At 71.5% G+C, this 115,343-nt stretch carries 82 protein-coding genes and 1 pseudogene (1 of these 83 running past the window's edge); 41 read left to right on the top strand and 42 right to left on the bottom strand.

Annotation, left to right across the window (positions count from 1 at the left end):
- From BMY74_RS41260 to BMY74_RS41185, 17 genes are all read right to left on the bottom strand, one after another.
- A protein-coding gene (locus tag BMY74_RS41260) for an extracellular solute-binding protein (protein ID WP_089927035.1) crosses the window boundary here: on the bottom strand, positions 1-767 show its 5' portion. It extends 499 nt beyond the left edge of the window; the window shows 767 of its 1,266 coding nt (coding positions 1-767); the start codon lies at positions 765-767; the stop codon falls past the left edge of the window.
- 654 nt (positions 768-1,421) lie between these two features.
- Entirely contained in the window at positions 1,422-1,565 is a 144-nt protein-coding gene (locus BMY74_RS45545) for a hypothetical protein (RefSeq protein ID WP_177230193.1), read from the bottom strand.
- Positions 1,566-1,690: 125 nt separating this feature from the next.
- Entirely contained in the window at positions 1,691-2,107 is a 417-nt protein-coding gene (locus BMY74_RS41255; RefSeq protein WP_089927032.1) for a VOC family protein, read from the bottom strand.
- Entirely contained in the window at positions 2,104-2,349 is a 246-nt protein-coding gene (locus BMY74_RS41250) for an acyl carrier protein (protein ID WP_089927029.1), read from the bottom strand. Before BMY74_RS41250 ends, BMY74_RS41255 begins: the two co-directional genes overlap by 4 nt.
- Positions 2,342-4,195: an HAD-IIIC family phosphatase gene (locus BMY74_RS41245; protein WP_089927026.1), complete on the bottom strand. Its 1,854-nt coding sequence runs from the start codon at positions 4,193-4,195 to the stop codon at positions 2,342-2,344. Before BMY74_RS41245 ends, BMY74_RS41250 begins: the two co-directional genes overlap by 8 nt.
- 11 nt (positions 4,196-4,206) lie before the next feature.
- Complete coding sequence (locus tag BMY74_RS41240) at positions 4,207-5,223, bottom strand: 3-oxoacyl-ACP synthase III family protein (RefSeq protein WP_089927023.1); 1,017 nt, start codon at positions 5,221-5,223, stop codon at positions 4,207-4,209.
- The gene (locus BMY74_RS41235) at positions 5,220-6,515 is read right to left on the bottom strand and encodes a hypothetical protein (protein ID WP_089927019.1); all 1,296 of its coding nucleotides are present in this window, start codon (positions 6,513-6,515) and stop codon (positions 5,220-5,222) included. The genes BMY74_RS41240 and BMY74_RS41235 overlap by 4 nt, the downstream gene beginning before the upstream one ends.
- The gene (locus BMY74_RS41230) at positions 6,515-6,742 is read right to left on the bottom strand and encodes an acyl carrier protein (RefSeq protein ID WP_089927016.1); all 228 of its coding nucleotides are present in this window, start codon (positions 6,740-6,742) and stop codon (positions 6,515-6,517) included. Before BMY74_RS41230 ends, BMY74_RS41235 begins: the two co-directional genes overlap by 1 nt.
- A complete protein-coding gene (locus tag BMY74_RS41225) occupies positions 6,739-6,915 on the bottom strand; it encodes an MbtH family protein (RefSeq protein WP_245786681.1) in 177 nt (58 codons plus the stop codon). The genes BMY74_RS41230 and BMY74_RS41225 overlap by 4 nt, the downstream gene beginning before the upstream one ends.
- 10 nt (positions 6,916-6,925) lie before the next feature.
- Positions 6,926-8,272, bottom strand: a complete 1,347-nt coding sequence (locus BMY74_RS41220) for an MFS transporter (protein ID WP_089927012.1) — start codon at positions 8,270-8,272, stop codon at positions 6,926-6,928.
- Positions 8,272-13,974 carry a condensation domain-containing protein gene (locus tag BMY74_RS41215; protein ID WP_089927009.1) on the bottom strand — a complete coding sequence of 1,901 codons (5,703 nt, stop codon included), beginning with the start codon at positions 13,972-13,974 and terminating at the stop codon, positions 8,272-8,274. Before BMY74_RS41215 ends, BMY74_RS41220 begins: the two co-directional genes overlap by 1 nt.
- The gene (locus BMY74_RS41210; RefSeq protein WP_245786680.1) at positions 13,971-16,922 is read right to left on the bottom strand and encodes a type I polyketide synthase; all 2,952 of its coding nucleotides are present in this window, start codon (positions 16,920-16,922) and stop codon (positions 13,971-13,973) included. Before BMY74_RS41210 ends, BMY74_RS41215 begins: the two co-directional genes overlap by 4 nt.
- Complete coding sequence (locus BMY74_RS41205; protein ID WP_177230192.1) at positions 16,919-20,128, bottom strand: non-ribosomal peptide synthetase; 3,210 nt, start codon at positions 20,126-20,128, stop codon at positions 16,919-16,921. Before BMY74_RS41205 ends, BMY74_RS41210 begins: the two co-directional genes overlap by 4 nt.
- Positions 20,129-20,142: 14 nt before the next feature.
- Positions 20,143-23,301 carry a non-ribosomal peptide synthetase gene (locus BMY74_RS41200; protein ID WP_177230191.1) on the bottom strand — a complete coding sequence of 1,053 codons (3,159 nt, stop codon included), beginning with the start codon at positions 23,299-23,301 and terminating at the stop codon, positions 20,143-20,145.
- Positions 23,298-24,041, bottom strand: coding sequence for a thioesterase II family protein (locus BMY74_RS41195; RefSeq protein ID WP_177230190.1), 744 nt, complete (start codon positions 24,039-24,041; stop codon positions 23,298-23,300). The genes BMY74_RS41200 and BMY74_RS41195 overlap by 4 nt, the downstream gene beginning before the upstream one ends.
- Positions 24,042-24,188: 147 nt before the next feature.
- Positions 24,189-27,176, bottom strand: a complete 2,988-nt coding sequence (locus BMY74_RS41190; protein WP_177230189.1) for an AAA family ATPase — start codon at positions 27,174-27,176, stop codon at positions 24,189-24,191.
- Between the two features lie 101 nt (positions 27,177-27,277).
- Positions 27,278-30,313: an AfsR/SARP family transcriptional regulator gene (locus BMY74_RS41185; protein ID WP_089926996.1), complete on the bottom strand. Its 3,036-nt coding sequence runs from the start codon at positions 30,311-30,313 to the stop codon at positions 27,278-27,280.
- Between the two features lie 279 nt (positions 30,314-30,592).
- Between BMY74_RS41185 and BMY74_RS45540 the strand changes: the two genes are divergently transcribed.
- The 4 genes from BMY74_RS45540 to BMY74_RS41170 all read left to right on the top strand — a co-directional run bounded on the left by BMY74_RS45540 (position 30,593) and on the right by BMY74_RS41170 (position 35,088).
- Entirely contained in the window at positions 30,593-30,742 is a 150-nt protein-coding gene (locus BMY74_RS45540; protein ID WP_177230188.1) for a hypothetical protein, read from the top strand.
- Positions 30,743-30,764: 22 nt separating this feature from the next.
- On the top strand, positions 30,765-31,325 hold the full coding sequence (locus BMY74_RS45535; RefSeq protein ID WP_177230187.1) for a hypothetical protein: 561 nt from the start codon (positions 30,765-30,767) through the stop codon (positions 31,323-31,325).
- A complete protein-coding gene (locus tag BMY74_RS41175; RefSeq protein WP_089926989.1) occupies positions 31,310-32,173 on the top strand; it encodes a sporulation-delaying protein SdpB family protein in 864 nt (287 codons plus the stop codon). Before BMY74_RS45535 ends, BMY74_RS41175 begins: the two co-directional genes overlap by 16 nt.
- A gap of 404 nt (positions 32,174-32,577) precedes the next feature.
- The gene (locus BMY74_RS41170; protein WP_089926986.1) at positions 32,578-35,088 is read left to right on the top strand and encodes a tetratricopeptide repeat protein; all 2,511 of its coding nucleotides are present in this window, start codon (positions 32,578-32,580) and stop codon (positions 35,086-35,088) included.
- Positions 35,089-35,150: 62 nt separating this feature from the next.
- On the opposite strand, the gene BMY74_RS41165 is transcribed toward BMY74_RS41170, so the two are convergent.
- Positions 35,151-36,494 carry a tachylectin-related carbohydrate-binding protein gene (locus tag BMY74_RS41165; RefSeq protein WP_177230186.1) on the bottom strand — a complete coding sequence of 448 codons (1,344 nt, stop codon included), beginning with the start codon at positions 36,492-36,494 and terminating at the stop codon, positions 35,151-35,153.
- 249 nt (positions 36,495-36,743) lie between these two features.
- Between BMY74_RS41165 and BMY74_RS45530 the strand changes: the two genes are divergently transcribed.
- From BMY74_RS45530 to BMY74_RS41140, 6 genes are all read left to right on the top strand, one after another.
- Positions 36,744-36,887: a hypothetical protein gene (locus BMY74_RS45530; protein WP_177230185.1), complete on the top strand. Its 144-nt coding sequence runs from the start codon at positions 36,744-36,746 to the stop codon at positions 36,885-36,887.
- Positions 36,888-37,424: 537 nt separating this feature from the next.
- A complete protein-coding gene (locus BMY74_RS41160) occupies positions 37,425-40,178 on the top strand; it encodes an AAA family ATPase (RefSeq protein ID WP_342718440.1) in 2,754 nt (917 codons plus the stop codon).
- A gap of 33 nt (positions 40,179-40,211) precedes the next feature.
- Positions 40,212-41,438: a class I SAM-dependent methyltransferase gene (locus tag BMY74_RS41155; RefSeq protein ID WP_089926978.1), complete on the top strand. Its 1,227-nt coding sequence runs from the start codon at positions 40,212-40,214 to the stop codon at positions 41,436-41,438.
- Between the two features lie 2 nt (positions 41,439-41,440).
- Positions 41,441-42,388: an NAD-dependent epimerase/dehydratase family protein gene (locus tag BMY74_RS41150; RefSeq protein WP_245786679.1), complete on the top strand. Its 948-nt coding sequence runs from the start codon at positions 41,441-41,443 to the stop codon at positions 42,386-42,388.
- 98 nt (positions 42,389-42,486) lie between these two features.
- Positions 42,487-43,053, top strand: a complete 567-nt coding sequence (locus BMY74_RS41145; protein ID WP_089926973.1) for a dTDP-4-dehydrorhamnose 3,5-epimerase family protein — start codon at positions 42,487-42,489, stop codon at positions 43,051-43,053.
- 19 nt (positions 43,054-43,072) lie between these two features.
- Positions 43,073-44,467, top strand: a complete 1,395-nt coding sequence (locus BMY74_RS41140; protein ID WP_342718439.1) for an NDP-hexose 2,3-dehydratase family protein — start codon at positions 43,073-43,075, stop codon at positions 44,465-44,467.
- 30 nt (positions 44,468-44,497) lie between these two features.
- On the opposite strand, the gene BMY74_RS41135 is transcribed toward BMY74_RS41140, so the two are convergent.
- The gene (locus BMY74_RS41135) at positions 44,498-45,607 is read right to left on the bottom strand and encodes a DegT/DnrJ/EryC1/StrS family aminotransferase (protein ID WP_089926969.1); all 1,110 of its coding nucleotides are present in this window, start codon (positions 45,605-45,607) and stop codon (positions 44,498-44,500) included.
- A gap of 247 nt (positions 45,608-45,854) precedes the next feature.
- Here BMY74_RS41135 and BMY74_RS41130 point away from each other — a divergent pair, with 247 nt between their 5' ends.
- Both BMY74_RS41130 and BMY74_RS41125 read left to right on the top strand, forming a co-directional pair.
- A complete protein-coding gene (locus BMY74_RS41130; protein WP_089926966.1) occupies positions 45,855-47,075 on the top strand; it encodes a macrolide family glycosyltransferase in 1,221 nt (406 codons plus the stop codon).
- Positions 47,072-48,544, top strand: coding sequence for an AfsR/SARP family transcriptional regulator (locus BMY74_RS41125; RefSeq protein WP_089926963.1), 1,473 nt, complete (start codon positions 47,072-47,074; stop codon positions 48,542-48,544). The genes BMY74_RS41130 and BMY74_RS41125 overlap by 4 nt, the downstream gene beginning before the upstream one ends.
- A 189-nt stretch (positions 48,545-48,733) precedes the next feature.
- Here BMY74_RS41125 and BMY74_RS41120 read toward each other — a convergent pair whose 3' ends face one another.
- Complete coding sequence (locus BMY74_RS41120) at positions 48,734-50,344, bottom strand: FAD-dependent monooxygenase (protein WP_089926960.1); 1,611 nt, start codon at positions 50,342-50,344, stop codon at positions 48,734-48,736.
- Between the two features lie 142 nt (positions 50,345-50,486).
- Between BMY74_RS41120 and fabG the strand changes: the two genes are divergently transcribed.
- Genes fabG through BMY74_RS41035 form a run of 17 tightly spaced genes read left to right on the top strand, consistent with a single transcriptional unit; the run spans position 50,487 to position 66,202 of the window.
- Positions 50,487-51,233, top strand: a complete 747-nt coding sequence (gene fabG / locus BMY74_RS41115) for a 3-oxoacyl-ACP reductase FabG (RefSeq protein ID WP_089927089.1) — start codon at positions 50,487-50,489, stop codon at positions 51,231-51,233.
- Between the two features lie 54 nt (positions 51,234-51,287).
- Positions 51,288-51,593, top strand: coding sequence for an acyl carrier protein (locus tag BMY74_RS41110; protein WP_089926958.1), 306 nt, complete (start codon positions 51,288-51,290; stop codon positions 51,591-51,593).
- Positions 51,590-52,069 (top strand): 3-hydroxyacyl-ACP dehydratase FabZ, encoded by a 480-nt coding sequence (gene fabZ / locus BMY74_RS41105; RefSeq protein ID WP_089926955.1) that lies wholly within the window; start codon positions 51,590-51,592, stop codon positions 52,067-52,069. The genes BMY74_RS41110 and fabZ overlap by 4 nt, the downstream gene beginning before the upstream one ends.
- 7 nt (positions 52,070-52,076) lie before the next feature.
- The gene (locus tag BMY74_RS41100) at positions 52,077-53,150 is read left to right on the top strand and encodes an aminomethyl transferase family protein (protein ID WP_089926952.1); all 1,074 of its coding nucleotides are present in this window, start codon (positions 52,077-52,079) and stop codon (positions 53,148-53,150) included.
- A gap of 46 nt (positions 53,151-53,196) precedes the next feature.
- Positions 53,197-55,458 carry a beta-ketoacyl-[acyl-carrier-protein] synthase family protein gene (locus tag BMY74_RS41095; RefSeq protein ID WP_089926949.1) on the top strand — a complete coding sequence of 754 codons (2,262 nt, stop codon included), beginning with the start codon at positions 53,197-53,199 and terminating at the stop codon, positions 55,456-55,458.
- Positions 55,455-56,183 (top strand): nitroreductase family protein, encoded by a 729-nt coding sequence (locus BMY74_RS41090; protein ID WP_089926946.1) that lies wholly within the window; start codon positions 55,455-55,457, stop codon positions 56,181-56,183. The genes BMY74_RS41095 and BMY74_RS41090 overlap by 4 nt, the downstream gene beginning before the upstream one ends.
- Positions 56,180-57,430, top strand: a complete 1,251-nt coding sequence (locus BMY74_RS41085) for an FAD-dependent oxidoreductase (protein WP_089926942.1) — start codon at positions 56,180-56,182, stop codon at positions 57,428-57,430. Before BMY74_RS41090 ends, BMY74_RS41085 begins: the two co-directional genes overlap by 4 nt.
- Positions 57,427-58,308 carry an alpha/beta fold hydrolase gene (locus BMY74_RS41080; RefSeq protein WP_089926939.1) on the top strand — a complete coding sequence of 294 codons (882 nt, stop codon included), beginning with the start codon at positions 57,427-57,429 and terminating at the stop codon, positions 58,306-58,308. The genes BMY74_RS41085 and BMY74_RS41080 overlap by 4 nt, the downstream gene beginning before the upstream one ends.
- Before the next feature lie 51 nt (positions 58,309-58,359).
- Positions 58,360-59,274, top strand: coding sequence for an ACP S-malonyltransferase (locus tag BMY74_RS41075; protein ID WP_089926937.1), 915 nt, complete (start codon positions 58,360-58,362; stop codon positions 59,272-59,274).
- Positions 59,271-59,714, top strand: a complete 444-nt coding sequence (locus BMY74_RS41070; RefSeq protein ID WP_089926934.1) for a holo-ACP synthase — start codon at positions 59,271-59,273, stop codon at positions 59,712-59,714. Before BMY74_RS41075 ends, BMY74_RS41070 begins: the two co-directional genes overlap by 4 nt.
- Positions 59,705-60,553, top strand: coding sequence for an ester cyclase (locus tag BMY74_RS41065; RefSeq protein WP_089926931.1), 849 nt, complete (start codon positions 59,705-59,707; stop codon positions 60,551-60,553). Before BMY74_RS41070 ends, BMY74_RS41065 begins: the two co-directional genes overlap by 10 nt.
- Before the next feature lie 19 nt (positions 60,554-60,572).
- Positions 60,573-61,346, top strand: coding sequence for an alpha/beta fold hydrolase (locus BMY74_RS41060; RefSeq protein WP_089926928.1), 774 nt, complete (start codon positions 60,573-60,575; stop codon positions 61,344-61,346).
- Complete coding sequence (locus BMY74_RS41055) at positions 61,343-61,858, top strand: holo-ACP synthase (RefSeq protein WP_245786678.1); 516 nt, start codon at positions 61,343-61,345, stop codon at positions 61,856-61,858. Before BMY74_RS41060 ends, BMY74_RS41055 begins: the two co-directional genes overlap by 4 nt.
- Positions 61,849-62,877, top strand: a complete 1,029-nt coding sequence (locus BMY74_RS41050) for a right-handed parallel beta-helix repeat-containing protein (RefSeq protein ID WP_089926926.1) — start codon at positions 61,849-61,851, stop codon at positions 62,875-62,877. The genes BMY74_RS41055 and BMY74_RS41050 overlap by 10 nt, the downstream gene beginning before the upstream one ends.
- Before the next feature lie 13 nt (positions 62,878-62,890).
- Positions 62,891-63,829, top strand: coding sequence for an ABC transporter ATP-binding protein (locus BMY74_RS41045; protein ID WP_089926923.1), 939 nt, complete (start codon positions 62,891-62,893; stop codon positions 63,827-63,829).
- A gap of 34 nt (positions 63,830-63,863) precedes the next feature.
- Positions 63,864-65,057: an ABC transporter permease gene (locus BMY74_RS41040; protein WP_245786677.1), complete on the top strand. Its 1,194-nt coding sequence runs from the start codon at positions 63,864-63,866 to the stop codon at positions 65,055-65,057.
- A complete protein-coding gene (locus BMY74_RS41035; protein WP_089926920.1) occupies positions 65,054-66,202 on the top strand; it encodes an ABC transporter permease in 1,149 nt (382 codons plus the stop codon). The genes BMY74_RS41040 and BMY74_RS41035 overlap by 4 nt, the downstream gene beginning before the upstream one ends.
- A gap of 196 nt (positions 66,203-66,398) precedes the next feature.
- On the opposite strand, the gene BMY74_RS41030 is transcribed toward BMY74_RS41035, so the two are convergent.
- Both BMY74_RS41030 and BMY74_RS41025 read right to left on the bottom strand, forming a co-directional pair.
- Complete coding sequence (locus tag BMY74_RS41030) at positions 66,399-67,139, bottom strand: thioesterase II family protein (RefSeq protein ID WP_089926916.1); 741 nt, start codon at positions 67,137-67,139, stop codon at positions 66,399-66,401.
- Positions 67,140-67,278: 139 nt separating this feature from the next.
- Entirely contained in the window at positions 67,279-81,036 is a 13,758-nt protein-coding gene (locus tag BMY74_RS41025) for a type I polyketide synthase (RefSeq protein WP_089926913.1), read from the bottom strand.
- A 1,248-nt stretch (positions 81,037-82,284) separates the two neighbouring features.
- Between BMY74_RS41025 and BMY74_RS41020 the strand changes: the two genes are divergently transcribed.
- Complete coding sequence (locus BMY74_RS41020) at positions 82,285-85,179, top strand: helix-turn-helix transcriptional regulator (protein ID WP_089926911.1); 2,895 nt, start codon at positions 82,285-82,287, stop codon at positions 85,177-85,179.
- Positions 85,180-85,352: 173 nt separating this feature from the next.
- Here the strand turns inward: BMY74_RS41020 and BMY74_RS41015 are convergent, their stop codons facing one another.
- Positions 85,353-86,489 (bottom strand): MFS transporter, encoded by a 1,137-nt coding sequence (locus BMY74_RS41015; RefSeq protein WP_089927081.1) that lies wholly within the window; start codon positions 86,487-86,489, stop codon positions 85,353-85,355.
- A 43-nt stretch (positions 86,490-86,532) separates the two neighbouring features.
- On the bottom strand, positions 86,533-87,864 hold the full coding sequence (locus BMY74_RS41010) for an FAD-dependent oxidoreductase (protein WP_089926909.1): 1,332 nt from the start codon (positions 87,862-87,864) through the stop codon (positions 86,533-86,535).
- Positions 87,865-87,963: 99 nt separating this feature from the next.
- Here BMY74_RS41010 and BMY74_RS41005 point away from each other — a divergent pair, with 99 nt between their 5' ends.
- On the top strand, positions 87,964-88,800 hold the full coding sequence (locus BMY74_RS41005) for a helix-turn-helix domain-containing GNAT family N-acetyltransferase (RefSeq protein WP_089926907.1): 837 nt from the start codon (positions 87,964-87,966) through the stop codon (positions 88,798-88,800).
- Between the two features lie 81 nt (positions 88,801-88,881).
- Here BMY74_RS41005 and BMY74_RS41000 read toward each other — a convergent pair whose 3' ends face one another.
- From BMY74_RS41000 to BMY74_RS46485, 3 genes and pseudogenes are all read right to left on the bottom strand, one after another.
- Positions 88,882-90,189, bottom strand: a complete 1,308-nt coding sequence (locus tag BMY74_RS41000) for a protein kinase domain-containing protein (protein WP_089926905.1) — start codon at positions 90,187-90,189, stop codon at positions 88,882-88,884.
- A gap of 53 nt (positions 90,190-90,242) precedes the next feature.
- Positions 90,243-90,938, bottom strand: coding sequence for a cold shock domain-containing protein (locus BMY74_RS47085; protein ID WP_425434900.1), 696 nt, complete (start codon positions 90,936-90,938; stop codon positions 90,243-90,245).
- Between the two features lie 39 nt (positions 90,939-90,977).
- Positions 90,978-91,172: pseudogene (locus BMY74_RS46485) on the bottom strand (cold-shock protein); the annotation flags it as partial.
- A 190-nt stretch (positions 91,173-91,362) separates the two neighbouring features.
- Between BMY74_RS46485 and BMY74_RS45870 the strand changes: the two are divergent.
- Together BMY74_RS45870 and BMY74_RS40985 are read left to right on the top strand one after the other, a co-directional pair.
- Positions 91,363-91,635: a hypothetical protein gene (locus BMY74_RS45870; RefSeq protein ID WP_218159926.1), complete on the top strand. Its 273-nt coding sequence runs from the start codon at positions 91,363-91,365 to the stop codon at positions 91,633-91,635.
- A 34-nt stretch (positions 91,636-91,669) separates the two neighbouring features.
- On the top strand, positions 91,670-91,978 hold the full coding sequence (locus BMY74_RS40985; RefSeq protein WP_089926899.1) for a hypothetical protein: 309 nt from the start codon (positions 91,670-91,672) through the stop codon (positions 91,976-91,978).
- A 57-nt stretch (positions 91,979-92,035) separates the two neighbouring features.
- Here the strand turns inward: BMY74_RS40985 and BMY74_RS40980 are convergent, their stop codons facing one another.
- The 8 genes from BMY74_RS40980 to BMY74_RS40950 form a co-directional block, all read right to left on the bottom strand.
- Positions 92,036-93,313, bottom strand: coding sequence for a glycosyltransferase (locus tag BMY74_RS40980; RefSeq protein WP_089926897.1), 1,278 nt, complete (start codon positions 93,311-93,313; stop codon positions 92,036-92,038).
- A gap of 52 nt (positions 93,314-93,365) precedes the next feature.
- Positions 93,366-94,784 carry a cytochrome P450 gene (locus BMY74_RS40975; protein WP_089926895.1) on the bottom strand — a complete coding sequence of 473 codons (1,419 nt, stop codon included), beginning with the start codon at positions 94,782-94,784 and terminating at the stop codon, positions 93,366-93,368.
- On the bottom strand, positions 94,781-96,022 hold the full coding sequence (locus BMY74_RS40970) for an aminotransferase class I/II-fold pyridoxal phosphate-dependent enzyme (RefSeq protein WP_089926893.1): 1,242 nt from the start codon (positions 96,020-96,022) through the stop codon (positions 94,781-94,783). Before BMY74_RS40970 ends, BMY74_RS40975 begins: the two co-directional genes overlap by 4 nt.
- Before the next feature lie 113 nt (positions 96,023-96,135).
- Positions 96,136-96,384 (bottom strand): hypothetical protein, encoded by a 249-nt coding sequence (locus BMY74_RS40965; RefSeq protein ID WP_089926891.1) that lies wholly within the window; start codon positions 96,382-96,384, stop codon positions 96,136-96,138.
- A 141-nt stretch (positions 96,385-96,525) separates the two neighbouring features.
- The gene (locus BMY74_RS40960) at positions 96,526-98,124 is read right to left on the bottom strand and encodes a SulP family inorganic anion transporter (RefSeq protein ID WP_089926889.1); all 1,599 of its coding nucleotides are present in this window, start codon (positions 98,122-98,124) and stop codon (positions 96,526-96,528) included.
- Positions 98,121-98,453, bottom strand: a complete 333-nt coding sequence (locus BMY74_RS40955) for an ArsR/SmtB family transcription factor (protein WP_089926887.1) — start codon at positions 98,451-98,453, stop codon at positions 98,121-98,123. The genes BMY74_RS40960 and BMY74_RS40955 overlap by 4 nt, the downstream gene beginning before the upstream one ends.
- 3 nt (positions 98,454-98,456) lie before the next feature.
- Entirely contained in the window at positions 98,457-98,633 is a 177-nt protein-coding gene (locus tag BMY74_RS45525) for a hypothetical protein (RefSeq protein WP_177230184.1), read from the bottom strand.
- Positions 98,634-98,708: 75 nt separating this feature from the next.
- Positions 98,709-99,719 carry an aldo/keto reductase gene (locus tag BMY74_RS40950; RefSeq protein WP_089926884.1) on the bottom strand — a complete coding sequence of 337 codons (1,011 nt, stop codon included), beginning with the start codon at positions 99,717-99,719 and terminating at the stop codon, positions 98,709-98,711.
- Here BMY74_RS40950 and BMY74_RS40945 point away from each other — a divergent pair, their 5' ends adjacent.
- Entirely contained in the window at positions 99,720-100,838 is a 1,119-nt protein-coding gene (locus BMY74_RS40945) for an AraC family transcriptional regulator (protein WP_089926881.1), read from the top strand.
- Between the two features lie 78 nt (positions 100,839-100,916).
- Here the strand turns inward: BMY74_RS40945 and BMY74_RS40940 are convergent, their stop codons facing one another.
- Positions 100,917-102,389 (bottom strand): nitroreductase/quinone reductase family protein, encoded by a 1,473-nt coding sequence (locus BMY74_RS40940; RefSeq protein WP_218159925.1) that lies wholly within the window; start codon positions 102,387-102,389, stop codon positions 100,917-100,919.
- A 90-nt stretch (positions 102,390-102,479) separates the two neighbouring features.
- Between BMY74_RS40940 and BMY74_RS40935 the strand changes: the two genes are divergently transcribed.
- The 3 genes from BMY74_RS40935 (at position 102,480) to BMY74_RS40925 (ending at position 105,109) form a co-directional block, all read left to right on the top strand.
- On the top strand, positions 102,480-103,133 hold the full coding sequence (locus BMY74_RS40935; protein WP_089926879.1) for a TetR family transcriptional regulator: 654 nt from the start codon (positions 102,480-102,482) through the stop codon (positions 103,131-103,133).
- A 136-nt stretch (positions 103,134-103,269) separates the two neighbouring features.
- Complete coding sequence (locus tag BMY74_RS40930) at positions 103,270-104,103, top strand: peptidoglycan-binding domain-containing protein (RefSeq protein ID WP_089926876.1); 834 nt, start codon at positions 103,270-103,272, stop codon at positions 104,101-104,103.
- Positions 104,104-104,203: 100 nt separating this feature from the next.
- Positions 104,204-105,109, top strand: coding sequence for an NAD(P)/FAD-dependent oxidoreductase (locus BMY74_RS40925; protein WP_245786676.1), 906 nt, complete (start codon positions 104,204-104,206; stop codon positions 105,107-105,109).
- A 43-nt stretch (positions 105,110-105,152) separates the two neighbouring features.
- On the opposite strand, the gene BMY74_RS40920 is transcribed toward BMY74_RS40925, so the two are convergent.
- From BMY74_RS40920 to BMY74_RS44540, 3 genes are all read right to left on the bottom strand, one after another.
- The gene (locus BMY74_RS40920) at positions 105,153-107,222 is read right to left on the bottom strand and encodes a prolyl oligopeptidase family serine peptidase (RefSeq protein ID WP_177230183.1); all 2,070 of its coding nucleotides are present in this window, start codon (positions 107,220-107,222) and stop codon (positions 105,153-105,155) included.
- A gap of 155 nt (positions 107,223-107,377) precedes the next feature.
- Positions 107,378-108,193: an ANTAR domain-containing protein gene (locus tag BMY74_RS40915; RefSeq protein ID WP_177230182.1), complete on the bottom strand. Its 816-nt coding sequence runs from the start codon at positions 108,191-108,193 to the stop codon at positions 107,378-107,380.
- A 239-nt stretch (positions 108,194-108,432) separates the two neighbouring features.
- The gene (locus BMY74_RS44540) at positions 108,433-108,588 is read right to left on the bottom strand and encodes a hypothetical protein (protein WP_218159924.1); all 156 of its coding nucleotides are present in this window, start codon (positions 108,586-108,588) and stop codon (positions 108,433-108,435) included.
- A gap of 122 nt (positions 108,589-108,710) precedes the next feature.
- Here BMY74_RS44540 and BMY74_RS45515 point away from each other — a divergent pair, with 122 nt between their 5' ends.
- Complete coding sequence (locus BMY74_RS45515; RefSeq protein WP_177230181.1) at positions 108,711-108,881, top strand: hypothetical protein; 171 nt, start codon at positions 108,711-108,713, stop codon at positions 108,879-108,881.
- A gap of 38 nt (positions 108,882-108,919) precedes the next feature.
- Here the strand turns inward: BMY74_RS45515 and BMY74_RS40910 are convergent, their stop codons facing one another.
- Both BMY74_RS40910 and BMY74_RS40905 read right to left on the bottom strand, forming a co-directional pair.
- The gene (locus BMY74_RS40910) at positions 108,920-110,389 is read right to left on the bottom strand and encodes a hypothetical protein (protein ID WP_089926863.1); all 1,470 of its coding nucleotides are present in this window, start codon (positions 110,387-110,389) and stop codon (positions 108,920-108,922) included.
- A 117-nt stretch (positions 110,390-110,506) separates the two neighbouring features.
- Entirely contained in the window at positions 110,507-112,093 is a 1,587-nt protein-coding gene (locus tag BMY74_RS40905) for a pentapeptide repeat-containing protein (protein ID WP_089926860.1), read from the bottom strand.
- 127 nt (positions 112,094-112,220) lie between these two features.
- On the opposite strand from BMY74_RS40905, the gene BMY74_RS40900 reads away from it, so the two are divergent.
- From BMY74_RS40900 to BMY74_RS40890, 3 genes are all read left to right on the top strand, one after another.
- Positions 112,221-112,640 carry a hypothetical protein gene (locus BMY74_RS40900; RefSeq protein WP_089926857.1) on the top strand — a complete coding sequence of 140 codons (420 nt, stop codon included), beginning with the start codon at positions 112,221-112,223 and terminating at the stop codon, positions 112,638-112,640.
- 411 nt (positions 112,641-113,051) lie between these two features.
- Positions 113,052-113,741 (top strand): DUF7822 domain-containing protein, encoded by a 690-nt coding sequence (locus tag BMY74_RS40895; RefSeq protein WP_089926855.1) that lies wholly within the window; start codon positions 113,052-113,054, stop codon positions 113,739-113,741.
- A gap of 551 nt (positions 113,742-114,292) precedes the next feature.
- Positions 114,293-114,685 carry a hypothetical protein gene (locus BMY74_RS40890; RefSeq protein WP_218159923.1) on the top strand — a complete coding sequence of 131 codons (393 nt, stop codon included), beginning with the start codon at positions 114,293-114,295 and terminating at the stop codon, positions 114,683-114,685.
- Between the two features lie 323 nt (positions 114,686-115,008).
- Here the strand turns inward: BMY74_RS40890 and BMY74_RS40885 are convergent.
- The coding region (locus tag BMY74_RS40885; RefSeq protein WP_143091928.1) for an integrase core domain-containing protein at positions 115,009-115,343 on the bottom strand (335 nt) is incomplete at its 5' end.

The following is a 115,343-nucleotide window of genomic DNA, read 5'->3' as shown; positions in this document are numbered from 1 at the left end:
CCCGCGCTCCACGCGCTCTCGAACGAGGACTGGCCGGAGGTGATCCCGGCGGTCGCCGCCTTGATGCCGAGGTCGAACGCGGCCTTCACCTGAGGGTTGGTGCTGTAGACCAGCTTGCGGTCCTCGCTGTAGTACTTCTCCGAGACCTGGTTGACCGCTTGGTAGAACACGCTGGTGGCCGCGTTGTCGGTGAACGCCTTGCCGGTGGTCTGCTTGTAGCGCTTGCCCGTTTCGATGAACGCGTCCCAGGACGGCCACAGCGCGCTCACCGCCGCCCGGTCGGTGGGCAGCCCGGCGGCGGCGAACAGGTCGGTCCTGTACGCCACGGCCATCCCGCCCACGTCCGTGGGCACGCCCAGCACCTCGCCGTCCTTGGCGACGCTCTGCCGCCACACCCAGTCCAGGTAGTCGCCCTTGACCTCGTCGGCGCCCAACGTCCGCAGGTCCACGAAGTTCTGCGGCTGCTCCACGAACTGCGGCAGGTTGTCGCCCTGGATGAGCACCAGGTCCGGCACCTTGCCGCCGGCCAGCGCCGTGGTGAGCGACTGGGCGGTCTCCGTGGAGGTGCCCACCTCGGTCAGTTTGATCTCGACGTCCGGGCGCTTCGCCTTGTACGCCTCGACGGTCAGCTTCTGGTTGATGGCGGAGAACGACCAGAACTCGAAGGACTTGCCGTCACCTCCCCCGCCACCTCCGGTGCCGGGCGTGCAGGCGGTGAGGAGGGCCAGGACCGCAGCGGCGAGGAGCAGGGGTGAACGGAGTTTCACGATGCTTCTCCAAGTGTGCGAGAACAAGCGGCACCACCACCGCGCGGTGGCCATCGCAAGCAGGCGATCGCATGAATCGGGTCGAGCTTTTGCCGCACCGTGCGGTCGAAACTTCTTACCCTCGACTCCGATTGTTAACGCTCACGACAGTAAGCTGCATCACACATGGTCGTCAAGAACCGTTGCAACACATGGAATCGGCTGATCAGCAAGTGTGTGGTGCAGTGGACTTTCGAAACATCCTTTGTGAACGCGAACTATCCGAGGGTTTCGAAAAGTTTCGAATCGACCAGGACACCGATCCGCCGCATGTCGGGATGCAGGTCCTTCCCGTTGTCCTGTCCGAGTGGAATCTCGCGATCAGTTTGCACGCGCGCGACGCCGAAACGCACCCGCCTCTCGTGAAAGATCCACAGTGTGGGTCACGGGGGGTCGACGAAGCATGTGGAGAGCTTCTTCACGGCGCCGCGAGCCGTGTTGAGATCCGGCACTCGGCACGAATGATTCGCCTTTCGAGAAATCTCCCCGGCCTGGAACAGGTGGGGTTCGCACTCCGCCCGCTGACCCGTCGCACCTTGGTCTTCACCGCGGTGGTCGCCCTCACCACGTGCGGCTCGATCGATGCACAGCCTTCACCGCCGCAGGCAGCGAAGATCACAACTGCCGGGTTCCCCGCTTTCGCGGGTTCAGCTCCATTCGTTCGATGTGGACGGTCGGTCCGCGCGGTTCGGTCGACATGAGGTACCACCACCGGGCGATGGCGTAGAGGAAGACCAGCAGGTCGACGGGGTCGATCATGAACGCCGAGGCGTCCTGCGTGCTCGGTGACGGATCGCCGGTACCCGGAGGCGACCTCCAAGACGGGCCGCTGCTGCTGACCCGCCGCAGGAGCGAACTGGCTCCCCGGCGGGTCCCGCGTCCTCTCAGGCCCGCTTGCCGTAGTCGACGAGCTCGACCAGCAGGCCGGTCGCCGGCCCGAGGTGGGCGAACGCCACCCGCAGGCCGGGACGCCCGCCCCGGCGGGGCTCCTCGTCGACGAGGATCGCACCGCGGTCCTGCAGCGCGCGCAGGTCCGCGTCGATGTCGTCCACCTCGAACGCCACGTGGTTCAGGCCGGGGCCCAGGCGCTTCAGGTGGCCGTGGACCGCGGCGTCCTCGCGGACCGGCGCTACCAGTTCGATCGACGTGGTGTCGCCGGGGCACTGCCAGAACGAGGTGGCGACGCCGTACACGTCCACGTCGTCCTCGTAGGTGCACTTCAGGTCCAGCAGGGCCAGGGCGGGCGCGGCCGCCCCGATGTCGGACGTGACCACGCCGACGTGGTCGATGCGCAGGATCATCCCGACTTCTCCTGGGCGCTCGCCACGGCGGCGACCAGGCCGCCGACGTCCTTGATCGCGAAGTACTCCTGGAGGTCCAGGCGCACGGCGAACTTCTGCTCGATGCCGGTGAGCAGGCGCAGCGCGTCGTAGCTCGTCCAGTTGGCGAGCGAGTCGAACCGCGCGTCGGCCGCGATCTCCTCGGCCGGCAGGTCGGTGACCTGGCCGACGAGGTCGGCCACCTCGACGAAGACCTCAGACATCGGCGGACTCCCTTTCCACGACGAGGGTGGTCCACTCGGGACCGATCTGCGGCCGCGGGTGCAGCGGCAGGGTGAAACGGCCTGCGGGGGCCTGCTCGAATCCGGCGTCCGGGTAGAACGCGGCCGCGGCCTTGTTGCGGTCGGTGGCGGTGAAGTCCGCCTCCAGCCTGGAGACGCCGGACGAGAGCGCGCGGTCGGCGATGTGCTGCACGACGGTGTGCTCGACGCCGCGGGTGAAGACGCGGCAGCTCATGACGAAGTTCTCGACGAGCCAGTGGTCGTCGTGCTTCGACACCCACACGCCGCCGACGATGCCCTCGGCGCCGAAGCGGTCCGCCACCTCGAAGACCAGCACGAGGTGGTCGCTCGACGCGGCCATCTCACGCGTGCGTGCTTCGGGGTGGGAGGTGCCGGTCATGTTGAACTGGTTGGTGCGCTGGCCGAGCTGGACCAGGCGCGGCAGGCTGAACTCGTCGGCCTCCCGCACGGTGACGACGATCTCCAGGCTGCGCAGGTAGTCCTGCACCGAGCTGAACGAGTCCGCGAACTCGGTGCGTTCGGCGCGGGCCTTGTAGAGCGCGGTGCGCTCGCGGTCGGTCGCCGTCGTCGTCAGCACGTCGAAGGAACCGCCGCGCTGCAACGCCGTCACGTGGTCGGCCGGGTCCCCGTCCAGGTGCACGACGGTGACCTCGGGGATCGAGCCGCGCACGAGCTGGGTCTCGAACGTGCTGTCGTCGGCGAAGACGAAGCTGTCGAGGCCGAGGTTGAGCTGGCCGGCGAGCCCGCGGATGTTGTGGTCCTTGGGCTGCCAGTTCACCGCGCGCGCCGCGATGTCGGCGGGGCGGATCACGAGGTCCGGGTGGGTCTCCAGGACCTCGTCGACGATCGTGGCCTCGTTCTTGCTGGCCAGCGCGAGGACCACGCCCTGCTTGCGCAGCTGGACGGCACGCCGCTGCACCTCGCGGAAAGCGTTGCCGGGGTACATCGAGCCGATCTGGATGCCGCTCCGGCCGTCGTCGCCGACGACGCCGCCCCACAGCGTGTTGTCTAGGTCGAGGACCAGGACCTTCTTGGCCATTCCCAGGAACGCGCGGCAGAAGTTCGCGGCCTCGGTCGCGTAGACCTGCTCGACCTCGGGCGTCCATGCGGCGCTCGCGAACCGGTAGAGGCGTTCGTCGCGCAGCCGGACCGGGGCGTCGACCAGGTAGGCCTCCAGGTCGAGCGCGTGGACCTGGTCGCGGCGCAGCGCCATGCCGAGCAGGTCGCTGTTCAGGTCGCGCCACACCCGGCCGAGCGCCGCCCGGCCGTCGAACGCGACGACGCCGCGCATCTCGACCGGCGACAACGGCACGGTGTGCACGAGGACCGCGCTGCCGGAGCGTTCGGTGAACGCGCCGACGAGGGTGTCGAACATCGACCAGCGGCCGCGGACGGCGCTGTCGAGGGCCTCCACGTCGTCCCACTCGGCCGGTACGAACCAGTCGTCGTGCAGCAGGCAGAGCGTCACCTGCGGCCCGAACTCCGCCAGTGGCGAGGAGGGGCTGCTCAGGTCCACGGCGAGCTGGTCGAAGCCGGACACGTGGATCTCCGGCGCGATCCCCTTGCCGAGCAGCGCGATCCGCAGCAGCGGTGCGACGCCGGACGCGGTGAACGTGCCGGTGATGGCGACCTTCAACGGCTTGAGCTTGCCCAGCAGCTCCGCCGGTACCTTGCCGAGCAGCCGTCCGGCTTCGAGCAGCGCCGGTATGTCGGTCAGGTGCCGCAGGTCGCCGAGCAGCGCCGGGTCGGCGACGGCGTCGGGCTTGGTCAACTGGCGGATCCGCGCCAGGATCTCTTTGGTCTCCACAGTTCTCCCCCTCAGATCGCCAGCAGCGTGCACAGCCAGTGCATGCCGCTGGCCGTGCTGGTCAGTGCCACGACGTCGCCCTCGGTGAGCTCCTCGGTCGTGAGGTAGTGCTCCAGCGACATCAGCTGGTCGGCGCACCCGACGTGCCCGTAGGCCTGGGACACGTCGGTGTTCGTCCACTCCGGACCATGCTCGAGGTCCTTGGCGAGCAACGTCATCGCGGGCACGCTGTCGTGCAGGTGCAGCAGCTTGCGCAGGTCGGCGGGCTCGATGCCGGCGCGCCGGCAGGAGCGGCGGACGACCTCGTGGTTGTTCGTGCGGATGGTCGAGACGAACTCGAACATCTTGCGGATGTCCCCCGCGAAGAACTCCTCCAGCCGCTTCTGCGGGCTCTTCACCTCCACGTCCTGCTGGCCCGCGAACGGCCGCGCGGCGGCGCCGACGTCCATCATCATGAAGTCGGCGTACCGGCCGTCGCTGATGATCTCGGTGTTGAGCCAGCGGTTGCGCGGGTGGTCGCGCCGGACCACGGCGGCCGCGGCGCCGTCGGAGAAGATGCTGGTGTTGATCTCCATCCGGTTCCAGTACGGCTCGCACACCCGGTTCGCGCCGATGATCAGCGCGGTCTGGTAGTCCGGGTGCGTGGCGAACTTGCCGGCGACGACGTCGAACGCGGCCACTCCCCCGCCGCACGCCTGGGTCAGCAGCACGTTCTCCGACCCGTGCGCGCCGATCTTGGCCTGCGTGGCGCCCGCCGCGTCCCAGTACAGGTGCTCGGACAGGTCGGACATCGCCAGCACGACCAGGTCGACCTCGTGCGGCTGAACGCCCGCGTCGCCCAGCGCCTTGGCACCGGCCTCGGCGGCCAGGTCAGTCAGCCCGACGCCGTCCTTCGCGCGGTGGAAGGTGCGGAAGCCCCAGCCCAGCACGCGGTCGACGTCATCGGTGTAGTCGGGTGCGGCCGCGGCCACGTCGACGGGGTCGCCGAGCACGTGGCCGAGCGACACGACTCCGAAGTGGACGGTCACGGGATCTCCTCGATTCTCGCCCCGGCGTCCGTCAGGAACCCGGCGGTGATCTGGTTGTGCGAGGTGGCGCGGTGGCGGAACACGAGGTCGCCGTGCTCGTCGCGCAGCCGGCGCAGCACGACGTCCTCGACGCCCTTGCCGAGCACGACGCAGGACAGCGAGAACACGTCCACGACGGTCCCGCCGGTGATGCCGACCGCGCCGCTGATGCCGTACTGGCCGAACTTGTCGCGCACGCGGACCGCGAACACCTCGCGGTCCTCGGTCAGGTCGAGCTTCTCGGTGCCGAGGGTGAAGTCCTTGGCGCGGGAGACCACCTCCACGACCTTGGCCGCGGTCTCTGGGCCGACAGGCTCCAGTTCGACCTCGACGTTCAGGCCGGCCATGAAGTCGTCCAGCGAGACGGTCTCCCTGGCGGAGTGGCGAATGCGGCGTGCCGCGCGGTCCGGAGCGGGCATGCGATCCAGCAGACCGGACCGCGCCACCTCGTCGCGCCACCCGTCGGGCTTGCCGCCCAGCGTCAGCAGCACCGCCGACTCGGCCGGCACGCCCTCCCGCGCCGCCACGTCCTCGATCTCCTCCCCCGCGGCCCGCACCACGAGCCGGGCGCCGGACTCGCGCAGCCACCGCACCGGTTCCTCCAGCGCGGGGTCCTCGTCCACGACGACGACCCGCGGGGTGACCCCGTGCACGGCGCGCAGCACACCGGCGAGCTGCGCACCCAGCTCGCCGAACACCGCCTCGGTGTACGGGATCTTCGCGAACTTGAACATCGCGGCGTGGTGCGCCTTGGCTGTGCCGACCGCCCGCACGGCCCGTTCGGCGTCGACCACCCAGGCGTCCGGACGGCCCGCGAGCTCGGCCCGGATCGTCTCCCTGACCTCGTGGGCGAGCGCGGCCGCTCCCGCGGCCCGCCCGTCGTCCAGCTGCCCGAACGGCCGGTCCTCCGGCACGGCGGGCAGCACGACGACCAGGAACGACTTCCAGCGCCGGGCCGCCGACACCGCGGCGTCGACCGCGGTCAGCAGCTCGTCGCCCAGCTCCTCGAACCGGGGTGCCACGACGAGCACGTCCGGCTTCGCCCGCGCCATCTCCGACGCGTCGTCGAGGCACTGCCGCACGATCTGGTTGTACGGCGCGGTGTCGAACGCGACCGGGAGGCCGGCGTCGTGCAGCGCGACGCCGAGGTGCGGCACCAGCGGGTCGATCGTGTAGCTCGCGAGCAGTCCCACGCGCACGACCGGGCGGACGTCGGTCCGGCCGATCTCCTGCCAGCGCAGTCGCGTGTCCATCAGACCTCGACCCCCTTGGCGCGCAGCACTTCCCGGACCTCCCGGACCGTCCGCGCGCCGGCGATCTCCTCGTAGTCGAAGGAGAGCGAGTAGGCCTCCTCCAGCATCACGATCAGCTGGATGTGCCGCATGCTCGTCCAGCTCGACAGCGTGTCCTGGCCCGCGTCGTCGGTGACGTGCGCCGGATCGACGTCCAGGGCACCGGCCACCACGTCGGTGAAGGTCATGACCGTCCTCTCAGGCTGAGCGGGCGCATGTCCGTCCACACGCGACCGATGTGCTCCAGGCACTCGTCCTTCGACCCGCGTACGCCGGCGTCGTGCCAGCCGGGCGCGATGTCCTTGTGGGCGGGCCAGATCGAGTACTGCTCTTCGTCGTTGACGACCACTCGGTGCGTCATGTCCATCCCCCTAGTCGGCCAGCGCGGGCTGGCGGTCGAGCGGCTTGGCCTCGGGCTCCGGCTCGTGGTCGGGCACGAGCGTCTCGACCTCGCGGACGTTGCGGTTGAGGAAACCCGCGACGCCGACGCCCGCGCCGAGCACGCCCACGACCACGAACAGCAGCCCGATGCCCGAGCCCGGTCCGGTGCCGACAAGCCAGCCGAACGTGTCGGCGAGCGCCGTGTCCCCGCGCATCGCCGGTTCGAGCACCTTGTCCACCAGCGGGCCGGCGGCCGCGAAGCCGATCGGCACCGAGAGGTTCTCGAAGAAGTTGCGGGCGGCGAACACGCGGCCCTGCACCGCCGGGTCGACCTTCTCCTGCCAGATGGTCTGCGCGAGACCGTCGATGAACGGGATGGTCAGCTCGACGAAGAACATCGCCGCGGCCCACGCGATCAGGCCGTCGCCCACGCCGTAGAGGATGCGGCCGACGATGCTGAACACCAGGATCGCGCCGAGCACCACGAGCATCTTGCGGCGCGGCGGTTTCATGAACGCGAGCAGCGTGCCGCCGAGGACACCGCCGACCGCGCCGATGCTCTGCACCAGGCCGAGCGTGCCCTCGTCGCCCAGGGTGCGGGCGAGGACCAGCGGCACGATCAGCGCCCACGCCAGCGCCGCGAGGAGGCTGATGGAGAACAGCACGATCTGCACGGCGAGCAGCGGCGGGCGTTCGACGATGTAGCGGAACCCGAACACGCAGTCCTGCCAGAAGGTGCTCTTCTCGCGGTTCTGGCCGGGCACCGGCGGGATCGTCACCACGAGCACGGTGATGATCGCGACGACGTACGTGAGCCCGTCGACGAGCAGGATCAGCTTGATGCCGGTCAGGCCGAGCAGCGTGGCGGCGAACGCCGGCGCGAAGATCACCGGAAAGCTCTTGACCGACCACATCATCGCGTTGGCGCGGAGGAACTTCCCCTTCTCCATCATCAGCGCGATGGTCGCGCCGAACGCCGGCCCCTGGATCGCGAGCAATGCGCCGGTCAGCACGTTCACCAGGTAGAGGTGCCACAGCTGCGTCGAGTCCGTGAGGAACAACGCGAGCAGGATGAACGTGACGGCGATCGACCCGATCTCGGAGATGATGATCGAGACCTTGCGGTTCAGCCGGTCGATCAGGCTGCCCGCGAGCGGGCTGAACAGCACGGTCGAGCCGAAGCCGCAGAACATCATCAGCGCCATCGACGTGGCCGAGCCGGTGTGCTGCCACACCCAGATGCTGAGCGCGAAGTTCGTCATGCGGGTGCCGAGGGCGGACAGCAGCTGTCCTACCCACATGATCGTGAACGCGCCGAATCCCGAAGGCTTGGGCATTACCTCGTCCTGTTCTGGTCAGCGAGCTGGCGGAGCAGCCCTTCGATTTCGCCGAGCATCCGGCGCGCGGTCTCCGGCAGGTACATCTCGGTGCCGTAGTTCATCTCGATGCGGATCCGGCCGTCGACGAGCGACCCGACGACGTCGATCCGGCCGGGCCACTCGGTCCCCTTGTCCTGCAGGACGCCGAGTTCTTCCTGGCACAGCTCGAACAGCTCGTCGGCGCTCGAGAGGTCGGTGAACCCGAACGCGCCCGCGTAGTTGACGGTGAGCTGCGGGTTCGGCGTCTCCAGGCGCCGGCGGACGGCGGGGTCCGGGTGGTTGTAGCGGAGCAGGCCGTAGCCGATGCCGTTGACGGGCACCTGCTTCAGCTGACCGGCGAGCGAGGTGATCGCGGCCGTGTCGTCCCCGTCGGGCAGGGTGAGCCGGACCGGGTACATGACCTGGAACCAGCCGACCGTGCGGGACAGGTCGAGGCCGTCGAACAGCGCCTCACGGCCGTGGCCGGTGGTCGCGATCGTCCACTCGGGACCACCGAACCGGTCCGAGGCCATTCGCACCGACGCCCACACCAGCAGGTCGCTGACGCCGACGTGGTTCGCCTTGGCCAGCTCGCGCAGGCGCGTGGTGGTGTCGGCGTCGAGCGTCGTGTGGATGTCCTGCATGACGCCGAACGTGTTGCGGCCGGGCAGGTCGGGCGTCATGTCCTCGCTGCCGGGTGCCTGCCGCTCCCAGTACTCCAGCTCCCGCAGGGGCTCCGGGCCGCGGGCGTACCCGTCGATCTCGCGCGCCCAGTCCCGGAAGGACGTGGTCTTCGGCCCGAGGTCGACGCAGCGGCCGGCGAGGACCTGGCGCAGCGCGTTCTGGAAGTCCTCCAGGATCAGGCTGCGCGAGACGCCGTCGGTGACCAGGTGGTGGCAGATCACCATCACGCGGTCGGGCTCGTGTCCACCGAGTCCGAAGTGGACGACCTTGGCCAGCGGGCCGTCCTTGATGTCCAGCGTCGGGTGCACCTCGTTGAGGTGGGCTTCGATCGCCTTCTCGCGGTCGGCGGCGTCCGACACGTCGAACGACACGAACGGCATCGCGCCGTCGACCGGGCCGTGCGAGGCGTGCCAGTCGTTGCCCTCGCGGCGGAACCGCAGGCGCATCCCGTCGTGGTGGGCGACCAACGCGTTCGTGGCGCGCTCCAGCTGGTCCGGTGTCGCCGGCACGCGCAGGCGCAGGTAGTAGGGGTGGTTGAAGTGGGCGGGCGCGACCATCGACGTCGCGAGCGCCTCGAAGAACCAGCGCTGCGCCCCGGTGGCCGGGAAGTCGCCCTCCACCGGTCCCTGGTCGGCGACCTGCTCCGGTGCGTCCGCGACCAGCAGCGCGGCGATCGTGCGCTTGGCGGTGAGCTGGGCGGGCGTGAACCTGATGCCGGCCTGGTTCGCGAGCCACACCACCTGGATCGCGGTCATGGAGTCGCCGCCGAGCGCGAAGAAGTCGTCGTGCGCGCCGACCTCGTCGACCTTGAGCACCTCGCGCCACACGGCCGCCAGCGCCTGCTGCTCCTCGGACATCGGCACGCGCAGCAGTTCGGCGATCGTGCGCTTGGCCGTGAGCTGGGCGGGCGTGAACCTGATGCCAGCCTGGTTCGCGAGCCACACCACCTGGATCGCGGTCATCGAGTCGCCACCGAGCTCGAAGAAGTCGTCGTGGACGCTGACCTCGTGCACCTTCAGGACGTCCTGCCAGACGGCCGCGAGCGCACGTTCGTCGTCGGTGCGCGGCAGCTCCTTCGCCTGCGCCTTCTGCGGCAGCTCGCCCAGCAGCCGGGCGAGCTCGGTGCCCAGCACGACGTCCTGGTCTCCCTGCGCGGTCAGCAGGTCGACGACGCGCAAGGTCGGGAACCGCCGGGCGAGGCGGTCCGCGGCGTGGCCGAACACCCCGGGCCACGGCTTCTCGGTGCGCTCGGACGTGGCAAGCACGGCCAGGTCCCCGCCGGTGCGCTCGGTCCAGCGTTCGATCGCGGTGCCGAGCCGGTCGAACGCGAGCTCGAACGCGGCGACGCCGCCGTCGAACAGGTCCTCCCAGCGCAGCACCAGCGCGGTCGTCCCGCCACCGAACCCGGCTGCGGGATCCAGCAGCGGACGCAGGACCTGACCCGGCGCGGTCGTGCTGATGGTGAGCGGCAGGTCCAGCTGGTCGAGCCACGAGGTCAGCACCGGCAGCACGCCGTCGAGCGGCCGCGACGACGCGATTCCCATCGTCGGCTGGTCCACCGTGCACGACTCGACCACGATGCGCGTGTCGGGGGCCTCGACCAGTTCGGTGAGCTGCGCAACGAACGAGTCGAGCAACTCTCCGGCGCCATCGGTGCCGAACAGGTCGGCGCTGTACTCCAGCGTCGCGGCCAGCTCGCCGTGCTCGGTCGTGAGCGTGAGGAACAGGTCGAAGTCGAGGCTCGTGACCGGCACCTCCAGCGGTTCCAGCTCGAGCCCCGGCCAGCTCATCGCCTCGTCGGGCAGGTCCGCGTAGTTGAACGCGCACTGGTAGACCGGGTGCCGTCCCCGCTGGCGCGGCAGCACGTGGGCGACGCTGGAGAACGGCACGTCGCCGTGCTGGTAGCCGTCGACCATCGCGCGGTGCACCCGCTGCACGACCTGCCGGAACGTGAGGCGCCCGCCCAGGTCCACGCGGATCGGCAGCAGGTCGGTGAAGCAGCCGACGAGGTGCTCGACCTCCGGTCGCGGCCTGCCCTGCTGCGGCACGCTCAGCACGACGTCCGGCTGCGCGCTGCGGCGGTACAGCACCACCGCGTACGCCGCGAGCAGCGTGGCGAACGGCGTGCTGCCCTCCGCGCGCGCCAGGTCCTTCAACGCCGCCGCCACCCTGTCCGGCACCACGGACGACGTGCGCCGGGTCTCGTTGCGCTCGGGGCGGTCCGCGGGCACTTCCAGCTGCGACGGCGCGTCGGCGAGGTAGGCGCGCCAGTGCTCCTGGTGCGGTGCGAGCGCCTCGTCGGTGAGCAGGTCCTGTTGCCACGCCGCGTAGTCCGCGTACTGGACGGTCAGTTCCGGCAGGTCACCGGCCTGGTAGCCGGCGGACAGCTCGGCGAGCAGCACGCCCCACGACGTGTTGTCGCAGACGATGTGGTGCATGCCGAGCAGCAGGTGGTGCTCCTGCGCGGCCGTGCGCACCAGCCGGACGCGCAGCAGCGGTCCGTGCTCCAGGTCGTAGACGTGGGTGGTGTGCTCGGCGAGGAACTCCTCGGGCGAGCCGACCGCCTCGGGCAGCCAGCAGTCCATGTCCGGGTGCACGACCATGACCGGCCGGCCGTCCTGCTCGGCGAACGTGGTGCGCAGGATCTCGTGCCTGCGCACCACGTTCGCGACCGCGGCGCGCAAGGCCGGCACGTCCAGCGAGCCGCGCAGCGCCACCGCGAACGTGGTGTTCATCCTCGTCGTGGTGGGGTCGAGCTGGGTCGCGGCCCACATGCGCCGCTGGATCGCCGACAGCTCGAGGGGTTCGTCGCGGGAGACCGGCGACAGCGGATGCCCGGTCTCCCGCGGCTCGTCGACGAGTTCCGCCAGCGCCTCGACGGTCGGGTGGGTGAACAGCGCGTGCAGCGAGACGTCGGCGCCGAACTCCGCGAACACCTTCGACAGCAGCTGCGTCGCGAGCAGCGAGTGGCCGCCCAGCGCGAAGAAGTCGTGCGTGACACCGACTTCGTCGAGCTTGAGCACCTCCCGCCAGACGCGGGCGAGCCGTTCCTCGGTGGGAGTGCGCGGGGCCACCGGGGGCGTGTCGATCGCGACGGCCCGGACGGCCGGCGCCGCCCGCTCGGCCAATGCCGCCGGTTCGCCCAGCGCGGTGCCGAGCAGGTGCAGGCGCCCGGCCCCTGGGTGCAGCACGCGGGTCAGCAGGATCGCCAGCGCGGCGAACATCTCCTGCGTGTAGGGGACGTGGCCGAGCTTGTCGGCCTGCGCGTCGAACGTGGCGCTGACCGGCAGTGCCTTGGCCCAGTCCGCGAACCACGTGGCGTGCACGCCCTCGGTGGAGTCCGCGAGCACCGCGAGACGGTCGTCGAGGTGGCCGAACTGCTGCTCGGACGGGCAGACGACGAGGTGCAGCGGCGCGGCCGACCGCCGCCGGTAGGCCGTGACCGCGGTCTCCAGGTCCTGCCAGTTCGCCTCGACGGCGTCGCCGTGCCGCGTCCAGTCCTCCCAGCGCAGCAGCACGACGTCGGCAAGCCTGCCGTCGTCGCCTTTGAGCAGGTGCTGGACGATTTGCTGGTACGGCGCGAGTTCGACGTCCACGGGCAGCCGCAGCACTCCGTTGAGGACGTCCAGCGGTGCGCGGACGGGGTCGGCCGTGAACGTGGCGGCGATCGAGATCCGGTCCCGGCGCGGGAGCGTGCCCTCCGCCAGACCGGCGAGCACGGCGAGGAACTGCTCGCCCAGCTCGCCGACGGTCTCGTCGAGATAGAGGTCCGCGTTGTAGCCGATGACGCCGCGCAGCTCCCCGTCGGTCCGGGACAGCACGACGAACAGGTCGAAGTCGGTCAGGCCGTTGTCTACCTCGAACGGGCGGAACTCGACGCCTCCCGCGGTTCGGGGAGCGGGTGCCTCGGTGAGGCTCAACATGGCCTGGAACAACGGGTTCTGGCTCGGGTCGCGCGGCGGGTCGACCGCCTCTACGACCCGTGCGTACGGCGCGTCCTGGTGGGAGTAGGCCTCGCTGATCGCGCGGTGCGTGCCGCGGATCGTCTTGTCGGCGTCGTCCTGGACGTCCACGCGCAGCACCAGCATGTTCGCCAGCGAGCCGATCAGGTGCTCCAGGCCGGGACGGCCGCGGCCGCTCACCGGCATGCCGAGCAGCACCCGGTCCTGCCCGATCAGCGCGGCGAACCCGCTGAGCACCACGGCGTTCAGCGACACACCGAGCTGCTGGGCGCGGGCCGCGAGCTTCTCGGTCAGCTCGCGCGGCACGACGAAGTGCCGCCGGCCGCCGGTGTGCGTCTGGACCGCCGGGCGCGGCAGGTCGGACGGCACCGTGGAGCGCGCCGGGCTGTCCGCGAGCCGGTCCCGCCAGTACGCGAGGTGCTCGTCCATCACCTCGGCGGTGAGCCGGCGGCGTTCAGCGGCGGCGTGCCGGCCGAACGACGTGGTCAGCTCCGGCGGCGTCTCCCCGCCGTAGAAGGCGGCGAGGTCGGCGCCGAACACCTCGGCCGACGCGGCGTCGAACACGATGTGGTGCGCGGTCACCAGCAGCAGGTGCCGCTCAGGTCCGAGCACGACGAGCCGGAACGCCACCAGCGGTCCCGCGCTCAGGTCGAACGCGTGCCGGGCGTGCTCCAGCGCGACCTCGTCCGCGCGCTCGGGGTGCTCGGACAGGTCCACGACCTCGATGGCGATGGACACGTTGTCACGTACTCGTTGCCGCAGCTCGCCGTCGCGCTCGAAGAACGTGGTGCGCAGGGCGGAGTGCCGGTCCACGACCCGGCCGACGGCCAGTTCGAGGGCGGTGCGGTCGAGCGGCCCGGTGAGCTCCAGTCCGAACGGGATGGCGTAGGCGGGGTTGCCGGGGTCGAGGCGGTCGAGGAACCAGAGCTGCTCCTGGGTGAACGACACCGGCTGCGACCGGTCGGCGTTGCGCAGGCGCAGCGCGAGGAGCTGTCTCTGCTCCTCGGTCAGTGAGCTGGTCAGGTGGTCTGTCATGACTGGGAGATCTCCTGGGCGTCCCGCTCGCGGTCCAGTTCGGCCCGCAGCTCTTCCGGTGACATGTCGCGGATCTCGGCGAGCAGCGCGGCGAACTCGTCGTCCTGCGCCGGTTCCACGTCGCGCAGCTCGTCGATCCGTGCGGCGAGCCTGCGGGGCGTCGGCGCCTCGAAGATCGCGCCCGCGGGGAGGGTGACGTGGAGCTCCGCCGTGATCCGCGCGAGGATCTGGGTGGCCAGCAGGGAATGACCGCCGAGCTCGAAGTAGTCGTCGTCCGGGCCGATGCGCGCGATGCCGAGCAGCTCCTGCCAGATGCCGGTGACGACCGCGAGATCACCCTGAGGCAGCACGACCTCGGCCGGCTGCGGCAGCACCTCGACGACCTCGATCGGCCGTGGCGCGGTGCCCGGCAGGTCGACCCAGTGGCGGGCGCGCTCGAACGGGTAGCCCGGCAGCGGAACCCTGCGCCGCCGCTCGTCCGCGGTGAGCGCGCCGAGGTCGACCGACACACCGGCGATCCACAACCGGCCCGCCGCGGCCAACATCGTGTCGAGGTCGTGCTTGTCCTCGCGCGGGTGCCGCAACGACCCGAGCGCGGTGCCACCGCGGAGGTCGTGCTGACGGGCCAGCGTGGTCAGGACGTTGCCCGGCCCGACCTCCAGCACGGTCACCGGCTCGGCGACCAGCGTCGTCAGCCCTTCGCTGAACCGCACGGCCGCGCGGGCGTGCCGGGCCCAGTAGCCGGGGTCGGTCGCCTCCTCCGCGGTGATCCACGTGCCGGAGACGTTGGAGACGAACGGGATCCGCGGCGCGCGCGGCCCGATCCGGCTGACCAGCGCGGCGAACTCGCCGAGCATCGGGTCGATCATCGCCGAGTGGAACGCGTGCGAGGTGTGCAGCCGGCGGCCGGTGACGGTCTGCTCGAAGCGCTCGATCGCCTCGAACGTGCCGGCGACCGTGCTCAGGTTCGGCGCGTTGCTCGCCGCGAGGGACACGTCCTCCGGCAGGTCCAACTGGTCGGCACCGAGCGGCACGGACAGCATGGCGCCGCCGGGCAACGCGCCCATCAGCGCGCCGCGGGCCGTGACGAGCTCGAGCGCGTCCGGCAGCGAGAACACCCCGGCCAGGCAGGCGGCCACGTACTCGCCGACGCTGTGCCCGAGCATCGCGCTCGGCCGCACGCCCCAGTGCTCCCAGAGCTTCGCGAGCGAGTACTCGACGGCGAAGAGGGCGGGTTGGGTGAACTCGGTGCGGGTCAGGCGGTCGGCGTCGGCCAGGACCTCGTGCAGGTCGAACGGGAGGAGCGCGGCGCACTCGTCGAGGGCGGCGCGGAAGACCGGCTCTTCGGCGGTGAGCTGGGCGGCCATGCCCGCGTACTGCGAACCTTGGCCGGGGAACAGGAAGACGACGTCGCGCCGGTCGCCGGAGCCGGTCCACGCCTCCGACAGGTCGCCGGCGGCCTGGCCGCCCACCACCGCGGCAAGCCGATGCCGCAGCACCTTCCGCCCCGTCCGCACAGTGTGCGACACGTCCGCCAACTCCTGCCCACCCTCCGCGAGGTGCGCGGCGAGCCGTTCCCGGCTCTCCTGCAACGCCTTCTCGCTCGCGGCCGACAGCACCACCAGGTGCCGGGACCGGGTCGGCGGCATCGGTTCGGGCGACGGCGGCTCCTCCAGCACGGCGTGCGCGTTGGTGCCGCCCATGCCGAACCCGCTGACCCCGGCCCGCCGCGGGCCCTCCAGCGGCCACGGCGCCACCTCGCGGTTGACGAAGAACGGGCTGTCCTCCAGCCCCGTCTCGGGGTTCGGCGCGGTGAAGTACGGGCTGGGCGGTACGACGCCTTCCCGCACCGCGAGCGCGGCCTTCACGAACCCGGCGACACCGGCCGCCGCGTCCAGGTGGCCGATCAGCGCCTTGACCGACCCGAAAGCGCAGGCCTGCGGCGGGTGCACGAACGCCTGGGTCAGCGCGGCCACTTCGATGGGGTCGCCCAGCGGTGTGGCGGTGCCGTGCGCCTCGACGTAGCCGATCGTGGAGGAGTCCACTTCGGACAGGTCGTGCGCGGCCCTGATGACGCGCGCCTGACCGGTGACGCTCGGCGCGGTGAAGCCGACCTTGCTCGCGCCGTCGTTGTTCACGGCGGTGCCCTTGATCACCGCGTGGATCGTGTCGCCGTCGGCGAGGGCGTCCTCCAGGCGGCGCAGCACCACGGCGGCGACGCCGTTGCCCGCGACCACCCCGTGCGCCTCCGCGTCGAAGGGCAGGCAGCGGCCGTCGGCGGCGAGGATGCCGCCCTCGGTGTGCTGGTAGCCCTCGTGCACCGGCGGCCGGATCGAGACGCCGCCCGCGAGGGCGATGTCGCAGTCGTGGCCGAGCAGCGCCTGGCACGCCACGTGGATCGTGACGAGCGACGACGAGCACGCTGTCTGCACGGTGATCGCGGGACCGGTCAGGTCGAGGTGGTAGGCGACGCGGCTGGCGAGCGTGTCCTTGTCGTTGGCGAGCAGCAGGTCGAGCGGTTGCAGGCCGCCCGGTACGGCGGGGTTGCCCCACAGGTGCCGCAGCAGGTACGTGTCGACGCTCGCCGAGGCGTAGACGCCGACCTCCCGTCCGCCGCCGAGGTGGCCGGCGTGTTCCAACGCGTGCCAGGCGCACTCCAGGAAGACGCGCTGCTGCGGGTCCAGCACGGCCGCGTCGCGCGGGCTGTAGCCGAAGAGCTTGGCGTCGAAGAACTCGATGCCGTCAAGTGCGCCGCCCATCGGCACGAAGCCGGGCTCCGCCCGTCGTTCCGCCGACACGCCGGCGGCGTCGAGCTCCTCGTCGGTGAAGCGGCGCACGCCGACCTCGCCCGCGAGCACCTTCTCCCAGAACTCGTCCACTGTGGATGATCCCGGGAAGCGGCCGGCCATGCCGACGACCGCGATCTCCAGTCCGGTGTACTCCGTCACGACTTCCTCCCCCGAGCCAGCAATGCCTTCCTGCCACCGGCCGACCGCGTCTCCACCACGCCACCGCCGTCGAAGTGGGCGGCCAGCGCCCGCACCGTCGGGTAGGTGAAGAGCGTCACCGTCGGCACCTCCCGCGCGAACAGCTCCGCGAGCCGGCTGCGCGCCTTGACCAGCAGCACCGAGTTGCCGCCGAGGTCGAAGAAGTTGTCGTCGGCGCCCACGCGGTCCATCCGCAGCACCTCGCGCCAGACGTCGGAGATCGTCCGCTCGGTCTGGTTGCCCGCGGGCACCACGACCCGTTCGGAACGCACCGACTCCGGCTTCGGCAACGCGCGGTGGTCGAGCTTCCCGTTGGGGTTGCGCGGGATCGTCGGCACCGCGACGAACGCCGACGGCACCATGTACTCGGGCAGCCCGCGCCGCAGCGAGGAACGCAGCTCCGCGGCGTCGATCTCGCACCCGTCGGCGGCGACCGCGTAAGCGACCAGCCGCACGTCGCCCGGTACATCCTCGCGGGCGATCACGACCGCCGCGCGAACGGACGGGTGCGCGCACACCGCTGTCTGGATCTCGCCCAGCTCGATCCGGTAGCCGCGCAACTTGATCTGGTCGTCCATCCGGCGCAGGAACTCGATCTGCCCGTCCGGCCGGAACCGCGCGAGGTCACCGGTGCGGTACAGCCGCCCGCCGCCGAACGGATCGGCGATGAACCGGTCCGCCGTGAGCTCCGGCCGGTGCAGGTATCCGCGCGCCACCTGCACGCCACCGAGGTGCAGCTCCCCCGGCACGCCGACGGGCAGCGGTTCCTGGTGCGCGTCCAGCACGTAGGCGGTGCTGCCGGTGATCGGGCGTCCGATCGGCAACGGGCTCTCGGTGCCGTCGCACTCCGCGGCGGTGATCCAGATGGACGCCTCGGTGGGCCCGTAGACGTTGATGAACCGCCGGCCCTCGGCCCACGCGGCCGCAACCTCCTCCGGGCAGGCCTCGCCGCCCGCCATCAACGTCCGCAGGCCGGGCACGGAGGCGGGATCGGTCAACCGCAGCACGGTCGGCGGCAGGCACGCCACGTCGACGCGCTGGGTGGTGATCGTGCGAGCCAGGTCGGGGCCGGGCTGCAGGTCGTGCTGCGCGGCCAGGACGACCGTCGCACCGGACCGCAGCGTCACCATGATGTCCGCGACCGACACGTCGAAGCTGAACGACGCGAACTGCAGCATTCTGTTACCCGGCCCGATGCCGAGCATCCGCGCCAGCTCGTCCGCGAGGTTCACGACACCCCGGTGCGGCAGCATCGCTCCCTTGGGCTTGCCGGTCGACCCGGACGTGTAGATCACGTACGCGAGGTCGTCCGGTTCGACGGTCCATGCCAGACGAGCAGCGGGCACCCCCGAGAAGTCGGTCTCGTCCAGTGGAAGCGTTGCCACGTCAGGGAAGCGCAACGAGAACGCCGCCAGCGTCACGACCACGCGCAGCCCGGAGTCGGCGACCATGTACGCGAGCCGGTCCGCCGGGTACTCCGGGTCGAGCGGCACGTAGGCGGCGCCGGACTTGAGCACACCCTGTTGCGCCACCACGAGGTCGAGCGACCGGGGCAGGCTGATGCCGACGAAGTCGCCACGGCCGATCCCGCGCGACCGCAGCAGGTGCGCGAGCCGGTTGGCGCGCTCGTCCAGCTCCCGGTAGGTCAGCTCCTGGTCCTCGAACACCAGCGCGACGGCGTCGGGCGTGCGGTCGGCCGAGGCCTCGGCCAGCTCGTGCACCAGCACGCCGTCGAGCCGGGCCGTGGGAACCGGGTTCCAGTCCTGGAGGATCTGCGCGCGCTCGGCGGGCGTGATCATGGTCAGGCGGCCGACCGGGCAGGACGGGTCGGCGAGCCCGGAGGCGAGCAGGGTCTCCAGGTGGCCGAGCAGCCGACGCGCGGTCTCGCGTTCGTACAGCGCGCTGTCGAACTCCAGCAGGCCGGTGATCCCACCCTCGGTGGACGTGACGCCCAGCTCCAGGTCCCACTTCGCGGTGCCGGAGTGCGCCGGCACGCGGGAGACCTCGACACCCGGCAACGACAACAGCGAGTGCTGGCCGTCCTCCATGCCGACGATCGTCTGGACGACCGGCTGGTGCGCGGTGCTGCGCGGCGGGGCCAGCGCCTCGACGACGCGTTCGAACGGCAGCTCCTGGTGCTGCTGCGCGGCCAGGGTCGTGTCGCGGACCTGGTGCAGCAGCTCCAAGAAGCTGACGTCGGCGTCCACGCGGGTCCGCAGCGCGACGGTGTTGACGAAGAAGCCGATGGCGTCCTCGATCTCGGCCCGCCGGTTGCCCACGTTGGTGCCGACCACGATGTCGTCGGCGCCGCAGTACCGGTGCAGCAGCACGTTCCACGCGGTCAGCAGCACCATGAACGGGGTGACGCGCTCGGCGAGGCAGAACGCGTCGAGCCGGTCCTTCAGCGCGGAGGGCCAGGCGAACTCGACGGCACCGCCCCGCATCTTCATCACGGCCGGACGCGGACGGTCCGCCGGCAGTTCCAGCACCGGCGGCACCCCGGCGAGCTGTGTGGTCCAGTACTCCAGCAGCCGCGCGCCTTCGGGACCGTCGAGCCACTCGGTCTGCCAGCGGCTGAAGTCGAGGTACTGCGCGGGCGCCGGACCGAGGTCGCGGCCCGCGTAGGCGGCCTCCCACTCGGCGAACAGCAGCTGGGTGCTCCACCCGTCGCAGACGATGTGGTGCATCGACACGAGCAGCAGCGCGTCGGTGGCGTCGAACACCACCAGTTCCGCCCGCAGCAACGGCCCGTCGGAGAGCGAGAACGGCTCCCCGGCCACCTCGGCGGCGCGCTCGGCCGCGAACGCGTCGCGGTCGGCGACGTCCACATGCGACACCACGAGCGAGAACTGCGGCTCCGGCAGGATCACCTGGCGCGGCTCGCCGTCGAGGTCGAGGAACACGGTCCGCAGCACCTCGTGCCGCCGGCCGACCTCCAGCAACGCCCCGCCCAGCGCGTCGGCGTCCACGGTGCCGCGCAGCCGGAAGGCGTACGGCACGTTGTAGACTGCGCTGCCGGGGTGCAGCTGGTCGAGCAGCCACAGCTGGCGCTGCCCGGACGACACCGGGTAGACGCCGAAGTCCTCACCCCGTTCGGCGAGCTGGGCGAACACCGCCGCCCGCTTCTCGGGGTCCAGCGCCTTCAAGCGCCGCAACACGTCCTGCACGACTTCCCCTCCAGTCACAGATCGAGCAGGTCGGCGACCGAACGCGAGGCCCTGGCCTCGGCTCGGATCACGCCGACGGGTACGGGTGTGGTGTCGCGCAACCGGTCGACCTCGGTCGCGATGCCGGCGACGGTCGGGTGGTCGAAGAGCGACCGCATCGGCAGCCGGACACCCAGTTCGCTCTCGACGCGGGCGAGGATCCTCGCCGCCTTCAGCGAGTGGCCGCCGCAGTCGAAGAAGTTGGTGTCGCGCCCGACCGACTCGGCGCCGAGCACCTGGCGCCACAGGTTCGCGACGGCGACCTCGGTGAGCGTGCGCGGCTCGTCGAACTCCTCGTCCGCGGTGATCTCCGGGTCGGGCAACGCGCGCAGGTCGAGCTTCCCGTTGCGGGTCAACGGCAACGACTCCAGCGGCACCAGCGCGGACGGCACCAGGTAGGCGGGCAGCGCGGCGCGCACGTGCCGCGCCAGTTCGTCGAGCTGCTCCTCGCCCGCCCGCTCCAGCACGACGTACCCGACCAGGCGGACGTCACCGGCGGCGTCCGGGAGCGGCACGACCACGGCCTGGCGCACCAGTCCCGACGAGTGCAGGCAGGCCTCGACCTCGCCCGGCTCGATCCGGAAGCCGCGGATCTTGACCTGGCGGTCGGCCCGGCCGAGGTACTCGAAGGTCCCGTCCGGCAGCAACCGCGCGAGGTCACCGGTCCGGTACAGCCGCGAGCCGGGCTTGCCACCCAGGTGGTCCGGGACGAACTTGTCGGCGGTCAGCGCGGGGTTCCCGACGTAGCCGCGGCCGACGCCGTCACCGCCGATGCACAGCTCGCCCACGGCCATCGGCGGAACCGGCTCCAGGTACTGGTCCAGCACGTAGAGCTGGGTGTTGCTCAGCCCGCGTCCCAACGGGATGCGTCCTGGTGCGCGTTCGCACTCGTGGCTCGACGCGAAGGTCGTGGTCTCGGTGGGGCCGTAGCCGTTCACGACGTGCCGGGGGCCGCCGGGGTGTGCAATGAGCGCGGCGACCGCGTGCTCGTCCGGCTGCTCGCCGCCGAACACGAAGTAGCGCAGGCCGGACAGCGCGCCCGGCAGCTCGCGCGCCACGTGCATCGCGACGGACGTGGTGAGGAACAACGTGTCGATCGCGTTGGCCCGCAACCACTCCCCCAGCGCCGCCGGGTCGAGCGCGACGTCCTTGGGCAGGCCGACCAGGCGACCGCCGTTGAGCAGGGCGCCCCAGATCTCGAACGTCGCCGCGTCGAACGTCGTCGTCGAGGCCTGCGCGACCCGGTCACCGGGCGCGAAGTCGACGTAGTTCGTGTCGCGGACCAGCCGGACCACGTTGCGGTGGCTGACGCACACGCCTTTCGGCATGCCGGTCGACCCGGAGGTGTACATCACGTACGCGAGGTCGTCCGCGACCAGCGTCCGTTGTGGACGGTCGGCGGGGCAGGTGAGGACCATCGCCGACAGGTCGACCAGTTCGACGCCCAGCTCGACGGCACGATCGGCGACCACCACGGCGGCGGAGGCGTCCTCGCACAACGACTGCAGCCGGTCGCGCGGGTACTCCGGGTCGAGCGGCAGGTACGCGCCACCGGCTTTGAGCACGGCGATCGCGGCGACGATCCAGTCCACGCCGCGGTCCAGCAGGATGCCGACGGGCGTTCCCGCGGCCACGCCGAGGGTGCCGAGGTGGGCGGCGAGCCGGTTGGCCCGCTGGTCCAGTTCGGCGTAGGTGAGCCGCACGCCGCCGAACTCGACGGCGACGTCCGCGGCGAAGCGGTCGACGGTCTGTTCGAACAGCTCGACGAGCGTCGCGTCCGCCGGGTAGGCGGTGGCGTTCGCGTTGAGGTCGTGGACGATCCGGCTGCGCTCGTCGCCGGAGAGCAGCGACAGGTTCGACAGCCGCGTGTCCGGCGCGCTGGTGAGCTGGCCGAGCACGGTGGCGAAGCGCTCGGTCAGGTCGACGACGTCGGCGCGCCGGTACAGCGCCGTGCGGAACTTGACCCATCCGCGCATCTCGCCGCCGCCGGAGTCGGGCAGCTGCAGTTCGAGGTCGTAGAGGCTCTGGTCGCTGGTGCCCTGGACGAACGTGAACACGCACCCGCCGGCGGCCAGCGGACCGGCCAGCGGCGGCGGGGACGCGAAGACGACCTGGAAGACCGGGTGCCGGTCGCCGTCCCCGGTCTGTCCGAGCGCGGAGCAGACCTCGTGGAACGGCGCGTCGCGGTGGTCGAGCGCGTCCAGCACGGAGCCGCGCACGACGTCCATCACCTCGCTGAACGTCGGGTCCCAGCCGAGGCGCACCCGCAGCGCCAGCATGTTCACGAAGTAGCCGACCAGTTCGTGGGTGTCGGCGTGCTCGCGGCCGGCCGACGGGGAACCGACCACGACGTCCGACGAGCCGGTCAAGCGGTGCAGCAGCACGGAGAACGCGCTCAGCAGCACCATGAACGACGACGACCGGTGCGTGCTCGCGGCGCGGCGCACCGCGTTCGCCAGGTCCTGCGGCACGACGAGAGGCAACGACTCGGCGGCGAAGTCCGGCGGGGCGGGACGGGTGCGGATGGCCGGCAGCTCCAGCGGTTCCGGCAGGTCGGCCAGCTCGGTGAGCCAGTGCTCCACGCCGCCGCCGAGCGGCGCGATGTCGCGGTAGGCGACCGCGGGCCGGGGCAACGCGACGTCCCCTCCGTCGACCGCGGCCTGGTAGCAGCGCGGCAGCTCGTCCTGGATCACGGCGACGGACGCGCCGTCGATCGCGATGTGGTGCACCAGCAGCACGAGCTGGTGGCGGTCGTCCTCCAGGCGCAGCAACACGATCCGCAACGGCAGACCCGAGGTGATGTCGACACGGTGAGCGAGTTCGTTCGCTACCAACGCTTCGGCGCGTGCGGTGCGTTCGGCCGGTGCGAGGTCGCGGAGGTCGCGTGCCGCGATCGACACGTGGGCCTCCAGCGCGACGGACGCCACTAGCGCGTCGCCGTCCAGCCGGTAGCTGGTGCGCAACGGCTCGTGCCGGTCGATCAACGCGTTCAGCGCGGCGGCGAGCGCGTAGGTGTCGAGCTCGCCGGTGATCTCCACGTGCACCGGCACGGTGTTGAACGTGACGTCCGGCGCGAGCTGGTCGGAGAACCAGATCTGCTGCTGGCCGCGGGTAGCGGGGAACTGGTCGGTCACTGCACACCTTCCCTGGCCGCGAGCGACCGCACGAGGCTCGTCACCGCCGCCGGATCGTCTTTGAGGTAGAAGTGGCCGCCCGGCCGGACCACGAGGTCGAAGCCGGCGACGGTGTGGTGCCGCCAGGCGGCGACGTCGGCCACGGTCGCGAGCGGGTCGTCGGTGCCGGAGAACGCGGTGACCGGCACGTCGACGACGTCGCGCGTGCCGTGGAACCCGGCGCACACCGTCAGGTCGGCGCGCAGCGTCGGCAGGATCAGCGCCAGCATGTCCCTGTGTGCCACCAGGTCTGCGGGCACACCGCCGAGCGTGGTCATCCAGTCGAGCAGGCCCGCGTCGTCGAGCAGGTGGGGTGCGCCGCCGAACGCGAGGTGCGGCGCCTTGGCCGCGGACACCACGAGGTGTTCGGCCAGCTCGCCCAGGCGCCGGGCCAGGTCGAACGCGAGCAGCCCGCCCATGCTGTGGCCGAACAGCACCACCGGTGCCGCGATCTCCGCGCGGATCGCCTCGGCCAGCGGCACGGTGATCGCCGCGGCCTCGGTGAGCGCGGGTTCGCCGAATCGCCTTTCCCTGCCCGGCAACGCCGCGACCCACAGGTCGACGGACTCGCCCAGCAGGTCCGCCCAGTCCCAGTAGGCCGACGCGCCACCCCCGGCGTACGGCAGGCACACCACCCGCAGTGCCGCGCCCGGCCTCGGCTTCGGCCGGACGAGCCAGCCGCTTCCCCCGTTTTCGTTCACCAGACGAAGCTACGAAGCGGGTCTTAGCGCACCCTTCGGGAAACCTGACGGCTCTCTTATGCCTGTCCTAGCAGCACAAACGCGACCGGGGCCGCCGTTCGCACCAGCGCGGTGCGAACGGCGGCCCCGGTGACCGCGAGGGCGGACTCAGCCCGCCCGAAGAACCTCCGAACCCTTCGCACCGAACAGGTCCGGCTCGGCGGGCCGGACCCCGATGTCGCGCATCTGCTCCAGGTACACCTGGTACCGCCGCCGCGCCTCGCCGTGCCGTCCAGCGGCCCGCAGCGCCCGCACCAGCCGCACGTGCGCGCTCTCGTCGTAGCGGTCGAGCTCGAGCATCCGGATCAGGTAGCCGACCTGCAGGTCGGGGTCGCGCACCAGCCGCACCAACGCCCGCAGCACAGCCGTGTACCGCGCGCTCACCTCCTCGCGCACCTGGACCGCCCACTGCTCGTAGGGCTCCTCCGCCAGGAACTCCCCGAGGTACAGCTCGTCGGCGTCGGTCAGCAACGACGCCGCGGCCGGGTCGCCGCGCCGGTCCGCCACGAGCGCGATGCTCGCGGCGTCCAGGAACCCGGCGACGTCGAGGTCCACGAAGGACAGGTCGAGCGACACCGTGTCGCGGTCCGCCACCAGCGGTTCGGCATCGGCCGGCAGGCCCGGCACCGACAACACCGCCCGCAACGTCGACAGCAGCACGGACAACCGGTTCGCCGTGCGGTCCGACCGGTCGTCCGGCCACAGCAGCTCCACGAGCTGCGGCCGCGGCACCGCCCGTCCCCGGTTCGCCGCCAGGATCTTGAGCAGGTCGCGCGCCTTCTTCGACTGCCACGACGCGGCCGGCACCGGGACTCCGTCGCGCAACACCTGGAACCCGCCGAGCGTCCGCACGGCGATCCGCGCGCGCCGCCGCGTCCCCACGCCCAGCACGTCGGCCATCAGGACGTCGGTGCGCACCCCGTGCGCCCGCAGCTCGTTCTCGAACGACGTCGTCTCGGCACCGGTCGAGCGCGCCAGCGCCAGTTCCGCGGTGGCCGCTCCCACCGGGTCGCCCGCGGCCCGCCACACCATCGCGGCCTCGGCCAGCAACGCCGGTCCGTCGGCCGAGGTCGCCGCCGCGAGCTGCAGCGCGTCCGCGAGACCCGCCCGGTCTCCGCGCCTGCCCGCGAGCGAGCGGGCCGTCGCCGCGTCCGCGCGCGCCGTCTCCCGGTCCCCCGCGAGCACGGCGACCCAGCCGCGGGCGAGCAGCGCGGGCACCTCGCGCACCTGCAGCACCTGGCTCGTGGCCACCGCTTCCTCGGCCAACGTCCGCGCGGCGCTCACGTCCTCGCCCGCGACGACCCGCGCGAGCGTCGCCCGCACCAGCGGGTCGGCACCGGGCAGCACCAGCGCCTCGTCGAGGAACGCCTGCGCCTGCCCGGGTTCTCCGCGCCGACGGTGGGCCTCCGCCTTGACCACCAGGTTCCGCGGGCACGTACCGGCGTCGCGTAGGGCGTCGTCGAAACGCCCGAGCCGGACGGCCGCCAGCGCCCGGACGCCGCGGCAGTCCTGCTCGTGGCCGGTGAGCCCGGCCTGCCTGCCGAGGACGAGCAGCTCGTCGACCTCGGCGAGCGCCTGCTCCGGTCCGAACTCGTCCGCGAGGAACCGCGCGCGTTCGCACCGGATCGTGAGCTCCAGCATCCGGCAGCCGGCCCGGCGCGCCCGGTCCGCGGCCCGGCCGTAGTGCATCTCGAACGCCACCCGATCGCCGCCGAAACCCGCCAGCACCCCGAAAGCCCTGCTGCTCCAGGCGAACGCGGCGTGTCCGCCGCACCTCTTCGCGGACTCGGCGCACCGCTCCGCCAGTTCTTCAGCGCGCTCGATGCGCCCGGTCACCCGGAACCAGCGCACCGCGAGCGACAGCAGCCGCACCTCGTCCAGGGACGCGAGGTCGTCGAACACCGTCCGCTCGAACACCTCGACGGCCTGGCCGGTCTGGCCCGCCAGGGCGTGCAGCTGTCCGCGGCGCCACGACGACCGCACGGTGTGCTCGCCCGCCTGCTCGTAGCAGTGCAGCGCGCCGAGCCAGTCCCCCTTGTGCTGCAGGGCGAAACCCCACACCAGGTACAGCCGCGAGTCGTCGATCTCCAGTTGTTCCAGCGCGGTGAGCACCGCGTCCGCGTCGCCTCCGGCCACGATCTGCTCGTCGCGGCGCAGCAACAACCGCGCGACCAGGTCCCACCTCCGCACGGCGACCAGGTGCGCGAGTGCGTCGGCGTGCGCACCGGTGCGTTCGCAGAACACGGCGGCCTTCAGCCGAATCTCTTCGTCCTCCAAGCCGTCCTGGCGCAGCAGGTTTGCGACGGGTTCGAGGACGCGCCAGTCCGGCCCGGTCACCAGTCCGCGCTGGGCCAGTCCGGCCAGCGTCTCACGCACGTCGGAGAACCCGAGCGCGACGCACAGCGCCGTGGACACCCTGCCCAGCAACGCGATCGCCCGCACCAGGTCCTGGTTCCGCTCGGGTTCCGCCGCCAGCGCGGAGGCCGCCACCTCCTCGGTCAGCTCGCCGTGGCACACCGCCGCGGGCCAGCCGCCGGTCCGCGCCAGCACCTCCCCAGCGTCCCCGTCGACGAGCGCGGCGATCTCCTGCTCGGAGAAGGCGAGCTCGCGCGCAACGACCTCGGCGGCCGGTCCGGGGTCGAACGCCAGCGCGCCGCGAGTCAGCAGCACCAGGCCGAACCGGTCGGGGCTGGTGCGGCACAACGCCTCCAGCAGCCGGGCGCTCTCGCCGCGCACCGCGTCCGCGTCGTCGACGACCAGCACGAGCGGTTCGTCGAGGTGCACGTCCAGCAGGCCGCAGATCAGGGCGGCGACCGTCTCGGCACCCTGGGCCGTCGTTGTGATCAGCTCGGCGGGCAGGCGCGGTAATCGCTGTCTCAGCGCGCGCAACAGCCCGCGCGACAGGCGTTCCAGCGACACGTCGGCGGCGTCGAGCCACGCCGCCCTGCGCGTGGCCGCCCACGCGGCGACCGACGTCGTCTTCCCCCAACCGGGCCCCGCCGTCACCACGACCACCTTGTGGGCGGCCGCGGCGTCGAGCGTCGCGGTCAGCGCGGGCCGATCCACCAGCCTTGCGGGTAACGCGGGCTGCAGCATCTTCGTGCACCACTTCCTACCTGTTCGACCTGTCGGAAGCAGTGCACCAACGCCGTGCATCCGTGCCGCATCGATGACCGATGCACGGATGTCGTCGCTGGTCAGCTCACTTTCGCGACCTCGCGCACGACCGTCAGCGCGCGGGGCGCGGGCCGCCCGCACGCGCACCGCATGCAGCCCGTGCCGGTGCCGGCCAGGTGCGCGCGGGCGTTGTCCGCGTCCACCGCGCCGTCCGGGTAGAGTTCGACGGCCCGTTCCCAGTGCGTGCGCGCCCACTCGTGCTCGCTGCGCCGGGCCGCCACGTGGGCGAGACCCTCGTGCGCCCGTGCCCGCACCATCGGCAGCACGCCCGCCATCGCCAGTTCCTCGGCCTCGCGGAACATGGCCTCGGCCTCGCGCAGCCGACCGGCGGCCAGGCAGGTCTCGCCGAGCCCGTTCAGCGCGTCGCCCTCGGGCTCGCGCAGGTCCATCCGCCGCGCCGAGTCCAGGGCCTCCCGGCCGGCGGTGAACGCGTCCGCGATCCGGCCCTGCCTGCGGTAGGTGACCCCCAGCCAGGCCAACGAGATGCACTCGCCCCGGCTCATGCCGATCTCCCGGCTGAGCCGCACGGCGCGTTCGAGCGCGGTGGCCGCCTCACCGTCGCGGCCGCGCAGCTGGGCGAGCCAGCCGAGGTTGATGAGCACCACGACCTCGCCACCGGTGTACCCGCCGCGCTGGTGCATCGCCAGTGCGGCGCGGAACCGGGCGTCGGCCTCGGCGTGGCGACCGAGGTTGCAGTCGACGAACCCGAGGTCGATGGTCGAGTTGACCTCCGCCCGCTGGTCGCCGACGGACCGCGCGAGCTCGACGGCCTCCGCGAAGCTGCCGGCGGCGTCGGTCAGCATGCCCGCCTGCACCTGTGCGGCACCCAGGTCGCGCAGACCTCCCACGACCGCGGGCAGGTCGCCCAGCTCGCGGCTGATCGCGATCGCCCGGCCGAGGAAGTCGAGCACCTCGCCGTGGCGGCCCTCCTCCCGCAACGCGAACGCCATGTTCGTCAGCGCCATCGACTCGCCACACCGGTCGCCGAGCGCCTGCGCGGCCTTCAACGCGTTGCGGGACAACTCCAGCACGCCGGACCGCAGTCCCACGCGGGTCAGGTAGGGCATCAGCAGGCACGGCAGCTGCCACGCGTGCACGTGCCAGCCGTGTGCGCTCGCGTACCCGGCCACCGCCACCATGTTCTTGTACTCGGCGCGGAGCTGGCGCACGTCGTCCTCTTCGGACTCGGAGGCGGGCAGTTCCGGTCGCCACGTGAGGTCCGGCTCGAAGCCGCGCCGTCCCGGCAGGGAGCGCCGGCCGCGCACGTCGGCGAGGTGCAGGTAGTAGTCGAACAACCGGTGCCGCGCGGTGTCCAGTTCGGACGGTGCGCCGGCGCGGTCGGCGAGGTCGAGGGCGCAGTCGCGGACGAGGTCGTGCAGGCAGTAGCGGTCGGACCTGCGCTGCATCAGCAGGTTGCACTCGACGAGCTCCTCCAGCACGTCCTGCGCGTCCCAGACAGGCACCCCGGCGAGCGCGGCGGCGGCGTGGGCGTCGAAGTCGGTGCCGGGCACGAGCGCCAGCAACCGGAACAGCTCCTGCCGGTCGGCCGGGAGGTGCTGGTACGACAGTGCGAGCACGCCCGCCACGCTGACGTCGTTCGCGGTGAACGCCCGCGCCCGGCGCTGCCGGTCCCGCAGCTGCTCGGCGAGGTGGGCGATGCTCCACGGCCGCCGGCGGAAGCGCGAGGCCGCGATCCGGATCGCCAGCGGGAGCCCGCCGCACAACGAGATCACGTCCGCGACCGCCTCGGGTTCGGCGTCCGCCCGTTCCTGGCCCGCGATCCGGCTGAACAACGCCGCCCCGTCGGCCGCGGGCAGCACGTCGAGCGACACCGGGACGGCACCCTCGATCGACATCAGGTGGCACCGGCTCACCACCAGCACGACGGAGCGGGACGCGCCGAGCAGCAGCGGCCGGACCTGGCCCGCGTCGGCGGCGTTGTCGAGCACCACCAGCAGGCGGCGGCCGGACACCTCGGTCAGCCACAGGTCGCGGCGCGCGGCCGGGTCCACCGGGATGCGCTCCGGCGGCACGCCGATCTGGCGCAGCAGCAGTTCGAGCGCGGCGCCCGCGGCCAGCGGCTCGGTGTCCGCGGTGAAGCCGCGCAGGTCGACGTAGCAGCGCCCGTCGGGAAAGCGGTCCTCCAGCCGGTTCGCCACGTGCACGGCCAGCGCGGTCTTGCCGATGCCGCCCATGCCCTCGATGGTGACGATGGCGGGCCCCCGGTCGCCGACCGCCTCGACCAGTGCGTCCACTTCGGACTCGCGGCCCGTGAAGTCGGGGATGTCGAACGGGAGCGGCGACCGGCGGGGTTCCGCCACCAGGACCGGTCGCGCGCGCAGGAACTCGGCGTGCAGGCCGGTCAGCTCGGGCCCCGGGTCGGCACCCAGCTCGTCGGCCAGCACCCGGCGACCCTGCTCGAACACGGTCAGCGCGTCACCGCGGCGCCCGGCCCGGTCCAGTGCCCGCATCAGCGTGGCGCGCAGCGACTCCCGCAACGGGTGCTCGGCGACCTGGCCCATCAGCTCTCCCAGCAGCGAGGTCACCTCCCCCAGCTCCAGCCGCAGCTCGGCGAGCCGCTCCACCGCCTGCAGCCGCCGCTCCCGCAGCGCCTCGGCCTCCGCGTCGATCGACGGGGACGTGAGCCCGGTCAGCACCGGTCCCCGCCACAGGTCGAGCGCGCTCTGCAGCAACGCCACGGCCTGCGCCGGTTCTCCCCTCCCGGCGAGGACGTCCGCCTCGCGGATCCGGGCGCGGAACAGGTCCGCGTCGAGGCTGCCCTCCGGCAGGTCGAGACGGTAGCCGTGGGTGGTGGTCGTCAGGTGGCCACCGCCCCGCGTGACGACGCGACGCACCGCGGCCGCCGCGTTGCAGACCTGGCGGCGGGCGGTCTGGGGCGGGTCCTCCCACAGCTCGTCGATGAGCCGGTCGAAGGACACGACGGTGCCGGTGCCGAGCAGCAGGAGCGCGAGCAGCTTGCGCTGCCGCTCCCCGCCGAGCGCGACGGGGCGCCCACCGGACCGCAGCTCCAGCGGACCCAGAATCCGATAATCCATTCAGCCGCACGCTTTCCGTCTCGGAGTACGCCAGTGTCGGCCGTCGGCGGACATCGGTGGCACCGCGGCGAATACAGGAGATATCACCTTTAAGAGTGGACAAGAGGCGGAAAGATACCCCGGATTCTCTGTACCGATTCAGCCTCGCCTGGAATCACGCTGCGGAGCCGCTCGCACACGCCCGGTTACCAGTTGACGAAGTGGACAAACGCTGTCATATTCCCCTCCGCAGTGATGAGGAAGGGAGGTTCCTCATCGCATCCGGGAGGGGATCAAGAAATGAGAACCGCGGGTTTCTTCGGCGCGCTATTGGCGGCTGCGGCACTGGCCGCGATCACCATTGCCAGTTCTGCTGCGGACACGACACCTGTCGATTCCGGCAACCAGACGGCACTCATCATCGGGCCGTGCACGACGGGCGAGTGCTGAACCGACCGGGTTTTCCGGTCCGATGTCCACCGAAATGGACACCCAGGCCCGTGCCGCGAAAGGCATGGCCTTCACCGGCGCCGCACTCGGCGTGATTCTGCTCGCGACCACTGCCGCCCAGTTGCCCGCCGACGTCGTCGGACCGGGAATCAGCGCCCAGCGGGACGCGTTCCGGCTGTTCTGGCCCGTCGGAATGCAGCTCTTCACCAATGCGGCGGGGCGCGAGTTCACCGTGGTGTACCGCCACGACAAAGCCGCCGGCACGTTCGTCCCGATCACCCGGACCGCGGGTGACCGGGACTACCTGGGCGGCCTCGACCGCGGCGCCTACGCGGACCTGGTCCGGCTGCTGGCCCTGGCACGGGAGCTGCCGGAGGACCGCTGGCGGGACTGCGCCGGACCGGCGGTCGCCGACTGCGCCGCCGTCGTCTCCACCACTCTCGCGGTGCCCTTGACCAGCTACTTCACCGATCCGACCGCGTGCGGACCCACCGTCTTCGCCGTCGAGAGGCCCAGCCGGGAGGGCACGACCCGGCACGTCGTCCGAGTCGTCCCCGTGGAACTCACGTGCGCACCGCGGTAGCCCGCGCGCTCGCGTTCGAACCCCGTACGCGAGCCCTCGGCGTCGCCCGGTCGCTGGTCGCGATCGCGGAACTGTCCGCACTCGTGTTCACCTCGGACACCGACTTGTTCCCTGCCGTGCCGAATGGACCGATCGGCCCCCGATGCGACGGTCTGCGCGCCCTTTCGCTCTGGTGCGCGGACACTTCTCCGGTCGCGCAGACCGTTGTCCGACTGCTCACGATCGCCGCACTCGTGCTCGCGGCCTCGGGTTACCGACCGCGCTGGACGTGCATTCCGCAGTGGTACGCGACCTTCAGTCTCGCCGCCGCGATGCACGTGCCCAACGGCGGCGAGAACGTGGCCCGAATCGTCACCCTTCTGTTGATCCCGCTGTGCCTCGCCGACGATCGCGTCTGGCACTGGACACGTCCGGACACGCCATTACCGGCGTGGTGGAGCGGCGCGTCCTGGATCGCCCATTGGGCCGTTCGAGTGCAAGTCGTGCTCGTCTACGGCCAGGCGGTCTGGATCAAACTCCGGGAACCGGAATGGCGCGACGGCAGCGCGATGCACCATGTGATGCAGGACGCGTATTTCGGAACCGGTTCGCTGCTCGTGCCGTTCGCGGATTCGGCACTCCTGTCCCCCGCGATCACGTGGGGGACGATCCTGCTCGAATCGGCGATCGTGATTTGCGTGCTCGGGAATTCCCGGTCGCGCCGCGCCGCCCTGGCGTTCGCCGTCGTGCTGCACGGCGGGATCGTGCTGGCGCTCGGCCTGGTGAGCTTCGGCCTGGTGATGATCGGCTTCGTGGCCGCCGCGAGCAGCGGCCGGACGGAGCAGCCCGTCAGCGCGCCCGTGCCGTAGGGCGACGCGCTCCGGTGTTGCAGGGGGTGGCGACCTGACTGCCGGAACGCGCCGGATCCGTTGCCACCGAGCTGAACCGTTCCGGCAGCAGACCGAGATCACCCGGAAGCTGGTCGTCGATCAGATCGGTGTGCACGACCTCGACGAGGAGTACCAATGCGGCCGCGCGATGCGGACGGGAGGAGACCTACGAGTTGGCCTTTGAGTTGGCCCTGCGCCCGCTGAACGATCCGCCCGCATGGTCGCCGACGACGTACACACCAACGACATCGACGAGCGAACTGGGGGCGTGGGCGCAAGTCTCTTGCTCGGCCATGCGGAAACCTGACGTTCCCGAACCTTGCTGAGTTGGGAGCACGCCGACGGTAGGCTCTCCCGGGAGCCGAGGTAGCCAGGAGGGGCGGGTGTTCGGTTCGGTCTTGCGTGCTCGGCGTCGGCGTGCCGGTCTCACCCAGGAGGCGCTTGCCGAGCGGTCCGGTCTGGGCGTGCGCACCATCCGAAAGCTCGAGAACGGTCTCATCCGCCGTCCCCGCCACGACACCGTGCGGCTGCTGGCGGACGGGCTGAACCTGACGGGCGAGGACCGCGACGCCTTCGTCGAGTCCGCGCTCGCCGAGGACGACGCCGACGTGGTGGCGCGGCGGCCGCCGCCGGTCTTCTCCCTGCCGTCGGACACGGCCGACTTCACCGGGATGGACGAGCAGATCGCGGTCATGGAGGCGCGGCTGGCCGAGCGGCAGGCGGCCGGCACCGCGGTTCCGGTGGTCGCGCTGGCCGGCGCGGCCGGGATGGGCAAGACGACGGTCGCGGTGCACGTCGCCCACCGCCTGCGCCGGATCTACCCCGACGGTGGCATGTTCATCAACCTCCGCGGGACACAAGCGAACCCGGTGCCTCCCGACGAGGCGCTCGGGCGGTTGCTGCACGCGCTCAACGAGTCGGCCGCCGCGTCGGCGCGCAGCCTCGACGAGAAGGTCGAGCGGTACCGGCTGACCCTCGCCGCCCGGCGCGTCCTGGTCGTGCTCGACGACGCGGGCGGCCTCGAGCAGGTGGCGCCGCTCCTGCCGGGCCACCCCGGCTGCGGGGTGATCATCACCAGCCGTGCGCCGGTCGCCGGTCTGCCAGGGGTGATCACGCTCGACGTCCAGGCGATGAGCGAGTCGCACGCCCTGGGGTTGCTCCGGCACATCATCGGCGACACCCGGCTCAGCCAGGATCCGGGTGCCGCGGAAACCCTCGTGCGGCTGTGCGACCGGGTTCCGCTGGCGGTGCGGATCGCGGGCGCGCGGCTGGCCAACCGTCCACAGTGGCCGGTCGCGACGCTGGTGGGCCGGATGCGTGACGAGCGGCGCAGGCTGGACGAGCTCCGGCTCGGCGAGTTCGGCGTGCGCTCGTCGCTGGCGGTCAGCTACCACGGACTCGACGAGACGGGCAAACGGGCTTTCCGGCTGCTCGGTTTCCTCGACCCGTCCGACTTCGCGGCGTCGACCGCCGCCGCGCTGCTCGCCGTGCCCGTCGCCGCGGCGGAGGACGTCCTCGACCGGCTCGCCGACGCACGGCTGGTCGAGTACATCTCGAAGACGGGCGGCCGGATCCGGTACCGCATGCACGACCTCGTCCGGATCTACGCCAGGGAGTGCGCGGAGGCGGAGGAGAGCGCCGAGGACCGCACGACGGCCGTGGCGCGCGCGATCACCCAGGCGCTGCGGGCGGTCGAGGCGGTGGCCGAGCACCTGCCGGTGGCCGTGCGCCGCCTGTACCAGCCGGACCTGGACCCGAGCTGGCTCGCGGTCGACGGAGGCTACGGGCCCGAACTGCTCGACGAGGAACCGATGCTGGTCGCGATGGTCGAGCGGGCGAGCGCGCTCGGACTGGACCGGCTCGCGTGCGCACTGGCGGAGGCCCTGGTGTTCGCCGTTTTCGGCACCTACAACCGGTTCGACGGCTGGGACCGCACCCACGCCGCGGCCTGCGCCGCCGCGGACGCGGCCGGCAACGACTCGGGACGGGCCGCGCTGGAATGCGGCCTCGGTCAGCTCCGGTACACCGAAGACCGCTTCGCCGAAGCGAAGCACCACTTCCAGCTGGCCATCGACCGCTTCCGCGCGGGCGGGAACCCGCACGGCGAAGCGGTCGCGACCAACGGCATCGGCACGGCCCACCGCGAGCTGGGCGAACACGACCTGGCCCTGCTGTACCACGAACGAGCCCGGGAAGCCTTGTCCGCACTGGGCGACTGGCACGGCGTCGCGCACGCGCTCTACGGAATCGGCCACGCACACCGGGAACTGGGCCACGACGAACTGGCGGCACACCACCTGGAAGAAGCGGCACGCCAGTACCGCCGCATCGGACACCACCGCGGCGAGGCGATCGCGATCCGGGGCATCGGCTTGATCCACCGGGCCCGCGACGAACACGAGCCGGCCGAACAGTTCTGCGAACGAGCACACCGGATCATCGAGACGACCGGCGACCGGCACCTGCGGTGCTACACCTCGCAGGCACTGGCGAAGGTCTGGATCCGCCGCGGCGCGACCGACCGGGCGAGACCGGTGCTGCTGAACAGCCTTCGCGTGTGCCGAGAACACCAGGACCGCCTCGGAGTCGCGCTCGTGCTCCGCACGATCGGCGAACTGCACCTGGCGGAAGGCGACGCCGAGTCCGCCCTGCACTGGCTGGCCCAGGCCATGACGATCTGGCGTCACCTCCACCTCCGCCTCTGGCAGGCCCGCACCCTCCGGGACATCGGGGCGGCACATGCCGTCGCATCGGACTGCACCCGGGCCCACCAGCACTGGGCGGAGGCCATGACCATCTTCCGCGCCCACCGCACAAGGGAAGCGGGAGAGCTCGACACCTGGCGCCGTTCGTGGGGCTGCCACTGCGATCCGGACGTGCTGGTCGAGCGGTAGAGCGAGCCGGTCGACCCGCTCCACCGCTCAGGAGGTCCCCCCTCGCAGACCTCCGTCCTACCTCACAGCCAGCCGGAGCCGACCGTGTTGCCACATGGTGCGACGGGTGCCCAACTGGCCGAGCCGTTCACCGGATCGGTGTGGTGCCACCAGCGGAGGACTCCTGCCTGGTCGGCGGCGTAGATCCGGCCGTCACCGGCCGCGAGAACGGTCTGGTAGTTGCAGACCCCCTCGACCCAGCCGGACCCGATGCCCGCCCCGCTGTTTCCGGCCCACCCGGCGCCCGACCCGTCGTCCGGCGTGAGATACCGGTACCACCGCAGCGATCCGTCGTGTCCGATGGCGTAGAGCACCCCGTTGGCCGCGGTGATCGAGCGGAACGTGTGCCAGCCCGACCCGATGACCTTGCCGGAGTTCGGTGCCCAGGAACCGCCGGAACCAGGCGTTCCGCGATACCGGTACCAGTGCAGCGCGCCGGTCCACGAGACGCCGTAGATGACCCCCGCGCCGGCGGAGACGACGAACTTGAAGGTGTTCCACCCGTTGCCGATCAGCGCGCCGCTGGCCGCGGCGAACCCCTGGTCTGTGTCGTAGCGGTACCACTGCATGTCGCCGTTCGGGCGGACACCGAACAGGGTCCGGTCCGCGGCGACGAGCTTGTCGAAGTACTGGAACCCGGTGCCCGCGGTGAACGAGGACTCCCAGCTCGGCGTGCCCGAGGACCAGCCGGTGTGCCGGTACCAGCTCAGTGCCCCGTCGTCGCCGACGAGGTTCAACCGGCCCAGCTGGCCGGACACGACGTCGTTCGCGAGCTTCGCGTAGCGGATCGGGGAGTAGGAGTTGACCTTGGACTGAGACCAGACGGCCGCCCGGGTCCGGTCGACCGCCCCGGTCTGCTCGTACACCAGCGCGCCGCCGGAGACCCACGCCACGAACAGGGCGGCGTGGTCGTTGTTGGGGTCGCTGTCCGCGATGTGCAGCAGCAGCGCGTCACCTGGCGCGAGCTGCGACTGGGCGATCGAGACGGTCCGCCCGCTGGAGTGCGCCGGCCGCAGGTTGCCCGTGTACCAGGCGTTCCCCAGGCCACCCATCCCCCAGGCCATGGCCAGGAACCCGGAACAGTCCTGCCGGTACGAGCCGTAACTGTTGTTGTGGCAGGAAGACTGCGAGTACGGCACGAAGTCGCCGTAATAGTTGATCGGGTCGGCAGTGGTGTCGACGCGGGCCAGCCACGACCGCGCCCGGCGCAGCACCTCGCTGCGGGACGGCACGAGATCGTTGCCGTTGTCCAGGCACGTCGCCTGGACCCCGACGTCCGGCTCGGCGGCCGCGGTGCCGCCACCTCCCAGCAGTCCCGCTGCCACCACCGCGGCGGTGACGATGATCGTGGTCAGTCGTCTCATCATTCCCCCTCCTCGTCCGGGCGGCACCGTCGTTGCGCACCACCCGCTCAGGAGCGTCGCGTGCACAGCGGCGGTGTGACAGGTCCGCGACCGGCCGCTGACCGGCACCTTGACGACCCGCGGGAGAACCTGTGGGGTTCGGCGAGCCGGTCGCCGGCGGTCTGCCGCCGCTTGCATGTCGGTTGTTCGACCCACTGCGCCGAGCTGCACGTCTCGGTAACTTGCGATCACCCGAAGGCTTGGAGGAGCAGCATGTCCACCACCCGGCCCCTCGTCACCGGCCCGGCCACCTGCGTGGCGCGCGTGCCCGCCGGTACCAAGGCGCGCACGGTCATCAACGCTCACCGGAAAGACGACCGCGGCCGGAAGGGCGTGGGCGCGCTCGCGATCATCTGATCGCCCACGCGTCGCGATGCGCAAGGAAATGGCCGGTTTGCGCGTGTGTGCCGGAGTCACCTATTCGGTGTTATGTCCGGTTCGTGGGAAAGATTCACCGCTCCACCGATGTATCGGTTACCCATGTCAATTGTCCTCCATCGACTCGGGGAACCCCCGGCACCGAGTTGTGGATCTTGGCCGTGGCCCCCGCCGCGGCACCCCGGTCTGGCGCACCCCGCCCAGGAGGCGCGACTACGGTTCCGACACGGATCCGATAATCACGACGATGCCCCGCTCGAGCTGTGCTACAGAACGCTCCACCGTTGCGCGACCGAGGTTCGGCGCTCCGCGATTCGGCCGTACCGACTGACCCGTTTGCCACCTGTTGAGACGAGGTCAGGCAGATTCGGATTCATAAAACCAATAGCTTCGAGACGCGCCTGGAACACGTTCCTATAGCTGTTCTCAAGAGATGCTGCCAAAGGCGCTGGAAAGATCGGGCAACCGTGCTATAAAGCGTCCACCTGGGGGTGCGCTGCAGCGGAAAGACCATCGGTGACCGTGCTGGAGGGAACTGGACGATTGGTGCCGACGGACCATGACGACGCACTCGTTGAACTGGTCGGCCTGCTCGCCGAATGCTCGGCGGGAACAGGCAGACTCGCGCTGGTCAGCGGCGGTTTAGCCAGCGGGAAGACGGAGTTGCTGCAGCGATTCCAGCGGCATGCCGCCGCCTCGGGGGCGTTGTTGCTGACCGCGACGGGCGCGCCTGCCGAGCGTCCCCTCCAGGCAGGTGTCATCGACCAGTTGTTCCACGGCGCCGGACTGCCGCCGGAATTAGCCGACCGCGTCTCCCACCTCATCACGCCGATCGCTGCGACCGTGGCCGAACCCGGAACGGACGTGCGCAGAACACAACATTCTTACGTGCGACCCGTGCACGAATTGTGTCAAATCCTTCTTGAATTGTCGCGGGAACGCCCGGTCGTGTTGTGCGTGGACGACGTACAATTCGCCGACAGCTCCTCGTTGCAATTCATCCTCTACCTGCGGCGGCGGATGAGGGCCGGGCGGGTGGTCGTCGTGCTCGCCGAGTGGCAGCAGCCGCAGCCGACGCTGCCGCTCTTCCACGCCGAACTGACCCGGCGGCCGCACCACCGCATCCGGCTCGCGCCGCTGTCGGTGCGCGGGATCGCCGACCTGCTGCGCGACCGGGTGCCCGACCCCGGCGCGCTCGCACCTGCCTGGCACGCCCTGAGCGGCGGGAACCCGATGCTGGTCCGAGCCCTCGTCGAAGACCACGAGGCCGGGCACGAGACCTGCACCGACCAGGTCGGTCCCGCGTTCAGGCGCGCGTTGCTCGAGTGCCTGCACCGCTGGGAGGCGGGGCTGCTCGAGGTCGCGCGCGCCATCGCCGTGCTCGGGGAGGAGCGCACGCCGGTCCTGCTCGGCCGGCTGGCCGGCACCACGCCCGAAGCCGTCGAGCAGGCGGTCGACGTGCTCACCGCCGCGGGCCTGCTGGCCGACGGCCGCTTCCGCCACCCCGGCGCGGGGCCGGCGGTCCTCGACAGCACACCGGGCGCCGAACGGGTGCGGCTGCGCTCCCGCGCCGCCGAACTGCTCTACCAGCGCGGTGCCGCGGCGGCCGTGGTGGCCGACCACCTCGTGGCCGCCGACCGGGTCGCGCCGGGCTGGCCGGTCTCCGTGCTGCGCATCGCCGCCGAAGAGGCGCTCATGGGCGACGACGTGGCAGCGGCCGTGCGCTACCTGGAACCCGCGCTGCCCGTGGTCGAGCCGGAGGAGCGGCTGGGCGTCACCAGCGTCCTGGTCCGTGCGCTGTGGCGGGTCAACCCGGCCGCCGCCGTCGTGCACATGGAGCCCCTGCACGAGGCGATGTGGGCGGGCCGGCTGGGCGGCCGGGACGCCATGACCGTCGTGCACCACGCGTTGTGGATCGGGGACGAGGCCACGGCCGTGCGCGCGCTCGCCGTGTTGCAGGACAACCCCGGCATGCTGGACGCGCAGAGCGCGGCCGAGCTGCGGATCGTCTGCCAGTGGTTCCACGGCCTCGGCCCGGCGACCGCCGTGGCCACCGACCTGGTGGCCGACGCGGACCCGTGGGTGGCCGCCGCGCAGGCCATCGGCACGTTCTGGACCGCCGAGTTCCACCCCGACGCCATCGCCAGCGCCGAACACGTCCTGCGCAGCTGCCGACTCGGCGACATGTCGCTGGAGGTCGTGCTCACCGCCCTGCTGGTCCTGTCCCACGGCGGCCACCCCGACCGGGCCGAGCGGTGGTGCGACCGGCTCACCGCCGAGGCCGTCCGCGGTGGCGCGGTGACCTGGCAGGCGGTCCTGGAGGTCCTCCGGGCCGACATCGCCCTGCGGCGCGGGGAGGTGGTGGTGGCCGCCGCACGCGCGGAGACCGCGCTCGCCCTGCTGCCGCACCAGGGCTGGGGCCTGTCCATCGGCTACCCGCTGGCCGTCCTGCTGGACGCCAACACCGCGCTCGGCCGGCACCGCGTGATCTCCGACGTGATGCGGGTGCGCGTGCCCGACGCCATGTTCGCCACGGCCGCCGGCCTGCGCTACCTGCACGCCCGCGGCACCGGCAACCTCGCCGTCGGGCGGGTGCTGGCCGCCATCAGCGACTTCCAGAACTGCGGCACCCGGATGCGCGAGTGGCGCGTCGACCTGCCGGTGCTCGCGCCGTGGCGCTGCGGCCTCGCCCAGGCCAACCTCACCCTCGGCCGGCCGGAGGCGGCTCGTGAACTGATCAGCGAGCAGATGCTCCTGCCGGCCGGCGACCGCCGCACGCGCGGCGCGGCACTGCGGGTCCTCGCCGCCGCGGGCGAGCTCGCCGAGCGACCCGCGCTCCTGCGCGAGGCCGTGCGGCACCTGCGGCGGGCAGGCGACCGGGTCGAGCTGGCCCGCGCCCTGTCCGACCTCGGGGAGGCGCTCGACACCCTGGGCGAGCACGCCGAGGCCCGCGAACTGTCCCGGACGGCGGCGGCCGAGACCAAGGCCTCGTACTCCGGCGCCCTGCCCATCCCGATCGACTGGGAGGACGGCGACACCGGCGACGGGCGATCGGTACTGAGCGACTCCGAGCTGCGCGTGGCCGAGCTCGCCGCGAAGGGCCACACGAACCGCGAGATCAGCGGAATCCTCTACATCACCGTCAGCACGGTCGAGCAACACCTCACCAGGGTCTACCGCAAGCTCGGCATGCGCAGCCGGGCGGACCTGCCGCACCGCCTGTCCCAGCGGACCGGCACCGGCCCACGGACCTCCGAAGCCCGAGGGTGATCCGTGCACCACCCGAGTAGAAAGAACCCGCCCATGCCCAACCAGTCCACCTGCCGCGTCTGCGCCGGGACGGTCACCGAGTTCCTCGACCTCGGCGACCAGCCGCTGTCCGACGCGTTCCGGCTGCCCTCCGACACCTCCACCGAGTTCACCTACCGCCTCGCCGTGGGCGCCTGCGCGGAGTGCGCGATGGTGCAGCTGATGGAGGAGGTGCCCCGGGAGAAGATGTTCCACCAGGACTACCCCTATCTGTCCCAGGGGTCCGCGGTGATGCGCGAGCACTTCCACTCCCTGGCCGAGCGTTTCCTGAGCACCGAACTGGCGGGCGAGGACCCGTTCGTGGTCGAGCTGGGCTGCAACGACGGCACCATGTTGCGCACCGTCGCGGAGGCGGGCGTGCGGCACCTGGGCGTGGAACCGTCCGGCGCGGTCGGCGACCTGGCCGCCGAGGCGGGTGTGCGGGTTCGCAAGGACTTCTTCGAAGAGGCCACCGCACTGTCCATCCGCGACCAGGACGGCCCGGCCGACCTCGTGTACGCCGCGAACACGTTCTGCCACATCCCTTACGCGGACTCGATCCTGCGCGGCGTCGTGGCTCTGCTCAAGCCCGGTGGGGCGTTCGTCTTCGAGGACCCGTACCTCGGCGACATCGTCGAGAAGACCTCGTTCGACCAGATCTACGACGAGCACTTCTTCCTGTTCAGCGCCACCTCCGTGGACGGCATGGCCCGCCGGCACGGTCTGGAGCTGGTCGACGTCGAACGGCTTCCGGTGCACGGCGGCGAGGTGCGCTACACCCTGGCGCTGCCGGGTGCGCGCACGCCCTCCCCCGCCGTCGCCGCCCTGCTCGCCGAGGAGGAGGCGCGCGGCCTGCACGACCGCGCCGTCCTGGACGGGTTCGCGGACCGGGTCCGCGCGATCCGCACCGACCTCGTGGCGCTGCTGGAGGAGCTGAAGGCGAAGGGAGAACGGGTCGTCGGCTACGGCGCGACCGCCAAGAGCGCCACCACCGCGAACTTCTGCGGCATCGGACCGGACCTGGTCGAGTTCATCAGCGACACCACGCCCGCCAAGCAGCACAGGCTGGCGCCCGGCTCGGGCATCCCGGTGCGCCCGTCGGCCGCCTTCGCCGACCCCTACCCCGGCTACGCGCTGCTGTTCGCCTGGAACCACGCCGCGGAGATCATGGCGAAGGAGCAGGAGTTCCGCGAGGCGGGCGGCAAGTGGATCCTGTACGTGCCCGTGGTCCACGTGGTGTGAGCGTGCCGGGGGAACTGTCCGGCGCGCTCGTCGCGGTGCTCGGCGGGTCGGGGTTCGTGGGTTCCGCGGTGTCCGCACGGCTGGCGACGCGGGGCGCGCGGGTGCGGGTGGTGGCGCGCAATCCCGGCGTGCCACCGTTCCGGGCCGAGGTCGTCGCGGCCGACCTCACCGAGCCCGGCGCGGTGGCCGCCGCGGTCGCGGGCGCGGACGTGGTGCTGCCGCTGGTGCTGTTCACCGGTGGTGGCACCTGGCGGGTCGCCGGCGGCGGTGCGGCCGACGCCGCCAGGGTCAACGTCGGCATCGTCGCCGAGGCGGTGGACGCGGCGCGGGGCCCCGTCGTGTTCGCCGGCTCCACCTCGCAGGTGGGGCCGGGCGCGCCGGAGCGGATCGACGGCACCGAGACCGACCACCCCGAGTCGGAGTACGACCGGCAGAAGTGCGCCGCCGAACGGCTCGTGCTCGACGCGGGTGGCTGCTCCTTGAGGCTGCCCACCGTGTTCGGCCCCTCCACCGGCTCGCCGGACCGGGGCGTGGTGACCACGATGGCGCGGCGTGCGCTCGCCGGTGAGCCCCTGACCGTGTGGGGGGCCGGGGACGTGCGGCGCGACCTGGTGTTCGTCGAGGACGTCGCCGAGGCGTTCGTGGCGGCCGTGGCTCACGCCGATCGGCTGGCCGGACGGGCGTGGCTCGCCGGCTCGGGCACCGGGATCGCGGTACGCGCGTTGTTCGAGCTCGTCGCCGCCACCGCAGCGGACCTGACCGGTCGTCCGGCCGTGCCGGTGCGGTCGGTGCCGCCACCGCCGTACGCCACCGCGTCGGACTTCCGCAGCCTCGTGGCCGACCCGGCCGGCCTCACCCTGGCCACCGGGTGGCGGGCCCGGATCCCCCTGACCGAGGCCGTGCCGAGGACCGTCGCCCACCTTGTCCAGTCCTCTGTGGACAGAACGTGACCGGGGACCCCTAACTGCGGTTAGGGGTCCCCTAAGCTGGTTGACCGCGCGGTTCGGGCCTCTGCACGCTGATCACCGTCCTGAGACGGAGGTCGTCGATGAAAGCCCGCGCACTCTCTGTCGGCGGAGCCTGGGAGTTCGAGCCCGAGGTGTTCCCGGACGACCGCGGCCTGTTCGTCTCCCCGTTCCAGCACGAGGTGTTCGCCGAGGCGGTCGGGGCACCGCTGTTCGCCGTGGCCCAGGCCAGCGCCAGCGTGTCGCGCCGCGGGGTCGCCCGCGGAGTGCACTACGCCCGCACGGCACCGGGTTGTGCGAAGTACGTGACCTGTTCCCGCGGGCGCGTGCTGGACATCGTGGTGGACCTGCGGGTCGGCTCGCCGACGTTCGGCGAGTGGGACTCCGTCGAGCTGACGGGCGACGGCTTCCGCGCCGTCTACCTCCCGCCCGGACTCGGTCACGCGTTCCTCGCCCTGGACGACCACTCCACCGTGCACTACCTGCTGTCCCGCGGCTACGACCCCGCGGACGAGCTGGCCGTGTCCATCGTGGACCCGGACCTGGCGCTGCCCGTGCCCGCCGACGCCGTGCTGTCCGAACGCGACCGCACGGCACCGGGCCTGGCCCTGGCACGCAGCACCGGGCTGCTGCCGGTACACGCCGCCTGAGCAGAGGAGAGCACACCAGGTGACCGCGCCCACCCGCCGACCCACCCCGACGCGCCTGGCCGAGTCGATGCTCGCCGCGCGTGACGCCGAGGCCGTGCACGCCTGGCTCGCCCGCACCGCCGAACACAGCTGGATGAGCGTCGAGCGCGTGCCGCTGGACGGCCTCGCGGGCTGGCTCACCGAACCGGGCACCGGCACCCTGCGCCACCACAGCGGCCGGTTCTTCAGCGTCGAGGCGCTCACCGTCGACCTGCCGGGCGCGCTCGTGCCGCACTGGTCGCAGCCGATCATCAACCAGCCGGAGATCGGCATCCTCGGCATCCTGGTGCGCGAGGTCGACGGCGTGCTGCAGTGCCTGATGCAGGCCAAGCACGAACCGGGCAACGTCAACGGCCTGCAGCTGTCGCCGACGGTGCAGGCCACCCGCAGCAACTACACCCGCGTGCACCAGGGCAAGCCCATCCCCTACCTGGAGCACTTCCGCGACACCTCCGGCCACCACGTCCTGGTGGACATCCGGCAGTCCGAGCAGGGCGCGTGGTTCTACCGCAAGCGCAACCGCAACATGGTCGTCGAGGTCGACGGCGAGATCGAGGTGCGCGAGGGGTTCCGCTGGTTCACCCTCGGCGAGATCGCGGGCCTGATGACCGTGCCGGACCTGGTGAACATGGACGCCCGCACGGTGCTGGCGTGCCTGCCCGGCGGCGGCGCGGCCCTCGCCGCGGCGGCCACCGACCCGTTCAGCGAAGCCCTGATCCGGTCGGGAGATCCGGCCGCTCCCGGCGTGCACACGATCGGGGACGTGCTGAGCTGGATCACCGAGGTCCGCACGCGCACCGACCTCCAGGTCTCCCTCGGCCCGCTGGCCGGACTGCCGGACTGGACGCGCGAGAACGGCGTCATCGCGCACCGCCACGGCAGGTTCTTCACCGTCGTGGGCGTGGACGTGCGGGCAGGCGGGCGTGAGGTCGGAGCCTGGTCCCAGCCGTTGATCGAACCGGTCGGCACGGGGGTGATCGCGTTCCTGGTCAAGGAGATCGGCGGTGTGCTGCACGTGCTCACCCACGCGCGCACCGAGGCGGGCTACGCCGACGTGACCGAGCTGGCGCCCACTGTGCAGTGCGTGCCGGAGGCGCACGAGCACCTGCCGGTGCGGCCCCGGTTCCTCGACGAGGTGCTCGGCTCGACCAGGATCCGCTTCGACGCCGTGCTGTCCGAGGAGGGCGGCCGGTTCCTCGGCGCCCGAAACCGGTACCTGGTCGTGGAGACCGACGCCGACGTGGCACGGGACGACCCCGAGTACCGGTGGCTGACCCTGCACCAGTACGAAGAGCTGTTGCGGCACAGCTTCTACGTCAACATCCAGGCCCGCACCCTGTTGCTGTGCCTGCGCAGTCTCGTTCCGCGCGGGTGAGGCGGGCGTCGCCGCCCGCCACCGGCTCGGTCAGAGCGTCGCCAGCACCTGCTTGAGCGCGTCGACCACCTGTTCCTGCGTCTCCTGGGGCAGCGACGGGTACATCGGCAGCGAGAAGATCTCGCGGGCCACCCGCTCCGTCACCGGCAGGCTGCCCTCGGCGTGGCCCAGGTGCGCGAACCCGGTCATGGTGTGCACCGGCCACGGGTAGCTGATGTTCAGGTGGATGTCGTGCGCCTTCAGGCGTTCCAGGATGTCGTCGCGCCGCGGGTGGCGCACCACGTGGACGTAGTACGAGTGCGTGTTGCCCGGTGCGGTCGTGGGCAGCACCAGATCGGTGTCCGCCAACGCCTCCGCGTACCGCGCCGCCACCGCCTGCCTCGCCGCGACGTAGTCGTCCAGGCGGACGAGCTTGCGGCGCAGGATCTCCGCCTGCACCTCGTCGAGCCGGCAGTTGTGGCCGGGCGTCTCCACGACGTAGTAGGTCTTCTCCATGCCGTAGTAGCGGTGGCGGCGCAGGTTCGCGTCCACCTGCGGGTTGTTGGTGATCGTCGCGCCGCCGTCGCCGTAGGCGCCGAGCACCTTGGTGGGGTAGAACGAGAACGCGGCGGCGTCGCCCATCGATCCGGCCACCCGGCCGTGGTGGCGTGCGCCGTGCGCCTGGGCGCAGTCCTCCAGCACCAGCAGGCCGTGTCGCCGGGCGAGTTCCTGCAACGGTTCCATGTCCACGCACTGGCCGTACAGGTGCACCGGCAGCAAAGCCTTGGTGCGCGGTGTGATCACCGAAGCGACCTGGGCGACGTCCATCAGGTAGGTGTCCGGGTCGACGTCGACGAACACCGGTGTGGCGCCGACGGCGTCGATCGCCAGCACGGTCGGCGCGGCGGTGTTGGACACCGTGACCACCTCGTCGCCGGGGCCGATGCCGAGCGCCTGCAGTGCCAGGCGGATGGCGTTCGTGCCGTTGTCCACGCCGACGCAGTGGGCGACGCCGTGGTAGGCCGCGAACTCCTCCTCGAAGGACGACACGCTCGGTCCCAGGACGAGTCGGCCGGAGGAGAACACGGTCTCGACCGCGTCGAGTATGTCCTTGCGCTCCAATTCGTATTCGCGCGAGTAGTCCCAGACGAGCGTGGCCATCGGCAGCCCTTTCACTGTGGTCGGCTTCCCGGCCAGCCTAGGTCCGGCCCCCGACTAGGGGGTAACCCCTAATCTGCAGGTCAGGGTGGCCGAAGAGGTCCGCCGGGAACGAACGGTCACTCGTCGTCGAGCGGCGCGGAAACAGGGGGAATAGGGGTGTCCAGCCCGCTTCCGGTCGATTTACGGTGACCACGCTCCCGGCAGGGTCGCCGGATTCCAGCACAACAATCGGGGCGAGGACGACACGATGTCGCGGCATTTCCTTTTCATGTGCCACCCGGATCACGGGCACGTCATCCCGAACCTCGCGGTGGTCACCGAACTGGCTGCGCGCGGGCACCGGGTCACCTACCTGACCGCGCCGAGCATGGCGGAGATCGCCTCCGAGGCCGGCGCCACCGTCGTGACCTACCCGTCCCGGTACCGCGACGCCGATTTCACCCGCGTGGCGAACGATCCCGGCTACCTGATGGGCGTGCTGCTCGACGAGAGCGAGGCCATGCTCGCCACCGCGACGGCCGAGCTCGACGGCGACCGACCGGACTGCCTGGTCTACGACACCTCGGTGCTCTACGCGGCCCGCGTGCTGGCCAGGCACTGGGACATTCCCGCCACACAGGTCATCCCGGTGTTCGCCTCCAACGAGCACTTCTCCTTCCTCAACGCCATGTACAACCCCGACTCCGACGCCGCCGAGCGACCGGCGGCGGAACGGCCGAAGGAGATGCCGGAGTGGGTCGGCGCCACGATGGGGCGCATCGGCGCGCTGTGCGCCCGGTACGGGGTGGCCGCGGCGCCGCACGAGGTGTGGTTCGAAGTGCCGCCGCTGAGCCTGGTCACCGTGCCACGGGAGTTCCAGTACGCGGGTGAGACCTTCGACGAGCGGTTCGCGTTCGTCGGGCCGTGCGTCGGTGACCGCAGCTTCCTCGGGTCGTGGACGCCTCCCGCCGGCGACCTGCCTGTCGTGCTGGTGTCGCTCGGCGCGGTGTTCAACGAGGACGAGGGCTTCTTCCGCACGTGTGTCGAAGCGTTCCGCGGCAGGCCGTGGCACGCGGTGATGACCACCGGCGGCGGTGTGGACCGCGCTTCGCTCGGCGACCTGCCGCCCAACGTCGAGGTGCACGACTTCGTTCCGCACGTGGCGGTGCTGGAGCACGCGTCCCTGTGCGTCACCCACGCCGGCATGGGCACCGTGATGGAGGCACTGCGCTCGGGCACGCCGATGGTGTGCGTGCCCGGCTCCGCGCTCGATCGGCCCACCGGGTGGCGGGTCCGCGAGCTGGGCCTCGGCACCGTGCTCTCCCCCGCCGACCTCACGCCCGCGACTCTGGTCGACGCGGTCACGTCGGTGCTCGGCGACCCGGAGGTCGCGGCCCGGTCGGACCTCCTGCGCAAGGCCGTCGCGGAAGCGGGCGGTGCGGCGCGCGCCGCCGACGAGGTCGAGAAGCACCTGGCGCGGTCGCGTTGACCGCCGCCCCGGCCGAGTTCGGCGTGCTGGGCCCCATCCGGTTCCTCCGCGACGGCGTGGAGGAACGGGTGGGCGGTCCCCGCGAGCGCGCGGTGCTGGCGCGGCTGGTGTTCGACGCCGGCCGCGTGGTCAGCGTGGACCGGCTCATCGAGGCGGTGTGGCACGGCGACCCGCCCGCCAGCGCACGCGGTCAGATCGCCATCTGCGTGTCGCGGCTGCGGCGGGCGCTCGGCGAGTCGGGCCGGGCCATCGACACCGCGAGCCCCGGCTACGTGGCGCGGATGAACGAGAACACCGTGGACTGGTTGCGGTTCAACGGACTCGTCGGCCGGGCCCGGTCGCGCGCGGCGAGCGGTGACGTGGCGGGCGCCGTGGCGCTGTTCCGCGAGGCGCTGGGGTTGTGGCGCGGTGTGCCGTTCGAGGACCTGCCCGGTCTGCGTGCGGAAGCGGTGTCGCTGCAGTCCGCACGGCTCGACGCGGTGGAGGCGTGCGCCGAGCTGGAGCTGCGGCTCGGGCTGCACCACCGGGTCGGCAAGGACCTGGCCGCGGTGGTGGCGGAACACCCGCTGCGCGAGCGGGCGCGGGCACAGCTGATGCTGGCCCAGTACCGGTCGGGCCGGCGGGCCGACGCGCTGCGCACCTACCAGGACGCCCGGCGGGTGCTGGTCGACCAGATCGGCCTGGAACCCGGTCCGGAACTGCGGGAACTGCACGAGCAGGTGCTGCGCGACGCGCCGGCGCTGCTCGCACCGGTCCGCGTCGAGGTGCAGGCGGCCGCGCCGTCCCAGCTGCCGCGCCAGGTCCTGCCGTTCGCCGGCCGGTCGGCGGAGCTGGCCGAGCTCGACGCCGCCCTGGCGGCGGGCCCCGACGTGCCCGGTGTGGCCGTGCTGTCGGGTCCGGCAGAGGTGGGCAAGACGGCGCTGGCGCTGCGCTGGGCGCACCAACGCCAGGACCGGTTCCCCAACGGGCAGCTGTACGCCGACCTGGTGGACGACTTCGGCCGCCCGGTCCCGCACACCGTGGTGCTGGACCGGTTCCTGCGGGCGCTCGGCGTGACCGCGTCGTCCATTCCGGACGATCCGGGCGAGAAGGTCGCGCTGTACCGCAGCACGGTGTCGCACAAGCGCGTGCTGGTGGTGCTGGACGGTGCGGTGGACCACGCCCAGGTGCGACCGTTGCTGCCGAGCGGCACGCACACCAGGGCCATCGTCACCAGCAGGCTCCCGATGGACGAACTGGTCGCCCGCCAGGGCGCGCACCGGGCGTTCCTGGAACCGCTGACGGCCGAGGAGTCGTGGCAGCTGCTCACCATGCTGCTCGGGCACGACTGGGTGGCCGAGGAACGCGGTGAGGCGAACAGGATCGTCGGCTCGGCCGACGGCTTCCCGCTGCCGCTGCGCCGCGCGGCGGCGGGCGTGCGGGCGGCACCGCACCGGCAGGACCGGCGGCTGGCCGGCGTGCCTGCTTGAGCGGTGCCGCAGGTTCGGACGGCGCCGTGGCGGGCGGTTCGGGCGGCGCGTGGCGGATGGTGCGTGGCGGACGGGCGGTTCGGGGCGGGCGGCCGGTTCGGGGCGGGCGGCCGGTTCGGGCGGTGCGCGCCACGGTGGGCCGCGCGGGTCTGTTGCCCGCCACGACATGTGCGTGCCGCAACAGGCCCATCAACCACGCGCGAGAACCGCGTCCACCGCCGCCGACAGCGCTTCCGCCGACGCGGCAGCCGTGCTGCGCCAGGCCACGTGACCGTCCGGCCGCACCAGCACCGCGCCGCCCGCACCCACGCCGTAAACCGAGGCCCACTCCGGCGACACCACGGCGGTCGAGCCGTCGGCCGACACCTCGACCGCGGCGATCGCCACGCCGGTCCGGGAGCCGACCTCCTTCGCCGCCTGCGCCCAGCCGCTGCCCGCCGGGGTGAGCAGGACGAGCCCCGCACCGAACAGATCCAATGTGGACAGTTTCTCCCCACCCCGGGTCAGGGGCACGTGCGGTGCGCGGTGGCCCGGTCGCGCGGTCGGGACGTACGTCCGGTAGGGATCCTCGACCGCCGGTGCGTCCGTGCCGTCCGGCACGACGGCGTCGGAGTCGTAGTGGAAGCCCAGGACCAAGCCCTCGCAGCTGCGCCGGCCCGCCTGCTGCGTGATGGCCTCCTTCATGGACAGCGCGCCCTCCATCATCTGGAACGTGATGAAGGCGTTCGCCAGGCTCTCGCCGACGGTGCGCTCGCCGATCGGGTGGCGCTCGGCGTCGTAGGTGTCGAGCAGTGCTTCGCCGGCCGTGCCCGACAGCACCGCCGCCAGCTTCCACACCAGGTTGTGCGCGTCCTGGATGCCGCAGTTCATCCCGAAACCGCCCTGCGGCGTCGACACGTGCGCCGAGTCGCCTGCCAGGAACACCCGGCCCTCGCGGAAGCGCGTCGCGGTCACCGCCTGTTGCAGCCACGGCATCACGCCGACCAGCTCGACGTCCAGGTCCGGCACGCCGACGGCCTCGCGCACCACCTGCACGCAGAACTCGGGCGTGAAGTCGGCCTCGCTGCCGCCCTCCGCCGGATCGTAACCGGTCTGGATGATCCAGCGCCGCTGGTTGTCCACCGCCTCGACCGCGCACGGGATCGCGCTGCGGATGAAGTACAGGGCGCACATCCGGTCGGCCAGCAGCGGCACCAGGTCGGCGTCGAACATGATGCTGATCATGTGCCCGAGCGGCGGCGGGCCCTCGACGCCGATGCCGAGCCGGTCGCGCACGGTGCTGCGCCCGCCGTCGGCCGCGATGGCGTAGCGGGCACGAACGGTGGCGCGTCCCGACTCGGACTCGACCACACCGTCCACACCGGACTCGTCCTGTTCCAGGGACGTGAGTGTCGTGGAGAACCGGACGTCCGAACCGGGTGAGCTCTCGGCCAGTCCGCGCAGCACCACCTCGAACTTGTCCTGCGCGCAGATGTAGGTGTACGTGGGACTGTGCGGCGCGTCCTCGGCGACCGGGGCGACCTCGCGGTGGAAGTCGGTCCCCGTCAACGACGAGCCGACGCCGACGGCCAGGCTGTCCTCACGCGGCAGGCCCACGCGCTCGACCTCCTCGGCCACTCCCCACGCCCGCACCAGTTCCATCGTGCGGGTGGACACCAGGCGCGCCTTGGGGAAGATCGACGTCCCGGCGTGTCGCTCCACCAGCAGCGACGTCAAACCGTTGCGGGAACACTCGATCGACGCGGCGAGGCCGACCGGGCCACCACCCACGATCAGGACGTCGACCTCGAAGTCAGCCATGAGCAGGAGCCTGCGACACCGCCGCGGGGACGTCAAGGAGGCGGATATCGAACTGATAGAGCACTGAAGTCGCAGCTCAGTAGCGTTGCGCTCGAACGACGGCGTGCCCAGCGGGCAAGCCTGGGACAACGGGGGAGGCACCATGTTCGCCGAAGGATCGGTCGCCGTGGTCACCGGCGGGTCGCGCGGCATCGGGCGGGCTGTCGTGATCGACCTGGCGGCCCACGGCGTGCACGTGGTCGTCAACTACTCCCGCTCGGAGGAGCAGGCCAAGGAACTGGTCGCGCAGGTCGAGCAGAACGGCGGCAGCGCGAGCGCGGTGCGCGCCGACGTGACCGACGAGGACGCGGTGCGCGAGCTGTTCCGCTCCGTGCGCTCCGAGCACGGCAGGCTCGACGTGCTGGTCACCAGCGCGGGCGTGACGCGGGACCGGCACCTGGTCGCGATGAGCAGCGACCTGTTCCGCGAGACGATGGACATCAACCTGCACGGCACGTTCCTCGCCTGCCGCGAGGCGATGCGCATCATGCAGCACCAGCGGCGCGGCGCGATCGTGACCCTCAGCTCCGCGAGCGGCCTGGACGGCGGCTTCCCCGGCCAGACGAACTACGTCGCGTCCAAGGGCGCGATCATCGCGTTCACCAAGGCGCTGTCCTACGAGGCCGCTCCCCACGGCGTGCGCGTCAACGTGGTGGCGCCGGGATTCGTCGAGACCGACATGACCAAGGTCATCCCCGCGAAGCTGCGCGACGGCTACTCCTCGCGCATCCGGCTCGGCCGCATGGGCCGGCCGGAGGAGATCGCGAACCTGGTCACGTTCCTGGCCTCCGACAAGGCCTCCTACATCACCAGCGAGACGTTCGTCGCCAACGGCGGCGGGCTCGGCTGATCCCCACCGGGAAGAACCAGCGAGCCGCAGTACACAGTGGACGGAAGGACAAGCGTGACCCTCGACGAACTGCGCGCCACCGCGGCCGCCCGGCACGACACGTGCACCCAGATCAAGAAGATGATCGTCTCGCGGCTCGACCTGCCGATCGAGCCCGCGTGGATCACCGACGACCAGCCGCTGTTCGGCCGCGGCCTGGAACTCGACAGCCTCGACGTGCTCGAGCTGTACGTGGCGATCGAGGCCGAGTTCGGCGTCGCCCTCTACGACAGCGACATGTCGGTGTTCGGTTCCGTGTCGCGCCTGGCCGACCACGTGAACCCGGCCCTGGCCGAGCAGGCGCCGACCGGGTCGGCATGACCGCGACCCGGGAGCCCGTTCGCACGGGGACGTCGCTCACCAACGACCAGCTCCGGGAGATCCTGCCGCACCGGTGGCCCTTCCTGCTCCTCGACCGGGTCGAGAAGGTCTCCCCCGGCACCGGCGCGGTCGGGATCAAGAACGTCGCGGCCACGGAGATGTGGTTCCAGGGGCACTTCCCGAGCGCGGCCGTGCTTCCGGGCGTGATCGTCGTCGAGGCGATGGCCCAGCTGGCCGGCGTGGTGGTCGCCCTCGCCGGCGCGGGACCGATCGGCTACCTGGCGGGCGTGCGGTCGATGCGGTTCCGCCGCCCCGTCGTCCCAGGGGACCAGCTCCTGCTCACCGCCGACCGCACGGCGGGAGGCCGGGGCTTCACCGAGTTCAAGGTGAGCGCCAGGGTCGACGGCCAGATCGCGGCCGAGGGCACCATCACCATCGCCGACCCGGCAGCCACCAGCCCTACCGGAAAGGTTTGACACGCCAATGGAATCCCTGACGTCGCCGGTGAAGGCCGCGCACCCCGAGGGCACCGCGTACGGCACCGTCCTGGACGCCGAGGTCGCGCTCCGGTTCAGCACGCTCGACGCCGAGTACGAGGCGATCCGGGAACGGGCCGCCCTGCTCGACCTGTCCGGCGAGCGGATCATCGAGCTCTCCGGTGGCGACGCCGTCGACTTCGCGCAGAAGGTGCTGGCGCGCGACGTGGAGTACCTGACCGCCGAGCGCTGCATGACGAGCCTGGTGCTCGCCGAGGACGGCACCGTCGTGGACCAGGTCGTGGTGTGGGGCCGGGAGGACGGCCTGCTGCTGGAGTCCTCCGCCGGCGCGGGCACCCGGCTGCTCGAGCACCTGCGCGCCCACGCCGAGGACGGCGTGGAGATCACCGACCGCACCGAGGAGTACGCGCTCTTCGGCCTGGAGGGCCCGTACGCGTGGGGCGTGGTGGGCCGGCTGATCGACGGCGAGCTGGCCGCGCTGCCGTTCGAGTCCGTTGTGGACAGCCAGTGGGACGGCGTGGACATCCTCTTCGCCCGCACCGGTGTGACGGGCGAGTACGGGTACAAGGTGCTGGTGCCGCGCGAGTCGGCCGAGCGGCTGTGGACCAAGGCCCTGGAGCACGCCGTGCCCGCCGGCCAGGAGGCCGTGGAGCTGGCGATGCTGGAGGTCCGGCAGCCGGTCGTGCGCCACGAGGCCGGCGAGGGCGTCGACGTGCTGGAGATGGGCGCGGGTTGGCTCGTGGACATCACCAAGGACGAGTTCCTCGGACGTGACGCCGTGGTGGCCGCGTTCGAGGGCACCGCGGAGCGCCGCACCGTCGGCTTCTCCGGTGGCACCGAGGTGCCCGCGCCGGGCACGCCGGTCACCGTGGGCGGGGAGAAGATCGGCGAGGTCGTCCACGCCGTGCACAGCATCGGGCTGAAGTCCGCCCTGGGTCTGCTGCGGCTGCCGCCCGACCTGGCCGCCGCCGGGCTCAGGATCACCGTCGGCGACACCGAGGTCGTCACGCTGACCAGCCCGTACGTCACGCCCAAGAGCTGGAGCACCCCGATCATCTGATCTGGTCCCCCGGGCCGTCGCCCGGGGTTCGCGAGGAGGAACAAGCATGGCGCTGCGGCCAGTGGTCATCACCGGAGTCGGGGTGATCTGCGCGGCGGGCCGTGACCCGGAGGAGTTCTGGGCGCGGCTCACCGCGGGCGCGGGCGGCATCACCGCCGTGGAGGACGAACGGTTCGCCGCGTTCGAGGCCAGGTTCGCGGGCCAGGTGCCCGACGAATGGATCGACGCGCAGCTGCCGGCCGAGGACACCGGGCTGGACCGCACGGCCCGGCTCGCCCTCGTCGCCGCCCGGCAGGCGGTCACCTGGGCAGGGCTGGGCGCGGACCTGCCCGGGGACCGGTTCGGGCTGGTCCTCGGCAAGTGCCAGGCCACTCCGACCGCGGCGGGCGGCTACCAGCCCATGCACGCCACCGGTGACGTCGTCGCCGGCAAGCTCGGCATGACCGGCCCGCGCATCCTGGTCTCGACCGCGTGCGCGGCGGGCGGCAACGCGGTCGGCCTGGCCAAGGACAAGGTCCTCACCGGCGAGGCGGACGTGGTGCTCGCCGGTGGCGTCGACCCGCTGCTGTTCGGCACCTACGCGGGGTTCGCGGGCCTGCACGCCCTCAGCAACCGCCCGTGCGGTCCCTACAGCCGCTCGGACGGCCTGAACCTGGGCGAGGGCGCCGCGTTCCTGGTCGTGGAGGCGCTGGACCACGCGCTGGCCAGGGGCGCGGAGCCGCTGGCCGAGGTCGCGGGCTACGGCCTGTCCGCCGACGCCTACCACGCCACCGCGCCGGACCCGACCGGCCGCGGCGGCATCACGGCCATGCGCCGGGCGCTGACCGACGCCGGTCTGGACCCCGACGCCGTGGACTACGTCAACGGGCACGGCACCGGCACGCCCGCCAACGACTCCATGGAGAAGAAGGTCATGCGCGCCGTGTTCGGCGAGCGCGCGCCCCAGGTGCCGACCAGCAGCATCAAGAGCTTCGTCGGGCACACGCTGGGCGCGGCGGGTGCGGTCGAGGCGGTGGCCAGCGTGCTGGCCCTGCGCACCGCGACCGCGCCGCCCACCATCGGGTTCACCGACGAGGCGATCGCGGAGTCCACTTTGGACTTCGTGCCCAACACCGCGCGTCCGCTGCCCATGGACGTCGTGGTCTCCAACAACTACGCGTTCGGCGGCAACAACGCCTCGCTCGTGCTGCGCCGCCCCGGTGGTCTGCGGGAGTACGACGACCTGCCCGCCGCCGAGGTCGTCCTCACCGGTCTCGGACCGGTCACCGGCCTCGGCACCGGCATCGCCGAGGTCGCCGAGGCGGTCGCCAACGGACGCACGGCGGTCGGCACGGAGCCGTCGCTGGAGGGCCGCACGTTCGCTCCGCGCTCGCTGTGGCGGCACATGAACAACCTGTCCCGCATGGCGATCGCCGCCTCCCGGCTGGCCTGGGAGGACGCCGGGCTGAAGCTGCCCCGCGCCGCCCTGGACAACGTGGGCGTCATCTTCGCCACCGCCGCGGGCTCGGTGGAGAGCACCGGCGGGTTCGACGAGAGCGTGCTGGCCAACCCGAACAAGCCCGCCGTGCTCAGCTTCTCCAACGTGGTGCTCAACGCCACCGGCGGCGCGGTGTGCCAGACCCTGGGTCTGCGCGGCCCGACCACGACGATCTGCAACGGGAACGCGTCGGCGTCCATCGCGCTGGACTGCGCGGTGGAGACCATCCGGGCCGGCAAGGCGGACGTGGTGATCGTGGTCGCCGCCGACGAGGCACCGAGGCCCGGCGACGGCACGCAGGTGGACCCCTACGACCGGAACTCCGGCGAGGCGCCCGCGTCCGCGTCGGTGGCACTCGTCGTCGAGTCCGCCGCGCACGCCGCCGCCAGGGGCGCGACGCCGTACGCGCGAGTGTTGAGCAGCGCCCACGCGAGCGCGGGAGCGGGTGACGAGCGGTCCCTCGTGGAACGCGCCATCGCCGCGCTGCCCACGGAGGGCGTGGACTTGGTGGTCGGTGCCGCCACCGGTGGCGCGACCGACGAGGCGGAGGCCAGCGCGGTGCTGGGCGCCGTCCCGTCCGCGCGGCTCACCGCCACCGCGGGCCTGACCGGCGATGCGGGCGCGGCCACCGGCGCGCTGAACCTGGCGCTGGCCGCGCTGGCCCTGCGCGACGGCGTCGCACCGGCCATCACCCGGCTGGACGACCCCCGTGCCGGCACGGTCGAGTCCTACGTCACCAAGCCCGAGCTGCCGGCCACGCCGGCCAAGGCCCTGGTGCTCAGCGCCGCGCCCGGCTCGGTGCGCGGAGGAACCCTGCTGGGTGCGGTATGACCGGTCTGCCCTTCGACGTGCTCGAGACCGACCGGCTGCTCACCACCACCCGGTCGGTGCGCCGCCGGCTCGACCTCGACCGGCCCGTGCCCCGCGCGGTGATCGAGGAGGCGCTGGAGGTCGCCGTCCAGGCACCGACCGCGAACGACCAGCAGAACTGGCGCTGGGTCGTGCTCACCGAGCAGGCGGTGAAGGACCGGCTGGCGGAGCTGTTCGACATCTCCTGGCAGTTCCACCAGAAGGAGGTGTGGACGCGCTCCGGGCGCCGTCGCAACACCCCGCAGGCCAGGAAGAACAACGACTCCGCCGCCGCCCTGGCCGAGACCATCGCCAGGGTGCCCGCGCTGGTCATCCCGTGCGTGCTCGGCCGGCCGCCGGACATCGGCGCGATCGACGCCGAGTGGCTCGGTGCGACCGGCACCCGCAACCTCGGCACCTGGCAGGAGGGCGTGCGGATCGGGGCCATGCGCGCCAGCAACTTCTACGGCTCGATCTTCCCCGCGATCTGGTCGTTCCAGCTGGCCCTGCGCAGCCGCGGGCTCGGCAGCACGATCACGTGCATGCACCTGCCGTTCGAGCGGCAGGTGGGTGAGCTGCTCGGCATCCCCGCCGGGGTCACCCAGGTCTGCCTGGTCCCGGTCGCCTACACGATCGGCACCGATTTCCGCCCCGCCAAGCGGGTTCCGGCCAAGGAACGCACGTCCTGGGAGAGGTGGCAGGCATGACCGTCGAGCACACCGGAGTCGACGTCGTCGTTGTCGGCGGCGGTATCGCGGGCGCGTCCGCCGCGGCCAACCTCGTGCAGCACGGCCTGTCCGTCGTGTTGCTGGAGAAGCAGGAGACCTACCAGGACATCGTGCGCGGCGAGTGGATCGCGCCGTGGGGCCTGCGCGAGGCGCAGACGCTGGGCGTCGAGGAGGCGTTCGGTCTCGGCGGCGCGTGGGAGATCCGCGAGTGGACGCAGTGGGACGAGACGGTCGACCCGGCCGAGGCGGAGACCGTGGACATGACGCGGTTCGTGCCGGGTGTCGGCGGCCCGATGTCGTTCCCGCACCACGAGGTCTGCGCGCTGATGGCCGAGCAGGCCGAGGACGGCGGCGCGAGAGTGGTCATGGGCGCGCAGCGGGTCCAGGTCACCGCCGGCACCAGCCCGCAGGTCCGCTGGACCCACGCCGGGCAGGAACACCTGGCCAGGCCGCGCATCGTCATCGGCGCCACCGGCCGCGGCTGCACGGTCGGCCGCCAGGTCGGCGTGTCCATGGCGACCTCGGTACACCACTGGGGCGGCGGGCTGCGGGTCAGCGGCCTCGACGACTGGCCGATGGACGTGCAGGCGATGGGCACCGAGGACGAGAAGATGTTCATGGTGTTCCCGCAGGGCGACGGCAACGCCCGGCTCTACATCAACTTCCCCACCGCCAACCGGAAGCTCTACCAGGGCCCGGAGGGCGAGAAGCGGTTCATCGCCGACTTCGAGCTGGCGTCCCTGCCCGACCGCGGCAAGGCCGTCTACGCCGCCGCCAAGTCGATCGGCCCGCTCAAGCTGTGGCCGTCGGTGGCGATGTTCCCCGAGCAGCCGATCGTCCTGGACGGCGTGGTGCTCGTCGGCGACGAGGCGGGCAACGCCGACACCGTGCTCGGCACCGGCCTGTCGTGCAGCCTGCGCGACACCCGCGCCGTGTGCGAAGTGCTGACCGGCGGCGACGACTGGTCGCCCGCCGCGTTCGAGGGGTACCTGGCCGAGCGGAAGTTCCGGATGGACCGGCTGCATTTCGGCGCGGGCATCATCGCCAAGCTGCACTGCGAGTTCGGGCCCGTCGCGGCCGAACGCAGGCGGCGGGCGCGCGAGCTGATGGCCGACAACTTCGCCGCGTCGGTGACCGGCCTGCTCAACATGGTCCCGCCCGAGGACGTGCCGGAGTTCGGGTTCAGCGAGTTCTTCGCCGAGAGGCTGTTCAGGGAGAGGGCATGAGCGTCAAGGACACCCTGCTGACCGGGTCGGCACACGTCAACGGCATCGACATCGCCTATGTCGACAAGGGCGAGGGCGACCCGGTCGTGCTGCTGCACGGCTTCCCCGACTCGCACTACCTGTGGCGGCACCAGATCGACCCGTTGGTCGAGGCGGGCTTCCGGGTCATCGCGCCCGACCTGCGCGGCTTCGGCGAGTCCGGCAAGCCGCAGGAGGTCGAGGCGTACGACATGCGCACGATCGTCAACGACGTCGTGGCGCTGACGCAGCACCTCGGCATCCCCAAGGCGCACATCGTCGGGCACGACTGGGGCGCCGCCATCGCGTGGATGTACGCGTTCCTGATGCCGCGCCGCGTCGACCACCTCGCCGTGCTGTCGGTCGGCCACCCCGGCGTGTTCGGCACGCCGTCGATCGAGCAGCGCAAGGCCAGCTGGTACATGCTCTTCTACCAGTTCCCCGGCGTGAGCGAACAGTTGTTGCGGCGCAACGGGTGGCGGCTGTTCAAGGAGATCATGGGCGGTGAGGGCGACCACCAGCGCTACCCGCGCGAGCTGGCCAAGCCGGGCGCGCTCACCGCGGCGCTGAACTGGTACCGCGCCAACCGCTCCCCCGAGGCCGAACTGCGCGTGGAGGGCAATTTCCCGCCGGTGCTCGCGCCCACCCTCGGCATCTGGTCCACCGGAGACAAGGCGCTGCTCGAAGAGGGCATGACGGGCTCGGTGAAGTTCGTGAAGGGCTCGTGGCGCTACGAGCGCGTCGAGGACGCGAGCCACTGGATCCCGCTGGACCAGCCGGAGATCGTCACCAAGCTGCTGCTGGGTTTCCTGGGCACCGAGAAGGCCGCGGCGGTGCCCACCCGGCGGCGCCGGCTCTGACCGGTGCCCGGCTCGTCGGCAAGGACAGCGCACAGGACGGGAGGTTCGCAGGTGATCGGCTTCGTGTTCCCCGGTCAGGGAACGGTCCGGATCGGCATGGGTGGCTGGTTGCGCCGTGACCCGGTGGGCGCGGCGGTGGTCGCGCGCGCCGACGCGCTGCTGCCCGAACCGGTGTCGGAGCTGTGCGCCCGCGGGCCGCTGGACAGGCTCGTCGACACCCTGCACGCGCAGCCCGCCGTGACGGCGTGCAACCTCGCCGCGCTCGCGGTCCTGCGGGAACGCGGGGTGGAACCGGACGTCGTCGCCGGGCACAGCGTGGGTGAGATCAGCGCGCTGTGCGCGGCGGGCGTGCTGGACGCCGACACCGCGCTGCGCCTGGTCGCCGTCCGCGCCCGGCTGATGGCCGACCTGCCGGACACCGGTGGCATGACGGCCGTGCTGGGGTTGACGCCGCAGCGGGTGGAGGAACTGGCCGCCGAGGCCGCCGGTCCGGGTGAGCCGCTGGTCGTCGGTCTGGAGAACGCGCCGGACCACACCGTGGTCTCCGGCGCGACCGCCGCCGTCGACCGGCTCGTCGAGCTGGCCGGAGCGGCGGGCGCCCGCAAGGTGGTGCCGCTCAAGGTGAGCAATGCGTTCCACTCACCGCTGATGGCGGGAGCGCTGGACGCCTGGGCCGAGGCCGTGCGCGCCACACCGATGCACTCGCCGCGCGTCCCGGTGATCCCGAACGCGACCGGCGAACCCACCACGGACCTGCCGACCATCGTGGACGCGCTGATCACCCAGCTCACGGAACGGGTGCGGTGGACGGCGACGATGCGCGCGCTCGCCGAGGCCGAAACCCTGGTCGAGGTCGGGGACAGCAAGGTGCTCGCCGGACTGCTGCGCGGCGTCGGCTCGAGCTGCGTCAGCATGGCCGACCCGGCCGCGGTGCGCAGGCTGCGCCGCCCGGAGCCCGCGGCATGACCAGGTGGGGCAGCGCCGCGGTCGCCTTCGGCGGGCTGACCGCACCGGGGCAGCTGGTCGAGCCGATGCCTCTGGAGGTCGTGTTCACCCGCGCGGAACGGCTGCGGTCCGGCGCGGGCCGCACCCTGCAGCACTGGGCGGGCAGGCTCGCGGCCAAGTACGCCGTGCTGCGCCTGCTCGACGAACCCGCGACCGCGGAGCACCTGGGTGCGGTGGAGGTGCTCCCCCTACCGGCGCCTCTCTGCAGCCGCACGGCGGCCTGCCTGCACGGCCACCCGCCGGGTGTGCGCCTGATCGGCGCGCTGGACGGCCGGGAGGCGGAGGACACCCGCATCCGCGTCTCCGTCAGCCACACCGCCGACCTCGCGTTCGCGGTGGCGCTGACCGCGGCCCGGCTGGCCGAGGACCACGAGCTGGAAGCGATGACCGCATGGACCTGATCGAGACCGCCGCGCGGTGGGCCGCGGCCTGGCACGAGCGCGACGCCGCCGCCATCGCGGACGCGGTGGCGGAGTTCGCCGACCCGGACACACCGGAACCGGTGGCGGGCGCGGACCTCGTCGCGCACGTCGAGGCCGTGCTGACGCGGTTCCCGGACCTGGAGCTCGACTTCGCGCCCACCGCCGACGCGGGCGGCACCGCCGTGCTCACCTGGACCATGACCGGTACGCACCGCGCCCCCTACCTCGGGATACCGGGCACGGGCGGCACGGCGAGGGCCGACGGCGTGGACGTGCTGACCGTCGTGGACGGCGAGGTGCGCGTGCGCCGCCACTTCGACCGGGTCGCCCTGGCCTCGTCGCTCGGCCACACCGCTCGCTTCCTGCTCAGCCAGGACGAGGTGCAGGAGTACGGCATCAGCGCGCGCACCACGGCGGGCAGGACCGACTACCCGCGCGCGCTCACGTTCACCTACCTGGACTTCCGCGACGACGTCGAGGGCGCGGAGGTCGACCTGCTCAGCACCGAGGTGGTCAAGTCGTTGCGCGCCTCGAAGGGTTTCCTCGGCGTGAGCACGTTCGAGATCGGCACCCGCAAGTACACGGTCAGCGCCTTCGACCGCCCGGAGTCGATCCGCGCCGTGCACGCCCGGCCGCACCAGCGGTCCCTGCGGAAGTTCTTCCGCGGCGGCCTGTGCACCGGGGCGTACACCAGCGTGTGGACGCTGGAGCGGGAGACCCTGCACCTGCGCTGCCCCGAGTGCGACGAGATGGTCGACGCGGCGGCGGGCAGGACCTGCGCGTGCGGCACCACCCCGACCCCCGACCCCCTGTTCTGATGACGCCAGGAGCTGCCCGATGACGGTCTTCACCGCCGACCACCGGCCCGCGGCGGGCGGGCGACCGCTCGTGGCCTTCATGTCCGCCCTCTTCGCGGGCGGCTGGATCTGGGACCACCCGTTCGCCGCCCTCGCCGACGCCGGGTGGCCGGTGCTGCGCACCGAGGAACCCATCTGCGGGGTGGACGCGAAGATCGCGGGGTCCATCGAACGACTCGGCGACGCCCTGATGGACGCCGTGGACGCGGCCGGCGCGGAGGAGGTCGTGGTCTGCGCGAACTCCCTGGGAGGACTGGTCGCCATCGACCTCGCGGGCCGCTTCCCGGACCGGGTGAGGGCCATCGCCGTCAGCGGCGCACCCGGCCTGAGCGCCGACCCCGACGTGGGCCTGAACATGGACCGGCGCGGCGACGTGCGGCTGCAGGGCGAGCAGTTCCGCGACCGCATGCTGGCCGCCCTCTTCCACGGCGAGCCGCTGTTCACCGACGAGCAGGTGGAGTCGACCGCGCAGCTGCTGCGCCAGGGCTCGGCGATGGTCGCGATGGCCCGCAGCATCCGCGCCACCCGGACGTTCCAGGTCGCCCCGGCGATGGACAAGGTCACGTGCCCGTCGTTGTACGTCTGGGGCCGCCACGACCGCATGACGCCGATCGAGCCGTGGCTCGACCTGGTGCCGCAGCACGCGAACACCGAGTTCGTCACCGTGGAGGACTGCGGGCACATCCCGATGATCGAGCGCGGCGAGGTCTACACCGCCGAGCTGCTGCGGTTCCTCGGCAGGGTCACCGGGTGACCGCGCCGCCGATGCTGTTCGGCGTGGACGTGGTCGACGTCGCCAGGGTCACCCGCGCCATGTCCTACAGCGGGCCCGCCTACACCCGGCACGTCGTCTCCCCCGGCGAGCGGGACCTGCACGCCGACCCCGGTCTCGCCACCGCGGCCACGGTCGCGGTGAAGGAGTGCCTCGTGAAGGCGGTCGGCGGCCGGCCGCGCGGGTTCTCCTGGCACGACTTCGAGGCGTGTGGCGAGGTGCCGCTGCCCGGTGCGGAGTGGGCGGACCCGCTGCTGGCCGCCGCCGTGCCCGAGGTCGAGGCGGCCACCAGGGTCGCGATGACCGAGCGGTGCGCCTACACCGTGCTCGGTGCCAGCGGTGCGGCCGCCCTGGCACGGCTCACCGGACGGTCCGCGGCCCCCGCCGACGGCGAGGCCGTCGTGGGCATGGCCCGCTGGGGCGTTCGCGGAGACCTGATCGTCGCTGTTGCCATACTGATCATCACGCCGAGAGGAGCGTTGCGATGTCCGTGACCGAGGTCAGGACCGAAGTTCGCATTCGACCAGGGGATTCCGTTCAGGAAGCGCTCGAGAACTGCGCACCGGGCACGGTGCTGCGCCTGGCCGAGGGGACGTACGAGGGCAGCCTGGTGATCGGCCGCCCGGACGTCGCACTCGTCGGCGCGGGAGCGGGCCGCACGGTGATCGTGCCCGGCACCGTCGCGCCCAGCGCTGTGCCTGCCCTGCACGACGCGCCCGCGGACGTGGTCAGCGGCATCACCGTGCACGACGTGTCCGGGGTGACCGTCGAGGGTCTGACCGTGCGCGGCTTCTCCGGGGCGGGCGTCTACGCGCACACCGCCACCGAGCTGAAACTCGTCGACGTCGAGTCGGTCGACAACGCGGTGTGGGGCCTGTACGTGCGCGAGTCGGCGGGCGTGGAGGTCCTGCGGTGCCGTGCGGAAGGCAGCCAGTACGGCGGCATCGCGCTGGCGTTCTGCCCGGCCGCCGACGCGCTGATCGCCGACAGCGAGAGCACCGCCAACGCCTTCGGCGTGTTCGTGGACAACTCCAGCCGCGCACGGGTGCAGCGCAACCACTGCCACGGCAACGCGGCGGGCGTCCTGCTGCTGCACCAGACCTACGAGGGTGAACTGCCCGGCGGCGTCGCCGACGTGCTCGTCGCGGACAACGACATCACCGGCAACACCCTGGCCTCCGGTGGCGACGAGCCCGGCGTGCTGGGTTTCGCCGGGCCGCCGATCTCCGGCGTCGGCATCGCCGCCGTCGGCGTCCAGCGCGTCTCGGTCGTCGGCAACCGGTTGCACGGCAACGAACCCACCGGTCCGTCGGTCATGGGCGCCGCGCTGGTGCTGGCCTCGTCGGCGGACTGGGGCGGCTCCGACTCGGCCGACAACTCCTTCGAGTGGAACACCATCACCGGCAACAGCCCGTTCGACGTGCAGATCGGCACCGACCCGGGCAACCAGCGCTTCCGCAACAACGTGGTGGGCGCCTCCCAGCCGGAGCGGATCGACGGGTACGGATCTTGATCGAGAGGACGACATGACGCCTGCGCTGGTGTGCGAGCGCCTGGTCAAACGCTACGGCGACAAGACTGTGGTGGACCGGGTCGGCTTCCACATCGACGAGGGAGAGGCGTACGGGTTGCTCGGCCCCAACGGGGCCGGCAAGACCACGACCATCTCCATGCTCGTCGGCCTGCTGCGCCCGGACGAGGGAACGGTCCGGGTCGGCGGCATCGACGTCGGTGAGGACCCGGTGGCGGCCAAGCGGCTCATCGGGTACGTCCCGCAGGAGATCGCGCTGTACCCGGAGCTGACCGCCCGGGAGAACCTGCGCTACTTCGGCAGGCTCTACGGCCTGCCGCGGCGTGAGCTGACCTCGCGCATCGGCGAGGTGCTCGACCTGGTCGGCCTGACCGACCGCGGCGACGACAAGGTGGGCACGTACTCCGGCGGCATGAAGCGGCGCACCAACATCGCCGTGGCCCTGCTGCACCGGCCGCGCCTGCTCATCCTCGACGAGCCGACGGTCGGCGTGGACCCGCAGAGCCGCGTCGCGATCCTGGACCGGGTCGAAGCCCTCGTCGGCGAGGGCATGAGCCTGCTCTACACCTCCCACTACATGGAGGAGGTGGAGCGGGTGTGCACGCGGGTCGGGATCATCGACCGGGGCCGCGTGGTCGCCGACGGGACCAAGCGCGAGCTGGTCGCCGAACTGGGCGGCACGGACCGGGTGGAGCTGACGCTGGACGGCGACGTCACCGCGGCGGCCGAGAAGCTGCGCGCCGTGGAGGGCGTGTCCGAGTCGGTGGTCACCGGGTCGTCGTCGATCCGGTTGCTCGTCGCGGGCGGGCGGCACCTGTTGCCCGCACTGCTGGCCGCTATCGGCGACGCGGGTGCGGTGACCGGCGTCGAGGTCGTCGAACCCGACCTGGAGGCCGCGTTCCTGCACCTCACCGGCAGCACCCTGCGCGACTGACGCGGACCGAAGCTTAGGGATTGGGCGAAGAACCTTGGGGAAGAGCACTCTGCGCGCTCTGCTGGTCGTGGGCGGCCACGAGCTGCGGTCGCGGCTGCGGGACGGCACCGCGCCGCTGATCGCGCTCGTCGCGCCGATCCTGCTCGCGACCCTGTTCGGGCTGGCGCTCGGCGGTGACGACGACCCGCCGCTGAAGGCGACCATCGGCGTGGTCGACCTCGACGGCGGCGAGTTCCCGGCCAGCGTGCAGCGCGAAGCGCTGAACACCGACGAGCTGAAGGGCGTGCTGACCTTCCGCCAGTACCCGGACGAGGCCGCGGCGCGCAGCGCGGTCGACGGCGGCGAGTCGGGTGCGGCCCTGGTGTTCCCCGCCGGGTTCAGCGAGGGCGTCGGCGCGGGCCGCGGCGGGCAGGTGTCCGTCCTGGAGTCGCCGGAGTCGCCGCTGGCGGGTGTGGTGGCGCGCAGCATGGTGGACCGGATCTCGGCCCTGGTCCAGGCCAGGACGCTGGCCGTGCGCGCCTCGCTGGAGGCGGGCGTACCGGCCGACCGCGTGCAGCTGTTCGTCGAGGAGAACGGCGCGGCCGGGCCCGCGCTGTCGCTGGTCGGCGACCCGGTCTCGGGCGGAAAGGTGGACCTCGCCGTGCACTACGGCGCGGGCATGGCGGTGATGTTCGCGTTCTTCGTCGTCGGCACCACGGCCCGCAGCCTGCTCACCGAGCGGCAGAACGGCACGCTCGACCGGATGCGCGCCGCGCCGATCCCCCTGTGGACGGCGCTGGTGGGCAAGAGCGCGGTCGGGTTCGGGCTGGCGCTGCTCAGCATGTGCGCGACCTGGCTGTCGTCCGTGCTGATCTTCGGCGCGAGCTGGGGCGACCCGCTCGGCGTGTTCCCGCTGCTGCTGGCGCACGTGTTCGCGGCGACCGCGATCGTCATGCTGGTGGCCAGCCGCGCGAAGACCGACGCGCAGGCCGACGGCTACACGCTCGGCGTGGCGTTCGTGTTCGCGTTCCTGGGCGGCAGCATCGTGCCCGCCTACAACCTGCCCGAGTGGCTGCGCGGCGTCTCGCTGATCACCCCCAACGGGTGGGTGTCGGCGGGCCTGTCCGAGCTGGCGGGCACCGGCGCCGGCCCGTCCGCCGTCCTCGTGCCGATCGCCGTGGTCACCGGCATCGGCCTCGTCGCCGGAACGGTGGCGCTGCTCGGCTTCCGCAAAGGCAGGTTCGCATGAGGCCCCGCCCGCTCACCGCACTGGTGCTGGCCAACCTGCAGCGCCAGCTGCGCGACAAGGTCGGCATGTTCTTCATCGTCGTCATGCCCTTCGTGACGATCCTGTTCGTCGGCATGGCCCTGGGCGGCGACGCGGCCGACGCGAAGCTGCCGGTGGCCGTCGTCGCCGACACCTCCGACCCGGTGTCGGCGGCAGTGGTCGCCGAACTGGAATCCGACAAGGCGCTGCAGGTGCGGCGCGCGGAGTCCGCGCAGGAGGTCCGCGACGACGTCCGCCGGGGCGAACTGGCCGCGGGGTTGGTCGTCACACCGGGCGACACCGACCTCGAACTGGTCATGACCCAGACCAGCGGCAGCGGCATGGCCGCGCGCAGCGAGATCGACGTGGCGGTCGGCAGGGTGGCGGCGGTGCTGGAGGCCACCCGCGCGGCGCGGGCGGCGGGCGCGTCACCGGAGCAGGCCGAGCAGTACGTCCGCAAGGCGAAGGAGGAGTCGGTGGCCGTCACCGTCGCCTCGACCGGAGGCGACGAGCCCTCCAGGCCGACCGGCTTCGCCTACACCGCGCCCGCGAACCTGCTGCTGTTCACGTTCGTCAACTCGATGGCCGTCGCCGCCGCGCTGGTCGAGAGCCGCCGCATCGGCATGGTCCGCCGCTCCCTGGCCGCACCCGTGCGGCGCAGCCAGGTGCTGCTGGGCGAGGCGTTGAGCCGGTTCGCGGTGGCGCTCGCGCAGTCGCTGCTGATCATCGTGGTGAGCCGGCTCCTGTTCGACGTGCGGTGGGGCGACCCGCTGGGCGTGGGCGTGGTCGTCGCGCTGTTCTGCCTGATCGCCACGGGCGCCGCGATGCTGGTTGGCGCCCTGGTGCGCTCACCGCAGCAGGCTCCCGCCATCGGCCCGCCGGTCGGCATCGTGCTGGGCATGCTGGGCGGCTGCCTGTGGCCGCGCGAGGTAGCCGGCGAGACGCTGGGCACGATCGGTTACCTGTTCCCGCACTCGTGGGCGATGGACGCGTTGCTGACGCTGTCGCGTCCGTCGGCGGGGCTGGGGTCGGTCCTGGTCGAGACCGGTGTGCTGGCGGGCATGGCGGTGGTGGTGCTGGGCGTCGCGATGGTGGTGTTCCAACGGCGGGCGCTGGCGACCGTTTAGGCGGACCGTCCACACCCCGCGCGTTCAGCGCACGCGCCGACGACGCCACCGTCCCGCACGGTCGTGCCTGTGCGTGCCGAAACCACGTCCACGCAGGTCGAGTGGTGTGAGGATGCCCGTGGACGACTCCGCCGCGACGATCTTGCCGTTCCGAGGTGGGGCGTTCGATCTGATCCGGTTCATGTCCACCGAGTGGTCACTCGGCGAGCCCGCGCCGCACGAGGTCGGCGACCGCCTTCCACTGGCTCACGGGGAAGAAGTGGCCACCGGGCAGCTCCACGAGCGAAAAGGGCCCGCTGGTGTGCTGCGACCACTCGCTCGCGTCCGAAGCGGACACGAGCGGATCGTTCACCCCGACCAGGGCGGTGATCGGTGCGGTGAGCGGGGCGGCCGGGTGATGACGGTAGGTCTCGATCGCCCGGTAGTCGTTGCGCACGACAGGCAGCACCATCGCGCGGAGTTCGACGTCGCGGAGCACACCCGGTTCGACACCGCCCAGCGACTCGACCACGGCGATCACGTCGTCGTCGGACATGAGGTGCACGCCCCCGTCGCGTCGCAGGTGCGGTGCCACCCGGCCGGACGCGAACAGGTGCGAGACGGGCACGGAGGCCGCCTGCAGCCTGCGCGCCACCTCGAACGCCACCACCGCTCCCATGCTGTGACCGAGGAGCGCCAGCGGCCGGCTGTCGTCCAGTGCGGCGAACACCTGGTCCGCCAACTCGGACAGGTCGTCCACCGGCCGGTCGCGGAGACGGTCCAGACGGCCTGGGTACTGCACCGAGGACACCTGGACGTCGCCGGCGAGTTCCGCGCTCAGCTTGCTGAACCACCCGGCGGAGCCGCCCGCGTACGGGAAGCACACCAGCTGTGGCGCCTGCTCGGGCGCCGCGTGGAACTTCCTCAACCAGCGGCTGCTCTGAGCCACGTTCGCCATGCTCTTCCTCTTCTGGAACGAAGGTGCGGGGACGTCGGCAGCAGGAGGTCGCCGGCGTCCGCCGCGGGACACGTCGACCGGGACACGGTGCCGGACGGCACGAGGGCCCGAGCCGCCGTTGGACGGCTCGGGCACCCGGTCAGCCTTCGAGCAGCCGGTTCAGGTCGTCCTCCGGCGTCAGGTAGCTGCCGGACAACGAGTCCGCCTCACCGGAGACCAGTCGCACGAGCATCCGCGCGGACTCCTCCGGATCGGTGAGCCGGCCGCCGTCGCGCTGGTCGGCCATCCACGCGCTCACCCCGTCGACGCGGCTGTCGCCGGTCTCACCGGCTGCCAGCTGCTTGCGGGTCAGGCCCAGGTCGACCAGGCCGGGGTGGTAGTTGAGCACCGACACCCCGGTGCCCTCCAGCTCCGGCGCGAGGTTCTCGCCGAGCTTGATGGCGGCGGCCTTCGACACCGAGTAGCCGGAGACGTTCGGCCAGCGGTGCCTGCCCGCCGAGCTGACGATGTTGACGACCCGCCCGTGTCCTCGCTCCACCATGCCGGGCACCGCGGCCCGGCAGGCGCGCAGGGTTCCGCGCACGTTCACCTCCATCGCCTGCCACCAGGCGTCCTCGTCGACCTCCCACATCGGGCCGGCGGGGCCGCCGACGCCGGCGTTGTTGATCAGGACGTCGACCGCTCCGAATTCCTGCTCGGCCCGCTCGACGGCGCTGACCAGCGCCGTGCTGTCGGTGACGTCGGCGACCAGTGCCAGCGAGGGACCGCTCAGGGAGCCCGCCAGGTCGTCGAGCGCTGCCTGGTCGCGCCCGGTCAGCACCAGGTTCGCCCCGGCCTCCGAGAGGCGTTCGGCGAACACGCGGCCGAGGCCGCCGGCGGCACCGGTCAGCAGGACCGTCGTGCCGGCCAGCGAGGGTCCGTCGACGTCCAGCGGCTGCTCGGCCTGCTGGTCGCCGGCGAGCAGGATCCGCAGGTACTTCGCCAGCGCGCCGGGCGTGGAGTGGTCGAAGATCGCCGTGGGCGTCACCGACGTCCCCGTCGCCTTCTCGATGCGGTTGCGCAGTTCGAGCACCGTCAGCGAGTCGAACCCGACCTCGAAGAACCCGCGGTCGGCCTCCACCTCGTCGGCACTCGCGAATCCGAGCACCTGGGCCACCAGTCCCCGGACCAGGTCGCGCAGCAAGGTCTCCTGCGCGCCCTCGTCCTTGCCCGCCAGCTCGCCCGCGATGGACGACACCGGCGCGGACTCCACCGCCGGGCGCTGCTTCACGTGCCCGCGCAGCAGCGGGGTCAGCGGTGCCGACTCGCTGTCGGCGAGCTGACGGGTGTCCAGCCCGATCGGGGCGAGCATCGGCTCCCTGGAGCGCAACGCGGTGTCGAACGCGGTCAACGCGTCCTCGGTGGACAGCGGGACGATGCCGAGCCGGACGAGACGGCGCAGGTCCGCCTCGTCGAGGTGACCGGACAGCTCGCTGCGTTCCGCCCACAGACCCCACGCCAGCGACAGCGCGTGCTGCCCGGCGTTGCGCCTGCTCCGCGCGATCGCGTCGATGCAGGCGTTGGCGGCGGCGTAGTTGGCCTGACCGGCCGTGCCCCACCAGGCGGCGGCGGAGGAGCAGACGACGAACCAGGTGAGGTCGAGGTCCCTCGTCAGCTCGTCGAGGTGCGTCACGGCGTCGACCTTGGCCGGCAGGACGGCCTCCAGGACCTCGGGGGTGAGCGACTGGAGGGTGGCGTCCCGCGAGGTGCCCGCGGCGTGGATGACGCCGGCCAGCGGCCGGTCCGCCGGGATCCTCGCGAGGACTCCGGCCAGTTGCTCCCGGTCCGCCGCGTCGCAGGCCTCCACGGTGACGGACGCGCCGAGCTCCCGCAGCTCGGCGGACAGCCGGGCCATCCCGGGCGCGCTCGCACCGCGGCGGCTCAGCAGGACCACGTCGCGGACCCCGTGCTCCCGCACGGCGTGCCGGGTCAGCGCGGAACCGACGACGCCGCCCGCACCGGTGACCAGCAGCGAACCGCCGCGCCACTCGGCGAGACCGGACGGTGCGGTGGCTCCGGCACCGGCCAGCCTCGGCACGCGGACCTGGCCGGCGCGCACGGCGAGCTGCGACTCGTCCGTGCCGACCAGCTCCCGCCACGCCTTGTCGGACGCGGCCGTGCCGTCGAGGTCGATCAGCTGCAGCAGCCCGGGGTGCTCGGTCTGCGCGGAGCGCACGAGGCCCCACACCGCCGCGGCGACCGGGTCGCCGTCCACCGCGCCGCGCGTGAGCACGACCAGCTGGGCACCGGGCTCGTGGTCCCGAGCCACCCAGCCGCGCACCGAGGTCAGCGCCGCGTCGAGCGCGGTGCGGACCCGCTGCGGCAGCGGCAGCGCGGGGTCGCCGTTGTCGACCATGAACGTGAGGTGACCGGTTCCTCGTGCCCCGGACAGCGTCTTCGGTGCCGTCCAGTCGATCCGGAACAGGGTCTCCGCCGCCTGTGCGGCACCGATCCCCCGCAGCTGCTCGCGGACGACCGGCCGCGCGACGAGTTCGTCGGCGGAGAGGACCGGCATGCCCACGCCGTCCCAGGCGACGATGCCGAACGAGTCCTGGCCGTTGTCGCGCAGGCGGACCCGCAGCGACGCGGCACCCGGGCCGTGGACCTGGACGCCCGCCCACGAGAACGGCAGGCGAAGCGAGTCCGCCAGCAGCGGGTGCAGCGCCGAGTCCAGCAGCGCGGGGTGCACGAGGTAGGCACCGGCTTCGTCCTGCACGGTCGCGGGCAGGGACACCTCGGCGAAGACGTCGCCGCCGCGGCGCCAGGCCCGGCGGACGCCCTGGAACTCCGGTCCGTAGCCCAGACCGTCCTCGGCGAGACGGGGGTGGAGCCCCTCGAGGTCGACCGGCTCCGCGTTCGCGGGCGGCCATTCGGTCAGGCTCTCCCCCGCACCGGGTGCGGCGGGCACGAGGCGACCGGTGGCGTGCGCGGTCCACGGCGCGTCGGCCGAGGTCCGCGAGTGCAGGGTGAGGACACGGCCGCCGTCACCCTCTGGCGCGGACACCTCCACCTGGACCTCCAGGGCGCCCTCGGCGGGCAGCACCACCGCGGCGCGGAAGACCAGTTCCGCCACCCGTGGGCAGCCGACCTGCGCACCGGCCCTGGCGGCCATCTCCAGCAGGGCCGTGCCGGGCACGACGGCGGCGCCGCCGACGCGGTGGCCTCCGGCCCAGGCCGGGCTCGCGGTGGACAACCGTCCGGTGAGGACGGTCGCTCCGCTGCCCGCCAGGGACATCGACGCGGTCAGCAGCGGGTGCCCGACCTCGCCGAGGCCGGTGCCCGCGACGCCGCCGGTGGTACGAGGGGCGTCGAGCCAGAACCGCTGCCGCTGGAAGGCGTAGGTCGGCAGCTCCACGTGAGGCCGCACGTCCTGCACCAGAACGGCGGACCAGTCGACGGAGATGCCGCGGACGAACAGCTTCGCGACGGTGTCGAGCAGGGCGCGCGGTTCCGCGCGGTCCTTGCGCAGCACCGGCAGCAACGCGGCCTGCGTGGACAGGTTCGCCGACGCCATCGCCGACAGCACGCCGTCCGGGCCCAGCTCCACGAAGGTGCCGACCCCGCCGACCTCCAGCGCGCGCACGGCGTCCTGGAACCGGACCGACTCGCGCACGTGGCGGACCCAGTACTCCGCGGTGGTGAAGTCGCCCGCGACGGCGGCCTGGCCGGTCAGGGTCGACACCATCGGGATGCGGGGCGCCGAGAACTCGATGCGGGACACGACGTCCCGGAACTCCTCCAGCATCGGGCCCATCAGCGGCGAGTGGAACGCGTGGCTCACCCGCAGGGCCTTGGTGCGGTGGCCGCGCGACCGCAGCTGCTCGGTGATCGCCTCCACGGGAGCGGCGGCACCGGACAGGACCGTGGCCCTGGGCCCGTTGACCGCGGCGATGCCCACCTCGTGCTCGTGGCCGGCGAGCAGACCGGTCACCTCGGCGGCGGACGCCTCCACGGCGACCATGACGCCGCCGGTGGGCAGTCCGCCCATCAGCCTGCCGCGAGCGGCGACCAGCGTCGCGGCGTCGCGCAGCGACATCACCCCCGCGACGTGGGCCGCCGCGATCTCGCCGATCGAGTGCCCGGCCATTCGATCCGGCCGCACGCCCCAGGACTCCAGCAGGCGGAACAGCGACACCTCCAGCGCGAACAGCGCGGGCTGCGCGTGATCGGTCCGGTCCAGGCTGTCGCCCGTGAACACCAGATCGCGCAGGCTGACGCCGAGCAGCGGGTCCAGCACTTCGGCCGCTTCGTCGAACGCGGCCGCGAAGGCCGGGAACGCCTCGTACAGCTCACGCCCCATGCCGGCGCGCTGGCTGCCCTGACCGGCGAACAGGAAAGCTGTCTCGCCCGCTCGCTTCTCCTGCGTGACGAACAGGTTCGGCGCGTCCTCACCACGCGCCGCGGCGGTGAGGCCCGCCAGCAACGAGTCGCGGTCACCACCGAGGACGACGGCGCGCTGGTCGAACCGCGACCGGCTCGTGAGTGCCGCGGCGATGGCGGCGTCGTCGTGACCGGGCTCCCGGTCGAGGAAGCCGGCCAGCCTGGCCGCCTGCGCCCGCAGCGCGGCCGCGGTCTTCGCGCTGAGCACCCACGGCGTGATCGCCCCTGCACGAGGCTCGTCCGCCGCAACGGCCGTTTCGGCCGGGCCTTCGAGGATCACGTGCGCGTTGGTGCCACCGATGCCGAACGACGACACCGCCGCGCGGCGGGTGCCCTCCGGCCACGGGCGCGCCTCGGTCAGCAGCTCGACCGAGCCCGAGGTCCAGTCGGCGTGCGGCGAGGGCTCGCTGACGTGCAGGGTCTTCGGCAGGACACCGTGCCGCATCGCCATGATCATCTTGATGATCCCGCCGACGCCCGCCGCGGCCTGCGTGTGCCCGGTGTTGGACTTCAGCGAACCCAGCCACAGCGGACGGTCGCGGTCCTGGCCGTAGGTGTCGAGCACCGCCTGCGCCTCGATCGGGTCGCCCAGGGCGGTACCCGTGCCGTGCGCCTCGACCACGTCCACGTCGGACGGGCTCAGCCGCGCGTCGGCGAGGGCCTGTTCGATGAGCTTGCGCTGAGCCGATCCGCTCGGCGCGGTCAGGCCGTTGGAGGCACCGTCGGAGTTGACGGCGCTGCCGCGCACGACGGCGAGCACGCGGTGCCCGTTGCGCCGGGCGTCCGACAGCCGTTCGACCACGAGCATGCCCGCGCCCTCGGCCCAGCTGGTTCCGCTCGCGTCCGCGGAGAACGCCCGGCACCGGCCGTCGGCGGCGAGTGCGCGCTGACGGCTGAACTCGACGAAGGTGACCGGAGTCGACATCACCGACACACCGCCGACCAGGGCCATGGAGCACTCGTCGTTGCGCAGCGCCTGGGCGGCCAGGTGCAGGGCCACCAGGGAGGACGAGCAGGCCGTGTCGACCGACATCGTCGGTCCCTGCAGACCGAACACGTAGGAGATGCGGCCCGACGCGACGCTGCCGTGGCTGCCGAGCGTCAGCATCCCCTCCATGCCTTCGGGGATGCTGTGGACGTCCTGGACGCGGGTGGAGTAGTCGTGGAACATCACGCCGGTGTAGACGCCGGTGCGGGATCCCTTCATCGAGAGCGGGTCCACGCCCGCGCTCTCCAGCGCCTCCCACGAGGTCTCCAGCAGCAGGCGCTGCTGCGGGTCCATGGACAGCGCCTCGCGCGGTGCGATGCCGAAGAACGAGGCGTCGAAGTCGGCGGCGTCGTGCAGGAAGCCGCCTTCACGGGTGTAGCTGGTACCGCGGTGGGCGGGGTCGTCGTGGAACAGGGTGTCGAGGTCCCAGCCGCGGTTGTCGGGAAACGGGGTGATCCCGTCGGTGCCGGTGGCGACGAGGTCCCACAGCTCCTGCGGCGTGCTGACCCCACCGGGGTAGCGGGCGGCCATGCCGACGATGACGATCGGGTCGTCCTCGGGCGCCGCTTCGGGTTCGGTTCGCTGGACCGCCTGGGTCACAGTGGTGTCCTTCTCGGTCGAAAGTTCTTCCACCAGGTGTTCGATCACGTCGAGCGGGCTGGGCCGGTCGAACAGCAGGGTCGGTGACAGGCGCAGGCCGGTCGCCTGGCTGAGCTGGTTGCGCAGCTCCAGTGCGGTCAGCGAGTCCATTCCCAGCGCGGAGAACGGCTGCTCGACCTGGTCGTCGCGCAGCTGGGCGTGACCCAGTGCGGCGGCGGCGCTGGTGCGGACCAGCGTGGTCAGCTCCACCCGCAGCTCGTCCGCGGTCAGCCGCTCGAACGCGCCACCGGAGGTCTCCGGTGCGACCGCGGCGGGCTTGGCCACGGCCGGAGTGCGGACGAGGTCGGCCAGCAGTGGTACGGGCTGACCGGTGACGGAACGGACGTCCAGGCGGACGGGGGCCAGCACCGGTTCGGTGGAGCGCAGCGCGCCGTCGAACGCGGCAACGGCGTCCGCTGTGGACAGTGGTGCGATACCGACCCTGGCCATCCGCTGGAGGTCGGCGTCACCGAGGTGGCCGGAGAGCTCGCTGCGCTCCTCCCACAGACCCCAGGCCAGTGCCAGCGCGGGGAACCCGGCCGCGGCGCGGTCGCGGACGATCGCGTCGAGGCAGGCGTTCGCGGCGGCGTAGTTGGCCTGACCCGCGGTGCCCCACCAGCCGGCGACCGAGGAGCAGACGACGAACCAGTCGAGGTCCAGTCCCCTGGTCAGCTCGTCCAGGTGACTGACGGCGTCCACCTTGGACTCGAGCACGGCGTCGACACCTTCGGCGGTGAGCGTCTCGATGACGGTGTCCGCGACCGTTCCGGCCGCGTGGACGATGCCGCGCAGGTCCGGGACGCGCGCCAGCAGGCCTTCCACCTGGGCGCGCTCGGCAACGTCACAGGCCTCGACGGTGACCGAGACACCCGTGGACCGCAGCTTCTCGGCCAGCTGTGCGACGCCGGTGGCCCGTTCTCCTCGACGGCTCACCAGTACGACGTGACCGATCCCGTGAGTGGTCACGGCGTGCAGCGTCAGGGCGGAACCCACGACGCCACCGGCACCGGTGACGAGCAGCGATCCCCTGTCCCACTTGATGTCCGACGCGGCGGGAGCGACGGTGTGGCGCACGAGGCGCGGCACCAGTGCGTTGCCTTCCCGCACGGAGATCTGCGGGTCGGACGAGCCCGCCAGGGACGAGACCAGTGCCTCGGAGGCGTCGGTGCCGTCGACCTCGATCAGCTGGAAGCGGCCGGGGTGCTCGGTCTGCGCCGAACGCCCGAGACCCTGCACGGCGGCACCGACCGGGTCGGCCCCGGTGACGATGCTCAGGCGACCGCGCTGCTCACCGGCGAGCCAGTCCTGCACGGTCTCCAGCGCCCAGGCCAGTCCCTCACGCACCCGCTGTGCGAGCGGGCCATCGGTCTGGGCCGGCAGCCGCCGCGTGGTGCCCGGAGCAGAGCCCACCGCGGTGGTCGGCCGCCAGTCGACGCGGTACAGCGAGTCCGCTGCCACAGCGTCGCGCAGTTGGGCGTCGGACACCGGTCGCAGCACGACCGAGTCGGCATCGAGCACGGGGTTGCCCACACCGTCCCAGGCGGACAGTCGCACGGTGTCGGGGCCGAGCCGGGTCAGCCGGGCCCGCAGCACCGACGCGCCGAAGGCGTCGACGCGGGCACCGGTCCAGGAGAACGGCAGTCGCGCCGTTCCCCCGTCGGGCAACAGTTCACCGGCCGCCAGCGGCTGCAGGACGGCGTCCAGCAGTGCCGGGTGCAGCAGGTAGTCGTTCTTCGTCTCGGGAAGCGAGACCTCGGCGAACAGCTCGCCGTCACCGCGCCACAGACGTCGCACGCCCTGGAAGACGGGCCCGTAGCGCAGGTTCCGCTCGACCAGTCCGGGGTAGAACGAGCCCAGGTCGACCGGTTCGCAGCCGGCCGGCGGCCACGGCACCGCGGCGGGCGCCGTGCCGCTGACCTCGTCGAGCTGTCCGGTGACGTGGGTGGTCCACTCCCCCTGACCCGCGGCACGCGACACGGTCCGCAGGGCACCGTCGGCGGTCACCCTGACCTGGACGTCGAGCGCGTCCCCTGCGGGGACGACCATCGGCGCGACCAGCAGCAGCTCGGTGACACCGGTCCGGCCGACGTGCGCACCGGCGCGGGCGGCGAGCTCGAGCAGCGCCGTTCCGGGAACGACCACCGCACCACCGACCTGGTGGTCGGCGAGCCACGGCAGCTCGGCCGGGTCGAGCCGGCCGGTCAGCACCGTGGTGCCGTCCACGGACAGCGCCGCCTTCAGCATCGGGTGCTCGACGGCGTCGAGTCCGGCGGAGGCGAGGTCCGCGGTCTTCGCGACCGGCTCCAACCAGAACCTCTCGTGCTGGAACGCATAGGTGGGCAGCTCGACGCTCTGGGCGCCGGTACCGGCGAAGAACGCGGTCCAGTCGACGGTGACACCGGCGGTGTGCAGGCGTGCCAGCGCGAGCACCAGCGTGTCGGCCTCCGGCCTGCCCCGGCGCAGGGCGGGCAGGACCAGCTGTTCGGTGCCGGGCAGGCAGTTCTGCGCCATCGCCGCGAGCACGCCGTCCGGGCCGAGTTCGACCAGCCGGGTCACGCCCTGCTCGCGCAGGTACCGCACGCCGTCGTGGAACAGGACGGCGTCGCGGACGTGCCGGACCCAGTGCTCCGGCGAACGGAGCTGTTCGGCCGTCGCGAGAGCGCCCGTCAGGTTCGACACCACCGGGATCACCGGTGCCGCGTAGCCGATCCGTTCGGCGACGCGGCGGAACTCGTCCAGCATCGGTTCCATCAGGGGCGAGTGGAACGCGTGGCTCACGGTGAGCCGCTTGGTCTTGCGCCCGCGCTCCGTCCACTGCGCGGCCAGCGCGAGAACGTCGTCCTCGGCGCCGGACAGCACCACCGCGTCCGGTCCGTTGACCGCGGCCAGCCCCACGCGGGAGGTCAGCTGCGGACGCACCTCGTCCGCGGTGGCCTGCACGGAGACCATCGCGCCGCCCGCCGGCAGCGCCTGCATCAACCGGCCGCGTGCGGCCACCAGTTCCGCCGCCCCGGCCAGGGTCAGCACACCGGCGACGTGGGCCGCCGCGATCTCACCGATCGAGTGGCCGGTCACGAAGTCCGGCTCGACGCCCCACGACCGCACGAGGCGGTACAGCGCGACCTCGACGGCGAAGAGCGCGGGCTGGGTGTACTCGGTCCGGTCCAGCACGGCGGGGTCGTCGCCCCACACGACCTCGCGCAGCGGCGTGGCCAGGTGCCGGTCGAGCTCGCCGGCGACCTCGTCGAAGGCGGCGGCGAAGACCGGGTAGGTGGTGTACAGCTCCCGGCCCATGCCCAGTCGCTGAGCGCCCTGGCCGGTGAACAGGAACGCGACGGGCTCGTCGGGCCGGGCGTGGTCGCGGGCTCCGCGGCCTTCGCCGAGCTCGCGCAACCCTGCCGTGTCCGTGGCGAGGACCGCGGCGCGGTGGTCGAAGGCGGTGCGACCGGTGGCCAGGGAGAAGGCCACGTCCGCCGGGTCCAGTCCGGGGTGCGCGGCCAGGTGGTCGTGCAGCCTCCTGGCCTGTGCGGTCAACGCCTGCGGAGTCTTGGCGCTGAGCACGAACGGGGCCTGCCGCTCCTGCCGTTGCGGTGCGTCCGGTCGCGGCCGGTGCTCGAGGATCACGTGCGCGTTGGTGCCGCTGATGCCGAACGACGACACCGCCGCCCGGCGCGTGCCCTCCGGCCACGGGCGCGCCTCGGTCAGCAGTTCGACCGCGCCGGAGGCCCAGTCGACGTGCGGCGAGGGCTCGCCGACGTGCAGGGTCTTCGGCAGGACGCCGTACCGCATGGCCATGACCATCTTGATCACGCCCGCGACGCCGGCCGCGGCCTGGGTGTGGCCGAGGTTGGACTTGAGCGAGCCGAGCCACAAGGGGCGGTCGCGGTCCTGGCCGTAGGTGGCGAGGATCGCCTGAGCCTCGATCGGGTCGCCCAGGGCCGTCCCGGTGCCGTGCGCCTCCACAGCGTCCACATCGGACATGGCGAGGCCGGCGTCGGCCAGCGCCCTGCGGATGACCCGCTGCTGCGAAGGTCCGTTCGGCGCGGTGAGTCCGTTGGACGCGCCGTCCTGGTTCACCGCGCTGCCGCGGACGACGGCGTGCACGGTGTGGCCGTGCCGCAGCGCGTCGGACAGCCGCTCCACCACGAGCACGCCGACACCCTCGGACCAGCCGGTGCCGTCCGCGTCCGCGGAGAACGCCTTGCAGCGGCCGTCCTGCGCGAGACCGCGCTGGCGGCTGAACTCGGCGAACATGCCGGGGGTGCTCATCACGGTCACGCCGCCGGCGAGGGCGAGCGAGCACTCGCCGCGGCGCAGCGCCTCGACGGCGAGGTTCAGCGCTACCAGCGACGAGGAGCACGCGGTGTCGACCGAGAGGGCGGGGCCTTCGAGGCCGAGCACGTACGCGATCCGTCCGGAGATGACGCTGCCGGCGACACCGGTGAGCAGGTGTCCGGCCACGGTGTCCGGGCTCTCGTGCAGGCGGGTGCCGTAGTCACCGGCCATCGCGCCGGCGAAGACTCCGGTGTCGCTGCCGCGCAACAGCTCCGGGTCGATCCCGGCCTGTTCGAGCGCCTCCCAGGAGACTTCGAGGAGGAGCCGCTGCTGCGGGTCCATGGCGAGCGCCTCGCGTGGAGACACGCCGAAGAACTCCGCGTCGAAGTCCGGGGCGTCGTGGAGGAATCCACCGGTGCGGGCGACCGCGGTGTCCTCGGAGAACAGGCCGCGGAGGTCCCAGCCGCGGTCGGACGGGTACGGCCCGACGGCGTCGGACTCCTCGCTGACGAACCGCCAGAGTTCCTCCGGTGAACGGATGTCGCCGGGGAACCGGCAGCCCATGCCCACGATGACGATCGGGTCGTCCTCACGCTCGACGGCCTCGGCCTTCTCCTCCACCGCGTTGGTCCGTTCCGCGGAGGCGACGGGGGCGGGGGCACCGGAAGGCAAGAGCCGGTCGATCTCCGCCGCGAGCGCGGCGGGGGTCGGGAAGTCGAACGCGATGCTCGCCGGTAGCCGCAGCGACGCGGCCGCGTTGAGCCGGTTGCGCAGTTCGACGACCATGACGGAGTCGAAACCCAGGCGCTTGAACGGTTCCCGCACGCTCACCGCACCCGGAGTCGTGCGCAGCACGGCGGCGGCGTGGGTGCGGACGAGGTCGATTCCTCGCAGCACCGGCCCCGTCTCGACCGGCGTCTCCTCCACGTCACCGATCCAGAACCGCTGCCGCTGGAACGGGTAGGTCGGCAGGTCGGCGGCACGGACGTGCGTGCGTGCCGCCGGCATCACGGCGGACCAGTCGACCCGCACACCGCCCACGAAGGCCTCCGCGGCGGAGGTCAGGAACCGGCGGAGGTCACCCTCGTCACGGCGGAGCGAGCCGACGACGACGGCGTTCTCGACGTCCGAGGCGGTCACGGAGTCCTCGACGGCGCCGACGAGCACGGGGTGGGAGCTGACTTCGACGAAGTGGCGGAAACCCTGGGCCAGCAGCGCCTCGGTGGCCTCCCCGAAGCGAACGGGCTGCCTGAGGTTGTGCGCCCAGTACGCGGCGTCCAGCCGGTCGGCCCACTCGCAGTCGGCGGTGGAGAACAACGGAACGGTGCCCTGCTGCGGGCGGATCCCGGCGAGGGCGTCGACGACCTGGTCGCGGATGGAGTCGACGTGCGGGCTGTGCGAGGCGTAGTCGACAGCGACCCGGCGCGCCCGGACGTCCTCCTGCCTCCACTGCGCCACCAGGGCATCGATCGTGTCCGGGTCACCGGCGACGACGGTCGACCGGGGGCTGTTGACCACCGCGACGTCCACTCCGGGGAGGGCGGCGAGGCGCGGGCGGACCTGGTCGGCGGGCAGGGCGACGGAGGCCATCGCGCCCAGGCCGGCCAGCTCGGCGGCGATGATCCTGCTGCGCAGGGCGACGACGGTCGCGGCGTCCTCGAGCGAGAGCTTGCCCGAGATCACCGCGGCGGCGATCTCGCCCTGGGAGTGGCCGAGCACCGCGGCGGGCCGGACACCGGCCGACTCCCACAGGCGGGCGAGCGAGACCATCACGGCCCACGACGCGGGCTGGACCACGTCGACGAGGTCGAGGCCTTCGCCGGTGCGCAGGACTTCGCTCAACGACCAGTTCACGTGGGGTGCGAGCGCGTTCTCGCAGGCGGAGACGGACTCGGCGAACACCTCGGAGGCGTCGAGGAGGTCGCGGCCCATCCCCACCCACTGCGCACCCTGTCCGGGGAAGACGAAGACGGGGCCGGTGTCCGCCGTCTCGCCGTGTCCCAGGACGACACCCGTGCCGGGAGCACCCTGTTCGACCTCGGCGAGCCCCACTTCGAGCTCTTCGGCGTTCGCCGCGATGACGACGGCGCGGTGGTCGAACAAAGTGCGGCCGGTGAGCAGCGCGTGGGCCAGACCCGTGTGGTCGAGTCCCCGACCACGCAGGCCGGCGGCTTGGGCACGCAAAGCTCCGGGAGTCCTGGCGCTGAGCACGAACGGGACGACGTCCCCGCTGGAACCCGCGTCCGCTGCCCCGTCACGGCTCTGCAGCGGACCCGAGAGGACGACGTGGCAGTTCGCTCCGCCCATGCCGAAGGAGTTGACGCCGGCCAGGCGCGGCTCGGCGGTCCAGTCCGCGGTCTCCGTCTGGACCCTGATGCCCAGCTCGTCGAACGCGATCTCCGGGTTCGGCTGCGCGAAGTTGAGGCTCGGAGGGATCTTGCCCCTGCTGATCGAGAGGACGGCCTTCAGCAGGCCGGCGATGCCGGCCGCACCTTCGAGGTGGCCGATGTTCGTCTTGACCGAACCGACGCGCAGCGCATCGGCGGGAGCACGGCCGGCACCGAGCACCTCGCCGAGCGCGGAGGCCTCGATCGGGTCGCCCACCTTGGTGCCGGTGCCGTGCAGTTCCACGTACTGCACCTGCTCGGGGTCCACGCCCGCGGCGCGGTAGGCCGCACGGAGGACCTCGGCCTGTGCCCTGGCGTCCGGGGTGGTCAGACCGTCGCTCGCGCCGTCGTTGTTCACCGCGCTGCCGCGGATCACGCAGAGGACGTCGTCCCCGTCGGCGATCGCCTTGGCGAGGGGCTTGAGGACGACCACGCCGCCGCCCTCGCCGCGCACGTACCCGTTGGCCCTGGAGTCGAAGGTGTGGCAGCGCCCGTCCGGCGAGAGCCCGCCGAACTTGGCGGCGCCGACCGTGCTCTCCGGCGCCAGGTTCAGGTGCACGCCACCGGCCAGTGCGACCTCGCACTCACCGGAGCGGATGCTCTGCGCGGCGAGGTGCACCGCCACCAGGGCGGACGACTGCGCGGAGTCGACGGTGAAGCTGGGGCCGCGCAACCCCAGGGTGTAGGAGATGCGGTTGGCGATGAGGCCGCGGCTGAGACCGGTGACGGTGTGGTGCCCGATCCCGTCGAGTCCGAGGCGCTGCGAGAGGGTGGCGTAGTCGGAGCCGAACGCGCCCATGAAGACGCCGATCGGGCGCTCCCGCAGAGCCGACGGCACCACGCCGGCGTTCTCGAGTGCCTCCCAGGCCAGCTCCAGCGCCAGGCGCTGCTGCGGGTCCATGTCGGTCGCCTCGCGCGGCGAGATCCCGAAGAACGCGGGGTCGAACTTGTCGACGTCGTCGAGGTAGGCACCCCAGCGGGAGTTGGACCTGCCCGCGTGTGACAGGTCCGGGTCGTACAGCGCCTTCGCGTCCCACCGGTAGGGCGGCGTCTCGACGACGGCGCTCCCGCCCTCGACGAGCAGCTGCCAGAAGGCGTCCGGGTTCACGGCGCCCGGCAGACGGCAGGACAGCCCGACGACAGCGATACCGTCCTGGACGGTGTTGGCAGCGTTCTCGGATGTCTTCATGTGCGGCAGATCCTTCGGTAGCGCGGTGAAGGCATGAGGAAGCCGATCGGCAACAGCGTGGCCACACCCTTTGGAGCCCGAGGCGCATCGACCATCAATGTTTAACACGGACACCGCGTCGCATCAAAACAATGTGACGAGCCGAATAGATCCATCAGTTCTTCGTCACACCACGCCGTTCGCCAGAAATGGCTATGTCCACGTCGGACCGCACCTCAGCGTGGTCCGACGTGGTTTTCTCGGGCAGGGCCACCAGGCACACCGGCACCTGACCGCACTCTATTCGCATGTGATCGCAGCCTCACCGACACAGCATCACCAGGTCGGACCTGCGGACGAGACGAAGCTTTTCTCGATCTCGACGGAAATAGACAACACGGTTCACGAAACCACGTGACTGCGACTTCGCCGAAGCCAACGCGGTCATCACACGAATGCTAACCACTGCGGACCGAAATCGACTGCGGAAGTCCGCAGTGACGTCTCCGCGGTCTCGACGTCGCAGGACTGGTCGGCATCGGCATCACCGGCGCACCAGCGGATCCGCGTTCATCAGGTCCTGAGCGGACGAGGCGAGACCCGCCCGCCGGAGGCCGCGGAGGGTGGCACGGGCCACAGATCACCCACTCCCGCCGAGGCGGGGGCGTGACCGTTGCGAGCACTGTCACAGTAGTTCGCACCCGGAGCACTGCGGTTCTCCGCAGTGCGGGCTTCCTCCTGCCGCACGGTCGTCGTTGCCGCGGTCCGCCGTTCCCGGTGAACGCACTGCGCGGGTTCGCCACCGCGGCCACGAATCGGGGAGCTGAGCGTTCCGCTCCTGATGGCTCGAGACCGATCTCCAGCGTCGCGCGGCGGCACCGACCGCATTGAATTGCGGCGAGACTTATATCACGCGGTGGGCGGGTGAAGATTCGCTGTTCGCCATTCCAGTCACCCCGGACACGTGCTCACACAGCCATTCAGGCCAACACCAGACGCACGCCGACTCAAACGACAACATTACCATTCCTTGTCAAGAAGGAATCACGGTGGCAAGTGTGAAAAATCTCGAAGAACCTTCCACGGCAGAGCGTCACCATGCGAACCGACCGCAATGACACGATGCGATCTGCGACGTCCCAGGTTGCCGCGTTCACAGCCCTGCCGGACCGGGTACTCTCCCGCGGAATGGAAGGAGTTGCCGGATTCCGCAGCACCTGATCCGAGAATTACCTGAATGGACCAGCCGACGACTACGGAGCGCTCAAGGTGGAAGCCGACGCCAGTCGAAGCCGGAATCCCGACAGCCGGACCATCCTCGTCGGCCGCGACGCCGAGGTGAAACGAATCGAGGAGGCACTGGACTCGGCGCAGGCCTCGACGCCCTCCGCTCTGCTGTTCGAAGGAGCCATCGGCATCGGCAAGACGTCCCTGCTGGAGGCCGCCTGCTCCATGGCACGCCGGCGGGGGTTCGTGATCGCCCGGGCCACGGCGTCGCCGATGGAACGGGAAATGCCCTTCGCCGTCGCCCAGCAACTCTTCGAGCACCTGCCCCGGGAGTCGTCCGCGGGACCAGGTGACGAAGCCGCACCGCACGGGCACGCGGTCATCGCCGGTGAGGTGGCTGGCGACGTGAACGACTTCGAGGAGGTCCACGTCCACCAGGCGATCCGCGACCTCTACCGCATCACGACCGGCCTCGCACAGCACGCTCCTCTCTGCCTCGTCATCGACGACGTGCAGTGGACGGACGTGCCGTCCATGCGCTGGCTAAACTACCTTGTCCACCGCGTCGTCCGGCTGCCGATCACGATCCTGCTGGGCCGCACGTCCGGAATACGGCCGACCGACCCGATCCTCCTGGCCGAGCTCGAGATCTACACGGAGCGCCTGCGACTCGGCACTCTCACCGCACCGGACATCGCGTCGCTCACGGAGCAGGTGCTCGGTCGGGCACCGCACGAGAAGTTCACGGACGCCGTGATGCGGGCCACCCACGGCTACCCCATGGTGTGCACCCACATCCTGTCCCTGATGAGGGAGCGGTCGGTCGTCCCGGACGAGCCGGCCGCGGACGACCTGCCCACCCCCGAACCCGAGGAGCTCGGGCAGTCCGTGCTCGCGCGGCTCAACCGCCAGTCGCGCGAACTCGTCGACGTGGCCAAGGCGATCGCCGTCGTGGCGCCGCCTCATCTGCAACTCCTCGCCGCCGTCACCGGCATGAGCGGCGGCGCGGTCGCCGAGCAGGTGCGGCAGCTCGAGGGAATGGGTGTGCTCGCACCGCCGGGCAAGCTCACGTTCGCCCACTCGGTGCTCAAGGACGCGATCGAGAAGGCCGTCGGCTTCGGCGATCGCGAGGAGCTGCACGCCGAGGCCGCGCGGTTCCTGCACCAGACGCGTGCGCCTTCCCTCCTCATCGCACGGCACGTGGTGCGGACGTCCTCGCGCCTGGGTACCTGGGCCGTGGACGCGCTGCGGTCCGCCGCCGAGGCACTGATCACCGAGGGAGATCCCCGGTCCGGTGCGAAATTCCTCAACAGGGCCCTGGAAGAGGACGTCTCCGCTGCGCAGAGGCGGGACCTGCTGCTGAGGCTCGGTTTCGCCGAGACCTACTTCGACCCGCGGATGGCGGTGGTGCACCTCGAGGAGGGCATGAGCGAACTGGACGACCCGGAGAGGACTCTCGCGGTCGTCTGCAGGCTCGCCCAGGTCCTGTACCTCGACGGGGCGTACGACAAGGCGACGGAGGTGCTGCACCGCACCATCGACGAGATCGGTCCGAAGATCCCCGCAGCGGTCGACATGCTGCGGCTGCTGAACCGGCTCACGGCGCCGTCCGGAGATCCGGCGGCCGGTCAGGTGGACCTCACCCGCTTCGACGAGCGGGAGTGGCGCCGTCGCGACCCGCGCGGTCGCAGGCTCGCGGCGTTGATCGCCGAGGACGCCGGCAACCGGGGCACGGACCTGACCTTGTGCCGCGAGGCGGCCGCCGCGGCGATGCAGAACGGCGCAGCGGCCATGTTGCAACACCCCCAGCGGCTCCTCGGCGTGCTCAACGCGTTCATCCGGACCGATGAACCGCACCTCGTCATGCGCTACTGCAACGAGATCCTGCTCGAAGCGCATCGGGAGGGGTTGTCGTTGATCGAACTGCTCGGCCACACCGTCCGTTCACGGGCGCACTACCACTGCGGGTCCTTCACCGAAGCCGTCGCGGACGCCAGGCTCGCGTTGTCCGCAGCGCGGAAGGCTGAGCTGCCTCCCGGCCACTTCGGCAGCGTCTACGCCGTCGAAGCCCTGATGCGCGCGCAGCTGGAACTCGGCGCCGTCGACGACGCGGAGGAAACCCTCCTGCTCCTCGGCAGGACGAGGTCGCTGCCGCAGACCTGGCACCACACCGCGCTCCTGCACGCCAGGGGCGCGTTGCGCCTGGCACGCGGCGACGCCGGAGGAGCGCTCGCCGATCAGCTCGACTGCGGCGAGCGCCTGGTGTCCTGGGGCATGGGCAATCCGGCCGTGCGTCCCTGGCGGTCCTACGCGGCGCTGGCCTGGCTCCGGCTGGGTCAGCACCGGGAGGCACTGGACCTGGCGCTCGAGGAACTCACCCTGGCACGGGAGTGGGGCGCGCCCACCGTCGTGGCGCGCGCGTTGCTCACCGTGGGTGTCGTGACCGGCGGTGTCGCCGCCGCCCCCCGGCTGGCCGAGGCCGAGTCGTTGCTGAGGAATTCGCCCGCCCGGATGCTGCACGCCCAAGTGCTGCTCGAACTCGCCGCCTCCCGGTGGGAGAAGGGACAGCGCGACGAGGCCAGGCAGCACCTCGCGGAGGCGCGGACGCTGGGCGAGCAGTGCGGCGTCGTCGTGGAGCCGGGAGAGCGGCTCGCGGGTTCGGGGCTCGAAGACGCGCGAGGCGTGCCCGCGCCTCCTCCTGCGGTCACGGCGAAGGCGGTGCCGGCGGGCTCGTCGTCCACCGCACTGCTGACGCCACACGAGTACCGCGTGGCCGGCCTGGTGCTCGAAGGGAACTCGAACGACGAGATCGCGCACAAGCTCAACGTCTCCCGGCGCACGATCGAGTTCCACCTCACGAGCATCTACCGCAAGCTCGGCGTGCGCCGCCGGACACAGCTGTCCTCCGCACTCGCCGGCTTCGCCTCGCACATGTGACTTGGCCGGGAGGTGCGGTTCGACGGCGGATCTCGCCGACGACCGCTCCGCGCGCACGACGCCGGTGCCACGGCCATCAGCACCCTGAGCGCGCCGAGAAGTCCGACAGCCGCGCCCGCTGCGAACACCACCGATGCGGGCCGCTCGTCTTCTGCGCTGACCGCGGTGACGAGCTAACGCGGCACACTTGCCGTCGACAACCCGGCAGCCACCACGCCGATGATGCCGAGCACGACGAACACGGCCGGGTAGCCCCCGAGCCACCCGGCCAGGGCGCTGCCCGCCCACGGCGCGATCGCCGCGGTCAGCATCACCGGCACGGTGAGCAGTCCGCTCAACCGTCCGTAGTGGACGGCACCCCACCTGTCGGTGACCGCCGTCGCCTGCACCAGCGTGAAGATCCCCCGCGTGACGCCCGCGAGCACCGAGCCGGCGATGAGCAGCAGAGCCGGACCGGGAACGAGCCCGAGCAACGTGGTCACGACCGCGCTCACCAGCAGGACGAGCGCCGTCCGCGTGCGCACCGACGTCTTCGCGGTCAACCTCGCGTAACCGAGCCGTCCGAGAACCTGGCCCACCCCACCGAGGCCCAGGGCCACGGCGGCCGCTGAAGTCGACATCCCGCGCTCGGTCAGCAACGGCACGAGGTTGACCACGACCGCGTAGACGCTGAACGCGGCGAGGCTCATCGCGATCGTCAGCACGATGAACGGCCTGCTCCGCGCGACCGCCGACGGGTGGTGCTCCGCCTCGTGCTCGATCTCCGGCCAGGGCAGGCGCAGCCCGAACAGGTGCAGCGGAACCGTGGTGACCGCGAGGACTCCCGCAAGCACGAGGTAGGTCCCACGCCAGTCCAAGCGCGTGTTCAGCACGGCGGTCAGCGGCGCGAACACCGTGCTGGCCAGCCCCGCGACCAACGTGAGCGCGGTCAGCGCCGACACCCGCCTCGCCCCGTACCAGCGGGTGAGCGCGGCGAACGCGGGAGCGTAGAACACCCCGGCCATCGCGACGCCGATCAGCAGCCACGCCGCGGTGAACCACGCCGGTGACTGCGCGGTCGCCATCAGCACGACCGCCGGAACGGCGATGGCCGAGCCGGTGGTCATGATCGCGCGCGGGCCGTGCCGGTCGAGCAGCCTGCCCACCGGAACCCCGACGAGCCCCGCGACCACCTGGCTCGCGGAGAACCCGGCGGTGATCGCGGCGTGCGACCAGCCCGTGCGCTCACCGATCGTCGGCAACAGCACCGGGAACGCGTAGTACAGGATCCCCCAGCTGATGATCTCGGTGGTGCACAACACGACCAGCACACGTCGGAGCCCGGCTGCGACGCCGGGCTCCGACGTGGTGGTGTCAGCGCGCACTGGGCGCGAGGCCGATCGTCAGCACGTCGTTCCCGGGTGAGCCGCAGCAGCCACCCTCGTTCTTCTCCGCCTCAGGTGCGTCGAACACGCCCGCGCCACCACAGACCCCGGTCTCGGGCAGCACGAGCTCGACCCGCGCCGCCGCCTCCTGGTCGCCCGCGATCGCGGCCACGACCGAGCGCGACTGCTCGTAGCCGGTCAGCGACAGGAAAGTCGGCGCGCGGCCGTAGCTCTTCATGCCCACGAGGTAGACGTTCGGCTCCGGGTGCCGCAACTCGGCCTCGCCGTGCGGGTAAACGGTGCCGCACGAGTGGACGTTCGGGTCGATCAACGGCGCGAGCTTCACGGGCGCCTGGAGCACCGGGTCCAGTTCGAGGCGGATCTCCGACAGCCACGACAGGTCGGGCCGGAACCCGGTCAGCACGACGATCTCGTCGATGCCCTCGACCTCGTGGCCGTCGAACGACTCCAGCGTCAGCGTGCCGTCCTCGGCACGCTCGACCGCCGCCGTGCGGAACCCGGTCGCGGTCGTGATGTGCCCGGCCTCGGCCGCCTTCTTCGCGCGCAGGCCCAACGCACCGCGCGCCGGGAGCTGGTCGGCCTCGCCGCCACCGAACGCGTTGCCCACGACCCCGCGGCGCAGCAACCAGACGATCTCCGTGCCCGGCTCCTGCTCCGCGAGCTCTGCCAGCACGACCAAGGCGGTCAGCGCGGAGTGCCCGCTCCCGGCGACCGCGATCCGCTTGCCCGCGTAGCGAGCGCGTTCGGCCACGAGGTCGGGCACCCGGTAAGTGATCCGGGAGGCCGCCGCCCTCTCCCCCACGGCCGGAAGTCCGTCTCCACCAAGCGGATTCGGTGAGCCCCAGGTGCCGGACGCGTCGATCACCGCACGCGCCGTGATCCGCTCCTCACCGTCGGCGGTCTCCACGTGCACGGTGAGCGGCTCGTCCTCGCGTCCGGAGTCCACGATCCGGTCCCGGCCGCGGCGCGCCAGGCCCACCACGCGCGCACCGAACCGAACCCGATCCCCCAAAGCCTCGGCGAGCGGCCGAAGGTAGCTCTCCACCCACTCCCCGCCCGTCGGGTAGGCATCACCGTCGGGCCGCACCCAACCGGTCTGCTTCAGCAGGCGCTCGGCCGCCGGGTCGACGAGCTCGCTCCACCGCGAGAACAGCCGGACGTAGTTCCACTCGGACACGGCCGCACCGGCACGATCGCCCGCTTCCAGCACGAGCACCTGCTCGCCCCGTTCGACCAAGTTCGCCGCCGCGGACAAACCCGCAGGCCCGGCACCCACCACGACGACCGGCATCGCGCTCACCACACACCCCTTGCATCGACAGATTTCGAATCAACGCGGCCGACTCTATCGACCTGCATCGATTGACGCAACCATCGATCTGCGTCGATACTTCAGCGCATGACGACGACAGCGCCCTCGCCGGCCGTGCTCCCCGCCGACGACGCCGCGACCTACGCGGACTGGTTCGCGTGCCTCGCCGAGCCCACCCGCGTGCGCCTGCTGCACGCCGTCGCGACCGCGGGCCGCTCCACGACCGTCGGCGAACTGGCCGAACTCGTCGGCATCAGCCAGTCCACCTGCTCGCACCACGTCCGCAAGCTGGTCGAGGTCGGCTTCCTGCGCCAGCACAAGGAAGGCACCGCAACCCACGTCAGCGTCAACCCGTCGTGCTGCACCGGCCTCCCCCACGCCGCCGACGTCGTCATGGGCGTGCTCGCGCCCCGCCCGTGCTGCCCGACCGACCTCCCGGCCGACGTGCTGATCCGTCCGCTGGAGGTCGCCGACTGGAACGCCGTGCGCCACATCTACGCCGAAGGCATCGCCACCGGCAACGCCACCTTCGAAACCGAAGTGCCCCTGCGCCGGGCGCTCGACGCCAAGTGGCTCCCCGGCCACCGCTGGATCGCCGAGATCGACGGCCGGGTGGCGGGCTGGGCCGCCGCGACCGCGGTGTCCACACGAGACTGCTACGCGGGCGTCGCCGAGACCTCCGTCTACGTCGGCACGGATTTCCGCGGCCGCGGCGTCGGCAGGGCCTTGGTCCACAAGCAGGTCACCGCCGCCGACGACACGGGCCTCTGGACGTTGCAGACCTCGATCTTCCCCGAGAACCGGGCAAGCCTCGCCCTGCACCACTCCGCGGGCTTCCGCACCCTCGGCGTCCGCGAACGCATCGCCCAGCACCACGGCGTCTGGCGCGACACCGTCTTCCTCGAACGCCGCGCCGCCGACTGAAACCGGATCACCCCCCGTCCGTCGCCGTGCACCGAGGGCCGTCCACGCGGCTCAGGGAGACCAGTCCTGCCTGGCGGCGTTTCAGTTGGCGGTGGAACAGGTCACGGCGGGGCGAGCGGGTTCAGGACCGCCGGCGACGAACCCGAACGAGGTGGTTGCCCCGGCAGCGAGCACGGCGTTGTGGCCCGCGTTGGTGACGGTCACCGCGGTCGCGTTCTGGGTCAGGGTGCCGTTCCACAGGTTGCCGATGGTGTGGCCCGCCGCCTGCTGCCACGTGATGGTCCAGCCCGTCAGGCCGCTTGCGCTGGTGTTGCGCACCGTCACCTCGACCTGGTAGCCGCCCGGCCACGAGTTGGTCACCTCGTACCGGGCATCGCAGGCGGTCGTGACCGTGGTCGTCGCCGTGCTGGAGCCGGTCTGGGCGCTGCTGCTGGGCCGGTCGCCCTGCACGACGGTGCCGATCACGACACCGGCGGCGACCAGGACGGCCGCACCGGCGACCATCGCGATCCCCCGGCGTGGCAGGGGGCGGCGGACGCGCAGCATCCGCGTCCCGCTCCTCGGGGGCGCGGCGGGCAGCGGCAGTCCCTCCGCGACGGCCGCGAGCAGTTTGTGGGCCTCGGCCATCGTCGGGCGTTGTGCAGCGTCACGGTGCAGGAGGCGCAGGAGCACCTCGCCGAGCGGGCCACCTGACCGCGGCGGCTCGAACTCTCCCCGGACCACGCGTTGCAGGAGCGCGTAGGGGTTGTCGTCCACGCCGAAGGGCGGCGTGCCCTCCAGCGCCGCGTAGAGGGTCGCGCCGAGGGAGAACACGTCCGAGGCGAACGTCGCCGCCTCGCCCGCCGCCACCTCCGGCGCCAGGAAGGCCGGCGTGCCGACGATCAGGCGGGCGTCGGTCACCGTGCCCTCGCCGACCGCGCGGGCGATGCCGAAGTCGGTGATCTTCGCGATGCCGTCCTCGGCCAGCAGGACGTTGAACGTCGAGACGTCCCGGTGCACGATGCCCTCGGCGTGCGCCGCCGCCAGCGCGGCGGCGACCTGCCTGCCCACGGCCGCGACCACGCCCGGCGGCAGCGCGCCCCGTTCGGCGATCAGCGCCGCGACGCTGCGGGAGGGCAGGTACTCCAGCACCAGGCAGGGCTTGTCGTCGTGCTCGACGACCTCGTACACGCTGATCGCGTGCGGGTGCCGCAGCCGACCGGCGACCCGGCCCTCGCGCAGCATCTGCGCCACCGCGTCCGGGGACCGCCGGTCCGTGGTGAGCAGCTTGACCGCGACCACGCGGTCGAGTAGCTCGTCGCGCGCCTGCCAGACCACGCCCATGGATCCTCGCCCGATCGACGACACCAGCCGGTACCGCCCGGCGATGACCTCACCCTCTTCTGGCACAGGCCGACGCTACTTGGCTGAGCCGACCTCCGGCCACCGGCCGTCCCGGACGGTCAGGCGCGCTCGACGGCGTCGGCCTGCGGGCCCCGGTCGCTCTGCCGGATGCGGAAGCGCACCCGCTCACCGGCCACCAGGGGCTCGCCGGAGACCACCGAGACGTGCACGAAGAGGTCCGGCCCGCCCGCGTCGGGGGTGATGAAACCGAAGCCGCGGTCGGCGTCGTAGCGCGCCACCACGCCGTCGCCGGCACGGGCTGCCGACCGGGCAGCCGGACGGGGCTGGCTGGGCGCCTCCACCGGCTCGCCGGCGGCCACGAACCGCACCTCACGCGCCTGCCGCCCCTGATCCACGGTGACCGTGGTGAACGAGACCCGGTCACCCTCGACCGGCAGATACCGGTCGTCGACCAGGGCACGCACGTGCAGGAAGACGTCGCCCACCCCGTCGTCGGCGGCCACGAAACCGAACGCCTTCTCCTCGTCGAACCACAGCACGGAGCCGTCGGCGCCGTCGCCGGGCGCGACCAGAGGGGCCCGGCCGACCCCGGCGTCGAAGCTCAGCGGCACCACGTGCTGGGCCTGCGGCCCCTTCTCCCCCGCGACGACGACGAAGGCCACCCGCTGCCCGGCCGCGAGAACGCCCCCGGTGACGATGGCGGACGAGTGCACGAACACCTCCGCACCCCCGCCGTCCGGCGCGGCGAACCCGTAGCCCTTGGCCGGCTCGTACCAGGAGACGGTGGCGAGCACGCCCAGGGTCGCGGCGGGCGAGGCGTCCCCGGTGACGGCGACGCGCAGCGCCTGCGGACCGCGGGGTCCCTCACCGGTCTCGAACTCCACCGTCTGCCCCTCGCGCAGCGCCCGGGCCGCACCCTCGCCCTGCACCTGCGAGACGTGCACGAAGATGTCGTCGCTGCCGTCGTCGGGGGCGAGGAAGCCGAAGCCGCGCTCGAGGTCGTACCAGCGGACGGTTCCCTGCTGCAAAGTGCACTCCTGGTCTAGCGGGTGGTCGGAGGTCCAGTGTCCCAGGCTCCGGACCCCCGCCGCGCCACCGGAGCGGAGCGGTGCGCCGACCTGGTCTTCTGCCCGAACCCGCGCTGGTCAAAAGGAGCCGAACGAGTGAAGTCGGCGATGCTCGCGTAGCACCACAAGTCCGAGCGCCGACAGGACGGACGTGGCCCTTGCAGACCTGTTGCGCGCCCTGATCGGCCCCATCACCGGAGCCGTCGTCGGAACGCTCGTGCTCGGCGGGTTCATCACCTGCGACGTGCTCTCACTCCGCGGCGCGGACCTGCGCATCGTCGTCTTCACCGCTGCCCCCGACAGCGAAGCCGCCGACCAGCTCCGGTTCCTGACCGTCATCGGTCACCAGGACATGACCTCGTCGGCCCCCGGCTCCACCGACCACGCGAAGGATCCCGGCTTGAGGACCGCTGAGCACGACTAACCTCGCGGTGGAACACACGACAACTGGGGATCCGATGAACGCACCGATCACACCGGAAGGACGGCGCAGGCTCCGCGAAGCGCTGCTGGAGCTGCCCGACCACGACTCGGGTGACGAGCCCGCGGCCGGGAGCGAGGTCGACGTCCTCAGCGAGGTGATGGTGATGCTCGCGTTCCACGGGATGAACGTGGCCAGGCGAGTGCGGACGGCGCCCGACGTGAGCGCCGACCCGCACGCGGCGCGGCTGCTCGACGAGTACGAGGAGCTGCTGACCCGAGCGGGCTCGTTGTCCCAGCAGTTCCTCGGCCTCGCGAAGCGCTTCGGTGAGCCGAACGGCTCGTGAACAGGGTTCTCGGGAGATCTCCCGCAGGCGGCCCATCAGCGTTGTGCAACGCACCCGTCAGCTGTGCACCACCGGCTGGATGCCCAGCTCCGCGGCCCAGCGCTCGACGACGTCCGCGGCGTCGGTCTGCACGGTGTTCGCCGCGACCCGCGAGCCGAGTTCCTTCGCCTGGGCGGCGCAGGCCAGCGCCGCGTCCACGGCGGCACCGAGCCGGTCGGCCGTGATCTTGTGGAACGGCAGGCGCACACCGGCGCCGAGCTGCTCGACGCGCCACGCCCAGTAGGCCTGGTCGGCGAGCATTCCGGCGATGACGGACGGCAGGCCCGCGCGCAGGACGGACGCGGTCGTGCCCGACCCGCCGTGGTGCACGGCGGCCCGGCAGCGCGGCAGCACCGCGTCGAAGTCGACGTTGTTCACGAGGTGCAGGTGGTCCGGTAGCTCGGCGCCGTCGGCGCCGAAGTCGCTCCAGCCGGCGCAGATCAGCCCTCGCAGGCCCCGTTCTCGCGTCAGCTCGGCGATGGTGCTCAACATGGCCCGGGGGTCGGCCACCGGTGTCGAGCCGAAGCCGAAGAAGATCGGAGCGCTGCCGGCGTCCAGCCAGGCGTCCAGCGATTCCGGCACGGTGTCACCGAGCCGGGCCCGCAGGTCGGCGGACAGCGCCTGCCACCCGACGATCTCGTGCCGCTCGTGCCATTCCGCCGGCCTCGACGCGACGTCGCCGCTGAACATCGCCACGGACGGGATCAGTTCCACACGCGGGGCGCGCCGATACCTCTCGATGCCGAGCACGTCGCACATCTCGTCGATGTTCGGCCTGTTCTCGTACCAGAAGGCGAGGTCCAGCAGGCGCCAGCTGGCCCAGTTCAGCCGGCGCAGCCGCAGGTCGCGGACCGGCGAGAGGAAGCTCGCGTGATTGCCCGCGTCGAGGACCGGATAGAGACTGGACGTGCGGTGCGGCACGCCGAGTGCCTTCGCGAGGCACTCACCGCGGTAGACGGTCGTGATCGTCGAGAGCACCAGGTCTGCGCCTTCGGCCGCGGTGACGCACGCGTCGATGATCGACCGGTTCGCCTCGCGTTCCTCGAGGGTCATCGCCTTGAGGAACGCGTACACCTTACCGCGGGCCATGTTGTCGCGCCCCGCGTCCGAGCTCATGATCGCGCTCAGGTCGGGCTTCATCGGGACGACGTCTATGCCCGAACGTGCGGCCCACTCGGCGAGGTTCTCGTTCACCGTCATCACGACCGAGTGCCCGCGGCGCCGCAGTTCGTAGCCGAGCGCCACCATCGGCTGGATGTCTCCCCGCGAACCGTGCGCGAGGATCGCTACCCTCATCGAAATCTCCTTCGCAGTGCCGCACTTCGGCTTTCGGTCCACAAAGGACGCTTCAGATCCGGTCGAGGTGGACGGGGAGACCCCCCGCCGGGGACGGGGTGTTCGACCAGTCCCACCGCATCCGGTAGCCCTCCGGCAGCCGCCACCGGTGGCGCAGCAACAACTCGTGCAGGATCGTTTTGACCTCCAGGAAGCCCAGCACCATCCCGATGCACTTGTGCGCGCCACCGCCGAAGGGCACGAACGCGAACCGGTGCGCCCGGTCCTCCCGGCGCGGTTCAGCGAACCGGTCCGGGTCGAACGCGTCGGGGTCGTGCCAGTACGCCGGGTCGTAGTGGTTGGCCGCGGGCATGACGATCGTGGTCGTGCCGGCGGGCACGTGGTAGCCCGTGAGGTCGACGTCGCGGACCGTCCTGCGCACGAAGGTGGGCACGGGCGCGACCAGGCGCAGCGACTCCTTGACCACCAGGTCGAGCGTGGTCAGCCGGTCGAGGCCGTCGAGGTCCGGCGCCGGTCCCAGGGCGACCGACTCGGCGCGGGCCCGTTCCTGCCACTCCGGCCGGCGGGCCAGGTGGTACATCGCCGCCGTCGCCGTGGTGGCCGAGGTGTCGAGCGCGGCCACCATCAGGAAGATCATGTGGTCGACGACCTCGGTGTCGGTGAACCGCTGGCCGTCCTCGTCCTGCGCCGAGGCCAGCACCGAGAAAAGATCGTTGCCGGCGCTGTTCCGCTTTCCGGGCAGAGCGGCCGTGAAGTACTCCTCGAGCTTCCTCCTGCCCCGCGATCCCGCCTGCCACTTGCCGCCCGGCACGGAGAACCGCGCCAGTGCGGTGGTGCCGTCGACCGCGGCCCGGAACGCGCGCAGCACCGGCTCGTTCGTGTCGATGGAGCTCGCCATGAACACCTGCGACCCGATGCCCATGGTGAGCCGGGCCATCGCCGGGTGGACGGTGAAACGGTCCGGCAGGTCGGCGAGTCCCGCGCGGACGACCCGTCCGGCGACCTCCGCGTAGCCGGCGAGCCGGGGGCGGGTGAAGGCCTGCTGCATGATCCGCCGGTGCTGCAGGTGTTCGTCGTCGAGCATCAGCAGGCCGCGCTTGAAGAACGGGTCGAGGAAGAGGTTCCACCCGGCCTGCGAGAACGCCTTGTCCTTGTTGGTGAGCACGGCCTGGGTGGCGTCGGCTCCCCCGACCACGGCCATCTTCACGCCGAACGCCTTCATCCACGACACCGGTCCGTACCGCGTCACCCTGGCGCGTTCGAACCGCGGGCCGTAGCGCATCCACTCGAGCCCGTGACCGACCAGGGGAAGACCGGCATCACCGGGCACGGCCCGCAGGCCCGAACCCGGCGGCGGTTCGGCCAGGTGCCTGGTCCGCGCGGCCCCGCCGCGCAACGCCCGCGTCTCCAGCCAGCGCGGCACCGGCACCGTGCCGATCGACAGGCGGCGCGTCTCCTGCTCGTGCGTCACGAAATCACCCTCAGCGCACGGCCCACCTTCTCGAACGCCTCCAGCACGCGCTCCAGGTGCTCGAGCCTGTGCGCGGTGTTGAAACTGGTGCGGATGAGGCTCCGTCCCTGGGCCACGGCCGGGGGAAGGGCCGGCGTGGCGAAGACCTTCTCCTCCCACAACCCGCGCCAGAACTGGAGAGCGGTGCTCTCGTCCCCGACCAGCACGGGGACGATCGGGCTGTCGGAGCCGAGCAGGTCGAAGCCCAGGTCCAGGAGGTTCTGGCGCATGAAGTCGACCTTCGACCACATCTGCTCGCGGTGCTCGGGCTCGGAGCGGATGATGCGCAGCGCCTCGAGACTCGCGGCGATGTTGGGGGCGGGCAGGGCGGTGCTGAAGATGAACGGCCGTGCGGTGTGCCTGATGTAGTCGATGACGTCGGCCGTGCCCGCGAGGAACCCGCCGACGGACGCCAGCGCCTTCGAGAAGGTGCCCGCCACGACGTCGACGTCGTCAACGAGGTCGAAGTGCGCGTGCGACCCCTCGCCGCGCGGCCCGAGCACACCGGTCGCGTGCGCGTCGTCGCACACCACCCGCGCGCCGTACCGCCTGGCGACCTCCACGACCTCGGGGATCGCGCCGATGTGGCCGGACATCGAGAAGATGCCCTCGGTGTAGACGATGCGCCCACCCGGCAGGCCCTCGTCCTCCTTGAGGAGCCGCTCGAGATCGGCGGCGTCGTTGTGCTCGAACCGTCGTGGACGGTTCGCCGCCATCCGCGCGCCGTCGATCATGCTCGCGTGGTTCTGGTCGTCGAAGTACAGGACGTTGTGGCGCCCGCCCAGCGTCGCCACGGCCGCGGCGGTCCCGAGGAAGCCGGCGCTGAAGACGAGAGCGGACTCCTTCCCGACGAAGTCCGCCAGCTCGGCCTCGAGGGTCTCGTGGAGCTCGAGGGTGCCGGTCAGGAAACGCGATCCCGAGGCGGACATGCCGAACTCGTCCACGGCGGCACGCGCGGCCTGGCGCACCCGTGCGTCCTGGGTGAGCCCCAGGTAGTCGTTGGATCCGGTGAGGACGTACTGCTCGCCGTCCACGACCACGGTGCCGCCGCCGTGGCGGGCCATTGCCTTGAAGTACGGGTACAGGCCCAGAGCACGTGCCTGGTCCGCGCGGCGCGGTGCCCGCAGATCGGCGAAAGCATCGACGACGGGTTCACGAACGAGGCTCGAGGCGCCTCCGATGGTGGCGGTATCGCCCATGGCCGAACACTCCTGGTTCGTCGCTCTGCTAAGAGTCCCCCACGACTGACGAAACCGAAGCTATTGTACGAAACACCATTTCTCGCCCATTGTTCAGTAATCGTGCAGTTCTTCTACTGGTGCTGGACGTACGGCCTCGTCGCCGCACATGTCGCATGTGGACGGTCAGCGTTCGCCGCGGAGCAGCCGGCCGCGCGGACGTCGTCGACGAAGATCGACGGCTGCTCCCAGGCCGGAAGAGGACCACCGCGGGCGGGCTCGCCCCGGTGGACGATGTTCGCGAAGACCCGGCGGGTGGCGCTGGTCATCTCCTTCGGGAACATGCCGAACGCGGTCGGCGTCGTGACCTCGCGGCCGTCCACGAGGTCGCCGAGCCCTTCCCAGTACAGCCGCGCCGACGACGTCGCGGTGTTGGTCAGCCATACAGCGTGACGGCGTCGAGGATTTCGTCGCGACCGCGGAGGACCAGCAGGGCGGGGCATCACATGCCCTTCCCACACCTCTCAAGGAAGCGTCCCGTTCAGCCGCAGATGGTCCCGAGCGTGCTCGATGGCTTCGGGCGTGCTCGCGAACGTGCGCACTCCGAGGACCTCCAGCTGGCGGCGATGTCCTTCTCGCACACCGGAAAGCAGGACGGTCACACCACGGTGTTCCAGCTTCTCGACGGCGTCGCGCAGGACCAGGACACCGGTGGCGTCCAGTGTGGACACGTGCGAAAGGCGGAGGATCACCACGGAGACCGCCGAGATCTCGGTGAGCTCCAGGAGGAAGCGGTGTGCCGCGGCGAAGAACAGCGGTCCGTCCAGCCGGTAGGCGACGATGTGCTCGGAGAGCAGCCTCCGTTCCTCTTCGGTGTGGTCGCCCGCTTCCAGGGGCTCCACGTCGATCCGCGCGGATCTGGCGACGGCTCGCAGTGCCAGCGCTCCCGCGACGGCGATGCCGACGATCACGGCGGTGACGAGGTCCAGGGCCAGCGTCGCGATCGCGGTGAGGGCGAGCACCACCGCGTCGGAGCGGTTCGCGCGCATCAGCACGCGCACCGATCCCACCTCGACCATGCGCACCGCGGTGGCGATCAGGACGCCTGCCAGCACGGCCAACGGGATTCGCCCGACCGCGGGGGCGGCGGCCAGCATGATGACGGCGAGCGTCACGGCGTGCACCAAGGCCGCCAGTCTCGATGTCGCGCCCGACCGGACGTTGACCGCGGTCCTCGCGATCGCCGCGGTGGCGGGCACGCCGCCGAACAGCGGTGTGACGACGTTCGCGACACCTTGCCCGAAGAGCTCGCGGTCGGGGTTGTGCCGCTGGTTGACGCTCATGCCATCGGCCACGGTGGCCGACAGCAAGCTCTCCAGTGCGGCGAGTGCCGCCACCGCGACCGCGGACGGCAGCAAGGTCCACAACGCGCCCAGATCCAGGAAGGACAGCGACGGTGCGGGCAGCAACGCCGGCAGTGAGCCGATCCTCGCCGCCGGCAACGACCAGATCTCCGCCACCGCCGTGCCCACCGCGACGGCCAGCAACGAGAACGGGATCGCGGGCTTCCAGCGCGACCCGACGAGCATCACCACGACCACACCGCCGGCGAGCAGTGCGGCGGGCCACACGGGGCCGGCCCCGACCGCACGCACCGCGGTCACCACCACGTTGTGCCCGGTGGAAGCCGGCACGCCGAGAGCCGCGGGGACCTGCTGCAACGCGATCACCGCGGCGATGCCGATGGTGAAGCCCTCGACCACCGGCGCGGGCACGTACCGCATGTAGCGCCCGATCCTGGCCACCGCCAGGCAGAGCAGGAACACGCCCGCGAGCAGACCGACCGTCAGCACACCGCCGGGTCCGAACCTCGCGACGATCGGGACGAGCACGACGGTCATGGCGCCGGTGGGCCCGGACACCTGCAGGCTCGACCCCCCGAACACCGCAGCCAACGCACCCGCCACGATCGCCGTCACCAGCCCGGCCGCCGCACCGAGTCCGGACGCGACACCGAAACCGAGTGCCAGGGGTAACGCGACCACCGCGACGGTGACACCCGCCAGGACGTCCCTGGGCGTGGCGGCCGACCAGTCCGCCTTCGCCGGCAGGAAGGCTCTCACGCGGAGTCCTCGCGCAACTGCGCGAGCAACTCGTTCTGCCCGACCAGCAACTCGGTGAGGATGCGCCTGGCCGCCTTCATCAGGTCGGCCACGTCGGCACCCGCGAGCGCGTACACCACCGTCGATCCTTCCCGGGTCGCCGTCACGATGCCGGACCTGCGCAACACGGCCAGCTGCGCCGAGAGGTTGGACGCCTCCACGTCGATCTCGGCGAGCAGGTCGCGCACCGCTTTCGGACCGTCCTGCAACAGCTCCAGCACCCGGATGCGCACCGGGTGGCCGAGCATGCGGAAGAACTCGGCCTTCGCCTGGTACAGCGGAACAGGCACCGCTCAGCCCTCCTCGGGCACGGTGACGGCCACGCCGTGCTCGCCCGCCAGGCGTCGCAGGTTGGCGAGGTCGGCGCGGTGCACCTCGGCGCCGTAATCGTCCTGCTGCTCCACGGCGAGACACACCGCCCGCTCGGCCTGCTCGAGCCGGCGGTGCAGGTTGTCCTCGAACTCACCCATGTGTCCACAACCTGTCGAATTGAAGAATTCTTCAATTCGACACTCTACAACCTCGCGAGCACGACGGCACGGTCGTCATGGTCGGGTGAACCGGTTCTTCTCGGCTCGTTCGAACGCCGACCACAGTCCGTGCGGGTGTCCCAGCTGAGGTGCGCTCACCTCGTCCAGCCATTCGAGCCTGTGCGATGGGATCTCCAGCTCGGTGGCCGCGAGGTTCGACGTCAGCTGGTCCACGCTCCTCGGGCCGATGATGGGGATCACCCCTTTCCACATCGACCACTTGATGGCCACGCGCTCCGGAGTCGTGTCGAGGTCAGCGGCGACGCTTTCGACGGCGTCCAGCACCTTCGACTTGGCGGGATCGTCCTCCCTGTGCAGGAACTGGCTGATCGAGCTCTGCGCGCGCCCTGTTCCGCCGCGCCGGTACTTGCCCGTCAGAAGACCGCCGCCGAGCGGCGTGAACCCCAGCACGCCCAGGCCGAAAGCTGCCGCCATCGGCATCAGCTCCCGGTCCGCGCTGCGCTCGACGAGGCTGTACTCGATCTGGATCGCGACGGGAGGCGCCCAGCCGTGATGCCGCGCCACGGTCATCCCCGTCGCCACGCGCCATGCGGGAAAGTTGCACAAACCGGCATACAGAATCTTGCCGGCGGACGTCAGGTCGTCGAAGGCCCGCAGGATTTCTTCAATCGGTGTGGATTCGTCGGCCACATGGGCCCAGAACACGTCCACCCGGTCGGTGCGCAGGCGACGCAGACTCTGCTCCAGGGACTGGACCATCGCCTTGCGGCTGTTGCCGGTCATCTGCAAGCCACTGGCCGCGGTGGACCCCATGGTGTACTTCGTCGAAAGAACGATGTCCTCGCGATCCGAGGCGATGATGTCCGAGAGGTATTCCTCGGCGTCCCCCGCCTGGTAGTTGGAGGCGGTGTCGATGAAGTTCCCTCCCGCCTCCCTGTAGGTGTCGTACATCGCCTTGGACTCGGGCGCCTGCGCCCCGTGCCCCCAGCCCACGCCGAAGTTCCCCGTCCCCAGCGACAGTTCCGACACCCGCAGCCCCGAGCTGCCCAGAAATCGGTATCGCATATGTCCTCGCTCCTCGCCTTGATCCGGCACGAAGGCACCCTCGCGCCGCGCAGCTTCTGCCGCCTGACATCCATCGTTGCGGCCACTGGGCGTATGTTCCATAACGTGGAGTCCAGTAATCCTTATCGATCGTCCAGCACCGAGATCGCCCTCGATGCCCACGACCCCATCCGGGACGTCCTGGCGCTCGCCCGGCCCCGGACGGTCGCTCCCGTCCCGCTCCGCGCGGAGGCACCGTGGGCAGTTCGGTACTCCCCCTTCCCCCACATCAAGCTCGGCGTCGTGGTGGAGGGCGAGTGCTGGCTGTGCATCGACGGACTGGAAGCTCTTCGCCTGGCCAAAGGCGACTTCTTCCTCCTCGGGAACCCACCGCCCTACGGTCTCGGCAGCTCGGTCGAAGCGGCCCGGAACCGCAACCCGGACGGGCTGCTGCCCGAGAGTTCCTCCGCGAGCAGAAACACGACTTCTCAGGACTCCGCGACGTACATGTGCAGCGTCGACTTCGAGTTTCCGGATTCCGATTCGTCAGCCCTGTTCTCCTCGCTCCCCACAGTCACGCTCGTCAAAGCAGGGGACACCGACGAAAGGTTGCTCTGGAACATCGTCACCCTCCTGATCCACGAGATGGAGAGGCAGAAGGTGGGCCGATCTCTTGTTCTCGAGCACGTTGCCCAAATCCTTCTCGTGCAGATGCTGAGGTCGCACGCCGGTTTGTCGCACGGGCCGCTGGGATGGCTGGCCTCGGTGGCCGACGACGGGATCGGCGCAGCGTTGCGAGCCATGCACGCCGAACCGGGCCGGCGCTGGACACTGGAGGAACTGGCAAGAATTGCGATGATGTCGCGGTCGGCCTTCGCCGCGGCCTTCCGAGGCAAGGTCGGAAGGCCGCCTCTGGACTACCTCATCGAGTGGCGGATGCAGCTGGCGCGTGCCGCACTGCACACCGAGGACTCCCTCGCAGCCATCGCAGAGACCACCGGATATCGGTCCGAAAGTGCTTTCAGCACTGCTTTTCGGCGCGTTGTCGGCATATCGCCGCGGGAGTTCCGCACCTCTCTTCGCCCGCAGCGAAAGGGCCGTGCTCCTGCCGGCTCAGCGCTGATGTCGGACGAAGACTGAAGACATACCGGGACGCGACACCGGTACGGCTTGATTTTGGTCAACACTGAAGCAATAGAGGCTTTCGAACCGCGTCGCTCACGCCTCGTCGTCGATGATCTGCACGACCACCTTCCCCACCGTGCGGCCGTTCTTGCTGTGCTCCAGCGCTGCGACCACCCCGTCACGGGAGAACCCGTAGGTCCGGTCGATGTGCACGCGGACCTGCCCGGCCTCCACCATCCGGTCCACGCGGTCGAGGAGCTCGCGCGACGCGTCGAGGAAGACCGGGACGTAGGCGATCCTCCTGCCCACCAAGGACTTCACCTTCCGGGCCAGGATCGTCACGCTCAGGCGCAGCGCGGCTCCGGCCGTGATCCGGTCGTCCTCGTCGCGGGAGACCGTGACGAACCGGCCTCCGTCGGCGAGGACGTTCCGGGCGGCCACCCACTGCTCGCGGCCGCCGACGAAGTCGAGCACCGCGTCCGCGGAAGCGGCGGACACGGCGGCGTCATAGCGGCCCGCGGTGTGGTCGACGACGTCGTGCGCGCCGAGTTCGCGGACGAACGCCTCGTTGCGTCCACTGCTGACCGCGGTGACGTGTGCGCCGAGGACCCTCGCGATCTGGACGGCGTAGGTGCCGACGCCACCCGACGCGCCGATCACGACCACGCGGCTGCCGGCGCCGATCCGCGCCTTGTCCAGAGCCAGCAGGGCGGTCTGGGCGGCCAGCGGCACGGCGGCGGCCTCGGCGAAGCTCAGCCCCGCGGGGATCGCGCTGACCAAGTCCTCTTCGACGTTCACGTGTTCGCCGGCGCCGCCGCCGTGGAGCTTGTTGTCGGCGTGCACGCGGTCGCCCACCTTCAGCCGGGTGACCTCGCTGCCGACGGCGGTCACGACTCCGGCGAGGTCGAACAGCGGGACGAACGGGAACGTGCGCTTCGCGATCAGGCGGCGGTGACCTTCGATCATCTGCCAGTCGATGGGGTTGACGGATGCCGCGTGCACCTCGATGCGGACCTGGGTCGGGGACGGTTCCTCGACCGGGTGCGCCGCCGAGTACGCCAGCACCGCGTCGGCGACGCCGTAGTCGCGCTGCACGACAGCCCGCTGGACGGGGCGGGCGACAGGTTCGAGCACGACCACCGGGATCTCCCTGTCGGTGTGACCGGCGTAGTCCTCATAGGACGGGAAGACCTCGACGAGGCGCGGCCACAGGACGGCACGTTCGGCATCGGAGGCCACGCGGGGACGAACACGGCGGCGAATCCCTCCTGGCAGCTCCACCTCGGTGACCGGCATGGCCATCAGGTTGTGGAACCAGGCGGGATGCGTGTCGGACCCGCCCTTGGACGCGACGACGACCAGGCCGGGTTCGCCGTCGAGGTAGATCAACGGGTTGGTGCGGTGCTCGCCGCTGCGACGCCCTACGTGGTCGAGCAACAGCACCGGAGCGCCGAGGAACGTCGCGCCCAGTCGCCCCCCGGTGGAGCGGAACAGGACCTTCTGCAAGCGCGCACCCTGCTTGTGGAGGTTCCAGAAAGCGGTGGAGTTGCGCGTCATCCGACTCATGACGGCGATAGTGTCAGAGTCTGACATTTGTCGCAATGAGACAAACGACAGTATGTGACTCGATCGCTCGAACTCCAGTAAGGTTGGCCCATGAGCACTCCCGGGCTGCGCGAGCGCAAGAAGGTCCGCACCCGCCAAGCACTGGTCGACGCGGCGTACGAACTCTTCGCACAGCAGGGTTTCGCCGCCACGACCGTCGACCAGATCGCCGCAGCCGTGGAGATGTCCGCGCGGACCTTCCACCGCTACTTCGCCTCGAAGGAGGACGCGGCGCTGTCGGTGCTGACCGAGCAACACGACGCCATGGTCGAAGCGCTGCGGTCCCGCCCCGCCGACGAGCCGGCGATGACCGCGATGCGCAACGCGGTCGTCGAAGTGCTGACCGCTTACGAAGCCGACGAGAACTGCGACGCTTTCCGCTTCCACCAACTGCAGACCCTCATCGCGGGCAACCCGGCGCTCCGAGCCGCGGCCGCCGAGCACAGCACCGCACGGACGTCCGAGGTGGCGGAGCTGATCGCCGGGCGGATGGGTGTCGAGCCCGCCACGGACCCGCGCCCCGGACTCGTCGCCGCCGTCGCGCTCTGCGCCGCTCCCGCCGCAGTCGACGCCCGGCGCCACCACGAACCGTCGCGGTCCGCATCGGAGCTGTACGGGCAGGTGTTCGACCTCCTCGGGTCCGGTATGGACTACCCGGCGGCCGTCACCGCACGCGGCGTTCGTTCGTCCAAGCGGAAGGACTGATCTCGGGAGCCAGTGCAACCGTCGTGTCAGAGCTTTGTCAGCGCGATGTCCGAGCCTCGTCCATGGACACCGCGCTCGCGTTGTCCCATCGCGCAACGAGCTCGACCGAACGGAAAAAGACCGCATGAAGCCAAATATGAAGACCCGGAGCGGCACCGCGGCGCTGGCGGCCTTCGCCGTCCTGGGCTGCCTGACGCTGAGCACGACGCAGGCTTCAGCCGCAGCGCTGCCGGTCGTCGACATGGAAGCCACCGTCCTGGCCGCCCAGATCGATCCCCGGCGCGCGGACGACACGCTGACCCCCGGTGCCAAGGACTCCGTGCTGGCCGTCGAGCGGGCTCTCCAGGCACGCAACCTGCTGGACGCCCGCTGGGTCGACGGCTACTTCGGCACCACGACCATCACGGCGTACGCGGCCTACCAGCGTTCGCTCGGCTACACCGGGCTGGCCGCGAACGGGCTGCCCGGCGCGAGTTCGCTGGCCACGCTCGGGCAGAACCGGTTCACCGTGTCCCACGTGCTCAAGCCGGGCTCGAAGGTGCAGCGTGACGGGTACGTCGTCAACACCCGCACCCAGGCGATGCTCACCGAGGCCGAACGCCTGCTGGGACGTCGCCTCGTGCTGTCGCAGGGCTCGTACAACCCCGGCGGCGACCCGACCTCCGCAGGCACCCACGACGGCGGCGGCGCCCTGGACATCAACGTCGACGGCATGTCCGCCACCACCCGCACCGCCGCCGCCCGTGCGCTGCGCCAGGTCGGCTTCGCCGCGTGGGTCCGCAGCCCGTCGCAGGGCGACTGGCCGTGGCACATCCACGCCGTGGCGATCAACGACACCGACCAGGCCACCCAGGCCCAGAACCAGGTCGGTGACTACTACCTCGGCTTCAACGGCCTCGCCAACCACCGCCCCGACGACGGGCCCCGGATCCCGATCCGGACCTGGGAGGACTACCAGCGCACGTCCTGACCACGAGCCCGGACACCCGGTGGCCTGGTTCTTCCGATCAGGCTCACCGGGGTTCCGAAGCGGCGCCGCCGTTCTGTCTCCCGACTGCGCCGCACTTAATGTGTCTTTTGTGGACGTCATCGTGGTCGGGGCAGGCATAGCGGGTCTCTCGTGCGCACGTGCGCTGGTAGAAGGAGGAGCACGGGTACGTGTCCTCGAACGTGGCCGTGTCGTGGGCGGGCGGTTGGCCAGCCGGCGCATCAACGGCCGCTACGCGGACATCGGTGCCGCCTACCTGGTCGCCGACGACCCCGCGTTCGCCGCGCAGACCGAGTCCTGGCAGGCGCGGGGCCTCGCCCGTCCCTGGACCGACACCTTGCGGGTCTACCCCGCGGGCACGGACGCGCGCGGTCCCGTGCGCTGGGCCGCACCCGGCGGACTGCGCAGCCTCGCCACCGACCTCGCCGACGGACTCGACGTCCGCCTCTCCACCCCGGTCGACTCCGTCGACCAGGACGCGGACGCGGTGGTGCTGGCCATGCCCGGGCCCCAGGCCCTGAAGCTGTCCCCGCCGCCGGCGATCGCCTCCGCCGCCGCCGCGCAGAGCTGGCGGCCGGTGATCGCCGCGGTCCTCACCTACCCGGCCCGCTCGTGGACCGGACTCCACGGCGCGTTCGTCAACGACCACCCGGTGCTCGCCACCGTGTGCGACGACGGTGATCGCCGCGGCGACGCCGCACCGGTCCTCGTGGCCCACTCCACCGCCGAACTGGCCTCCGAACACCTGGACGCCCCTGCCGAAGCCGGTCCCGTTCTCGCCGCGGCCGTGGGAGAACTGCTCGGCATCACCGCCTCGCCACAGGTCGAGGTGCACCGGTGGACCTATGCCCAGCCGGAAAAGGGATCCGATGCCCCGTACGCGAGGGACGGCCGGGTGTGGCTGTGCGGAGACGCGTTCGGACGCCCGCGCGTGCAGACGGCCTGGCTCTCCGGCCGCGCCGTGGCCAACGCCCTCCTGAGTGGCTGAGCCGTGGCCACGGCAGGTCCAGCGCTGCGGAGACGGTGCCCGGTCAGGTAACGCGAGGCTCCATCCCGAAGCGCTGCAACAGGAATGCGAGCCAGTGTGTCGCGTGGGTGACGCCTTCCGACCGGCTGCTGGCCGTGCCGTGCCCGACACCGTCCCAGACCCGCAGCAACGCGGGTGCCGTCGCGCGGGCCTGCAGGCGTGCGATGAACTTGCGGATCGGTTGCGGCGGGCACGCGACGTCGGCTCCGCCCGCGTGGACGTACAGCGCCGGGTACTTCACGTCGTCGCGCAACAGGTGGTACGGCGACATCGTCACCAGGCGGGCGATGTCGTCCGGATCGTCCAGGTCGCCGTACTCCGCCTTGGCGGCGAAGCGGCCGTAGGGGTACCGGTGGCATGCGATGACGTCGAGGATCGGGCACTGGGCCACGACCGCCGACCACAGGTCCGGCCGCTGGGTGAACGCGACCGCGGCCATGATGCCGCCGTTGCTCCAGCCGGTGACGGCGAGGAGGTCCGGCGTCGTCACCCCGGTCGTGGTGAGGTGCTCGGCGATCGCGTAGACGTCGTCGTAGCTGTTCTGCTTGTTCCCGACGCGCCCGGCGTCGGCCCAGTCGGAGCCGAGGTCGCTGCCGCCGCGCTGGTGGGAGATGGCCAGTGCGCCGCCGGCCGCGACGAAGGCCGCCACCGGACCGGGCCACTGGGCGGGCCACGCGACCCGGCCGCCGCCGTAACCGGTGATGAGCGTCGGGAGTGGACGGGTGCCGTCCTCGCCGTCCGGCAGCACGAGGTGGTACGGGACCTCGGTGCCGTCGGCGGACTTCGCCCAGCGCAACGAGACTTCGGCGCCCGGCAGCTCCGCGCGCGGCGCCTGCAGGACGTCCACCCGGCCGGAGCCGAGGCGGTAGCGGTACAGGCCCGGTGAGGTGGTAGGCGTGGAGAACAGGAACACGAACTCGTCGGGGTGGCCGTCGGGGGCCAGCGCCGCGGTCGGCATGGCGTCGAGCGGCAGCGCTCCCCTGCCGGGCAGGGGCACCTCCTCGACCTCCCGCCCATCCCGGTCGAAGACCCAGGCGCGTGCCTCGGTGTCCACCGAGCCGGTCACCACCAGGTGGCCGCCGATCAGCCGGACGTGGCTGAGCACGCGGCCGGACTGCGGCACCAGTTCCTGCCAGGTGACCGGGTCGGAGGGGTCGGACCCGTCGAACGGGATCGCGACGATCCGCCCGCGTGGCGCTTCGTGGTTGGTGACCGCGACGTACCGGTCGCCGTCGATGACGCCGGCGACCGACACGTCGAGTCCCCGGACGAACGGTCGCCAGTCGCGCTGCGGCAGGTCGCACACGAACTGCGGCAGCGGCCAGACCGCGGTCACGACGGCGTGCCGGCCGTCCGCGGCGACCTGGACGGTGGCGCCGAGGGGGACGTCGACGGGTTCGGGCTCGGCCGGGGGCTCGCCGCCGAGGGCGTGGAAGTACGGCCGGAAGGCGAACGACTCGGAGGTGAGGTCACCCGCCGTGTAGAAGAACCCGGAACTGTCCGGCAGCCACTGCGGCATGACCATCGGTCCCATCGTCGGCTGCGGGATCCGGTCAGCCAGGCGTTCACCGGATCCGGTGTCCAGCAACCGGATCTCGGCGAGCTCGGAGCCGTCCTCGCACACCCCGAGCGCGACGGTGCCGCCGTCCGGCGACGGGCTGAACCACGAGACGTTCCTGGCCCCGTCGTCGTTCGGGTCGTACACCACACGTCCCGGACCCGCCGCTTCCTCCGAGACCACGAGGACGGCACGGTCCGAGAAGTCCGGGCCGGCGCCGCGGTCGAGGCGGAACCAGCGGCCCCCGGCGTACCGCGGCGCCTGGTCGGCCATCCAGCTGGACGACCCGTTGCCGTCCGCGACGTGCTGGTCGACCGCGGCGCGCAGGGCGGCCAGGTGCGCCCACCCGTCGGTGAACGCGTCGGTGAGCGAGTTCTGCTCTTCCTGCCACGACGCCGTTTCGGTGGTGTCGTCCTCCAGCCACCGGTAGGGGTCGGGGAAGCTGATGTCCAGGACGGTGTCCTGGGCGTCCACGGTGCGCGCCGCCGGATAGGTGAGCCGTTCGCCGGTCGTCATCGTTGGATTCTGTCCCGGTGGCGACAGGAACGACGATCGACAAGTGGTGTGCGAATCCGCCTGGGAAGACGACGGGTGTCGCGTTCGACGACGCAGGCGGAACCGGCACATGCGGCAGGGCCGGCGCGGCGCCGTCCTGCGACCTCACCTGTCCTTCAGGGGAAACGGATGCCGTCCTGCTCATGCCGTGACGGTGCGGACGAGGCCAGGAGTCGCGGTTCGAACGCCGGGTGCCCGGGGTCGTGCTGGAGGGTGTCCCGGATGAGGGCGCGGGCGACGTCGTGGAGTTTGGTGTTGGTGTGCTGGGACAACTCGACCAGGATGGCGAAGGCGTCGCCGGGACTGCAGCCCCGTTGCCCGATCAGAATGCCCTTGGCCTGTTCGATGATCCCGCGGGTGCGCAGGGCTTCGCGCAGGTCCTGGTTCTCGCGCAGCACCGCGTGGTGGGCCTGACCCAGGCGGGACATCGCGAGCAGGGCCCGGGTGAACCGCTCCGGGTGCGCGTGCCACCAGTCCGCGGTGCGGGCCTGGTGCTCGGGTTCGTCGAGCAGGAGCTGATCGACGTCGGTGACGTCCTCGACGTGGTGCAGGATGCCCGCGATCCGGCCGTCGGCATCGCGCAGTGGCGTGTTGACCGGTGCCCAGACCTTCCGGACGAACCGGTTCCGGTCGCCGGGAGCGGGCACGTCGTAGCGCTGCAGCCCCATGACGTGACGTCCGCCGCGGTGCAGCACCCGCTCGAGCGAGCCGGACAGGGAGGCGACCCCGTCGGCTTCGGGGTCGGCGGGGTTGTCCGGGAAGGCGTCGAACAGGCCGATGCCCACGAGGTCGTCGAACGTGGTGAGCGTGGCCGTCGTGTGCGCGGTGTTGGCGGCGTGGATCCGCAGTTCGGTGTCCAGGACGAGGTAGGGCGCGGCGGTGGTCTGGAATGCCGGATCGGCTCCGATTCCGGCCAGCAGCGCGGTGTTCATGCGGTCGCCTTCTCCAATGCGCGAGTTTCGGGGACGGAACGCACGAGAGTCTGGCGTGCCGGTCTCCTCGATCTCGTCCGCAGCCCGACCAGTGTCGTCCCAGCCTCCGCGACGCTCGACGGAGGTGTTGAGCAACTGAGCTGATACCCCTTTCTGCGGCGTCTCGAACATCCCCACCCGCAGCCGCGCGGAACAGCCGGTCGAGGCGGCCACCGCGCGCCCCGACCGGCGGGAACGGGTCAGGACCAGGCGACCTCGCCCTCACGCGACACGAACCTGCCGGTGCCGGCTCCTGGGCCCTCGGTGGCGAGCGCGACGATCGCGTCCGTGCCCTCGGTGACCCGTGCCACGCGGCTCCGCTTCGAGAACTCCCGAGCCCTGATGCGCGTCGTCACCGACACCGCTCCCCACGAACCAGCGGCTGCGCAGGCGTTGCGCTCCGCTCACGCCCAGCCTGCGCACCGGTCTGCACCTGACCGCACACCGACTGCACGAGCTGAACGCGCTGCGGGACGGGATGGACGCCGAGTCGGCCACCGACACGTTGTGGTTCCACCTCTGCAACAGCGCCTACTTCACCCTCACCGACGACAACCAGTGGTCGCTCGACCAGGCCGAGGAGTGGTTGCTCGAGTCACTGCGCACGGCCCTGTTCGACTCGGCGCGTCGGCGGGCCCGGACGCGGTGAGCACGCTGCCGCCGTTGACGCGGTGATGGTCACCCGGCTCATCCGCTCTGCGCGTGGTCTCGTCCGCTTGCCTCGGCCAGATCGGGAAGTCCGGCAGCGAACGCGATGAAGCGACGGTGGTGGCGCTCGATCGGGGCGGTGGAGAGCAGCTCCGTGATGCGCCGCTGCTGCGTGGCGGTCGGCCGCGAGTACATCGGCAGCTCGCGCTGCCGGCCCATGCCGGCCAGCCGCGGGTCGGGGTCGTGGAGGAGCTCGAGATCGGCGATGACCGCTTCCCACCCGCCGCGACGGCGGTGGATCCACCAGGCCCGGCGGCGAAGTTCCGGATCCTCGGCCGCCTTGAGCGGGGCCAGTTCGCTGAGGGCCCACACCCCAGGGTTGCTGATGAGGACCTCGGCGGCCAGACGGGCCACTCGCGAGTGGTCACCAGCCACCGACCGGACCAGCAACGGGACGTCCTCGGCGGTGGCACGGCCCCGCAGCAAAGACAGGCCGACCTTCCGCAGCGGAAGCTCCGCGCTGCCGACGAGGGCGACGACCTCCTGACGTTCGATGGCGGTGCCGGTCTCGGCGAGACCGGTGTAGGCGCGAGCGCGCAAAACCGGTGTGGCGGTGGAACGCGCGGTTGCGGCGTAGACGACGGCGGGATCGCGTCCCATCTCCTGCCAGCGGCGACGAGCCCACAGACGGGTGAGCACGGAGGAGTCGAGCAGGAGCCGCTCCACGTCGGCCGGGTCGAGCTGCGCGGCCGTCAGCTTCACCAAGGCCAGCGTGCGGCTCTCGGCGGACCGGTCTCGTAGCAGCACCTCGGCGACGACGTCAGGAGTCGCCGAGTCGGCGATGACCTCGATGAGCCGCCGACGGACCACGTGGTCCCTCTCCGCGGGCAGCAGCACGGTCGCGTCCGGCAGCCCGAGCAGTCCGGAGTCGAAGCTGTGCCGGAAGGCGGCGCGCCGGAGGTCGTGGTCCGCGGACATGCGCAAGCGAGCCCAGACGTTCGCCTCACCGTGCTCGGTGATCAACGCGCGCAGGTACAGCGCCAGGACCTCGAAGCCCCGGCCGCGCTGCTCGATCCGGTGCAACAGCGGCACCACGCGGTCGGCGTGATCCAACGTCCGTCGTCGCAGCACCTCACGCACAGCCACCTCGCGGATCACAACGACGTGGTCGCTGACCCGGACCGCCAGCGCGCGATCGCTCAACGCATCGAGCGAGGTGGCCAACGACCGAACGGCGCGTTCACGCACGTATCCGTCCGGGTGCATGCTCGCCAGCACCGCGACAACGGGCACCGGACTCGCCAGAACCTCCCTCGTCCACCTCTCCGACAGTCCCAGCGCCGGCCCCTCGTAACGGAACTGGCGAGCATCGTGGTCGATCCGCAGCAACTCACGTGCGGTCACCGAGGTGAGCCAGGACGCGGTCTCGTCCAGGACGAATCGGTCGCCCTGGAAGGCCGCTGCGGCACTCTCACCCAGGCGGCCGCGGATCTGCGGCGGATTCAGCATGCGGCCGATTGTGGCTGCTGCACGTCGAACGGTCATCCGAAATGATCCGGCCGCAGCCGTACGAGATCGGCCGAGCACGTCCTGTCACGCCGTCGGCAGGGCGGTAGGTGTGAGCGTTCAGCGTCCTGGGGGCCACGCGAGGTACGTACTGGGGATCGCGCTGCTGTCCGAGTTCGGCGGATCATCGGAGATCACCACGACAGCGAGAGGTGAGTCGGGCTTGATGGCGCCTTTCGAGGGTTTCCGCTCGCAGACGAGCTCGGCCCACTCGTCGTCCGGAGCCGGCTCGACGACGGTCACCCCTTTCGGCAGGACGCATCGTCCGGATGCCTCCGCTCGTATCCGCGTCCGTTCGAAACTCGGCTCGAGTGCGAAGCTTGCGGTTGGTTTTCGCATGCTGCCGAACGACATGCCACCACTGCCCACCATTCCACGGCCGCGATACCGGGTTCGCTCCACGCCGGCCAGTCCACGATCGCCGCCATACGGCACGCCACCGTGGACGCGGAAGCCGCCGAAGTGAACCTCCCTCCCGAAGCGCGCGCCGTCGAACTCGGTGTATGCCTCGAACACGCTGTCGCCGAACATGGCGGTACCGACGACCTCCGCTCGCCTGAAAGTGACATCTGCGGCGAACCGTGCCTCGGTGAACAACCCGTTCTGGTGCAGCCGCGCGAGTTCGAACGTCACATGCGACCCGAAGCGCGTCCGCTCGAATCTCGCGTCCCCGGCGATGTGGAGCCGGTCGAACCACGCCGTGCCGTCGAAGTGCGCACCGGCGAACACCGCCGCCGAAGCGAACTTGGCTCCGCCGAAAGAAGTCTCACCGAGGAAACGTGCGTGGTCGAACCGCGCGTCCCTGGCAAAATGCGCGTGGGTGAACTGGGCTTTGCCGCCGAACACCGTGCCGACGAACATCGCGTCCCGGCAGAACTGCGCGCCGTCGAACTCCGCGGTGTCCTCGAACACCGCGCCGCTGAACACGGCCTGGTCAGCCACACGCGCGGCGCAGAAGGCGGCGAAACCGGTGAACCGGGCCTTCCCGAACAGCGCGGAGCGCGCGTGGCACAGCGACAGGTCCAGGTCGTGCAGGGCGGCGCCGGTCAGGTCCAGGTCGATGTCGGACCAGAACGTCTCCCGCCCTGGCACGAGGTGGGCGGCGAGGATGCGCTGCGCGGTCGACCGGACCTGCCGCTCCTGCTCCTGGCGCGCGCTTTCCGCCGGGTCGTCGCCCGGTTGCGGGAGGGGCATCCGCAGGTACGCGCACAGCACGTGCACGATGGTCTGGCGCTGCCCCGGAACGTTCTGCGCCAACCGTTCCAGGGCGTACATCCCGCCCAGACGCACCGGTGCCTTGTCCGACCCGAGCTGCTCCACCGCCTTGGTGTACAACTCGGTGACCCGTCGCTCGGCCGCGTCGTCCTGCGTGAGCACGGCGACCCGTTCCTGGTGCTCCTGGTCCAGATCCTTCTGCCGCAGCGCGATCTCCATGCTCTGCTGCCGACGCGCGGCGAGCCACAGCGCCGCCGCGCCCCCGGTGCCCACGACGATCGTGCCCGCGGTTCTGATCGCGGCCAACCGCACCGTGTCCGCCGGTGATCCGCCCCCGTAGGCCCACAGCAGCCACACGGCCACCGCCACCCCGAGAGCGCCCAGCGCCACCCCGGCCCACACCACCGTCCGGGTGGACAGAACCCGGTACACCGGACGTCCTGATCTCTCTTCCACGGTGAGGCAATCGCCGCATGCCTGGCGCGGGTTACCCGGACTCGTCGACGCACGCCCATGCCGATAGGCGGGCGTAGGAACTGGGGTTTGACATGATGACGTGATGGTCGCCGAGAGTGCCAGGTACGAACCCAACGACCTGCTCGGCCGGTTGGTCGGGTTCCGCCTTTACTCCGTGCAGTTCGTCATGGACCACGTCCAGTTGCACTTCGACGGCCCCACGCAGGACATGCCCGTCCTAACCTGCGACGTCATGCCTGCCGTGACGATCTCGAACCGAACGTTCACGAACGGTCTCGCGGAGTACGCGGATGCACTGCGTGCGCTGATCTCCGGAACCGTGGTGCACACGGAGGAAGCCACCGGGGTCGGCCTGCGGATCGAGCTCGACAACGGCAGTGTCGTACTGCATCCGACTCTCGCCGAACTCGCGGGACCCGAAATCGCGACGCTGCAAGGGTTCACCGACAAACAATGGATGTGCTGGCGTCCGGGTGAGGACTCGTTCGAGGACCTCGTCTGACGCGCTTGCGACAACACTCGCTCATGCCGCCGAGCGCGCTGGGGTCATCGAACTGCGGTTCAGGGTGATGTTCGGATAGGCATCCACCAGCCATCCGAGTGGCCAGGCTACGCCAACTCGTCCTGCAGACACCGGCACCCGTGATCGCGGACGCGCTCGGCTTCCACAACAAGTACGTCACCCGAATCTGGGCCGACGCAGGTGGCGTCTGGAAGACCTACGCCCCGGCGATCACAGCCGGTGAGATTCACCGTGGAATACCGACTACTCGATCAATGGAGCCCGCCAGCCTCAAGGGCCAACTCCTGTGGGCGGGGGAAGCGGAGAACGCCCGCCTCTACCCGCAACCGAAACGGACCATCTGTCTCGGCCAGGTCCAGCCCCGCCGCAGGCCCGTCATAGGATCCGGTCATGGCGAACCGTTCGTACCTGTACAGCATCGGAAACCGGCCGGAGTCCTATGAGGACCGACCGGAAACGATCTCCGGGTTGTCGGAATGGCCCTACGCCATCCCGTTCTCCTTCCTGGTGCTCCTGTCCGGCGATCCCCGGCTGTGCGCGTCGCTGATCGCCGACGGGTTCGACGGCGAGCCCCCGGAGAGCAGGACCACGCTGCACGCCATCAGCGGTGAGTTCGACGCCGGGTTCGCGCGGCTGACGAAGTTCGCCGCCGCCGTGCGCGCCGTGAGCGACGCCGAAGGCCTGCACGCCGGGCTCGCCGAGGCGGAGCGGTTCCTCGACGCGCACCGCGACCAGTACGTCCTGCTCGAGACCATCGAGCTCGACACCATGATCGAGAGCGGCGAGGACGAGCTGCGGGCGCTCATCGAGGGCCACCTCGACCTGTGCCGGGCGGCGGGCGAGGCCATCGACGCGCTTCCCGACGACGCGGCGGCGGCCGGGACCGTGCTCGCCGCCGCGGCGGCCGAGCGGTCGGCGCCGCCGCTGGACGCGTTCCACGGGCTCGTGCTGACCGACGACTTCGACAACACGCGTGACGACAGGACCGAGAACCCGATCGGCCTCAGCTGGTGGACCGACGTCCTCTACTTCGCGCTGTGGAACCGGGCGGAGTACGCGGCAAACCAGCTGAATCAGTAACCCGCGGCGGCCAGGACGGCCTCGGTGATGGCCTCGTGCCCCAGCCGGGGCGCGGTGGACGCCGGTGACCGTGCAGAAGTACGTCAGCGCGCACATCCGCGCCACCGGCGCCGGCACGGGGCCGTACTCGGGGTCCTGGGCCGTCTTGGTCAGCGGCCCGTAGGCGCCGGTCGCGGCGGTGAGGTCGGCGAACGCCGCATCGACCTTCCCGTACTCGGCCTTGAGCACCAGGGTGAAGAAGTCGTGGAACAAAGGCACCGACCGGCGGGCAAGGTCCCGCCCGGCCGGAACGTGCCGGATACCCACGTCCGAGGAACACGTCTGGATAGGTCAGGCCGACGATCGGCGCGGACCTGACCGTACGGCTGAGCCGCGACAGCCGCAGGCTCACGTGCCCGAGTGACATCAGCGGCGCGAGCAGGACCAAGGTTCGGACGATCACCGTGTCGAGCAGTGCACGTACTGGATTCGATGGCCGTCGCTTTTCATGCCGCTCGAGCGCGCTCATGCCGATGAGCGGACTCGATCCAGCGGGATATTAGGGTCGACCGGTGACCGCCGAGAACATCGACTGGGGTGGACAGCGCGAAGGCAACCCGACAGTCTCGGAACTCACCTTCGCAACGTCACTGAACGCGCTTGCGCCAGGACTGGAGTTCTGGCTGCACGCCGACGACGACGGCACACCCTGGCTCCTGGTCTCCCTCGATCTCATCGAAGGGGACACCGTGCGGGACACCCTGCGCCTGGACTTCGACAGCCGCGGCATCCGCGGTGGCTGGAGCCCGTCATGCCTCAACTGGGACGACGGGATGAGGGCCGAGGACGCTCTGATCAACCTGGCGGGACCCGACGGTCTGGTTCTCCCGGCGAAACGGCTGTCGATCGAGGAACTGGCTCGTCGGGCTGCGGAGTGGTTCACCCAGCCGAAGCAGGGACGCTGAGCCGACTCCTACCGCGCGTGAGCGGCACCCGGTCGTTACCACCCTCTCGATGTCCTCTCATGCCGCTGAGCGTGCGGCCAACCACTGGCATGACGTCCTCAATGAACCTGAACTGCGCCCAACCGATTCGAACCGCAGTTCAGCGGACTTGACCGAACGCACACGGCGATCAGGGCTCAGCGCACTCGGTCCACGCCGCAACGCGTTCTCGTGCCACATGAGGTGTGCTCTACTGCCGAGGAGTCGGGAACGGCGTCGGTGCGCCGGCCGAACTCGGCGACCATGCCGTCCCGCGCGACCCAGGTGCCGTTCATGATCACCGGCTAGTTGTATTGACCCGCAGGGTTGTTGATTCGGCTGATGGGTGGGTGGCCGCCGAGCGCGGTGTGGCTGCGGTGGTGGTTGTAGGTGTGCAGGAAGTCTGCCAGGGCCTGGGTGCGTTCGGTGTTGCTGGTGTAGGGCCGTTGGTAGGCCCATTCGTCGAGCAGTGTGCGGTTGAACCGCTCGACTTTGCCGTTGGTCTGCGGCCGGTAGGGGCGGGTGCGTTTGTGGGTGATCCCGGCTGTGGTGAGGGTGTCTCGCCAGAGTCGGGACTTGTAGCAGGAGCCGTTGTCGGTGAGTACTCGTTCGACGGTGATGCCGTGGGTGGTGAAGAACA

Origin of the sequence: Lentzea albida (assembly GCF_900111005.1) — a bacterium.
GTDB lineage: Bacteria > Actinomycetota > Actinomycetes > Mycobacteriales > Pseudonocardiaceae > Lentzea > Lentzea albida.
Note: the sequence above shows the minus strand (reverse complement) of the source record. Positions and strands in the feature narration are given on the sequence as shown.

Coding starts and splice junctions, on each gene's coding strand:
- BMY74_RS45545 (WP_177230193.1), bottom strand. CDS start 1,565: ATGATCGACCCCGTCGACCTGCTGGTCTTCCTCTACGCCATCGCCCGG.
- BMY74_RS41255 (WP_089927032.1), bottom strand. CDS start 2,107: ATGATCCTGCGCATCGACCACGTCGGCGTGGTCACGTCCGACATCGGG.
- BMY74_RS41250 (WP_089927029.1), bottom strand. CDS start 2,349: ATGTCTGAGGTCTTCGTCGAGGTGGCCGACCTCGTCGGCCAGGTCACC.
- BMY74_RS41235 (WP_089927019.1), bottom strand. CDS start 6,515: ATGGACACGCGACTGCGCTGGCAGGAGATCGGCCGGACCGACGTCCGC.
- BMY74_RS41230 (WP_089927016.1), bottom strand. CDS start 6,742: ATGACCTTCACCGACGTGGTGGCCGGTGCCCTGGACGTCGATCCGGCG.
- BMY74_RS41225 (WP_245786681.1), bottom strand. CDS start 6,915: ATGACGCACCGAGTGGTCGTCAACGACGAAGAGCAGTACTCGATCTGG.
- BMY74_RS41220 (WP_089927012.1), bottom strand. CDS start 8,272: ATGCCCAAGCCTTCGGGATTCGGCGCGTTCACGATCATGTGGGTAGGA.
- BMY74_RS41215 (WP_089927009.1), bottom strand. CDS start 13,974: ATGACAGACCACCTGACCAGCTCACTGACCGAGGAGCAGAGACAGCTC.
- BMY74_RS41190 (WP_177230189.1), bottom strand. CDS start 27,176: ATGCTGCAGCCCGCGTTACCCGCAAGGCTGGTGGATCGGCCCGCGCTG.
- BMY74_RS41185 (WP_089926996.1), bottom strand. CDS start 30,313: ATGGATTATCGGATTCTGGGTCCGCTGGAGCTGCGGTCCGGTGGGCGC.
- BMY74_RS45540 (WP_177230188.1), top strand. CDS start 30,593: ATGAGAACCGCGGGTTTCTTCGGCGCGCTATTGGCGGCTGCGGCACTG.
- BMY74_RS45535 (WP_177230187.1), top strand. CDS start 30,765: ATGTCCACCGAAATGGACACCCAGGCCCGTGCCGCGAAAGGCATGGCC.
- BMY74_RS41165 (WP_177230186.1), bottom strand. CDS start 36,494: ATGATGAGACGACTGACCACGATCATCGTCACCGCCGCGGTGGTGGCA.
- BMY74_RS45530 (WP_177230185.1), top strand. CDS start 36,744: ATGTCCACCACCCGGCCCCTCGTCACCGGCCCGGCCACCTGCGTGGCG.
- BMY74_RS41155 (WP_089926978.1), top strand. CDS start 40,212: ATGCCCAACCAGTCCACCTGCCGCGTCTGCGCCGGGACGGTCACCGAG.
- BMY74_RS41145 (WP_089926973.1), top strand. CDS start 42,487: ATGAAAGCCCGCGCACTCTCTGTCGGCGGAGCCTGGGAGTTCGAGCCC.
- BMY74_RS41135 (WP_089926969.1), bottom strand. CDS start 45,607: ATGGCCACGCTCGTCTGGGACTACTCGCGCGAATACGAATTGGAGCGC.
- BMY74_RS41130 (WP_089926966.1), top strand. CDS start 45,855: ATGTCGCGGCATTTCCTTTTCATGTGCCACCCGGATCACGGGCACGTC.
- BMY74_RS41120 (WP_089926960.1), bottom strand. CDS start 50,344: ATGGCTGACTTCGAGGTCGACGTCCTGATCGTGGGTGGTGGCCCGGTC.
- fabG (WP_089927089.1), top strand. CDS start 50,487: ATGTTCGCCGAAGGATCGGTCGCCGTGGTCACCGGCGGGTCGCGCGGC.
- fabZ (WP_089926955.1), top strand. CDS start 51,590: ATGACCGCGACCCGGGAGCCCGTTCGCACGGGGACGTCGCTCACCAAC.
- BMY74_RS41100 (WP_089926952.1), top strand. CDS start 52,077: ATGGAATCCCTGACGTCGCCGGTGAAGGCCGCGCACCCCGAGGGCACC.
- BMY74_RS41095 (WP_089926949.1), top strand. CDS start 53,197: ATGGCGCTGCGGCCAGTGGTCATCACCGGAGTCGGGGTGATCTGCGCG.
- BMY74_RS41090 (WP_089926946.1), top strand. CDS start 55,455: ATGACCGGTCTGCCCTTCGACGTGCTCGAGACCGACCGGCTGCTCACC.
- BMY74_RS41085 (WP_089926942.1), top strand. CDS start 56,180: ATGACCGTCGAGCACACCGGAGTCGACGTCGTCGTTGTCGGCGGCGGT.
- BMY74_RS41080 (WP_089926939.1), top strand. CDS start 57,427: ATGAGCGTCAAGGACACCCTGCTGACCGGGTCGGCACACGTCAACGGC.
- BMY74_RS41070 (WP_089926934.1), top strand. CDS start 59,271: ATGACCAGGTGGGGCAGCGCCGCGGTCGCCTTCGGCGGGCTGACCGCA.
- BMY74_RS41065 (WP_089926931.1), top strand. CDS start 59,705: ATGGACCTGATCGAGACCGCCGCGCGGTGGGCCGCGGCCTGGCACGAG.
- BMY74_RS41060 (WP_089926928.1), top strand. CDS start 60,573: ATGACGGTCTTCACCGCCGACCACCGGCCCGCGGCGGGCGGGCGACCG.
- BMY74_RS41050 (WP_089926926.1), top strand. CDS start 61,849: ATGTCCGTGACCGAGGTCAGGACCGAAGTTCGCATTCGACCAGGGGAT.
- BMY74_RS41045 (WP_089926923.1), top strand. CDS start 62,891: ATGACGCCTGCGCTGGTGTGCGAGCGCCTGGTCAAACGCTACGGCGAC.
- BMY74_RS41035 (WP_089926920.1), top strand. CDS start 65,054: ATGAGGCCCCGCCCGCTCACCGCACTGGTGCTGGCCAACCTGCAGCGC.
- BMY74_RS41030 (WP_089926916.1), bottom strand. CDS start 67,139: ATGGCGAACGTGGCTCAGAGCAGCCGCTGGTTGAGGAAGTTCCACGCG.
- BMY74_RS41025 (WP_089926913.1), bottom strand. CDS start 81,036: ATGAAGACATCCGAGAACGCTGCCAACACCGTCCAGGACGGTATCGCT.
- BMY74_RS41005 (WP_089926907.1), top strand. CDS start 87,964: ATGACGACGACAGCGCCCTCGCCGGCCGTGCTCCCCGCCGACGACGCC.
- BMY74_RS40985 (WP_089926899.1), top strand. CDS start 91,670: ATGAACGCACCGATCACACCGGAAGGACGGCGCAGGCTCCGCGAAGCG.
- BMY74_RS40980 (WP_089926897.1), bottom strand. CDS start 93,313: ATGAGGGTAGCGATCCTCGCGCACGGTTCGCGGGGAGACATCCAGCCG.
- BMY74_RS40970 (WP_089926893.1), bottom strand. CDS start 96,022: ATGGGCGATACCGCCACCATCGGAGGCGCCTCGAGCCTCGTTCGTGAA.
- BMY74_RS45525 (WP_177230184.1), bottom strand. CDS start 98,633: ATGGGTGAGTTCGAGGACAACCTGCACCGCCGGCTCGAGCAGGCCGAG.
- BMY74_RS40950 (WP_089926884.1), bottom strand. CDS start 99,719: ATGCGATACCGATTTCTGGGCAGCTCGGGGCTGCGGGTGTCGGAACTG.
- BMY74_RS40945 (WP_089926881.1), top strand. CDS start 99,720: ATGTCCTCGCTCCTCGCCTTGATCCGGCACGAAGGCACCCTCGCGCCG.
- BMY74_RS40940 (WP_218159925.1), bottom strand. CDS start 102,389: ATGAGTCGGATGACGCGCAACTCCACCGCTTTCTGGAACCTCCACAAG.
- BMY74_RS40935 (WP_089926879.1), top strand. CDS start 102,480: ATGAGCACTCCCGGGCTGCGCGAGCGCAAGAAGGTCCGCACCCGCCAA.
- BMY74_RS40930 (WP_089926876.1), top strand. CDS start 103,270: ATGAAGACCCGGAGCGGCACCGCGGCGCTGGCGGCCTTCGCCGTCCTG.
- BMY74_RS40920 (WP_177230183.1), bottom strand. CDS start 107,222: ATGACGACCGGCGAACGGCTCACCTATCCGGCGGCGCGCACCGTGGAC.
- BMY74_RS40915 (WP_177230182.1), bottom strand. CDS start 108,193: ATGAACACCGCGCTGCTGGCCGGAATCGGAGCCGATCCGGCATTCCAG.
- BMY74_RS45515 (WP_177230181.1), top strand. CDS start 108,711: ATGGACGCCGAGTCGGCCACCGACACGTTGTGGTTCCACCTCTGCAAC.
- BMY74_RS40910 (WP_089926863.1), bottom strand. CDS start 110,389: ATGCTGAATCCGCCGCAGATCCGCGGCCGCCTGGGTGAGAGTGCCGCA.
- BMY74_RS40900 (WP_089926857.1), top strand. CDS start 112,221: ATGGTCGCCGAGAGTGCCAGGTACGAACCCAACGACCTGCTCGGCCGG.
- BMY74_RS40895 (WP_089926855.1), top strand. CDS start 113,052: ATGGCGAACCGTTCGTACCTGTACAGCATCGGAAACCGGCCGGAGTCC.